At 68.9% G+C, this 104963-nt stretch carries 70 protein-coding genes, 1 tRNA gene and 1 other RNA gene (1 of these 72 only partly in view); 31 read left to right on the top strand and 41 right to left on the bottom strand.

Annotated features, from left to right (window positions below; translation table 11 throughout):
- Positions 1-42 precede the first annotated feature (42 nt).
- The gene (locus AB1L88_RS15255; RefSeq protein ID WP_367097531.1) at positions 43-3180 is read left to right on the top strand and encodes a VCBS repeat-containing protein; all 3138 of its coding nucleotides are present in this window, start codon (positions 43-45) and stop codon (positions 3178-3180) included.
- Positions 3181-4396: 1216 nt separating this feature from the next.
- A complete protein-coding gene (locus AB1L88_RS15250) occupies positions 4397-6175 on the top strand; it encodes a DUF885 domain-containing protein (RefSeq protein WP_367097530.1) in 1779 nt (592 codons plus the stop codon).
- Positions 6176-6393: 218 nt separating this feature from the next.
- Here the strand turns inward: AB1L88_RS15250 and AB1L88_RS15245 are convergent, their stop codons facing one another.
- Together AB1L88_RS15245 and AB1L88_RS15240 are read right to left on the bottom strand one after the other, a co-directional pair.
- A complete protein-coding gene (locus AB1L88_RS15245) occupies positions 6394-7560 on the bottom strand; it encodes a hypothetical protein (protein ID WP_367097529.1) in 1167 nt (388 codons plus the stop codon).
- Between the two features lie 228 nt (positions 7561-7788).
- On the bottom strand, positions 7789-11526 hold the full coding sequence (locus AB1L88_RS15240; protein WP_367097528.1) for a serine/threonine-protein kinase: 3738 nt from the start codon (positions 11524-11526) through the stop codon (positions 7789-7791).
- A 262-nt stretch (positions 11527-11788) separates the two neighbouring features.
- On the opposite strand from AB1L88_RS15240, the gene thrS reads away from it, so the two are divergent.
- Genes thrS through AB1L88_RS15225 form a run of 3 tightly spaced genes read left to right on the top strand, consistent with a single transcriptional unit; the run spans position 11789 to position 14658 of the window.
- A complete protein-coding gene (thrS, locus tag AB1L88_RS15235) occupies positions 11789-13963 on the top strand; it encodes a threonine--tRNA ligase (protein ID WP_367097527.1) in 2175 nt (724 codons plus the stop codon).
- Between the two features lie 21 nt (positions 13964-13984).
- Positions 13985-14248: a hypothetical protein gene (locus AB1L88_RS15230; protein ID WP_367097526.1), complete on the top strand. Its 264-nt coding sequence runs from the start codon at positions 13985-13987 to the stop codon at positions 14246-14248.
- Positions 14245-14658 carry a type II toxin-antitoxin system VapC family toxin gene (locus AB1L88_RS15225; protein ID WP_367097525.1) on the top strand — a complete coding sequence of 138 codons (414 nt, stop codon included), beginning with the start codon at positions 14245-14247 and terminating at the stop codon, positions 14656-14658. Before AB1L88_RS15230 ends, AB1L88_RS15225 begins: the two co-directional genes overlap by 4 nt.
- Before the next feature lie 57 nt (positions 14659-14715).
- Here AB1L88_RS15225 and AB1L88_RS15220 read toward each other — a convergent pair whose 3' ends face one another.
- The 6 genes from AB1L88_RS15220 to plsX all read right to left on the bottom strand — a co-directional run bounded on the left by AB1L88_RS15220 (position 14716) and on the right by plsX (position 20949).
- Positions 14716-15987 (bottom strand): polysaccharide pyruvyl transferase family protein, encoded by a 1272-nt coding sequence (locus AB1L88_RS15220; protein ID WP_367097524.1) that lies wholly within the window; start codon positions 15985-15987, stop codon positions 14716-14718.
- Positions 15988-16024: 37 nt separating this feature from the next.
- On the bottom strand, positions 16025-17269 hold the full coding sequence (fabF, locus tag AB1L88_RS15215; RefSeq protein ID WP_367097523.1) for a beta-ketoacyl-ACP synthase II: 1245 nt from the start codon (positions 17267-17269) through the stop codon (positions 16025-16027).
- A gap of 126 nt (positions 17270-17395) precedes the next feature.
- Positions 17396-17629 (bottom strand): acyl carrier protein, encoded by a 234-nt coding sequence (acpP, locus tag AB1L88_RS15210; protein WP_367097522.1) that lies wholly within the window; start codon positions 17627-17629, stop codon positions 17396-17398.
- Between the two features lie 363 nt (positions 17630-17992).
- Positions 17993-18769 (bottom strand): 3-oxoacyl-[acyl-carrier-protein] reductase, encoded by a 777-nt coding sequence (fabG, locus tag AB1L88_RS15205; RefSeq protein WP_367097521.1) that lies wholly within the window; start codon positions 18767-18769, stop codon positions 17993-17995.
- A gap of 132 nt (positions 18770-18901) precedes the next feature.
- Positions 18902-19822 carry an ACP S-malonyltransferase gene (gene fabD / locus AB1L88_RS15200; RefSeq protein ID WP_367097533.1) on the bottom strand — a complete coding sequence of 307 codons (921 nt, stop codon included), beginning with the start codon at positions 19820-19822 and terminating at the stop codon, positions 18902-18904.
- A 65-nt stretch (positions 19823-19887) separates the two neighbouring features.
- Positions 19888-20949, bottom strand: a complete 1062-nt coding sequence (gene plsX / locus AB1L88_RS15195; protein WP_367097520.1) for a phosphate acyltransferase PlsX — start codon at positions 20947-20949, stop codon at positions 19888-19890.
- A 568-nt stretch (positions 20950-21517) separates the two neighbouring features.
- Between plsX and dps the strand changes: the two genes are divergently transcribed.
- The gene (gene dps, locus AB1L88_RS15190) at positions 21518-22024 is read left to right on the top strand and encodes a DNA starvation/stationary phase protection protein Dps (protein WP_367097519.1); all 507 of its coding nucleotides are present in this window, start codon (positions 21518-21520) and stop codon (positions 22022-22024) included.
- A gap of 198 nt (positions 22025-22222) precedes the next feature.
- Here the strand turns inward: dps and AB1L88_RS15185 are convergent, their stop codons facing one another.
- Both AB1L88_RS15185 and AB1L88_RS15180 read right to left on the bottom strand, forming a co-directional pair.
- A complete protein-coding gene (locus AB1L88_RS15185) occupies positions 22223-25228 on the bottom strand; it encodes a hypothetical protein (protein ID WP_367097518.1) in 3006 nt (1001 codons plus the stop codon).
- Positions 25229-25477: 249 nt separating this feature from the next.
- Positions 25478-26248 carry a hypothetical protein gene (locus tag AB1L88_RS15180; RefSeq protein WP_367097517.1) on the bottom strand — a complete coding sequence of 257 codons (771 nt, stop codon included), beginning with the start codon at positions 26246-26248 and terminating at the stop codon, positions 25478-25480.
- A gap of 286 nt (positions 26249-26534) precedes the next feature.
- Here AB1L88_RS15180 and AB1L88_RS15175 point away from each other — a divergent pair, with 286 nt between their 5' ends.
- Together AB1L88_RS15175 and AB1L88_RS15170 are read left to right on the top strand one after the other, a co-directional pair.
- The gene (locus AB1L88_RS15175) at positions 26535-27665 is read left to right on the top strand and encodes a hypothetical protein (protein ID WP_367097516.1); all 1131 of its coding nucleotides are present in this window, start codon (positions 26535-26537) and stop codon (positions 27663-27665) included.
- Between the two features lie 44 nt (positions 27666-27709).
- Positions 27710-29077 carry a right-handed parallel beta-helix repeat-containing protein gene (locus AB1L88_RS15170; protein ID WP_367097515.1) on the top strand — a complete coding sequence of 456 codons (1368 nt, stop codon included), beginning with the start codon at positions 27710-27712 and terminating at the stop codon, positions 29075-29077.
- 111 nt (positions 29078-29188) lie between these two features.
- Here AB1L88_RS15170 and AB1L88_RS15165 read toward each other — a convergent pair whose 3' ends face one another.
- Positions 29189-29374: a hypothetical protein gene (locus tag AB1L88_RS15165; protein WP_367097514.1), complete on the bottom strand. Its 186-nt coding sequence runs from the start codon at positions 29372-29374 to the stop codon at positions 29189-29191.
- A 37-nt stretch (positions 29375-29411) separates the two neighbouring features.
- A complete protein-coding gene (locus AB1L88_RS15160) occupies positions 29412-30545 on the bottom strand; it encodes a DUF1559 domain-containing protein (protein WP_367097513.1) in 1134 nt (377 codons plus the stop codon).
- Positions 30546-30825: 280 nt separating this feature from the next.
- Between AB1L88_RS15160 and AB1L88_RS15155 the strand changes: the two genes are divergently transcribed.
- Positions 30826-31380 (top strand): hypothetical protein, encoded by a 555-nt coding sequence (locus AB1L88_RS15155; protein ID WP_367097512.1) that lies wholly within the window; start codon positions 30826-30828, stop codon positions 31378-31380.
- Positions 31381-31663: 283 nt separating this feature from the next.
- Here AB1L88_RS15155 and AB1L88_RS15150 read toward each other — a convergent pair whose 3' ends face one another.
- A complete protein-coding gene (locus AB1L88_RS15150; RefSeq protein ID WP_367097511.1) occupies positions 31664-34363 on the bottom strand; it encodes a pitrilysin family protein in 2700 nt (899 codons plus the stop codon).
- A 1279-nt stretch (positions 34364-35642) separates the two neighbouring features.
- Between AB1L88_RS15150 and AB1L88_RS15145 the strand changes: the two genes are divergently transcribed.
- The 7 genes from AB1L88_RS15145 to AB1L88_RS15115 all read left to right on the top strand — a co-directional run bounded on the left by AB1L88_RS15145 (position 35643) and on the right by AB1L88_RS15115 (position 43377).
- Positions 35643-36383, top strand: a complete 741-nt coding sequence (locus AB1L88_RS15145; protein ID WP_367097510.1) for a YceH family protein — start codon at positions 35643-35645, stop codon at positions 36381-36383.
- Positions 36384-36611: 228 nt separating this feature from the next.
- An RNA gene (gene ffs / locus AB1L88_RS15140) (signal recognition particle sRNA small type) lies at positions 36612-36712 on the top strand.
- 176 nt (positions 36713-36888) lie between these two features.
- Positions 36889-38880 carry a DNA polymerase III subunit gamma/tau gene (gene dnaX / locus AB1L88_RS15135; RefSeq protein WP_367097509.1) on the top strand — a complete coding sequence of 664 codons (1992 nt, stop codon included), beginning with the start codon at positions 36889-36891 and terminating at the stop codon, positions 38878-38880.
- 117 nt (positions 38881-38997) lie between these two features.
- The gene (locus tag AB1L88_RS15130; RefSeq protein ID WP_367097508.1) at positions 38998-39345 is read left to right on the top strand and encodes a YbaB/EbfC family nucleoid-associated protein; all 348 of its coding nucleotides are present in this window, start codon (positions 38998-39000) and stop codon (positions 39343-39345) included.
- A complete protein-coding gene (gene recR, locus AB1L88_RS15125) occupies positions 39342-39983 on the top strand; it encodes a recombination mediator RecR (protein ID WP_367097507.1) in 642 nt (213 codons plus the stop codon). The genes AB1L88_RS15130 and recR overlap by 4 nt, the downstream gene beginning before the upstream one ends.
- A gap of 307 nt (positions 39984-40290) precedes the next feature.
- Complete coding sequence (rpoN, locus tag AB1L88_RS15120) at positions 40291-41718, top strand: RNA polymerase factor sigma-54 (protein WP_367097506.1); 1428 nt, start codon at positions 40291-40293, stop codon at positions 41716-41718.
- Between the two features lie 162 nt (positions 41719-41880).
- Positions 41881-43377 carry a response regulator gene (locus tag AB1L88_RS15115; RefSeq protein ID WP_367097505.1) on the top strand — a complete coding sequence of 499 codons (1497 nt, stop codon included), beginning with the start codon at positions 41881-41883 and terminating at the stop codon, positions 43375-43377.
- 54 nt (positions 43378-43431) lie between these two features.
- Here the strand turns inward: AB1L88_RS15115 and AB1L88_RS15110 are convergent, their stop codons facing one another.
- The 6 genes from AB1L88_RS15110 to AB1L88_RS15085 form a co-directional block, all read right to left on the bottom strand.
- A complete protein-coding gene (locus AB1L88_RS15110; protein WP_367097504.1) occupies positions 43432-43890 on the bottom strand; it encodes a helix-turn-helix transcriptional regulator in 459 nt (152 codons plus the stop codon).
- A 442-nt stretch (positions 43891-44332) separates the two neighbouring features.
- Complete coding sequence (locus AB1L88_RS15105; protein ID WP_367097503.1) at positions 44333-45397, bottom strand: polyprenyl synthetase family protein; 1065 nt, start codon at positions 45395-45397, stop codon at positions 44333-44335.
- A gap of 168 nt (positions 45398-45565) precedes the next feature.
- Positions 45566-46132: a cyclic pyranopterin monophosphate synthase MoaC gene (gene moaC / locus AB1L88_RS15100; RefSeq protein WP_367097502.1), complete on the bottom strand. Its 567-nt coding sequence runs from the start codon at positions 46130-46132 to the stop codon at positions 45566-45568.
- 157 nt (positions 46133-46289) lie between these two features.
- Positions 46290-48077 (bottom strand): glycosyltransferase family 39 protein, encoded by a 1788-nt coding sequence (locus tag AB1L88_RS15095; RefSeq protein ID WP_367097501.1) that lies wholly within the window; start codon positions 48075-48077, stop codon positions 46290-46292.
- A gap of 230 nt (positions 48078-48307) precedes the next feature.
- Complete coding sequence (locus tag AB1L88_RS15090; protein WP_152053150.1) at positions 48308-48880, bottom strand: helix-turn-helix domain-containing protein; 573 nt, start codon at positions 48878-48880, stop codon at positions 48308-48310.
- Positions 48881-49528: 648 nt separating this feature from the next.
- Entirely contained in the window at positions 49529-51487 is a 1959-nt protein-coding gene (locus tag AB1L88_RS15085; RefSeq protein ID WP_367097500.1) for a flagellar basal body P-ring protein FlgI, read from the bottom strand.
- A gap of 594 nt (positions 51488-52081) precedes the next feature.
- Between AB1L88_RS15085 and asnB (AB1L88_RS15080) the strand changes: the two genes are divergently transcribed.
- Positions 52082-54118: an asparagine synthase (glutamine-hydrolyzing) gene (asnB, locus tag AB1L88_RS15080; RefSeq protein WP_367097499.1), complete on the top strand. Its 2037-nt coding sequence runs from the start codon at positions 52082-52084 to the stop codon at positions 54116-54118.
- A gap of 5 nt (positions 54119-54123) precedes the next feature.
- Here the strand turns inward: asnB (AB1L88_RS15080) and AB1L88_RS15075 are convergent, their stop codons facing one another.
- Together AB1L88_RS15075 and AB1L88_RS15070 are read right to left on the bottom strand one after the other, a co-directional pair.
- Positions 54124-54543, bottom strand: coding sequence for a hypothetical protein (locus AB1L88_RS15075; protein WP_367097498.1), 420 nt, complete (start codon positions 54541-54543; stop codon positions 54124-54126).
- 22 nt (positions 54544-54565) lie between these two features.
- Positions 54566-56632, bottom strand: a complete 2067-nt coding sequence (locus tag AB1L88_RS15070; protein ID WP_367097497.1) for a serine hydrolase — start codon at positions 56630-56632, stop codon at positions 54566-54568.
- Positions 56633-56920: 288 nt separating this feature from the next.
- Between AB1L88_RS15070 and AB1L88_RS15065 the strand changes: the two genes are divergently transcribed.
- From AB1L88_RS15065 to AB1L88_RS15040, 6 genes are all read left to right on the top strand, one after another.
- A complete protein-coding gene (locus AB1L88_RS15065; RefSeq protein WP_367097496.1) occupies positions 56921-58726 on the top strand; it encodes a cytochrome c peroxidase in 1806 nt (601 codons plus the stop codon).
- 75 nt (positions 58727-58801) lie between these two features.
- Positions 58802-60556, top strand: a complete 1755-nt coding sequence (locus AB1L88_RS15060; RefSeq protein WP_367097495.1) for an amidase — start codon at positions 58802-58804, stop codon at positions 60554-60556.
- A 152-nt stretch (positions 60557-60708) separates the two neighbouring features.
- A complete protein-coding gene (locus AB1L88_RS15055) occupies positions 60709-61104 on the top strand; it encodes an acyl-CoA thioesterase (RefSeq protein ID WP_367097494.1) in 396 nt (131 codons plus the stop codon).
- A gap of 634 nt (positions 61105-61738) precedes the next feature.
- Positions 61739-62662, top strand: coding sequence for a TIGR03000 domain-containing protein (locus AB1L88_RS15050; RefSeq protein WP_367097493.1), 924 nt, complete (start codon positions 61739-61741; stop codon positions 62660-62662).
- Positions 62663-62807: 145 nt separating this feature from the next.
- Positions 62808-63425: a hypothetical protein gene (locus AB1L88_RS15045; protein WP_367097492.1), complete on the top strand. Its 618-nt coding sequence runs from the start codon at positions 62808-62810 to the stop codon at positions 63423-63425.
- The gene (locus tag AB1L88_RS15040) at positions 63410-64504 is read left to right on the top strand and encodes an HTTM domain-containing protein (RefSeq protein ID WP_367097491.1); all 1095 of its coding nucleotides are present in this window, start codon (positions 63410-63412) and stop codon (positions 64502-64504) included. Before AB1L88_RS15045 ends, AB1L88_RS15040 begins: the two co-directional genes overlap by 16 nt.
- A 98-nt stretch (positions 64505-64602) precedes the next feature.
- Here AB1L88_RS15040 and AB1L88_RS15035 read toward each other — a convergent pair whose 3' ends face one another.
- From AB1L88_RS15035 to polX, 10 genes are all read right to left on the bottom strand, one after another.
- Positions 64603-65361 (bottom strand): SDR family oxidoreductase, encoded by a 759-nt coding sequence (locus tag AB1L88_RS15035; RefSeq protein ID WP_367097490.1) that lies wholly within the window; start codon positions 65359-65361, stop codon positions 64603-64605.
- A gap of 502 nt (positions 65362-65863) precedes the next feature.
- Entirely contained in the window at positions 65864-73813 is a 7950-nt protein-coding gene (locus AB1L88_RS15030; protein WP_367097489.1) for an autotransporter-associated beta strand repeat-containing protein, read from the bottom strand.
- Between the two features lie 1276 nt (positions 73814-75089).
- Positions 75090-75163 (bottom strand) — tRNA-Val (locus AB1L88_RS15025).
- A gap of 23 nt (positions 75164-75186) precedes the next feature.
- Entirely contained in the window at positions 75187-76083 is an 897-nt protein-coding gene (locus AB1L88_RS15020) for an SDR family NAD(P)-dependent oxidoreductase (protein WP_367097488.1), read from the bottom strand.
- A gap of 97 nt (positions 76084-76180) precedes the next feature.
- On the bottom strand, positions 76181-76579 hold the full coding sequence (locus AB1L88_RS15015; protein ID WP_367097487.1) for a hypothetical protein: 399 nt from the start codon (positions 76577-76579) through the stop codon (positions 76181-76183).
- Between the two features lie 244 nt (positions 76580-76823).
- The gene (locus AB1L88_RS15010) at positions 76824-77549 is read right to left on the bottom strand and encodes a lysophospholipid acyltransferase family protein (protein WP_367097486.1); all 726 of its coding nucleotides are present in this window, start codon (positions 77547-77549) and stop codon (positions 76824-76826) included.
- Positions 77546-78232, bottom strand: coding sequence for a (d)CMP kinase (cmk, locus tag AB1L88_RS15005; protein WP_367097485.1), 687 nt, complete (start codon positions 78230-78232; stop codon positions 77546-77548). Before cmk ends, AB1L88_RS15010 begins: the two co-directional genes overlap by 4 nt.
- A gap of 141 nt (positions 78233-78373) precedes the next feature.
- The gene (locus AB1L88_RS15000; RefSeq protein WP_367097484.1) at positions 78374-79690 is read right to left on the bottom strand and encodes a TAXI family TRAP transporter solute-binding subunit; all 1317 of its coding nucleotides are present in this window, start codon (positions 79688-79690) and stop codon (positions 78374-78376) included.
- 45 nt (positions 79691-79735) lie between these two features.
- A complete protein-coding gene (locus AB1L88_RS14995) occupies positions 79736-80200 on the bottom strand; it encodes a DUF2203 domain-containing protein (protein ID WP_367097483.1) in 465 nt (154 codons plus the stop codon).
- 320 nt (positions 80201-80520) lie between these two features.
- Positions 80521-82248: a DNA polymerase/3'-5' exonuclease PolX gene (gene polX / locus AB1L88_RS14990; RefSeq protein ID WP_367097482.1), complete on the bottom strand. Its 1728-nt coding sequence runs from the start codon at positions 82246-82248 to the stop codon at positions 80521-80523.
- A 594-nt stretch (positions 82249-82842) separates the two neighbouring features.
- On the opposite strand from polX, the gene AB1L88_RS14985 reads away from it, so the two are divergent.
- Positions 82843-83565: a PEP-CTERM sorting domain-containing protein gene (locus tag AB1L88_RS14985; RefSeq protein ID WP_367097481.1), complete on the top strand. Its 723-nt coding sequence runs from the start codon at positions 82843-82845 to the stop codon at positions 83563-83565.
- 210 nt (positions 83566-83775) lie between these two features.
- Here the strand turns inward: AB1L88_RS14985 and AB1L88_RS14980 are convergent, their stop codons facing one another.
- The 5 genes from AB1L88_RS14980 to trxA all read right to left on the bottom strand — a co-directional run bounded on the left by AB1L88_RS14980 (position 83776) and on the right by trxA (position 89110).
- Positions 83776-84612 (bottom strand): RNA polymerase sigma factor RpoD/SigA, encoded by an 837-nt coding sequence (locus AB1L88_RS14980; RefSeq protein WP_152053169.1) that lies wholly within the window; start codon positions 84610-84612, stop codon positions 83776-83778.
- Between the two features lie 876 nt (positions 84613-85488).
- On the bottom strand, positions 85489-87465 hold the full coding sequence (locus tag AB1L88_RS14975; protein WP_367097480.1) for a 30S ribosomal protein S1: 1977 nt from the start codon (positions 87463-87465) through the stop codon (positions 85489-85491).
- Between the two features lie 238 nt (positions 87466-87703).
- Complete coding sequence (locus AB1L88_RS14970; protein ID WP_367097479.1) at positions 87704-87982, bottom strand: hypothetical protein; 279 nt, start codon at positions 87980-87982, stop codon at positions 87704-87706.
- Positions 87982-88716 carry a phosphoribosylanthranilate isomerase gene (locus AB1L88_RS14965; RefSeq protein WP_367097478.1) on the bottom strand — a complete coding sequence of 245 codons (735 nt, stop codon included), beginning with the start codon at positions 88714-88716 and terminating at the stop codon, positions 87982-87984. Before AB1L88_RS14965 ends, AB1L88_RS14970 begins: the two co-directional genes overlap by 1 nt.
- A gap of 61 nt (positions 88717-88777) precedes the next feature.
- Entirely contained in the window at positions 88778-89110 is a 333-nt protein-coding gene (gene trxA / locus AB1L88_RS14960) for a thioredoxin (RefSeq protein ID WP_169977077.1), read from the bottom strand.
- 91 nt (positions 89111-89201) lie between these two features.
- Here trxA and cax point away from each other — a divergent pair, with 91 nt between their 5' ends.
- A complete protein-coding gene (cax, locus tag AB1L88_RS14955; RefSeq protein ID WP_367097477.1) occupies positions 89202-90518 on the top strand; it encodes a calcium/proton exchanger in 1317 nt (438 codons plus the stop codon).
- A 101-nt stretch (positions 90519-90619) separates the two neighbouring features.
- On the opposite strand, the gene AB1L88_RS14950 is transcribed toward cax, so the two are convergent.
- The 4 genes from AB1L88_RS14950 to AB1L88_RS14935 all read right to left on the bottom strand — a co-directional run bounded on the left by AB1L88_RS14950 (position 90620) and on the right by AB1L88_RS14935 (position 97353).
- Positions 90620-91333, bottom strand: a complete 714-nt coding sequence (locus tag AB1L88_RS14950) for a nucleic acid-binding protein (RefSeq protein WP_367097476.1) — start codon at positions 91331-91333, stop codon at positions 90620-90622.
- Between the two features lie 136 nt (positions 91334-91469).
- Complete coding sequence (gene rpoD, locus AB1L88_RS14945) at positions 91470-93152, bottom strand: RNA polymerase sigma factor RpoD (protein WP_367097475.1); 1683 nt, start codon at positions 93150-93152, stop codon at positions 91470-91472.
- Between the two features lie 33 nt (positions 93153-93185).
- Positions 93186-95186, bottom strand: a complete 2001-nt coding sequence (dnaG, locus tag AB1L88_RS14940) for a DNA primase (protein ID WP_367097474.1) — start codon at positions 95184-95186, stop codon at positions 93186-93188.
- A gap of 661 nt (positions 95187-95847) precedes the next feature.
- Positions 95848-97353 carry a trypsin-like peptidase domain-containing protein gene (locus tag AB1L88_RS14935; protein WP_367097473.1) on the bottom strand — a complete coding sequence of 502 codons (1506 nt, stop codon included), beginning with the start codon at positions 97351-97353 and terminating at the stop codon, positions 95848-95850.
- A gap of 222 nt (positions 97354-97575) precedes the next feature.
- Here AB1L88_RS14935 and asnB (AB1L88_RS14930) point away from each other — a divergent pair, with 222 nt between their 5' ends.
- From asnB (AB1L88_RS14930) to AB1L88_RS14910, 5 genes are all read left to right on the top strand, one after another.
- Positions 97576-99471: an asparagine synthase (glutamine-hydrolyzing) gene (gene asnB, locus AB1L88_RS14930; RefSeq protein WP_367097472.1), complete on the top strand. Its 1896-nt coding sequence runs from the start codon at positions 97576-97578 to the stop codon at positions 99469-99471.
- 66 nt (positions 99472-99537) lie between these two features.
- Positions 99538-100263: a metallophosphoesterase family protein gene (locus AB1L88_RS14925; RefSeq protein WP_367097471.1), complete on the top strand. Its 726-nt coding sequence runs from the start codon at positions 99538-99540 to the stop codon at positions 100261-100263.
- On the top strand, positions 100260-101540 hold the full coding sequence (locus AB1L88_RS14920; RefSeq protein WP_367097470.1) for an MFS transporter: 1281 nt from the start codon (positions 100260-100262) through the stop codon (positions 101538-101540). Before AB1L88_RS14925 ends, AB1L88_RS14920 begins: the two co-directional genes overlap by 4 nt.
- A complete protein-coding gene (locus AB1L88_RS14915) occupies positions 101524-102609 on the top strand; it encodes a 1-acyl-sn-glycerol-3-phosphate acyltransferase (RefSeq protein ID WP_367097469.1) in 1086 nt (361 codons plus the stop codon). Before AB1L88_RS14920 ends, AB1L88_RS14915 begins: the two co-directional genes overlap by 17 nt.
- A gap of 43 nt (positions 102610-102652) precedes the next feature.
- The gene (locus tag AB1L88_RS14910; RefSeq protein ID WP_367097468.1) at positions 102653-103258 is read left to right on the top strand and encodes a Uma2 family endonuclease; all 606 of its coding nucleotides are present in this window, start codon (positions 102653-102655) and stop codon (positions 103256-103258) included.
- A 4-nt stretch (positions 103259-103262) separates the two neighbouring features.
- Here the strand turns inward: AB1L88_RS14910 and AB1L88_RS14905 are convergent, their stop codons facing one another.
- Positions 103263-104531, bottom strand: coding sequence for a threonine synthase (locus tag AB1L88_RS14905; protein ID WP_367097467.1), 1269 nt, complete (start codon positions 104529-104531; stop codon positions 103263-103265).
- A 372-nt stretch (positions 104532-104903) separates the two neighbouring features.
- Here AB1L88_RS14905 and AB1L88_RS14900 point away from each other — a divergent pair, with 372 nt between their 5' ends.
- A protein-coding gene (locus tag AB1L88_RS14900) for a hypothetical protein (RefSeq protein ID WP_367097466.1) crosses the window boundary here: on the top strand, positions 104904-104963 show its 5' end (the start). Its footprint extends 1647 nt past the window's final position; 60 of the gene's 1707 nt are visible here — the first part of the coding sequence; the start codon lies at positions 104904-104906; the stop codon falls past the right edge of the window.

The raw sequence follows: 104963 nt of genomic DNA, 5'->3' as shown, positions 1-104963 counted from the left end.
TCGACGAGCGACAACACGACTTTCGGCCTCCATGGGCTGGTCTTGAACGAGGGCTCGACGAGCTCGATCCGGAGGAGCATCTTCAATACGAGCACCACAATTCACAGTGGCGCAAATATAGATATTTCAGGAAATCACTTCAACCAATCTCAGGTGTTCGCCGACGGCCCTTCGAGTACGGAAATCGATCTGAGGTCAAATTACTGGGGATCCTCCGATCCGATCCTGATCGAGGGCAAGATCACCCATCAGGAAGACGATCCCGATCGGCCACGTGTACGCTTCAATCCCCCACTCACGAATTCTGTGAATGCGGCGCCCGGCGTGCTCGTTTTGCCCCGTTCCGGCCTCATTACAACACCCGTTAAGACGGCAACCTTCACCGTCCGCCTGGAGAGCGTCCCAACAGCGCCGGTCACCATCAACCTGACCAGCTCGAACCCGTCGATCGGCAGTCCGAATGTCGAGTCGCTCACCTTTCTTCCTGGGAACTGGAACGTTCCCCAGGTCGTGACGATCGAGAGCTCCTCGGAAGATGAAGCCGATTACTCGATCATCACCTCCGCGGCAATCAGTGACGACGATCTCTACGACGGGCGCATCGTGGCCGACGTGCTGGTGAGGAATCTCGGCTCCTCGGCCTCCAATGTCAGCGTCGAGTCGGATTCCATCGTGGAAATCGACGAGTCGGGCAAACAAGGCTTCTTCGATGTTCTACTGACTCGGCGGCCGACCGCGTCGGTCACGATCAACCTCACCAATACGAAACCGGGCGAAGCGGACCTTTCGCAATTGGCCATCACGTTCACCCCAGCCAACTGGTTCGAGCCGCGCAGGATCACGGTCACGGGCCAGCCTGACAATCAATTCGACGGCAACACCACGTTCACGATCCGTGGGACCATTTCCAGTAACGATCGCATGTTCGACGGCTGGCCGTTCCCGGAAGTCACGGTTGTCAATCAGGACCTCGACACCGCCGAGATCCTCGTGGACAGACCCTCAAGCCTGACGACCTCCGAGGACGGGAACACGGCCCAGTTCTACGTCAGCCTCAGCTCTCGGCCGACGGCACCGGTCACGGTGAATTTCTCCAGCTCCGATCCGTCGGAAGGGGAACCCGTCCAATCGTCCCTGATCTTCACGGCAGCGAACTGGAACACCCTGCAACCAGTGACCGTCCGGGGCGTCAATGACGACAACGCCGACGGCAACATCACCTACTTCATCCGCGGGAAGACCACGAGCGACGACCCGAATTTCGATGGGAAGGAGTTGGAGGAGATCCCCGTCGTCAACGTCGACAACAATTCTATCGCCATACTTCCGTCACCGCCCTCGAATCTCTCCACGAACGAGGAGGGCAAAACGGCCACCTTCTCCGTCCGGCTCGGGGCAAGACCCACTGCCCCGGTCACGGTCGACTTCACCAGCTCCGACACGTCGGAAGGCGTACTGCTCCAATCGTCGCTCACCTTCACCGAGACGAACTGGTCGATCCCGCAGGAGATCACGGTCCGGGGTGTTGACGATGATGTCGCCGATTTCAACATCGTCTACCAGATTACCGGCCTCGCCCGCAGCGATGACCCGGACTTCGACGGGCTCGCGATGCCAGTTGTTTCGATTGCGAACAGGAACGACGACACGGCCGGCGTCAACCTCTCGCAATCGAACCTGGCCATCAACCGGGTCCCGGGGCAGAATCACACGCGCACCTTCACCGTCGCACTCGACTCGCAACCGACGGGCAATGTGACATTCGCCCTCTCCTCCGGGAATCCGTCTCAGGCCGAAGTCGATGTCACCACATTGACCTTCACCCCGGCCAACTGGAACGTCCCGCGTACCGTGACCGTCACCGGGGTCTATGATGGGACGCCTTCCAATCCGGCACCGTTCCCGGTGGTCGTGGAAGTCTCCGCCTCGAACGATTCGAACTACCCTGTCGGCACGCGGGAGACCGTCCAGATCACCGAATCCCGGCAGCAAATCGAGGTCGAGGGGGACTACGACGGCGACGGTCGGGCCGACCTGGCCCTGTATCACTACGACGAGAATCGAGGGGTCGGTGTCTTCTCGATCCGCCGCTCCTCCGACGGCCAGACTCAACAGATCGAACTCTCCGACATCGGACGCAACTCCGTGCCGGTCGTCGGCGACTTCGACGGCGACGGCATCAGCGACATCGCCGTGAGTGACCCGTACGCCATTGCCGGGAATGGTTCCGTGCCGAATGCCACGAACTGGGTCTTACTGTTCTCCGGCAGCAACAACGAGCGTCGAGATGTCCTGTTTGGAGCAGCAGGTAACCTCGACCGCCCCGCTCCGGCCGACTTCGATGGCGACGGCATCACCGACATCGCCACGTTCCGTGCCTCCAGCGATCGAACCCCTGGAGCCGCCGAGTGGTTCATCCTGCCGTCGACCTCAAACCCCGACGGACCCCAGACCAGATTAGGAGCCTTCGATGTCGCGTTCGGCGCACCAGGTGGGCTTGACCTTCCGGCCCCGGCCGACCTCGACGGCGACGGCCGGGCCGACATCGTCACTTTCCGCCCCGAACGGACCGCAGAGGACGTCGCCAACGGCGTTCTCGATGGCGCCCAGTGGTTCGTCCTCCCGTCTAGCTTCAATGACCTAAAGTTCAGCGAGCGGGATGGGGCTTTCCGTTACGAATTCGGAGCCTCGGGCAATACCGACCAACCCTCAGTCGCCGACTTCAACAACGACGGTCGCGCCGACATCGTCGCCTTCCGATCGCGCAGCGACCTCGCCCCCGGCTTCGCCCAGTGGTTCACCCTGCCCTCATCGGGCGGCCCGACGACCTTCGCCAACGGCTTCCTGGTCACCTATGGAATTGCAGGGGAAATCGCCGCCGTGGCCGACTACGAAGGCTACGGACGTCCCAGCTACACGGTCTTCAATCCCTCCACGGGCGACTGGACCCTCGACGCGGCCCAAACGAACGGCCAGCCCTTCGGGATTCCCCGAACCGTCCGCTTCGACCCGACGGGGGGGCGAGGAGTTCCCGTGCTCAGCCCCTTGCGGTTCCGCATCGATGCGACCCAGGGAGACGGCGCTGCGACCGCAACCGCAAGCGCTCGCCACGGCAATCGCCTTGACCTCCTTCCCTCGCTGGTTGATCGATTGCTACCCGACCTCGCTTCCGACTCCTGAGCGAAGCTGACGAACGGCCGACCAGCGATCCCATCGCTGGTCGGCCGCCGAGGACACCTGGAGGGCCCACGCAACCCATCGGCCAAAACCGGGTTGACGGGTCTCGTGAACGAACCCCACATCGCCGCACACCCCAAGAGACCGAGCATCTTGGGGTCGCTATAGAAATTGCTGCTCCCCGCTCGATTACCCCTGTCCGGCCCGCCACTCCTCAACCTGTACGTGCCGGGGCTTCGTCCCTCCGATGCGGCCGGGCTGAGCAGCCTCTCGGCCGTGGCCTGAATTTCCGAGTCGCTCGCCCCCGGGCGTGGAGTCGCTCGAATCTCCTCGCCCGGTACGACCGACGCCTCTCCGCGTGGCTCGGTCGGCGTGATGCCCCGTCCCACGGCGAGGCCGAGCGGTCCACCGAATCCTCCTCCTCCCGGTCCCAGGCACACGCCTCGGCCGAGGTGAACGGCCACAGCCAGGGGGGGAACGCCCCGACATTCGTCCAGGAGGAGCGCACCTGCTGCCGCCCGGCTCCCACGACCTGCTTGCCCTCGCGAAAGGCGATCTCCAGGCTCAAGCCGTCGGCCATCGATCCCAGGATGTCGACCACGCTCGCCGCGGTGTCCGCACAGGAGTGCGCCCGCCAGCCGGCCCGCTCATCGACCGGCATCACCCGGATCACGCCGCCGGCTGGCCGTTAGGTCGCCAGGTCGCCAGAAAGGTCTTGCACGTCTTGACCGTGGCGATTCCTTACGGGCTGAGCGTCTCGGAAGGCCAGCCACGCCGCTGGCCGGCCCGCCTGGCCCGGTCCGATCGCGCCCTGGCCGCCTTGCCCGGTCTCGGCCTGGGAGCGGTGGCCGTCGAGGACCGGGCGGAGGACGGTGAGGGTCTCGCGATCACGTTGACTTATGACAATCCGATCGGGGTTCATGGTGACCTCCGGGCTTGGCCTGAAGATCGCATCGACCGGACATCTCTCTTGGGGCCAAACACCGGACAATTCTCTTGGGGGCTGACAGCACGAGCACCAGGCGGTTGACGCGATCCGCGTCCCACGCGACGATGCTCGGCGGCGGGCGCCGGCGAGTCGCCCATGGAGGGAGACTCTCGCGGCGTCCGACCCGGATTGATCTCGCCCCTGCATCGCGAGTCGCGGCACAGCCGCCGTCCCGCCGACCGGACAGATCGCCGAGGTCTGATCCCTCCGAGCCTGAGGAGTACATCGACGATGACCGTGACCGTACGCCTCGCCTGGATCATCCTGGGAGTGCTGGCCCTGGCCCCCGCCCCGGCCTGGGCACAGGAGCCAGCGGACGCCGCCCTGGAATCACTGTTCCAGGACTACCTCGACGCCTGGTTCTCGCACGAACCGCTCACCGCGACGCGACTGGGCGATCATCGCTTCGACGATCGGCTCGAAGACCTCTCGGCCGAGTCCAGGGCCGCCTGGGTCGAGCGCGATCGCAGGTTCCTGGACCGGTTACCCGATCGGGTCGACTACGAGGCACTCAGCCGGGACGGTCAGATCGACTTCGAAATCTTCCGTCATCATCTGGAGTACGCCCTCTGGCTTGCCGAGCACTTCGAACCGTTCGAAGACGACCCCAGGACCTATGTCGGCTACACCACCGAGGGCGTCTACCTGCTGCTCACGCAATCGACCCTTCCCGAGGCCGAGAACCTGGCCAACGCGATCGAGCGAATCAAGGCCGTGCCCCGGATCGTCGAGACCGCGAAGCAAACCCTCACCGGGGCGCCCCGGGTCAAGGTCGAGACCGCCATCCTCCAGACCCGAGGGGCGATCGGATTCTATACGGACGATGTGTTCGTGTTCGCCAACCAACCCCAGGGGGAGGGGGAACTCGCCGAAGTCGCCGCCGACGCCGCCGAGGCCTTGCAAACCTATCTCGATTTCCTCACGAACGAGCTGCTCCCCGACGCGGGCGATGACTGGCGCATCGGCCCCGAACTGTTCGCCGAGAAGGTCGCTCGCGAGCTGAATTCCGGCCTGACCGCCGCCGAGGTCCTCGCCGAGGCGACGGCCGAGGCCGAGCGGGTCGAGCAGGAGATGGCCGTGATCGCCCGGCAACTCTGGTGGGACATGTTCCCGGGGATCCCGGTCCCTCCCGACGACCCCGACGGGCGCCGCACCCTGATTCGAGAGGTCCTGGAGCAGATCGGTCAGGAGCACGGATCCCCCGAATCGCTCGTCACCGATGCCAGGGCCACGGTCGCCTCCATCAAGGCGTTCATCGATGAGCGGGACATCCTCGGTCTCCCCGAGCCCGATCGCTGTGCGATCATCGAGATGCCCGAGTTCATGCGGGGGAACTCGGTCGCCTACCTCAACCCCGCCCCCCCGCTCGACCCCGAGGGGCGCAGCGAATACGCCATCAGCCCGCCGCCGGGCGACTGGGACGACGACCGCGTCGCCAGCTTCCTCCGCGAGTACAACGCCCGGATGCTCCAGATCCTCACCATCCACGAAGCCTACCCCGGCCATTACGTCCAGCTCGAATACTCGAACCGCTGCCCGTCGCTGATCCGTCGCGTCCTGTCGTCCGGCACCTTCGCCGAGGGGTGGGCCGTCTACACCGAGCGGATGATGCTCGACGAGGGCTTCGGCCTCGGCGACCTGAAATTGCGCATGCAACAACTCAAATTCTACCTGCGAGCCGTCGTCAATGCGATCCTCGACCACGAGATGCACGCCCGCTCCATGACCGACGACGAGGCCATGAGCCTGCTCATGGACCGGGCCTTCCAGACCGAGGGCGAGGCCGCCGGCAAGGTCATCCGATCCAAGCAGTCGTCGGCGCAGCTCTCCACCTACTTCGTCGGCCGCGTCGCCTTCCACCGCCTCCGTCAGGCCATCCAACGCGAGCAGGGAGACGCCTTCGACCTCGCTCGCTTTCACGAGGCGACGCTCTCGCACGGCACCTTGCCGGTCAAATATCTCCCGGAACTGGTGCGGAAATCGCTCGACATGGCCCCGGCCGCGGAATGAGCCTTGTCCCTCGCGATCGACACCCGATGGCAGCACGTCGAAGCGAGTCGAGGCGACTCAATCGAGCGACATCCGACCGTCCTCGCAGCCGACCCGCTCGACCATGACACTCACACGGCCAGCCCGGGCCGGTTGACCCGAGCTGGGCGTGACGTGTCGCCCCCTTGGAGTCGTTCGCGCGGCGATCGGCCGTGCGACTCCCCCCGACTCCGGAGCGGTCAGGCCGCGCGGAGCCAGTCGCGGATCCGGCCCAGCTCGCCGTTCCAGGACGAGTCGAGCCGGCGGCGGACATAGCAGCCGTACAGCAGGTCGAGCGTCTCGGTCAGGTGGCGGAGCAGGTCGATCCGGCCGTCGATCGCCTCGCGGCCGGACACGCCGTCCTCCTTGGGCAAGGCGGCCCCGGAGACGGCCATCGTCTCGGCCTGGATCGTCAGATCGAAGGTCGCCCCCTGGCGTTCGAGCAGCAAGCCGGCCTTGCGGGGGAGCTTGCCCGACTGCAAGGCGCGGAGCGCCTCGGGCATCCGGGTCGGCCCTTCGTACGAGAGGCTGTCGCGGCCCGTCTCCCCCCTCGGGCAGTCCAGTTGCAGGGTCTTGGAGATCATGACCGAGCATTCCGAGCCGTCGGCCAGGGTCAGCACGTCCCCCTCGTTCTGGAGCGTGTGCCAGAGCCAGAGCAGGAACTCGTTGCCCCAGTAGTCCCGGCTGGTCGGGTCGGCCTCGGCCCAGGCGATCGAGGAATAGAGCGCCGAGTCGCCGTCGCCGAACAGGGCCAGCGGGGCCGAGTCGTACAGCGCGTCGCCGTGCCCCATTTCGGCGGCGATCGACGACGCCAGCACCCCGGCGGTCACAGGTTCGAGCGTGCGGTCGAACGTCTCGCGGAACAAGGGGAGCAGCCGATCGAGCACCGCGTTCGACGTGGCGCCGGCGTAGACCGTGTTGGTCCGGGCGTCCCAGAGGATCGGGTGCATCTTCCGGCGCCGGTATCGGCCGTCGGCGGCCTCGGCCTCGGCCCGCACCTTGGCGGCCTCCTTGGCCTCTTCCCGCTGGGCCTTGGTGGGCCGGCCGCTGGCGTTCTGCGAGGCCCGGGCATCCAGCTCAATCTGCGTATACGCCTTGAGCAGGTCGCCGGGGATCTTGTCCGCGTCGATCCTCATGCCCAGGTGCAGGGCATCGTTGATGGAATTCTTGCCCAACTCGAACGTCATGTCGAGCACGTGGTTCCCGCCCGACCAGCCGAAATGCACCCCGTCGGTCGGGTCGGCTTCGCCGTGTCGACCAATCGCATGATTCGCCGCCTTCTCCAGGATTTCCTCGTCGAACGGCAAGGGGGACTCGCCGCTGACCCGGAACCGCACATAGCTGACGCGCCCGTTCAGGAAGCCCATGGGTCGGCGCTCCTCCGAGTGACCAGGCCCCCGAGGCGACCATCGCCGAGCGGGGACAAAAGACCATCCTGTCGCCGAACCATCATCGGCCGCGCCGGCCGACCATCCGAACCGAGCCGGGCGATCGTCAGGCCCCGAAGGACCGCTCGTGCCGGTCGGCCTCGCTTTGGGCGACGGGGCAAGGTCTGCGGCCTGCGAAGGATGCGGCCGGCCCCTGGGGGCTCGACCTCAACCCTCGACCCCGATCGCCAGCTCGTCCCACGCCGCCTCGAGCCGGTCGAGCCGCCAGAGCCGCACGGCGTGCTCTCCTTCGGCCGCCACGGCCAGCGATCGGCCGTCGGGAGCGAAGTCGAGGTCCAAAATCCCCCCGGTCGTCTCGCCCAGCGTGGCTACGAGCCGGAGCGCCTGGGCGTCGATCCGCCAGAGCCGGACGGCCCGATCGAATCCCCCCGAGGCCAGGGTCCGGCCGTCGGGGCTGATCGCCAGGCTCGAGACCCCTCCCGGATGGGCGTCCCCGGCCGCGAGGGACGGCACCCCGTCCGGCAGCGGGATCGTGACGAGCGAACCGCCCGAGGTGCCCGAGACCGCCAGCCCCCCGTCGGGCCGGAGGGCCAGGGCGTGAACCGGGCCCTCCGCATGGTCCCACTGCCGGACGAGGACCACCTTGCCGGCGTCGATCCGGAGCAATCGGGTCAAACCGTCGCGGCCCCCGGCCACAATCCAGGGCTCGCGCAGGCTGAGGCTGGGCAGGGTCATCATCCCCCTGACGCTCTCCGCCACCCGATCATGCCAACTGACCGTCTGCGACCGGCGATCGAAATCCCAGCAGCCGATCTCCGTCCGATCGTCCAGCAATCCCCAGAGCCGCCGGCCGTCGCCCGAAAACCGCAAGGCCGACGGCGTTTTCAGGGCGATCGATTCGGGCGCCTCCTCCGAGCCGATCCTCCAGAGCAGGACGCCGCCCCCCGGCCCGCTCCAGGCCAGGCGATCCCCCCCCGGAGCGATCGCCAGGGCCGGGGCCTGCTCGGGCCTCGGCCCCTCGGCCGGCAGATCAAGCCCTGCCAATCGCCCAGGCGTCCCGAGGCCCCAGAGACCGACCCGGGTCAGATCCCCCGATCGGCCGAGCCTCGCCAGTGACCGGCCGTCCGGCGAAACGGCCAGGGCCTCGACGGTCGTCTCGTCGAGGCCGATCACCTCGTAGGCCGGATGATGCGTCAACGCCACCCGGATCGCCCGGTGTTTGCCCGACGCGACGAACTCACCACCCTCGGGCGCGAAGGCCACGTCGATCAGGTTGTAGCCCGTCCCCTCGGCCTCGTGAATGGATCCGATCATCCGGCCGGTGTTCGCCTCCCAGAACTTGATCCGGCGGTCGTCGTCGTGGGGGCTGGCGGTGGCCAGCAGCGAGCCGGACGGGTGGAAGTCCAGCCCGCTGAGCGTATGACGATGGGCCGCCGACCCCAGCTCCGGGTCGATCAGGCGGCGGACCACCTGCAACCGATCGCTCGACACCAGGGTGATGGCCTCGGGCCCTCCTGCGGCCAGCATCCGGCCGTCCGGGCTCCAGGCCAACCGGTCGGCCCCGACCTCCGGCCCTCCCGCGATCGACTCCAGCGTCTCCGGGTCGTGCCGATGCAGCCGGGTCCCGACGACGCTCGCCAGCGACCCCGTCCCACTGATCGCCAGGCTCCGCACGGGAGCATCGCCGCGGAACTCCGCCTCGGGCCCCTCGGGAGCCTGACGGCCGGCGCCCACCTGCCAGCGCCGGAGCGCCCCGTCCTCACCGCAGGTGACGACCGCCGGGGCATCGCCGCCCGAGGCGAAGGCCAGCCCGAGCACATCCCCCTCGTGGGCCGACCAGACCAGGCGCCGGGGCCTCTCCTGATCGAGGTCCCAGGCGTGCACCCGACCGCTCCGCGTCCCGACGGCCAGCCAGCGCCCGTCGGGATCGAAGGTCATCCGACGGACCCCGTCCTGCCCGCCGTCCCGAATCTGGTCCTTCAACGACGCCGGGAACGAGAACCGCCGTCGCATCGCCCCGCTCGGCCAGTCCACCAGCACCACCGAGCAGACGAGAAACCCCTGGGCCTTGAACTCCCCCAGCGCCAGCGTCCGGCCATCCGGGGCGAACGCGAGACAGCTCGGATTCAGGCCAGGCAGCAAATCCTCGATCGCCTTGAAGTCGAACGCCCCGAGGCTCCCGGCGGCGATCGTCCGCAACAAGGCGGCCCCCTCCGCATCCCCCCGCGGCCGGAGCCTGGCGGCCTCGGCCAGCTCGTCCCGAGCCTGCCAGGTCCAGCCGGGCTGGGGGTCGGCCGAGCGTTGCCGGAGGCGGTCGAACAGCGCGTAATACCGCTGCAGGCGCCCGGCCTCTCGGGCGGCTTCCGCGTCCCGATCGGCCTCTCTCGCCTCGCCCAGCGCCACCTCGCGATCGAGCCGAGCCTGCTGCCGGTCGAGCAAGACCTGCGCGATGAACCCGAGGCTCCCGAGCGCCACAACCAGGGCTGCCAGGACCCCCGCCACCCAGACCTGGTGCCGCCTCGACCAGCGGCCGAGGCGGATCAGGAGCGGATCGCGACAGGCCGAGACCGGCTCGTCGGCCAGCCAGCGTTCCAGGTCGTCCGCCAGCGCCCGGGCCGTCGGGTAGCGGTCGGCGGGCTCGAACGCCATCGCCTTCGCGCAGATCGCGTCCAGCGCCGGGTCGATCGACCGGTCTCGGGACCGGGGGGTGATCACCTCCCCCGCCCTGACCCGCTTCAGGATGGTCTTCGGCTCCGACCCCTCGATCGGCGGATGGCCGGTCAGGAGCGTCGAGAGGGTCGCCCCCAGGCTGTACACATCGCTCGTCGGCCCGATCCGCGCCGAGTCGCCGATGGCCTGCTCCGGGGCCATGAAGTGCGGCGTGCCCACGGCCGTGCCGGGCACGGTCTGTTCGGTCGAGCTCGATCCGGAGCCCCGCAAGGCGCTGGGGGGAGGGCCGATGGCGACGGTCGCCTCGATCCCGTTCGCTCCGTCGCTGCTGCCCCCCGCCATGCCGTCGCCGGGGACCTCGATCGCCCCCGGGTCATCGAGCGGGCGGGCCAGCCCCCAGTCGACCACCAGGGTCTCCCCGTGCGGCCCGAGCAGGATGTTCGACGGCTTCAGGTCGCGGTGGATGACCCCCCGGCTGTGCGCGTAGTCGACCGCGTCGCACACGGCCAGGAACCGGACGATCAGCTTCCGAAGGCGCAAGGCCCGGTCGCGCCGGGATCTGGGCCGCCCTTCGCTCCGGTGGAAGCGCTCGATCGCGTCGCGGAGCGTCTCGCCCCGGATGAACCGCATCGTGTAGTAGGGCCGACCATCCTCGTGCCGCCCCAGGGCGTAGACCGGCACGATCCCCGGATGCTCCAGGTTGCCGGTAATCCTGGCCTCGAGCAGGAACCGGGTCCGACTGCCCAGGTCGTCGGCGTACTGGTCCTGGATTTCCTTCAGCGCCACGTCGCGGTCGAGTTCCGTGTCGTAGGCGACGTGGACCTCCCCCAGGCCCCCCCTGGCATGCAGCCGAATCACCTGGAAGCGGCCGTCGCCGACCGCCTTCGCCGTCCCGTCCCCCTTCGGCCCCCCCTCGAGCCCCGGGATCGCCGTCGCGTCGGGGTCGATGGTGCCAGGCTCGCAATCAATCACATACGAGCATGGGTCGTCCCGATCCAGGCCCGAGGGCCCCGGGCCCGTCACGGTCGAGAGGGCTCGGAGGCTTCGGCTCGGGTCGTTGCCATGCTGCGAGAGATGCAGACGCATCAATTGCTCGACCGCGTCCTTCTTCCTCGCGTCGAGCGATCCGAGGTCGTCGAGCACCTCGGCGATGAACCGGGAACGGTCGGCCGCCCACAGTTTGAGTGCCTCGTCCAGCTCGGACATCGAGATCAGGCCCGATCGCGCCGCCAGGGTCGCGAACAGGAGCGATCGGTCATCATCGGCAATCGACATGGAAGGGCCGGGGTCCGGGGCTGCCGCTCTCGGGGGAGCGATCGACCGATCGAAGACGACTCGGACACGCCAGCGAATCGGCGGGGGGTTCCATCGGAGGGGATACCCTTCGCTGGACGCCACGCGATTCTCGATGATAGTCTATCATCCCACAACACACGATTCGAGTTGACGGAGCCGCCCCGGGCCGGCGTTGTGGGTCGGAGGGGGCGGCCTCGTCGCCTCCAGGGCCGGTCGCAAGCACGACCGGGCACAGACTCCGATGGTTCAGATCCAACTGCCCGACGGTTCCGTGAAGGACTTCCCCGAAGGGGTCCGCCCCCGAGAGGTCGCCGCCTCGATCGGCAAGCGGCTGGCCGACGCCGCCGTCGCCGCCGTCGCCAACGGCACGATCGTCGACCTCGATCGCCCGCTCGACGTCCCGGCCGAGGGCCCCGTCTCCTTCCGCGTCCTGACCCCGAGAGATTCCGAGGCGCTCGACGTCCTCCGCCATTCGACCGCGCACGTCATGGCCCGCGCCATCCTCCGGATCTTCCCCGGGGCCCGGCTCGCCTTCGGCCCGACGACCGCCACCGGCTTCTACTACGACATCGACCTGCCCGACTCCCGGACCATCTCCGAGGACGACTTCGAGGCCATCGAGGCCGAGATGCGGGCGATCATCCAGCAGGCCGAGCCGTTCGAGCGCTTCACCCTGCCCGTGCCCGACGCCCGGCAGTTCTGCGAGGACCTCGGCCAGCAGTTGAAGGTCGAGCACATCGATCAGGAATTGCACACCTTCGGCACCCTCTCCTTCTACCGCCAGGGGGAATTCGTCGACCTCTGCCGCGGGCCCCACATCCCCCACGCCGGCAAGGTCGGTGCCTTCAAGCTCCTCTCCATCGCCGCGGCCTACTGGAAGGGCCGGACCGACGGCCCGATGCTCCAGCGCCTCTACGGCACCGCCTTCTTCGACCGCAAGGATCTGGAGGCGTACCTCACCCAGATCGAGGAGGCCAAGAAGCGCGACCACCGCAAGCTCGGCAAGGAACTCGGCCTGTTCACCCTCTCCGACAAGGTCGGCTCCGGCCTGATCCTCTGGATGCCCAAGGGGGCCATCGTCCGCGGCATCCTCGAACAGTTCTTGAAAGACGAACTGCTCAAGCGAGGATATGAGCCGGTCTACACCCCTCACATCGGCAAGGTCGAACTCTACAAGACGAGCGGCCATTACCCGTATTACCGCGACTCGCAGTTCCCGACGCTCAAGATGCTCAGCGACCCGGCCATGGCCCTCGTCGCCGGCCTGGAGCGGAACGAGCTGGACGACGAGACCCAGAAGATCCTGCTGGCCGAGGCCCGCATCGACGACACCGAGTACTGGAAGCTCGACGGCGCGGGGCGCATCGGCTACGTCATGGAACACGGCGTGAGCGAGGAATACCTGCTCAAGCCGATGAACTGCCCCCATCATATCCAGATCTATGCCGCCCAACCCCGCAGCTACCGCGACCTGCCCGTGCGGCTCGCCGAGTTCGGCACCGTCTACCGCTACGAGCAGTCGGGGCAGCTCGCCGGCCTGACCCGCGTCCGCGGCTTCACCCAGGACGACGCCCACCTCTTCTGCACCCCGAATCAGGTCCGCGGCGAGTTCCGCGAGACGATGGAGCTGACCCAGTTCATCCTCGGCAGCCTCGGCCTGAACGACTACCGGGTCCGCCTCTCCAAGAGCGATCGCAACGACCCCAAGTTCCAGGGTGCCGACTTCGACGTCTGGGAACGCGCCGAGGCCGACATCCGCGCCGTGCTCGACGAGATGGGCCTCGCCTATGAGGAAGCCGAAGGCGAGGCCGCCTTCTACGGCCCCAAGGCCGATTTCGTCGTCCGGGATTGCCTCGGCCGCCAGTGGCAGCTCGGCACCGTGCAGCTCGACTACGTCCTGCCCGAGCGCTTCGAGCTGGAATACACCGGCGCCGACAACAAGCCGCACCGCCCGGTGATGATCCACCGCGCCCCGTTCGGCTCGATGGAGCGGTTCATGGGCATCCTCATCGAGCACTTCGCCGGGGCCTTCCCGCTCTGGCTCGCCCCGGAACAGGTCCGCGTCCTGCCGATCTCGGATAAGGTCGCCGACTACGCCGGCGAGGTCCTCGACGACTTGAAGGCCGCCGGCCTGCGTGCCTCGATCGACCGCCGACCCGAGAAGATCGGCGCCAAGATCCGAGACGCCCAGCTCGAAAAGATTCCCGTCATGCTCGTCGTCGGCGCCAAGGAGGCCGAGGCCCGACTCGTCGCCTACCGCGACCGGATCGACGGCGACCAGGGGGCCCTCCCCCTGGCCGACGCCATCGCCCGCCTCCGCGCCGAATCCGACGCCCGCACCATCCGCCAGACCGTCGCCCCGACGGCCCCTGAGCCCGTCACCCCGGAGAGCGAGGGGGAGAAGCACGCCTATTAACCCGAACTGAGGATGATTTGCATGGCGATTCGAGTGATCCTCCGCGACGGCGTGTTCTACCCGATTGACCCGATCCCCCCGGAATGGCCCGAGGGGATCGAGGCTGAGGTGGGTGAACCCGGCACCGCTAGCACCCAGGACGAATTCGAGAACTGGGTCCATGAGATCGAGGCCATCGCCCGGGAAAACGGCCTCGACGACCTCTCACCGTTGACCGCAGCACTCAACGACACGGATCGCGAGGCGAAGGAACTGATGAAGCGGGAGATGGGTATCCCTCAATGACCCGGTATCTGCTCGACACCAATCACATTTCCGATGCGGTCGGTCGTGTCTCGATCGTTCGCGACCGCATTCAACGGGAACGAGCCAATGGCGTAATTGTTGGGACGAGTCTCCCGGTGATTTGTGAACTCGAAGCCGGTCTTCAAGGCCTCGAACAGCCTGAGCGTCCTCGTCGCGTCCTTGAGGCCATGCTTGGCCGAACAATCAAACTCTGGCCGATGACCCGATCGGCTTCCATCGTCTATGGACGGCTGTACCAGGATCTACGTCGTCGAGGGCGCGTTCTCTCTCAAGTGGATCTGATGCTGGCCGGACTCTGCTTCGACATGGGATTGACACTGCTCACATCTGATCAGGATTTCCGGGCGATCCCCGATCTGAACATTGAGGATTGGACCCGCCCTTCCTGAACGTTCTTCCTGAACACATACGAGGCTGGGGCTTTGGAGTGAAGGACGGGCTGTCGATCAAGTCTCAGTATGTCTCTCCCTGACAGTGGAGACCCCCCACCGGAACCGTTCTGCAGCCTGATCGATCGCCCCGGAGCGGCGGGCCTCGGCGGCGTCGGGATCGGTGTGAATGGCGAGCAACCGCGCGGCAACCTCAGGGCCGGCCGCCGTCTCAACGTCCATCATCCAATCGCCCAGGCCGAGATCGGGATACATCTGCCCCTTCCAGGTGTCGGTCGGCTGGCGGAGATAGATGGCGGGGGTGCCGCCGGCCAGGGCGATGATCGGCGAGTGGCACTCGTGGCTCACCACCGCGGCGGCCTGGCGATAGACGGAGGCGGCCTCGTCGGTCAGCCAGTAGCGGTCGAGCGGGACGGTCATCGCCTTCACGTCGTCGGGCAAGGGGTCGAAGACGAGGGGGCGGAGGATGTCCACCTGATAGGTCATTTCGGGGACGATCAGGGCCTTGCCCCCCGTCTCGCGGACCCAGGCGATGAGGGACTCGCGGAGCTTCGCGTGGTCCTCTTCGGCGAACCGTTCGTTGATGGCGGAGCGCTCGGCGATCCGCTCCTCGGGGACCGAACCCGGCCTCATCTCCCAGTACGGCGTATACCGGAGCCGGGGAACGAAGCAAGCGAACCGGCCCGGCAAGAGTCCGTGTTCGGTCATCAGTCGATTGGCCGATTCCTCGTCGCGCAGATCGAGGGCGAAGGTCGCGTCGGGCACAAATCGGACGTCCGGCCCGGCGATCCCAAACTCATTGACCAGTGCGAGCGACCGCGTCTCCCTCGTGAAGACGAAGGAAGCGGCAGAGAGCATCTCGCGAGTCGCGTCGCTGATCACGCTGATCGTCACGCCGAACAGGCCGAACGGCTTGTCGGTCGCCGCCCTCCACCGGCGGATCGACGAGGCACCGACGATCGACGGGCCGGAGCCGTGCAGCAAGAGGTCGGCCGCGGCGATCGCCTCGTCGAGGGTCGGGTCGTCGTCCCGGGGCTCGCCGACCTGCTGCTCCCGGATCAACCGCAAGCCCGGGAAGCGGGCGCGGAGCATCGGCTCGACGCCGCGGTCGAGGGGCCGGCTCGGCCAGAGGATCACCTCCGCCTCCGGCCAGTGCCGCTCCAACACGGCGATCAAGCCCGGCGTGTGGGCGATGTCGCCGATGTTCTCGGTCTGCCAACCGGAGCGAAGCAGGATCGTCGGCGCATCGCGACGCCCCGGCCTGGCGGCGGCAGCCAGCACCGGGGCGGCAATCAGGGCGGACAGGGCGTCGCGACGGGTGCAGCTCATGCAGGGGCTCCCGATCACGCCGAAGGGCGGGTGAGTCTCACGGGCGGCCGATCAGGAGGCTCGCGTTGTGGCCGCCGAAGCCGAAGCTGTTCGACATCACCCGATCGACGCGGACCTCTCGGGCCGTGTGGGGGATGTAGTCCAGGTCGCAGCCTTCGCCCGGCTCATCCAGGTTGATGGTCGGCGGCAAGACGCCCCGGTGGATCGCCAGGGACGAGGCGACCAGCTCCACCCCCCCCGACGCCCCCAGCAGGTGCCCGAGGTGGCTCTTGGTGCTGGAGACCATCAGGCCGTCCGTCGCGTGGCCGCCGAAGATCGTCTTCATGGCCTTCGTCTCGGCCAGGTCTCCCAGGCCGGTGCTCGTGCCGTGGGCGTTGATGTAGCCGACGGTCGACGGGTCGCATTTCGCGTCGTCGAGGCACATCCGCATGGCCCGGGCGGCCCCCCGGCCTTCCTCGTCGGGCGCGGTGATGTGCGAGCCGTCGGCCGACATCCCGTAGCCGAGGATCTCGGCATACAGGCGGGCCCCTCTGGCCCGCGCGACCTCCTCGGCCTCGATGATCAGCACGCCGGCCCCTTCGGCCAGCACGAAGCCGTCGCGGTCCTTGTCGAACGGGCGGCTGGCCCGCTGCGGGTCGTCGTTGCGGGTCGAGAGCGCCCGCATCGAGGCGAACCCGCCGAGGCCCATGTGCGTGATGGCCGCCTCGCTCCCCCCGGTGACCATCATGTCGGCCCAACCGGCCTGGATCGCCTTGAAGGCGTCGCCGATCGCGTTGGCGGCGCTGGCGCAGGCGGTCGCCATGGCCGAGGTCGGGCCTTTCAGGCCGTACTTGATGGAGATCTGCCCGCTGGCGGCGTTGACCATCAGCTTCGGGATGGTGAACGCGCTGATCTGCCGCGGGCCCTTCTCGATCAGGTTCCGGTGCTGCTCCTCGAACTCGTTCAGCCCCCCGATGCCCGACCCGATGTAGACGCCGCAGCGCTCGTGGGGGATGGGCGGGGCGTCGAAGTCGAGCCCGGCGTCCTTGACCGCCGCCTCGGCGGCCACGAGCGCGAACTGGGCGAAGCGATCGAGCCGCCGGGCCTCCTTGTGCCCGAACCGGGCGTCGGGATCCCAGTCGCGGACCTGCCCCCCGAAGTGGACCTTGAACGGCGTGGTATCAAAGAGCGTCAGCGGGCCGACCCCGCTCCGTCCTTCGAGCAAACCGGCCCAGAAATCCTGGAGGGTTTCGCCCAGACCGGTGACGACACCCATGCCCGTAATGAAAACGCGACGCGACATGACGATCGATCTCGGTTCGGCCCGGCGAGGCCTGGCCTCGGCGGGGGGAGCCCCGCCGGGTGAGCCGACTCGCGTGCAGTGCAGCCTTGCAGCGGGCGCGGAGCGTTTGCCGGTGTTGGTTTGGGGTTACTTGCTGTGTTCCTGGATGTAATCCACCGCCTGGCCGACGGTCTGGATCTTCTCCGCTTCCTCGTCCGGGATCTGGATGTCGAACTCTTCCTCGAATTCCATCACCAGCTCGACGGTATCCAGCGAGTCGGCGCCCAGGTCCTTGATGAACTCGGTCTCGCGAGAGATTTGGTCCTTGGCGACGCCCATCTGCTCGCTGACGATCTCCACAACTCGTTCTTCGATCGACACGGGCGGACCTCCTTGGTCACGGGGGCAACGGCCGGCCCCCGCCCGTCCGTGGACGATCGGCAGCGGCCCGGATGCCGGCGGGTCAGATTAACGGGATGAGTGCGATGCAAGTGCGTTTGGTGGGGTGAACCGGCCCAATCGGGGCAAGGCATCCTGAATGCTCGCCACGAGTGTCAGTCCTCGTCTCGAAACGGGCCTCCCTCCACCGATCGGAGGCCCATGGCCGGCCGACATTCGGGTCGATCAAGGCCCCGAGGGCAACACCTTATCAGCCCGCCCCCGGATTGTCCAGACTGCCTGCGCGAGGACCGACCCGCTCGCGATCGACGGCCCGGGCCACGCTCGGTCGCCCGACGCCGTTGCTCAGGCGGTCATCCCGCCATCGACGGCGATGACCTGCCCGGTCAGGTAGCGTGCACCGGGGCCGGAGAGGTAACAGACCAGGTCGGCAATATCGTCAACCTGGCCGAACTTCTTCATCGGGACATGCTCCTTGACCGCCGCCTTGACCTTGTCGGGCAAGACGTCGGTCATGTCCGTCTCGATGAACCCCGGCGCCACGGCGTTGACCGTGATGTTCCGCGAGGCCAGCTCCCGGGCCACCGTCCGGGTGAAGCCGATCAGCCCGGCCTTGCTGGCCGAATAGTTCGCCTGCCCCGGATTCCCCATCAGGCCGGCCACGCTGGAGATGTTGACGATCCGCCCGTAACGCTGGCGCATCATCACGGCCCCCACGGCCCTCGTGAAGTAGAAAGCCCCGAACAGGTTCGTCTCCAGGACGTCCCGGAACGCCTCGTCCTCCATCCGGAGCATCAGGCCGTCCTTCGTGATCCCGGCATTATTGACCAGGACGTGGACCTTCTCGAATTTCGCCTCGACCTCGCCCACGATCCGGTTCACGTCGTCCGAGCTGGCCACGCTGCCGGCGAAGGCCTCGGCCGTGCCGCCGGCCGACCGGATCGCCTCCAGCGTCCCCGCCAGACCGTCGGCTGATCGAGCCACCACGGCCACGGTGGCCCCGCTCGCCGCCAGGCGTTCCGCGATCGCGCGACCGATCCCGCGCGAGGCGCCCGTCACCAGGGCCACCTGACCCTTCAGATCGACTGTACAACCGGAATGCGCAATCACGTCGGCGGGCATGGTGCTGAAGGTCCTTCAACGCGGCAAAAGTGTCCGTCGGGTGCCCGACCCATTTTTTCCTCGGGCAATTCGAGCGGTTATATCCCCCCCGATCGCGGCCGATCAAGGCCAATCGGACTCTTGTCCCCCCCCTCACCGCGCCGGGACGCTCGTGCAGGGGACCTTGCGGTTGATCCGCTTCAGCAGGCCGGTCAGGACCCGGCCCGGCCCGATCTCATAAAACGTGTCGAAACCGTCGTCGATCATCCGACGCATCGAGGCTTCCCACAGGACCCCCCGCGTCACCTGCGTGGCCAGCGTCCCCCGGATCGCGTCCGGGTCGTCGCCGTGCGGCTCGGCCGTCACGTTCGAATAGACCGGGATCCTCGGCGGTTTCAGATCGGCCGAGGCCAGCACCTCGGCCAGTTGCTCGTCGGCCGGCCTCATCAGGTCGGTGTGAAAGGCGCCGGCGACGGCCAGGGGGATCACCTTCATCGCCCCCAGTTCGGTGGCGATCGGCTCGACGTGGGTCAGGGCCTCCTTCGACCCCGAGACGACGATGTTCCCCGGGCAGAGCATGTTCGCCTTCCAGACCGTCCCGCCGCCGATCGTCGCCACCCGGGCGATCAGCTCATCGACCTTCGCCTCGTCCAGGCCGAGCACGCTCGTCATCCCGCTCGGCGAGGCGTTCGAGGCGGCCTGCATCGCCTCCCCTCGGCGTCGGACCGTCCGCAGGCCGGCCTCGAAGTCGAGCGCCCCGGCGAACACGAGCGCCGTGTATTCTCCCAGGCTCAGGCCCGCCGCCCCGGCCACCGAGGCGACCAGCTCCGGCTCCCTCGCCTTCAGGTCCTCCAGGGCCGCCAGGCTGGCCACGAAGATGGCCGGCTGGCTCACGTCCGTCGCCTCCAGCGCCTCGGCCGGCCCCTCGAAGCAGAGCTTCGACAGCGGGATGCCGAGGATCGCATCGGCCCGATCGAACAGCTCCCGGGCCGCCGGGACCTCCTCATACAGCCCCTTGCCCATGCCAACCGCCTGGGCCCCCTGGCCGGGGAACAGAAACGCGACCTTCATCAGAGCATTCATCCGTGTTCGAGTTCTGGATCAATCCGGGGGTCTTCGAGCCGATCACGCGCGGTGAGTCACTGGGCCGAGTCCCCTTCGGCCTTCGGCGGCGCGACCTCCTCGATCTTCGGTGCGGCTTCCAGCTCCCGGATGATCTGGTCGTTGACCTGATCGGTGGCCAGGGTCGAGGCGACCCGCAGGGCGTTCTTGATGGCCCGGGCGTCGCTCGAACCGTGGCAGATGATGCACGACCCCCGGATGCCGAGCAGCGGGCCGCCGCCGTACTCGTGATACTCATACCGCCGCTTCAGGCCGCGGAGCGAGGCGATGATCTTGCCGCCGGCCTCCTCCGGAATCTCGGGCAGCAAGCGGGCGATTTCCTGCTTCAGCTCCGAGAAGAGGAACTCGACCGCCCCCTCCCCCGCCTTCAGCAGGACGTTCCCCACGAACCCCTCGCAGACGACCACGCGCGCATCCCCTTCGTAGATGTCGCGGCCTTCGACGTTGCCGAGGAAGCGGTTCGCAATCTGGCTCGCGCGGAACAGGGCGGCGGTGGACCGGGTCAGCTCGGTCCCCTTGGTTTCCTCGCTGCCGACGTTCAGCAGGCCGATGTGCGGCTTCTCGACGCCGAGGATCTGCTCGGCGTAGACGGCCCCCATCACGCCGTACTGGTACAGGTCTTCGGGCCGGGCGTTCATGTTCGCGCCCACGTCCACGATCACCACCGGCCCGTGGTGCGACGGGAAGATCGCGGCGATCCCCGGGCGACGGACGCCCGGCAGGAACATCTTGGCGTTGAACAGGGCCGAGGCGACCATCGCGCCGGTGCTGCCGGCCGAGACGATCCCCCCCACCTCTCCGGCGGCCATCAGGGCCCAGCACTTGGAGATGGAATTATCGCGTTTCTTGCGCAGGGCCTCGACCGGCTTCTCGTCCATGCCGATGACTTCCGAGGCATGGACCACCGGCAGGCGATCGCGGGGCGCATCGGGGTAATGGGCCAGTTCCGCCGCCACCCGGACCTCGTCGCCCACCAGGACCACGGTCAGGCCCGGCTCCCCCCGGACCGCCTCAACCGCCCCCTCGACGATCGGCCCGGGAGCCAGGTCCCCCCCCATCGCATCCAGCACGATCCGCATCGGTGATCCACTCCAGCTAGGAAGCGACGTGACACGCTCCCGATCCGTCGGTCATTGATTGAATGCCCCGGCCGGAGCCCGGCCAATGCGTCCACCCGGACCGGACCAAATCGCTCGGCATCCGATCCGTGCCGACCCGGCCGGCATCGCCTTCTCCGGTCGCGTCGACCCTCGAGAACGGGTCAAAACCACTCCGGATTGCATCGCCGAGGCGTTGCGAAGTGCGACATCGTAGGACATCGGACGCGGCCCTGTCAAGCACCGCCGCATTGCCCTAAGCCACGGCAATTTCAGCGGATCGGCCCGTCCTCCCTGCGGCGATTTTGCCCGATCGAAATCGGCGGAGTCGCCCACCCTTTACGCAGCCGGCACACGACTTGCACCCCTTCGTCCGGCGTGCGAGCGCACCGGAGCCCGAGGACCGTGGTTCAGGCATCTCGCAAGCGACTCGCGCCCTCGAATCCGCCGAGGCACTCCGCCCCCGGGCGGACTGGAGGCGTCGGGATCCCCGGCGTCCCCCAGCCTTCCGCCCCGCCCCGTGCCACCACCTTGCAAGGATAAGACCACCATGGCGACCGGTCAGACCCACCGCATGTTCCGGACTCGCGTCGACCTGCCCACCGAGCAACGCGAGAAGCTGGTCGAACTGCTCAACCAGCACGTCGCCGATTCGATGGACCTGTACACCCAGGTCAAGCAGGCCCACTGGAATGTCAAGGGCCGCAACTTCTACTCGATCCACGAGCTGACCGACACCTTCGCCGCCGAGCTGCTGCCGTACGTCGACGAGATCGCCGAGCGGGCGACCGCCCTCGGCGGATACGTCTCCGGCACGCTCCGCATGGCGGCCGAGTCGACCAGCCTGCCCGAGTACCCGAGCGACCCGGTCGACGCGCTCGACCACGTCCAGGTCCTCGTCGAACGCATCGGCGCCTTCGCCAACAGCGTCCGGGCCGCAATCGACCAGTCCGAGGAACTCGGCGACAAGGGCACCGCCGACCTGTTCACCGAGATCAGCCGGCTCGTCGACAAGCGCCTCTGGTTCTTCGAGGCCCACCTCCAGGGCAACGACTGACATCCAGCCGCCGCGCGGCCGCCCCCTCATCGTGCTGCTGGGGCCGGCCGCGTCCGCGTTTTTCGGTTCGCATCGATCAGGCTTCACACACATCAAAGGCGTCGGCACGCGATCCCGGGCTATTGCCCTTCGCGTGCCGACGCCTTTGTCGCGTTTGCTGGGTTCTTCAGTCAGCTCGGCCCGAGCGGCCTCGACCGATTACGGTTGGTCGTCTCTCCGACCTGAGCCGCCACCGATCACGTCGCGGAGTAAACCGCGCCCGACATCTCGGAGCAGGTCTTCCGCCGGAGGAGCGACCGGAGGCGGATTGCCGGGACCCGCTCCCTGGCCAGGGCCGGGGGCCTCGTCCTCGCCGAGGAGACGAAGCAACTGACCGGCCCCCGCCGCCGCCCCCCGGCCGATCAGGCGGCCGCCTTGCTGGCGGAGCCCGATCCGGAACGCCTCCTGATCGAGCTGCGGCTGGCCGAGCGTCCCGCCGATCGGCACGCCCACCCGGGTCCCGCCCAGCACGTCATTGAGCACCTCCTGACCGCCGAGCAATCGCTCGCTCAACGGCACGCCCACCCGCAGGGCGAGCGTCTGGTCGAGTCCGACCGACCCCTCGAACTGAAGTGCCACCCCTTCGGCCGCGACGATCTCCAGGCCGCTCTGATGCACCCGGCCGTCGGCCACCGCCACGTCCACCACCTGATCGATCGTCAGGTTCGGCACGTTCTCGGCCGCCAGACCCGACAGCCCGAGGATGCGCTGCATCATCGGCCCGGGGCCGTACTTGACCTGCTCGAAGGCCACTCGGGCCGCCATCTCGACCTCCGCCCCGCCTTCCTCCGGCGACGGCCCGGTCAGCGGCACGCTCAACCGGTTGACCCGGGCAGAGAGACGCCCGTTGACCTGCGTCGCCTCGCGGAGCACCGGGGCAATATACGCCAGCACCCTCCGCGACACGTCGTCGGTGATCTCAACCTTGTCGATCCCCGACCCCTCGGCAAGCGACAGGATCATTGAGCCGTCCTCGGCCAGATTGACCTCGGGCATCACGACCATCTGGCCGCCGTTCAAGGTCGTCGCGATCGGCTCGATCACGATCTGACCCCGGTCGCAACGCACCAACAGCGGTGCCGGCCCCACCTGCAGGCCGAAGACCGTGGCCTCGGTCAAATCGACGCCCAGCTCGGCATCGATGCCGTCGAGGATCTCCTGCGTCGAGCCGCCCGAGAGCGGTCCGTTCAGGCGGAACGGCCGGGGGGTGCCGACGAGCCTGGCCTGCGGCTCGGTCGCCTCGGCCACGGTCCGGCTGATGGCCTCCCAATCCGGCTCGAACGCCCCGGTGAGCGACGCCACCCGCGCCGTCGAGACCGCGTCGATCCGGCCCGACGCCCTCACCCGGCCCATTGCATGCTCGACCAGGACCTCCGCCAGGTCGAGCCGGTCGTCCGCCCCCCGGTAGACGGCGTCGAAGACCAACGCCGGCGGCTCGACCACCGGGGCCCCCTCGACCGCCGCCGCCTCCTCGACCATCGCCAGGCGGCCGCGGACGCCCAGGGCATCCTCGATCGGCGACACATCCACCACCGCGTCGATCCCATCGGTCTGCGCGGCGGCATGGACCCGGCTCCACCCGGTCGGCAACCCGGGAGGGGCGGCCGACCCTTGCACGATCAGGTCGAACCGGGCGGCATCGCGGACGATCGGCTCCTCGGTCAAACCGGCGACCTGAAGCGCCTGGCCTTCGACCGCCAATCGGGCCGTGTACGAACTGCCCGCCTCGTCGCGCCGGTAATCGCCACCGAAGCGGCCGGAACCGGCCAGGGCCACCTCTCCCAGCTCGACCCACTGGCGCAACTGCTCATCGAGGGCATCCAGGTCGATCGAGCCGTTGAACGTCACCCCTTGATCCAGATCCCCCTGCCCTTCGGCATTGAGAAACCGCGAGGAGACCGCCACCGTCTCGACCCCGACCGTCGCGCCCGACCCTTGCAGCAACCGGGCCGACACGGTGATCGGCTCGTCCAAGGCCACCACCCGGGCGCCGTCTCGGGCCGCCAGGCCGGCGAGCCGGGCCGTCACCTCGGCCGGCGAGGCCCCGTCTTCCCGGGCCGGACCCAGAATCACCACCGCATCGACCGACCCCTGTTCCAGGGTCAGCCCTTCTCGCAGGGCGAGCGTGTTCGGCAGTTGCCCCGCCAATGCGGCCAGGTCGACCCGCCCCACCCACTTCGACCCGCCTTCCGGCCCTTCCGGGTCAAGCCCGACGGTCGCCACCGGCGCGTTCAGGTCGAGCTGCCGGATCGCCACCCCTCCGGCCGCCAGGTCCAGATCCCAGGCCGCCTCGACCCGATCAAACTCCGGTTGATCTCCCTTCAGGGTCGGCCCCCCGACCGAGAGCTGCGTCAGGATCGCGTCCCCCGTCAGGTGCAGATCCGCCCCGACCATCCGGACGCCGACCTCGCCGCCGAAGATCCCTTCGGCCACGACCCCCGCCTGCTCGACGGCCAGCGGCCAGCGCGAGCCGGCGATGCTCACGACGGCCTCGGCCGCCTCCGGATTCCGGGAGTCGTAGTGCCCGGTCACGTGCAGACTCCGGGCATCAGGATTGGCCAGCGCGATCTCCCAGTTCAACGGGGCCGGCAGGCAGTTGAGCGTCATGTCGAGCCGCTCGGCCGTGACCGGCTCGGCCAGTTCCGGGCTGGTCAGCACCAGTGCCCCGGCATCGATCGCCAGGGTGAACCGCGTGGGAGGCCCCTGGTCCTCCTCCTTCGGGTCCTCGTCATCGTCCCCCCCGGCCAGGATCGGCCCGAGCGCCTCGGCCAGGTCGATCGACCCATCCGCCCGGCGCTCGATGTCGACCGCGGCCCCGTGCAGGGTCAAGGTGCCGAAATCCGGCTGCATGGTGATCAGTTGCCAGAGCGACCGGTCCAGGGTCGCCGTCGGGCTGCTGACCACCGCCTTGCCGTTGGCGTCCCGCAGCACCACCCCCCTGAGCCGCACGGGGTCCGTCCACGAGACGGACACCCCCTCCAGCTCGATCACCGTGGGGGCATACATCACGTTGACCTGCGCGACGATCGCCCGCCGGACGATCGGCGTCCCGATCAGCCACGGCAGGCCCGCAACCGCACCGATCAGCACGATCAGGCCGACCACCGCGACCCATCGCAGGCGACGCCTCCACCGGGGGCGGGGGCTTGGGGGCGTTTGTGACACGGATCAAGACTCCTTGGAGATCGAGCCCCTTCCGAGGCGGGACGGCCGGAGATCGGTCTTTAATGTCAATGCCCACCGCAGCAGCAATCATACCGAAACGCGGAAGTGTCGAGCGAACTCCGGGTCTTCGGCCACCCTCTCCCCACTCGTGCTCGGGGGAGAGGGGTTCCCCGTCTCCATCGCCGGGCGATTCCGCGATGGATCCCTCTCGCGAACGCGAACGCGAACGCGAGCTTCAACACCGTCGGATCAGGGCTGCGGCGTTTCGGCAGCGGGAGCCGGGGCCGGGGCCGGGCCGATCAGGTCGTTGAGCAGTTGGCCGGACAGTTCTCGGGCCGACTGCCGGAGCCCTTCTCGGGCGCGCTGGGCCTCGCCGGTCACCTGTTCCCGGACACCGCCGACCGCCTGGCGGACCCCCTGACGGGCGCCTTCGACCGACTGATTGACCTGGCCTTTCACCACGCCGAAGGTCGATTCGACCTCGCCACGCAACTCGTCGGCCGCCTGTCGGGCCTCTCCCTTCACCTCGTCGATAGTCAGCTCGACCTCCGACCGGAGTTCGCCGACGGTCTGATCGACCTCGCCGCGCAGCCCCTCGGCCGCACCGGTCGCCATCTGCCCGACCGCCTGGCGGACCCCGCCCACGACCCCGTCGATCACCTGCTCGGCCTCGGCCTGCGCCTTCGGGGCGAGCTCCTTGGGCGACGGCAACTGCGGCAGTTCGGGCAAGGCGGGCGGCGTGAGGGCCTCGGCCGAGCTGGAGGAGTCGAAGCGCGAGGGCGTCACCGAGTCATCGAAGAAGAACGGCGCGGGCATCTCCGGATCGTCGAGCGCGGTGGACCGTTCCGGGGCTGCCGAGGCGACCGGAGTCGGGGCCGACGCGGTTTCGGCCGCCGGCTTCGAGGCGACCGGGGTCGTTCCCTCTTCGGTCCCCGACCCGCAGCCGGTCAGCAGCACGGCCATCCCGGTGGCCATCCCCATCGAGCCGAGCACGCATCGGACGGCACGCGGACGAATCATCTTGAGCATCTTCCGTGACTCCCCAGCAGTCCCATTGGGCGAGGCCCGGCCGGAAGGTCACCCCCTGGGGCATCCTCGGCCGAGCTTGCGAACGACCGGAGGATACTCAGCTCCGCTCAATCGACAAGGCCACTTCCGGGCCTATCGGGGCGTTGCCCCCGCCGATCCCCCCCTGTAGCCTGACCGTTTCGAACGCGATGGCCACCGCCTTCTCTCGGCGGTCCTCGCTCGCCCGACCGTGCCGACCGATCCCCTCATCGACCGACTCCCGGAGGAGAAGAGGCCCATGCTCCCGACCCGTCGCGCCCTCGTCTCGCTGGCCCTCACGCTGCTGGCGATCGTGACCGCCCGACCGGCCCTCGCCGACGACCCGGCCGACCCGCCGACCCGCCGCCTGCTCTACGTCGCCACCCCCGGAATCCGCAACTACCTCGAATACGGCGGCCACGGCCTCCTCGTCTTCGACATCGACGACGGCCACCGATTCCTCAAGCGCATCCCGACCGGCGGCCTCAACCCCGACGGCGTCCCCATCAACGTCAAGGGGATCTGCGCCAGCGCCATCACCGACCGCCTCTACATCAGCACCATCACCACGCTCCAGTGCCTCGACCTGAAGACCGAGCACCTCCTCTGGGAGATCCCCTACGACGGGGGATGCGACCGCATGTCCCTCTCCCCCGACGGCAAGACCCTCTACCTCCCCTCCTTCGAGAAGGCCCATTGGCACGTCGTCGACGCGATCAGCGGCGACGTGATCGCCAAGATCGTGCCCGATTCCGGCGCCCACAACACCGTCTACGGCCTCGACGGCCGCTTCGCCTACCTCGCCGGCCTGCGATCGAACGAGCTGACCGTCGCCGACACCTCGACCCACACCATCGCCAAAACCGTCGGCCCCTTCTCCCACGCGATCCGGCCGTTCACGGTCAACGGCTCGCAGACGCGTTGCTATGTCAATGTCAACGAGCTGCTCGGCTTCGAGATCGGCGACATCACCACCGGCGAGAAGCTCGCCCGCGTCGAGGTCCAGGGCTTCAACCGAGGCCCCGTCAAGCGCCACGGCTGCCCGAGCCACGGCGTCGGCCTGACGCCCGACGAGTCGGAGGTCTGGGTCGTCGACGCCTACAACCAGCGGCTCCACATCTTCGACAACACCACCATGCCCCCCACCCAGCGGGAGAGCATCGCCGTCCGCGACGAGCCGGGCTGGATCACCTTCAGCCTCGACGGCTCGATCGCCTGGCCCTCGACCGGCGACGTGATCGACGTGGCCTCCCGGCAGATCATCGCCACCCTGGCCGACGAGCACGGCAACCCCGTCATGAGCGAGAAGGTCGTCGAGATCCACTGGCAAGGGGACGAACCGATCCGCAACGGCGACCAGTTCGGCCTCGGCCGCGTCATGAACGACTGACGGCGACCCGCCCCCAGTCATCCGACCCAATGGAGTTGCATCTCATGGCATCCGTCCGCGACTATGGCGCCGTCGGCGACGGCCAGGCCGACGACACCGAGGCCCTCCGCCACGCCGTCGAGGCCGGCGACGGCTCCCTGGTCTTCGACCGGGGGACCTACCGGATCTCGGGGACGATCGAGGTCCCGCTCGACGCCCACGGCCCCCTCGCCATCCGGGGCGACGGCACCGCCCGGGTCCTCATGACCGCGGGGGGACCGGCCTTCCGGATCGTCGGCACCCACAAGGGGACGGCCGACCCGGGGTCGCTCACTGACTCCGTGGCCAACCGCGAGCGCCTGCCGATCGTCTCCGGCATCGAGATCGTCGGCGAGCACGACGGGGCGGTCGGCATCGAGCTGACGGGCACGATGGAGGCGACCCTTCACGCCGTCCTGATCCGTCAATGCCTCATCGGCGTGCACCTGACCAACCGCAACCGGAACGTCCTCATCGACGCCTGCCACATCTACCACGGGCGGGGACCGAAGGCGATCGGAGTCTACTTCGACGGCGTGAACCTGCACCAGGCGATCATCGTCGGCAGCCACATCAGCTACCATCGCCACGCGGGGATCAAGATCGCCCGGAGCGAGATCCGGAACCTCCAGATCACCGGCAACGACATCGAGTACAACCACGACGACCAGGACAATTCCCCCGACTCGGCAGACGTCTGGATCGACTCCCGAGAGGGGACCGTCCGAGAAGGGACGATCGCCTCGAACACGATCCAGGCCAAGCCCAGCCCGAACGGGTCGAACGTCCGGATCGAAGGCCCCGATCGCGACGACTCGGCAGGGGCCGGGCTCTGGACGATCGTCGGCAACATCCTGCAGAGCCAGGAGCGGAACCTCTGGCTCCGCTCCTGCCGGGCCGTGGCCGTCTCGGGCAACTCGTTCGCCTCGGCCGAGCGGCATTCGATCGACATCGACGCCTGCCGGATCATCAATCTCGGGTCGAACACGATCGACCACAATCCCGACTACCGCGGCTCGTTCCTCGACGGCATCGTCATCCGTCGATCCTCGGCCATCAACCTCCACGGCCTGATCCTCGAAGGGGTCCGCGTCGGCCGTCCCGACCGCGGGGCGGCGATCGCGGTGAGCGACTCGGAGGCCGTCACCATCGCGCATTGCCAGGTGCTCGACCCGACGGCCCGGGCCATCGAGCTGGCGAACGTCCGGTCCACGATGGTCAACGGGTGCACCTTACTCGACCGCCGATCGGAACCGTCGATGACCGAGGCCATCCGCCTCCGAGGCCGGTGCTCCGGCGTCGCCATCCGGGGGAACCTCGTCACGGGTGGGCCATCGGCCATCGTCGCCGAGGCCGGGGAAACCATCGTGGTGGAAGGGAACCTCGGGGTTTGATTCGAGTCTTCTCGTTCCCTCATGCATTCGCATGATTGAACAGACGAGCCGAGCCGCGAGTCGTCGGGGACGACTCGCGGCTCGGACCTTTCGTTGCGTCAACGCGGACAATTACTGGGCGATCATGCCGCCGCCGCTACGCTCGTCTTCCTCGATCAACGCATCGGTGCGCTGGATTTCCTGCTTCTCTTCCTCGGTCAGCGGGGGCAGTTGAGACGGGTCGGTGATCGCCCCCCCCTCGGAACCACAACCCGCCAGACCGAGCACGAAGACCATGAGAAGAATGGGCCGAATCATCGGAACAGTTCCTAGGATTTGAGTGCGATGTGGACGCTTAGAACTCGTCGGCGCTGAGCGGTTCGCCGTCGTCGATCACGCAGAGCTTGCGGAAGGTCGAGGGGTCGATCGTGAACTTGACGAAGCGGACCGAGCCGTCGCCGAGCAGGGCGTTCATGCCGCCCGGGTGCGAGGCGCCGAACATCCGACGCCAGAGCGTGCCGCCGGTGTTCGGCTGCGAGGGGCTCGAGCAGTGCCCCTTCAGGGCCGGGGCCGCCGAGTCGGCGATCGGCGGGAAGTGCCAGCGGATGTTGTCCTCGTCCCAGCCGGAGTTGTTCCAGCGCTCGTTGTCGCCGCCGTCGGAGCCCCATCGGGTATCGGGCAGGCTCTTTTCGGCGACGAGGATCGAGTTCGAGGTGCCGTCTCGGAAGTCGGCCAGCTTGCGGGTCGCACCGCGGCCGCTCCAGACGATCGCACCCTTGCGTCGCCCGGTGTTCCCCTGGTTCGGGGTGGCCCGCTCATCGCCGATCGGCCCCAGGCCGTTCGGCGGCAGGGGGAGGAAGGGGGACGCGGTGCCCGAGGTCGTGCACTCGTAGGTCTCGCCCTGGAAGAACCCGGCGTTGCCGGCGTAGTCGACGCGGGTCATCCCGGCGTCCCCGTAGCGTTCCAGCGGGCGGCGGGTCGGGCAGTTGTAGATGGCGATCGAGACGCGGGCCACGTCGTCCTCGCCGTTGAAGTTGACGGGCCGGCCGCCGTGGATCGGGGGGGTATCGAAGTTGGCCAGGTTGTACACCTGCTGCATCTCGATATACGGCGTGATCTTGAAGAAGTGATTCCAGCCGTCGGGGTGGGCGGCGTTGCAGCAGGTGGTGCCGCCGTAGGTGTCGGTCCCGGGGCGCTCGTCGTAGTTGTAGCCGGCGGGGTTCGGGGTCACGCCGTCGGAGGTCACCGCCTGGGCGTGTCCGTCATGGGCACCCTGGGGGAGGAAGCCGTTGGCGCTCTCGAAGTTCATGAAGCCCAGGCCGATCTGCTTCAGGTTGTTCGTGCACTGGGCGCGGCGGGCCGCCTCTCGGGCGCTCTGGACCGCGGGCAGGAGCAGGGCGATGAGGACGCCGATGATCGCGATGACCACCAGCAATTCGATCAGGGTGAAGGCACGGCGGCGGGAGGGACGACGAAGGGGGCAACGCACGAGTCAATGCTCCAGGGAGGGAACGCCTTTGCAGGCCGAGGTTAGGTAGGTGCCCCCCGTTATAGGCCGGCTGTGTTTCCGCCTGATGAGGTGCTTGTGAACTTTGGATTAAACCTGTCGAGTCCATCCCCGACGCCCGTCATCCACGCGAATGAACACCATGCGAATGAAACATGAAGTTTCGTTGAAACCGCTGGACAGGGCCGATTTCCCTGGTATTCTCCCTGGATTCCCACCGGGCCGCCCGGCCAACTCCCTTCGCGAATTCGGAAGTCTCTCCATGAACATGCCACGCCTCGTCATCGCGTCCGTCGTCCTCTCCGGCCCGCTGCTCGCGACGGCCTCCCAGGCCCAGACGGCCGAATCGCCGGTTTATCAAAGCTGGGCCCGGGTCCCGGTCGGAACCCGGATGATCCAGAAGACCGTCTCCGTGGGGTCGGACGGCAGCCGCCAGGAGTCGCGGACGATCCAGGTCTTGCAGTCGATCGACGACGAGGTGGCGACCGTCGAGCAGATCTACGTCGATCCGCAGGGGGAGGAGTTCACCCAGGTCTTTCGCCACCGGCGCAGGGTGGTCTTGCTGCCCGGGGTGAAGGCGGAGAACCTCGGCATCCCACCCAACGCGAGCGACTCGGGCGCGGAGACGCTCGAGCTCGCCGGCCGGGCCTTCGAAACCAGGTGGTACGACACCACCGGCCAGGCCGAGGCCGGCACCATGCTGATCCGGACCTGGTACTCGAAGCAGGTCCCCGGACTGATCGTCAAGTCGCTCACCCGGATCGAAGGCTTCCCCTCGACCACCACCAATGAACTGGTCGACCTGATCCTCCCCTGATCGGCCCCTCCGCCCGCCCGGCTTCCCCTCGATGCTCGACCGGGCGGCGAGACGGCGCAGGGCTTCGCAAGACCATCGCCGTTGCGTTCGCGTCCGCGAAGCTCGCGTGCGGTGATCCCAGACCTTTCCCCCTCGCCCACCATCGAGAGAAGCGGTGGGCAAGGGGAGGATTGCTCGGCGAGGCGGACATGCCATGGATGCGTTTTCGATGAGGAAATTTGAAGGTCAACACATCAGTATTCTGAACATTCACAGGCACGGTCGTTTTGGCAAACTCGTTTGATCAGGCGCATTCGGAGCGGTCGGATTGGCCTCGGTCACGGATGGGGCCGTATTCGACCCGGGCCAGGGCGGTCGGGTCGATGTGCGACCGGGCGGCGCGTCGGACGGCGTCGGGGGTGATGCGGGCCAGGCGGGCGGGCAGGCGGATCGGCGTATCGAGCGGCAAGCCGTAGTAGGCCAGGTCGACGAGCCGTTCGGACCGCTGATTGACCGACTGATAGTCGAAGACCCAGGAACCGCGGAGGTAGTGGATGGCCTGGGCGACCTCGTCGTCGCTGAAGTCGCCGCGGTGGAGGAGCTGGATCTGTTCGAGCACGGCGGCGGTGGCCAGGTCGGCCTCGGCCGGGCCGGTGCCGACGTAGACGCGGAAGAGGCCCGGGGCGCGGTCGGCCGAGTCGGTCATGCCGCCCGAGACGTTGTAGGCGAGGCCCTGGTCGTCGCGGAGCGTGGCGTTGAGCCGGTCGGTGAAGCCGGGGCCGGAGCCGAAGATGTGGTCGAGCACGGCCAGGGTCTCGAAGTCGGGGTGGCACCGCTCCACGCCGAGGTGGCCGATCATCAAGTGCACCTGCTCCCCCGGGTGGTCGACCCGGCGCAGGCGGGGGCGGGTCGATCGGACGGGGACCGGCACCGAGGCCGGGGCGATCCCGCTCGGGGCCCAGTCGCCGAAGTGGCGGGCGAGCAGGGTCCGGAGGGTGCGGGGGTCGTAGTCGCCCACCACCACCAGCACGGCGTTGTCGGGCACGAAGAAGTGCCGGTGATGCGCGAGCACGTCGGCACGGGTCAGGGCTGAGAGCTGCCGGGGGGTGCCCCGGGGGTCCCGGGCGTACGGGTGGTCGCCGTAGACGAGGCCGCGGAAGATCAGGTCGGCGCGGAAGGCGGGGTCGTCGCGGTCGCCCCGCAGTTCGGCCACGGTCCGGCGGCGGGCCCAGTCGACCGCGTCGTCGGGGAAGGTCGGGCGGCGGACGAGGTCGGCCAGGACCTCGATGCCGAGGGCCAGGTCCTCGGCCCGCATCTGGAGCGAGGCCCCGGTCGAGCCGGCGTCGAGGACGGCGCCGACGTCCTCGACCGCCTCGGCCAGTTGCTCGGCCGAGCGGCGGGCGGTCCCTTCTTCGAGCAATCGGCCGGTGAGATAGGAGGCGCCGGGCACGGCCTCTCGGGTCGAGTCGGCGTCGATGAACAGCTCGACCGCGACGACCCCCGCGCCGGGGTGCCGCTCGGTGATGACCCGCAGGCCGTTGTCGAGGAACCGGGACCGGGGCCGATAGTTGGGCAGGGTCGGGGCCGACCCGGCGGTCACGCTGATCGGCAATTCGGCCATCGAGCACTCGACGCGGGTCGATGTGGAGGCCGCGGCCGGCGGGGGCGCCGGGGCCTGCTGCGGAGGCTCGGCGGGGAGCATGGCCAGCGTCGATCGGCCCGACCGGGGGAGCGCCCAGCCGACCGTCTCGCCCGACTCGGCCAGATAGTCCGAGGCGACGCGGCAGATGTCGTCGGCCGAGACGGCGAGGGCGGCCTGATGGGCGTCGAGCCAGTCGGTCCAGCGCCCCCAGAGGGCCGTCACGCCGAGGCCGCCGACCAGGCCCGGCAGGTCGTCTTGCTGCCATCGCCAGGCGGCCTCCAGGCGGCGGCGCGATCGGAGAAGCTCCTCGGGGGTCGGCCCGTCGGCGGTCAGGCGGTCGAGCTCGCGGCGGACGACGGCCTCGATCCGCTTCGGGTCGACGCCGGGGACCGCCTCGATCTGGACGACCAGCTGGCCGGCCAGGTGGGCCGGGTCGTGCATGGCATCGACGTAGGTGGACATCTGGCCGGCCTCGACCAGGGTATCCCAGAGCCGGGAGCGACGGCCGCAGGTGAGCAGGTCGGCCAGGACCCCCAGGGCCGGGGCGTCGGCATGTCCCCTCGGGACGGTGTGCCAGCCGATCAGGCCGCGGGCGATGGCGTCGGGCTCGACCAGCTCGAAGCGGCGGCGGTCGGTTTGCGCGGGTTGGATCTCGGGGACGCCCGGCCGGATGAGGCGGCCGGCGGGGATGGGGCCGAAGCTGCAGGCCACGGCGTCGAAGACGCGATCGGGCTCCAGGTCGCCGGCCAGGACGAGGACGGCGCCGTCGGGCCGGTAGTGCTGGTCGTAGAAGGTCCGCAGGTCGTCGATGGCGATGGCGGCCAGGTCTTCGGGCCAGCCGAGGATCGGGTTGCGGTAGGGGTGGTCGTGGTAACAGTGCAGGAGGAACTGCTCGTCGAGCCGGCCCGAGGGGGAATCGAGTTCCCGGGCCCGTTCCTCCTGGATGACGTGGCGTTCCGACTCGATCTCCAGGGGATCGAACAGGGCGCCTCGCATGCGGTCGGCCTCGAGGTCGAGGGCCAGCTCCCAGCGGTCCCGGGGGAAGCGGAACCAGTAGTGGGTGCAGTCCTCGTCGGTCTCGGCGTTGACCTCGCCGGCCGAGACGAAGGTGAGGCGGTCGATGAGCCCCTTGGGGAAGCGTTCGGTCCCCTTGAACAGCATGTGCTCGACGAAATGGGCGAGGCCGGACTTGCCCGTCGGCTCGTCGACCGAGCCGACCGGGTAGTAGAGGTCGCAGACGACCACCGCGGCACTGGGCCGGGGGAGCACGAGCACTCGCATCCCGTTGTCGAGCACGCGCTCGACGACGGGGAGCTGACCATGAGGGACCGGGAGGGCCTCGGCGGTCCGACGTCGGGCCATGACTGCCCCCCTCCTGTCACAGAGTTGTCGCGTGGCGGCGCGGCGGACGGGATCGAGGGCCATCCCGGTCATCCCCGGGCCGGCCTCGGCCCCGCGAGCGAAGGATCCGATTCGCCTCCAGTTTACCATCCCCGGCCCCGCTCGGCGATGGCACCCGGCCCGCTTCTGAAACGCATGTCGCGTGCGAGCGACCCGGGGGCGCGGATCGGGCGTGCCGCGTGTGAGCAAGGCTCCGGGAGCGCCCGGGACGCGCCAAAAATCCGACCGGCCTGGATTGACACAACCTCCTTCGCTCGAAGAGGTTTGCAATCCGATACTCGGCTCGCGGTCCGGTCGAGAATGGGTTCGTTCCGTTGCGGAGCGCTCCGACCGGGGGCACGGAGCGGGGCAGACGAACTCCCGCGAAGCTGAGGCAGGGAGTGAGGTCCACGCGATGCGCAATCGTCGCGGTCTGGACGGGGATCGGTGCGCGCGCCGAGTCGGGTATTCGTTTCGACGGACACTCGACGCAACTCTTGTCACCGAAAGTCTTTCTTCCAAATATTCGTCGCATCCTGGTGGGCGAAAATGGGTTCGCTCCGTCAGCATGCACTCCGGTTCGGGGCCCTGGGGACGACGATCCGGACGGGCGAGCGAGCACCGGAGGATGGGATCACGACTCCAGTCGGGAGGGGACGGGATCGGTTCGCGCGCCAGGGCCGAGGATCGAGCCAGCGCCAATTGCATGCAAGCCATTCTGTCAATTTGAATTACGCCGAACTCCCCATGGGAGACCTGGTGCAATAATGGGTTCGCCACGTCGGAAAGGTGCGCCGCAGCCGAAGGGTGCAGAGCGAGCGCATTCCGGACGGAAGGCCGGCAACGTGCGGATCGGGAACGATGCAATGGTGATTGGACAGTCATGGGGGATGGGTCGGTGGCGCAATTGGCTTCGAGTCGAAAGGCAGGGGAGCCGAGGGACTCCAGGAACGGGAAACACCGATATCATCGAGATTTCGGGGAGGTCCAGTCATCGAATCAAGGACGATTGATCGGTTACAGGGACAATGACAGGGCAATCGCCGTTGCATCGGCCAGGCTCCCCCTCGCCCGGCCTGGCGGCCACCCTCTCCCCCAAAAGGGGGCGTGGGTTGGGGAGTGTGGGCGGGACGCGACAGCCGGGGGGCGGGGCGTCGGCGGGGAGGGATTGCCGAGGGGGTCGGGGGGCGGAACAATGGGGGCGGGCCGTCGCGGTGGAGGGCGGTCGGATGGGATCGAGGCGATGGGATCCGAGTGACTCATGAGCGACGCGAGCAACCCCCAGGAGCGGCGATGGAGCCCGTTGTCCCTTCGAGAGCGGAGGGTGCTGGGCGTCCTGGTCGAGAAGCAGAAGACGACGCCGGACGTCTACCCGATGTCGATCGCGGGGATCGTGACCGGGTGCAACCAGAAGTCGAACCGCGACCCGGTGACGAGCTACGACGCCGACGACGTGGAGGAGATCCTGATCGGCCTGCGGAAGAAAGGGGCGGCGATCCAGGTCGAGGGGAGCGGGCGGGTCGAGAAGTGGCGGCACAACCTGTACGAGTGGCTCGACCTGCGCGGGCAAGGGGTGGCGATGGCCGTGCTGGCCGAGCTGATGCTCCGGGGCGCCCAGACCGTCGGCGAGCTGCGGGGCCGGGCCGCGCGGATGGACCCGATCCCCGACCTGGAGACGTTGCAGCCGATTTTGGAGAACCTGGCCGAACGGGGGCTGGTCGTGTTCCTGACCCCTCCCGGCCAGCGCCGGGGGGTGACGGTCACGCATGGCCTGATGCCGCCCGAGGAGCTGGAGCGGGTGCGCCAGAGCGTCGCCTCGGCGAGCGATCGCGACGACGACGAGCCGAGGCCGGCGCGTTCGGGAGGCGGCGGAGCGGCATCGTCGTCGGCCGGGCTGGCGGCAGAGGTGGCCACGATGCGGACGGAGTTGGAGACGCTTCGGGGGATCGTGGAGACCCTCTCGGCCGATGTCCAGGCCCTGAAGAACTCGCTGGGTGGGTAGGCACCGCGGCAGGATTTGGGGGATTCCGGCCGTCGTGTCGTGCAGGGTGCCGTCGCGTCCGCCGAGGGCGAGTGAACCCTTGACCCCGATGAACTTTTGATCCGAAATCGTGCGAAGCCGCGGGCGCCGCCTTGCGAGGCGAGCGGGTTTGCGGCATAATGAACTCTCGCACGGAACGTCCCGAAACGAGCGATGATCCTGGGGTTCCTGAGGGGGTCCGGGTGAGTCGGGGGGGACCCGAGCAATTGAGGCGCGTGAACCTGGTCAGGGCGGGAACGCAGCAGCCATAAGCGCGACCTCGATGTGCCCGGGAGCACCTCCCCGGCTCTCCCGGCCTCCTTCGGGATGAGCCAAGACCGACGAAGTCTCCGCAAGAGTCGATGCTTGGCGGGGTGTGACTGAAGGGGGATCGGGTCGGGTTCTTCCTGTCCTGACGTGGACGTGAGCGAAGCGACGACGCCCGACCCCTGTCTGGGTTTCTTCGGCACGACGGAGCGTCTTATCCGTGGCACGGACCAGACCCAGCGCCCCGGACCCTTCGACCGACTCGCCGGGCGCCGAGACGCTCTCCACCGCACCGAGGCGGGAGGGAGAGGCGTACACGGTGGTGGCGCGCCGCTACCGGCCGCAACGGTTCGAGGACGTGGTCGGGCAAGATCACGTGGTGAGGGCCCTGCGCAATGCGATCCGGATGGATCGGGTGGCCCAGGCGTATCTGTTCAGCGGGACCCGGGGGGTCGGCAAGACCTCGATGGCCCGGATCTTCGCCAAGGCCCTGAACTGCGAACGGGGCGGGCCGACCGAGTCGCCGTGCAACGAGTGCGACACCTGCCGGGCGATCGCCCTGGGGCAGGACGTGGACGTGATCGAGATCGACGGGGCGAGCAACAACGGCGTCGAGGCCGTGCGCGAGCTCCGTCAGAACGCCGGATTGCGGCCGAGCCGATCGCGGTTCAAGATTTACTATATTGACGAAGTGCACATGCTCTCGACCAGCGCCTTCAACGCCCTGTTGAAGACGCTGGAGGAGCCGCCGAGCCACGTCAAGTTCGTCTTCGCGACGACCGAGCCGAACAAGATCCCGATCACCGTGCTGTCGCGCTGCCAGCGGTTCGACTTCGCCGGGATCGGGCCGGAGCAGATCGTCGACCAACTGGCGAGCATCTGCGAACGCGAGGGGATCAGGGCCGACCGCGAGGCCCTGCACGTCGTCGCCCGCCGCGCGGCCGGCTCGATGCGAGACGCCCAGTCGTTGCTGGAGCAGTTGCTCTCGTCGGGGGCCGAGCACCTGACGGCCGACCGAGTGCATGAACTGCTCGGGATCGCCGGGGATGACCGGGTGTTGACCCTGCTCGACGCCCTGGCGGATCGAGCACCGGGCCGGGCGCTGGAGATCCTCGATCGGGCGGTCAACGACGGCGTGCAGCCGACGGACGTCCTGAATGCGTCGATCGAGTTCCTGAGGGACGTGATGGTGGTCGCGGCCGGGGCCGAGGTGGCACCGCTGGCGGCCCTGCCGGGCCAGCGGGAGCAACTAGAAGGGCTGGCCGGGCGCTGGACGCTCGATTCGGTGATCGCCGCGCAGCAGATCCTGGCCGAGACGCGGGGCCGGCTCCGGGGCAGCCCGTTCCCGAGGCTCCTGGTCGAGCTGGCCTTCTGCCGGGTCGCCCGCCTGGAGAACCTGGCCGAGCTGGGCGAGGTGATCGCCCGGCTCGCGGGGCAGGAAGCGGGCGCGCCCCCTCCCGGGCCGGACGGTGCCGTAAAAAAAAAAGCCGATGAGCCGCTGAGCCAGGCCCAGGGCCATCCGGCAGCGGGGCCGTCGCCAAGCCCGGCTCAGGCTCCGGCCGCGGCCCCTCCGATTGCCCCGGCGTCATCGGGCCCGCGACCGCGAGCGGAGGTCGAGGCGTCGCCGCACCTGGGGAACGGGAACGGCAAGCACCGAGGTCAAGACGGCGAGGATCGGGACGGTCCCCCCCCTGCTCCGCCGGACCGGGGCGAGACCGCGTTGGCGGCGATGGCGTCGACGTCGGAGCCCGGGGGGGACGGGGCCTTGCTGGAGCGGGCCCGGGCGGCATGGCAAGTGCTTGTCGATCGGACCGAGGAGCTGAAGCTGCCGGCGCAGTTCAAGCGGCTGGAGCCGTCGGAGGTCTCGGCGTCGGGCCTGGTGGTCGTGGCCGTGCCCTCGGCGTACAACTACCTGGCCGATCGTTGCAACCTGCCCGAGCTGCGGTCGAAGATCGAGGGGCACCTGGCCGAGGCGCTCGGCCGGGGCGTCTCGGTCGAGTTCCGCCGGGAAGCGTCCGCGGCCCCCGAGCCGACGGTGTTCGAGCCGGGTTCGTCGGCGCACCAGGCGGTGCTGGAGGATGACCTGGCCCAGCAGCTCGTCGCCCGGTTCGAGGCGCAGTTGCGACGGGTCGAGGTGGAACCGGAGCGCCGGAACAGTGCCGATGGTGACGGCTCGGCCGATTCGGAGGCCGGGGCCGGGGCCGACGACTGACGGGTCGGACCGATGGCGGGCCTTTTGGGGTCGGTCGATCGGCCCTCCTCGCCGGGCTCGCCGGCGCGTTCTCGGGGATTTTGCTGGCCTCAACACGACCTGCATGGGGGAGACGCGATGTTCGGGAACCTCGGGAATCTTGCCGACCTGATGCGCAACGCCGGGAAGATCCGGGAACAGATGGAGCAGGCGGCCGAGCAGCTCGGCAACGTGCAGGTGGAAGGCTCGGCCGGCGGGGGGGCGGTGAAGGCGACCGTCAACGGCCGGATGGAGCTGGTTTCGGTGCGGATCGACCCGAAACTGACCACCGACGGCGACGTCGAGTTGCTCGAAGACCTGGTGACCGGCGCGGTCAATCAGGCGATGAATCGGGCGCGCGAGGAGGCCGCGAAGACGATGACCGGCGGCATGAACCTGAACATGCCGGGCCTCGACTCGCTGTTCCCCGGAGGAGGCCGCCCGTGAGCGCCGGCGGGTTCGGCGAGGCGTCTCCGGTGGACCCGAGCGCCTCGGGGACGGTCGATCGCCTCGTCCGGGCGCTCGGCCGATTGCCGGGGATCGGGGCCAAGAGCGCCGAGCGCCTGGCCCATCACCTGATCCGATGCCCGGCCGAGGACGCCATCGCCCTGGCCGAGGCGATCCGGGCGGCCCGCGATCGGATTCACCAGTGCGCGATTTGCGGGCACCTGACCGAGTCGGGCCAGGAGCATTGCACCATCTGTCGGGAGCCGAGGCGTGACGAGTCGCTCGTCTGCGTGGTGGAGCAATCGCGCGACCTGATGGCCCTGGAAAAGGCCGGAACCTACAATGGTCGGTATCACGTTTTGCACGGTCGTCTGGCCCCGCTCCAGGGGGTCTTCGAGGACCAGTTGAATCTGGCCCGGCTGGAAGAACGGGTCCGCGCGGGGGGGATCCGGGAGGTGATCCTGGCGACGAACCCGACGCTCGAAGGGGACGCGACGGCCCGCCTGGTGGCCGATCGCCTCGGGTCGCTGGGGGTGACGATCACGCGGCTGGCCCGAGGGCTGGCCTCGGGCGGCTCGCTGGAGTTCGCCAACAAGGAAATGCTGGCCGATGCGCTGCAGGGCCGTCAGCGGTATTGAGAGGCGACGGTGGGCCGGATACTGGGACGAGACTCCGGAATTCGATGTGGTCGACGGCAGATCGCCGCGAAGTTCGCCGCGACGCCGGTGCGACGAGTCGACCATCTTTTCGGGAATGGGGAGAACTGCCCTCCCCTTCCGCCTCGCGCGGTGGTATGATTTTTGCTGTTCGAGAAACCTCAACGCCAGAGATGCTGGTCGTCGGCGGTTCGGGATCGGCAGGGATGGTGCCCGTGGCCATTGCCCCTGCCCAGGAACCGGATCAGGGACGATTTGCCCCGGGACACTTCGCGGAAGCTCAACGCGTATGCGGCTCGATACCTCTCAGCAAATGCGGACCGACATGCGAATGCGCATGGCGCCCCGCATGATTCAATCCATGGAAATCCTGCAACTGCCGTGGCTTGCGCTGCAGGAGCGGATTGACCAGGAATTGATCGAGAACCCGCTCCTCGAAGATCTTCGGGAGTCGGTGGCCCCGGAAGGCCAGGTCGAGGAACCCTCGACGGACGACGAGCCGAAGGTCGACGAGACGGAGATTTATGACGACTGGGACAACTGGGACACCTCGGGCGAGCAGCACCGCCCGAGCCGGGCGGCGTTGGTGGAGGAATCGGACCGGAAGCACGACGCGATGCAGAACATGGCGTCGCGTCCGCCGTCCTTGCACGACTCCTTGAGCGAGCAGTTGTCGTTCCCGGACATCGACCCGAAGGTCCGGGGGCTGGCCGAGTACATCATCTCGAACCTCGACGAGAACGGGTACTTCACGGGGATGGACATCCCCGACCTGGTGCGGGACGCCGGCGGGGCGGTGACGTTCGAGCAGGCCGAGCAGGCCCTGGCCCTGGTGCAGAAGCTCGACCCGCCGGGGATCGGCGCGCGGGACCTGCGCGAGTGCCTGTTGCTGCAACTGACGCCGGAGACGCCGCACGTCGAGGTGCTCCGGCTGCTGGTGAGCAACCACCTGGACGACATCCAGCAGAACCGCCTGCCGGTGATCGAGAAGAAGACCGGGCTGTCGCTGGCCGAGATCAAGGAGGGGCTGGAACAGCTCCGGCGGCTCGACCCGAAGCCGGGGGCGCGGTTCAATCCGGGATCGGCGCAGTATGTGGTGCCCGACCTGATCGTCGAGCCGGACGAGCACGGCGAATACCAGGTGCGGCTGGTCGACGAGCACGCGCCGCAGCTGACGATCTCGAGGCGTTATCAGCGGATGCTGAAGGACCGCGGGGGAGACCCCGAGGCCCGGGCGTTCATCCAGAAGAAGATCCAGTCGGCCCGCTGGCTGATCGAGTCGATCGAGCAGCGGCGGAGCACCCTGCTGAAGGTCGCCAAGGCGATCATCGCCCACCAGCGCGACTTCCTCGACAAGGGGCCGGAGGCGATCCAGCCGCTGAAGATGCAGCAGATCGCCGACCAGGTGGGCGTGCACGTGACGACCGTCAGCCGGGCGGTCGACGACAAGTGGGTGCAGACGCCCCGGGGGATCTTCGCCCTGAAGCGGTTCTTCGGCGGCGGCACGGTCAGCGCCGACGGCGAGGAAATCGCCTGGGACACGATCAAGCAGAAGCTCACCGAGATCATCGCCAAGGAAGACAAGAGCAAGCCCCTCTCGGACGAGGAGATCGTCGACGAGCTGGGCCGACAGGGGCTGACCGTGGCGCGCCGGACCGTGACGAAATACCGCAAGGCCATGCGGATTCCGTCGAGCCGGCACCGAAAAGAATTTTGACACCCGGGGTGTCTCGCCCGATTCTGCGGGAACGAGCCGAAAAATGCTTTAATCCGCGCCAGTCTCGCCTTGCATTGCCAAAGATAGCCTGCATGCTATAATCAATCTGTTCAGGAGGAGGAGGAGGATGTCTGGCAGCAGTTCCATCAGGGAGTGATGACAATGCCCGTGTCGCTTCGATTGGCTGAACTCAAGGTCGATCCTGAGGAACTGGATGCCATCAAGCACGCGGTCGAGGCCGAAGGGGGGTCCATCACCTTTGAGCACCTGGACCGCCCGACGGAGCTGGCGACGATCGGTGCGGACGACGCGGATCTGATCGTGGCGCTGCACCGGCAGGGTCAATGCGATGCGCGGTTGTGGCTGCCGCTCCGGAAGGGCGGCTCGGGGCCTCCGGTGATCCTGGTCACGGAGGAGGAGTCGCTGGAGCAGTTCGAGGGGTTCCGGCGGCTGGGGGCGTTCCTGGTCGTGCCCCGGGGCCACCCGGCCTGCCTGGTCCAGGCGGTCCGACTGGCGGCCGGCTCGTCGATCCTGGTGCCGACGTTCGGCCTGCCGATTGAGCCGCCGACCGAGGCGGAGCACCGGCGGCTGGCCGGCCTGATGCAGGTGGTCCGCCACAACATGCGGGACCTGCTGGGGGTGATCACCAATGCGGTCGAGGTCCTGTCGTTCCAGAACGTGCCGGGGTCGTTGAGCCAGCAGCGGACGATCGAGCTGCTCGACCGGCAATGCTATCGGATGCTCGGCCTGCTGAACGACTCGTCGGAGATCGCCCGGATCGAGTCGGAGGCCAATGCGACGGCGGGCGAGGTCGTCGAGCTGGGCGGCCTGATGGCGCGGGCCATTCGGCGGGCGAAGAAGGAAGCATATGACGCCCAGCTCGACTTCGACCGCATCACGCGGCCCGACCCGCTCTGGTTGCGGACCGATGCCAGGCGGTTCGAACACCTGATCCGGCATGGCATCCACTTCTGCCGCCGGGCCGGCCAGGACCAGGGCTGCGAGCGGCTCCGGATCGACTGGCGGCTCACGGCCGACCGGCTGGAACTGGTCTTCGATCTGATCCCCGAGGTCTCGAAATTCGAACTGCCGCAGTCGAGCAAGGCCATCGACCTGGATCTGTTCCTGGCGTCGATCTTCGCCGACCGGCTGGGAGGGCTGCTGAGGCCCGGCCCGCCGTTCGTGATCGAATTGCCTCGGACAATCGTCGAGGGCTGGACGCCGGGCGCCGCGGCCGAGGCGGCCTCGGCGGCGCGACCGCCCCAGCCGCGCCGGTCGACGGGCCATGTGTTGCTGGTCGACGACCACCTGGAGACGATCCAGGCCCTCGGGCTGCTGATCGGCCGGCTGGGCTGGAACGTTCGGACCACGCCGAGGCTCGACGAGGCCCGGGAGATGATCCGGGCATTCCAGCCGCAGGTGGTGCTGATCGGCCTGCACACGCCGTTCTTCGAGGGGCAATCGCTGGCCCGGAAGATTCGGCACGAGGTGGACAGGAACGCCCCGCTGCTGATCGGCATCAGCAGCGCGACCGACCCCCCGACGGCGGAGAAGGAGGGAGACCGCGCGTTCGACCACATCGTGACCAAGCCGGTTCGGCTGGCCGAGCTGGCCGCCCTGCTCGGCCGGGCGGGGTCGCAGCCGGGCGCTCCCGGCTGACCCCGAGGGGCCGGGGTCGCCCCTCCGCCGGCCGATCAGGTCAGGTCCGATCGATCACTCGGGGGTCGTCGGGGCGTGCTCGTGGTCGTGGTTCTGGGAGGGGAAGGCGGCGAAGGGCCGGAATTCGACCCCGTAGAGACGACGGATCGCCGTCTCGAAGCCGAGGATGCGGGTCGCGTCGAGGATCATGGCGACCTCTCGGTTGCCGATCGCCCGGGCCAATTCGAGCAGCGCCTCGTCCTCGGGCGGGATCGCGGGGCGATCGTCGCGGGGATCGTCGTGCAGGGTGTCGTCGGCCAGGAAGTCGACCGAGACGTCGAGGGCCCGGGCCAGCCGGAGGATGTTGTGTAATCCGGGCCGCTTCGATTGCCCCTTCAGGAGCCGGGAGACCTCGGAGTCGCTCACGCCCGACTTCTGCGCCAGCGCCTGCTGGGAGAGCCCGAGCTGGACCATCCGGCGGTCCAGCTTGCGGGCGAGGGCCTGGGCGGGGGAGTTCTGGGTCTGGGCGGGCACGACTCGAGCTTCTCGTGCCGGAGCCTGCCCCGAGCGGTCGTGGGCAGTCTCCGAAGGCGGGGGAGCGACCTTGCGGGACGGTTCCACCATGACGGAGAACCGGTCGTGATACGTGTGTGGTGGTGACATACTCGAAATCAGCGTCCCAGGACCGGCGATTGGACCAAGATTTTCCCGAAGATCGCACCGATTGCCGCCATTGGAGGCGCTTTGCACACGTGCGACGACGCATGATGCCCGGAATCGACGCGGGGAGAGGTGGTGTGGCGACGGGACCGCCCGCCCGGGTTGGGCCGGTCCGGGCCGGGCCGGTCCGGGCCGGGCCGGCCTCCTCGTCGGCCGTCGACGTCCGGTCGCCATCCCGATGCCTCGCGCTCCCGGGGAGGAATGGGGGGAGGGATGGGGTCGCGGGCCGCGAGACGCCTCGCGATCGGCGGCGGCGTCAGAAGCTGCGACGGGCGACGAGCTGGGCCAGGCCGTCGAGGATCTCCCGGGCCGGCGAGGGGGGGAGGATGCGGAGCTGCTGGCGGGCCGATTCGATGAACGATCGCGCGCGCTCCCAGGCGTCGTCGAGGGCGCCGGAGGCTTCTAGCATCGGTCGCAAGGTCCGGAGGGTCTGGCTCGACGGGGTGGCCAGCAGGTTCCGGACGGTGGCGGCGTCGGCCGGGTCGGCCGATCGGAGCAGGAGGATGACCGGCAGGGTGAGCTTCTGCTTGTCGAGGTCGGTGCCGAGGGTCTTGCCGGTGTCGTCCTCGTCTCCCCAGAGGTCGAGCAGGTCGTCGGCGATCTGGAAGGCGACGCCGAGGTCGCGGCCGTAGTGGTCGAGGGCGTCGCAGACCTCGGGAGAGGCCCCGGCATAGTGGGCGCCGAGCCGGCAGGAGACGGCGGTCAGCTCGGCCGTCTTGCCGCGGACGATCTCGTAGTAGGAGGACTCGTCGAGGTCGAGGTCGCCGCGGTGGTGGACCTGCTGGAGTTCACCCTCGCAGACGAGGTTGGTGGCGCGACCGATCACGCGGCAGGCGTAGGTCGATTCGAGCGAGGCGGCCAGGTGGAAGGCGTGGGTGAACAGGTAGTCGCCGAGCAGGACGGCGGCCTCGGCACCCCACTCGGCGTTGATGGTGGCGGCATGGCGGCGGACGGTCGCCTCGTCGAGGATGTCGTCGTGGACGAGGGTGGCGGTGTGGATCATCTCGACGACCGCGGCGACGACCGGGTGGGCCGGCTTGACGCCGCCGCAGGCCTGGGCCGTCAGCAGGACGAGGGCCGGGCGGAGCTGCTTGCCGCGGAATCGGCTCGAATGCTCGACCAGGCGCTGGACGTAGTCGCTGCGGCTGTGCAGCTCGTCGCGGAAGATCTGCTCGGCCTCGACGAGGTGGGGGGCGATCGGGGCGTAGGCGGCTCGCAACTGCTCGGCGAGTTCGTCGGGCCCGATCCACGAGGAGGCGCGTTCCCCGAGTCGAGGTCGGCCGGCGAGCGGATTGTGATGGAGGGTATCGACTTCGGCCATCAGCTCGGGTCCCGTCGGCTCAAGCGGGGGCCAGGGCCCCCGGGGAATGGGGATCGGGAGAGGCGGGTCGTCGGACCGTGGGTTGTCGGGGGCGACCGACCCGAGGCCCCCGAGGTCCCGCCGCCGGTCCCGGCCTGGGCCGGGAACGGGGGCGGACGGCCGGGCGATTCAGGGGGTTCCGGGCTCGCCCTCGCCCCTCGGAGCCGCTCCCGGCATGGGTTTCCGTGTGGTGTCGTCGTGGGTCGTGGAGGGGACGCGTCCTTCGGGGCGCCGGTAGGTCCCGCTGCGGCCCCCCGACTTGGCCTGCAGGACGATCTGCTCGATGACCATGCCGCGATCGACCGCCTTGCACATGTCGTAGATGGTCAGGGCGGCCACCGAGACGGCGGTCATGGCCTCCATCTCGACCCCGGTCCGGCCGATCAGGCGGGCGGTGGCCTCGATCCGGACGGCGTCATCCCCGAGCGGTTCGAGGCGGAGTTCGACCGCGTCGAGCCCCAGGGGATGACAGAGCGGGATCAGGTCTCCCGTGCGTTTGGCCGCCAGGATGCCGGCGAGCCGGGCCACCTCGAACACGTCTCCCTTGGAGAGCTTGCGATCGCGGATCAGGTCGAGGGTCTCCGGCTTCATCCGGACGAGCCCGCTCGCCGTCGCCGATCGAAGCGTCTCGGGCTTGCCCGAGACATCGACCATCCGACCGGCTCCCGACTCGTCAAAATGGGTCAGGCCGGGCACGGGGACTCCTCCGATCTGATCCGAGCCGAATCGATGCGCCGAACGTCCGAAAGGGGGCCGGACACGCCCCAGCCGGGGGCCTTTGTCCGTGCTCATGCTGGATTGTAGACGAGGGGCCGGCGAAGTTCAATTCGTTCTGAACGAATCTTCGCGATTGTCAGGGGCGAACCGCGGCCGGTGGGGCCTCGAACCGATAGAGCCGGGAGAGCCAGACGCCGGCCCGGGAACGCTCCGCGACGGGCTCGCCGCGCGCCTGGGCGGCGTCGATCGCCGGCGACCAGTAGGCGGAGCGTCGGGAGACGAGCAGCCATCGCGACTCGTCGATCCCTTGCTCGGGGAGCAGGCGGATCTCCTTCTTATAGAGGCCGGCGTTGAGCAGGGCGGTCGGGTACAGGTGGTGGAAGGTCGGCGCGATGGCGACCGATTCCCCGCGGGGCACGAGCCGTTCGACCTCGGCCAGCAAGGGGGGATCGAGCGTGTCTCCCCAGTAGGTCAGCTCCAGGCCGAGGCGATCGGCCCCGGGGAGGCCGCCGACGAGCAGGTTGTAATAGCTCAACTGGTAGGGGTGCATCCGGACCACGCCGAATCCCTGGGCGACGACCAGGGCGATGAGGAGCCCGCGAAGGACGAGTTTCCAAGGAAAACCGGACGCCTGTTGCGGCGTGATTGGGCCGGGGCCCCCCTCACCCGGCCTGCGGCCACCTGCTCCCCCGCGAGCGGGGGAGAGGGTTGGGGGATGCCGTTGGTCGCGGCCTCCTGCGCCGCCGGTCCGGATGGAAGCGCCGAAGTCGTGGGGCTTGAGTCGATCCCAAAGCCCCTGGAAGCCGAAGCCGATGAGGAGGGCCCAGCTCGGGAAGACATGGAGGAACAGACGCTCGCCGTCGTAGACGGGGGCGCGGGTGCTGAAGAGGACCAGGAAGAGCAGGATCGACGCGGCGAGCAAGGCGGGGAAGGGGTCGCGCCCGACGGTCCGGAGCCCTCGGACCAGGCCGAGCAGGCCGAGCAGGTGCAGGCCGACGGGCACGGTCAGGGCGAAGTAGGCCCAGGGATAGTGCCAGGGCAAGGCGACATCCTCGACGACCCGACCGAAGTAGAGCACCCGGAGCGGCTGGCGATCGACGCTGGTGGAGAGGAACCGGGCGAGGCGGTCGAGCGAGTCGTTCCAGAGCCACGGCCAGCCGAGGACGAAGACGAGCAGGCCGACCAGGCCCCAGAGCAATCCGCCGGGGATTGCCTTGCGCATCGGCAGGCGCACCAGGGCGTAGCCGAGCACCAGGGGGGGCAGGAGCCAGGCGTGGATCTTCGTCAAGAGGGCGAGGCCCCAGACGGCCCCGGCGATCGCCAGGCCGAGGACGGGCCGAGGCCCCTCGATCGCCCGGGCCGCCGCGAGCAGGGCGAGCGTCCAGCAGAGGGCGAGGATCGTGTCGAGCGTGGCGAAGTGGGCGTGCGCGAAGACGCGGGGCATGAGGATGAGCGAAAGCCCCGCGACGATCCCGGCCGCGGGGCCGAAGCGACGGCCGGCCTCCCGGGTGATCACCCCGACCAGAAGGGCGAAGGCGAGCATCGGCGCCATGCGGGCCGGGTGGACCGACATCGGGTCGGCCCCGCCGAGCAGGCCCTCGAACGGCTCGAAGACGAGGGACGCCAGGCCGACGAGCCACCGGCCGAGCGGAGGATGCTGCGCATTGTCGGCGAAGAAGGCGTCGAGATTGGCCCGGCGGATCGAGGCGACCCCTCGGCTGCCGACCTGGTCGATCAGGGCCCCGGCGAGGCTGAGGTAATTGCGGCCGACCTTCACGTCGATCGGCTCGTCGCTGGTGATGCCCGGGTCGCCGATCGTCAGGAGCACGGCGAGGCCGGCCAGGGCCCCCAGGAGCCACGGCCAGCGGGGGTCGAACGGGGGTGCCGGGGTCGGGGCGGCGGCCATCGGCGAGGGGTCGGGCATCGGAGGGCATCGGGCCTGGGGGGCGATCGGGCGATCAATCACGTGGCCGGGCAACGGCGCGATCGCCAAGCATCATAACCGCGAGCGGCGCGGCGATGCCAAAGGTTCGGGCCCTGGGCCATCCCGGAAACGATCGCGGGCCCCGAAAGGACGTCCCCGGCGACGAGGCCGGGAGATCCCGAAGGGGCCCGAGAACGCAGTCGAACGGAACGAAGGGCGATCGCGGGCGATCAGTCCTCGTTCTTCTTCTGGGCGATGAGGCGTTTGACCCGTTCGGCGAGCAGGGCGCCGTCGAAGGGCTTCTTGAAGCCGTCGTTGAAGCCGAGGCGGTAGATCTCGTCGCCGGGCTCGTCGCTCGTCAGGGCGATGAGGACGGTGTTGGCGTGATCTTCGCTTCGCTTGAGGTTCTGGGCGATCTGGCCGGCTTCGATGCGGCCGATGGCCATGTCGATGATGATGCAATCCGGGTGGAAGCTCTCGGCACGGATGCCGGCCTCGAATCCGGACGCGGCGACTTCGAGGCGGAAGTCCTCGGTCTCGCGGAGGTGGTCGCGGAGCATGGACTGGAGCGGGCCGTCGGCCCCGACCACCAGGACCTTGCTGTAGACCTCGGCTTCGAGCTCGCCGAGGGGCATCCCGTATTCTTTGAGGAATCGCAGCAAGTTATCCCGGGGGATGCGGCGATCCTGCGAACCGGGGATGCGATAGCCCCGCAGTCGGCCGGAATCAAACCACTTGCTCACGGTTCGGGGCGCAACTTTGCAGATCTTGGCGACCTGACCAGTCGTATAAACCTTCTTCATATCGAGGACTCCACTCGGATCGGAGTACGTGAGAGACCTCGGAGGTGTCCGAGACCCCCTCCTGGGGCCGGGCCGGCCCGATCCGACGCGGACGGGGAGCGTCGCCAGCTCCGGCCGCGTCGGCCGGGGTCGGCGGATCGGGTTGCCGAGGACGTGCCGGGTCCGGGGCGAGCGGACGTCGGCGGGCAACCAATCGACTCAACCGTCACCATCCGTGGATCGCAGGGACCGATCGCTCCGTTGCAGTGCACGGCGGCGGGGCCTCGAAACGCCCTGCCGCCAGAGCACGGCTCAGGAACCGACCCGCTGACACCGCGTCATGCAGGCCGCCCGGTTCAGGTCACCCGGAGGGGGGTTCGCTCGCCTCCTTGCGGTAGCGGACCTGACCGTCAAGACTAATTTTCGATCGGCGCGGCCGGCGACTTTAGGGAGGGTTACAACACAAGCCCGGTCGGGAGACGTGTACCGGGGGTCGCCGGGGGGGGAATCGTGCCGGGCGGGGCCGTCAATACGGCTGTTCCGGCCGGTCGGGACGTGCGGAGGGGCGGGGGGAATCGGCCTCGGAATTCGGGGGCGGCGAGTGGCCCTTGAGGACCGGATGCGATCCGGCCTCAAGGGGTTGTGGCGTTGCGGATGCCGCGAGGCGGCTCAGCGATCGGGGTCGCCGTCACGGTTGCGGAAACGGCTCAGGAGGCCGGGACGCCGGGGCTCGGGCGCCTCGAATTGGGGATCGATCCCCAATTCGGCTTCGAGATCGCTTTCCGGCTCCTCGTCCCGGGGCTTCTCGGCATTGCCCCCCGGGCGAAGGCGCTTGAATAAGCCGAGTCCGCGTCGGCGGTCCGATCCCTCGTCCTCGAACGAGGCGGGGGCCACGGCGTCGTCCTTGACCACGTCCTTGCCGGTGAGCAGGGCCCGGTCGTACTCCTGGACGTCGTTGGGGGCGGAGTCGATCTGCAGGTCGGCCTCGAGATTGGCCTGGGTGTGGGCCCCCTGGAGGATCGAGACGACCTGGGGGTAGGTCGCCCCGAGCGCCGCGACGCATCGGACGACCTCGACCAGGTCGTTCGAGCAGGAGAGGACCTGGGGGGGTGCCCCCGTCAGTTCGATCCGGGAGACCTCGATCCGGCGGTCTCCCCGGGCGGCGTTGAGCAGGATCGGGCCGGTCCCGCCGAGGACGACGGGGGTCTCGAGCAGGTGGCCCTCGCCGAACAGGACGATCTCGGGGCGTCGGGTCCGGCTGACGTGGATCATGGGGGGCCCGTCTGCCCGGACGACGTACAGCTCGAACGGGTCCTCGCGGGGGGGATCGTGGCGGATCGGGGGGGCGGCCTCGGCCCCGACCTGGAGGCTCATCGGGTCGTCGGCCTCGGCGGAGCGTCGTCGCTCTTCGAGGAAGCCGAGGACCCGGGTCCGGCCGAGGTACGGGTCGCCCGGGTCGGCCGTCCGCAGGGCGTTGAAGGCCCCGTACCGGATGGCCGGGTCGCTCTGGTTCATGAGGGTCCGGAGCCGGACGATGCCGGCCGGCTGGTCCATCGAGGCGAGGGCCGCCAGGGCCATCGTGCGGAAGCCGGGCTGCTCGATGATCGCCTTGACCAGCTCGTCGGTGCCGGCGGCGTCGTCGAGGTAGGCCAGGGCCTCGGCGGCGAAGAAGCGGACCTGGGGATGGTCGCTCGTGAGCGCGCCGGCCAGGACCGGGGAGGCGATGCCGCCGATCGATTCGAGCTTCAACGCGGCCTCGCCGGCGGTCTTGGGGTCGAGCAGCTCCTTGCCCCAGGTTTCGAGCCGCTCATCCTGGAGTTCCGGCGTGCGCTTCAGGCGAATCTGGGCGAGGACCTGGAGGTAGCGGAGCTGATTGTGGTGGTAGCGCTTCGGCACGTTCAGGACGATCGTGTTGTCGGTCTTGGCCGTCGCCACTCCCTTCTTGAAGCGGCCGTCGCGGTACTGGAACCGCTGGTTGATGAGGTCCTGGAGCTGCTTGGCCACGCCCCCGCTGCGGTAGCGGTCGTTGATGAGCAGGACGTAGGGGATCTCCTGCTTGATCCGGCCGCCGCCGAGCACGCGGCCGACCTTCGGGTCGTCGGGGGCGTCGGCGTTGCCGGTGATGACCGGGCCGTAGGCGTAGACCATCGGCTTGCCGTCGAGCTGGTTGCCCGAGGCGATGGCGATCTCATTGAGCCAGGTCCCCATGAGGAAGCCGCCCTCGAGGCTGGTCGTCTCGCTGTCGGGCGGGAGCAGGACCTCGATGTTCAGCTCGTCCTCGGGGGAGATGCCGGCGGTGATCCGGGCGCGGACGACCACCAATGATGTCCGCTGGAGCGGGTCGCCGAGGATCGACTGGACGTCGAGCTCGGGGTTGCGCTTGATCTCGGTCTCGAGCTTCTCGCGATAGGACGAAGGCCGGGGTTCCGAGCCGGTCCCGGCCAGGCCGATGACCAGGCCGACCCCCTCGACGACCTTCTGCCCGAAGCCCAGGGGCTCGGCGATGTCGACGACCTTCTGATCGGTGTCTTGCCCGAGGACCGCTGCCGGGGCGCCGATCAGGAGGATCGCCACGCCGAACCCCACCAAGGCCCTCGCCGGGACCGCGCGTCGATCGCCGCGTCGCATCACCTGGCCTCCTTGCCTGTGACTGCTGTGTTGACCGTATCGGGGCGCCCCGAGACGCCCCTTCGCCCGCCGCCGAGGACCGGCGCGGGCACCCGTTCGGGCGATCGGGTCGGGGCCCCCTTTGGCGGGACGCCCGACGCGAGGATCACCCCGCCTGGACGATTCCGAAGACCATTCTCGGCCGGCGCTCCAACCGCTCGGGGTCGATCGGGAAGGGAGTGTCCACCCCCGACGGGGGCGGACCGGTGCGGTGGAGGCGGCTGACCGGGAGCGGACCTTAAGCAAATCCGCGAGAACGGTCAAGATCGTCCTTGGTCGTGCAACGGGGGGGGTTCTGGAGCCGAGCCGAGCCCGGGGCGGACGCGCCACCCCGACAACCGCTACAACCGGCACACCCGAGACGAACACGCCCCGCCCCGCATTCTCTCCATATGGTATAAATCCCCTGGGTTCGCGTCTCGTCGCGGGACTGAGCGACCGAGAGGTCACGTGCTTCGGTCCGGTGCGGGTGGACGGACCTGGCCGGCGGGTGCCGGCCGCGCATCGATCGGCACCCGTGTGACTTCGCCCGGCTGCTTCGTTGAGGATCGCATCATGTGTGGCATCGCTGGCGCAGTGGACCTGACCGGGGCCCGTCGGACCTTCCCGCTCGATCGGGCCGTGGCCATGACCCGGGCGATCGAGCATCGGGGGCCGGACGCGGAGGGGATTCACCGGGAACCGGGGGTGTTCCTGGGGGCCAGGCGGCTCTCGATCGTCGACCTCGACGGCGGCTTCCAGCCGATGGCGAACGAGGACGGCTCGATCTGGGTCGCTTTCAACGGCGAGCTGTACGACGACGACCTGCTGAGGCGCGACCTGATTGCCCAGGGGCACCGGCTCCACTCGCGATGCGACACGGAGGTCTGGGTCCACCTGTTCGAGGACTACGGCGAGGGGGCCTTCCGCGCCGCGAAGGGGCAGTTCGCCGTCTCGCTCTGGGATCGCAACCACCGGACCGTCCACCTGGCCCGCGACCGGGTGGGCATCTGCCCGTTGTTCTACGCCGAGCGGGACGGGTGGCTCCTGTGGGGGTCGGAGATCAAGGCGTTGCTGGCCTCGGGCCTGGTAGACCCGATCCCCGACCCGAAGGGGCTGGATTCGTTCTTCAACACCTTCTCGGCGAGCATCCGGCGCACCTGCTTCCGGGACGTCCACCTGCTGCCGCCGGGGCACTTCCTGCGGGTCGACAGCGAATCGGGCCGCAAGCACGAGATCACGTACTGGGACCTGGAATTCCCCGACGCGGGCGAGGAGCGGCGTGAGGAGAACGTCGAGGGCCTGATCGAGGAATTCGAGGGGTTGATCCGCAACGCCGTCCGACGCCGATTGCGCGGGGACGTGCCGGTGGTCAGCTACATCAGCGGGGGGCTCGATTCGGCCATCGTGCTGGGCGTGGCGGGGCAGGAGCGGGGGACCCCCCTGCCCGCCTTCTCGGTCGCGCTCGACCGCGCCGGGCCGGACGAACGAACCAAGGCGAGCGAGGCGGCGGCCGGGGTGGGATCGCCCCTGACGCTCGTGGAAATGTCGAAGGCTCGGATCGCCGAGACGTATCCCGAGCTGATCGCCGCCGCCGAGATGCCGGTGATGGACACCGCCTGCGCGACCCTGCTTCGGCTGGCCCAATCGGTTCACCAGTCCGGCTACAAGGTCGCCCTGACCGGCGAGGGGGCCGACGAGGCGATGGCCGGCTATCCGTGGCACCGGATGCACGCCATGCGCGACCGTTTCAAGGCCCGATGGGGGGAGACCGTCCCCCGGATCGGCCGCGAGTGGTTCCTCAACCGGATCTCGACCGACCCGAGGGCCCGCAACCCGAGGTTCCCGGTCCGGGGGGCTCGCGTCGCCCAGCAAGAGCTGTACGACATGCTCGGGCAATCGCGTGCTCGCGTGTATTCGGAGTCGATGTGGTCCTCGATTGATGGGTATAGCGCCTACGGCGAGGACATGGGGATCAGCCACGACCGCTTCGGGCGCTGGCACCCGCTGCACCAGTCGCTCTACCTCGGCTACAAGGTGATGCTGCCGGGGTTGCTCCTGGCCGGCAAGGGGGACCGCGTGGCGATGAACGCCTCGGTCGAGACGCGGTATCCGCTGCTCGACGAGGACGTGACCGCCTTCTGCGCCGGGTTGGCCCCGGAATACAAGCTGCGGGGCAAGACGGACAAGTGGCTGCTCCGCCAGGTCGCCCGGCGCGTCTTGCCCAGCCCGATCGGCGAAAAAACGGCGAGCCGACCCAAGGAGATGTTCCGCGCCAGCCTGTCGCGGACCTTCCTCGGCCCGCACCGTCCGGGATGGGTCGACCAGTTGCTCAGCCCCGAATCGCTCCTCCGGACCGGATTCTTCGACGCCGAGTCGGTCGCGGCCGAGGTCGCCCGACGCCGGTGGTTCCCCCGGGTCACGCCGCGGCAAGGGGGCATGGACCTGAGCCTGACGATGGTCGTCGCCACGCAGCTCTGGCATCACACGTACTGCGGCGGGGGGCTCTGCGACCTGCCGACGTGGTCGGCACCGACGCTCAACCGGGCGGACCTGGCGATCCCCGACGCCTCGGTCTTCGGACCTCACGCGGCGACGGCGGCCAGCGCTTGATTTGATCAGATGCGATCAATCAGGACCGGTTGATCCTGGGCGATGGCCTCGGATAGGCAACGAATCAAGGAGACGAGGGCGGCATCGACCTCGTCTCCCGGTTCGATTGTGTCGCGGGCGAAGCGATCGCGGAGCAGTCGGAGCGCGGCCAGCGTTTCGGACGGGTCGTTGAGCACGGATCGGCCGATTTCGGGGTCGAACAGGCCGCGGTCGGCGATCCAGTCGCCCAGGATCGCCAGACGCTTGATCCGGCGGTCGCACCACCAGAGATCGTGCAGGCCGCGGAGCATCACGTCGAACGTGCCGTACCAGAGGGCGACCGGCGCCGGGTCGTCGTCTCCTGCGGAGAACCGGACTCCGGGTGCGCCGGGTCGGCCGAAATCGTCGGGGTCGGGATCGTCGTCGTCGTCGTCGTCGTACGGCATGGGCGGCGATGGCTCCGCGAGGTCAGCGGCCGGCGGCGGCCTCGGTGGCGAGGGCGTCGGAGGAGTGGCCGAGGGTGGTCCAGGCCCAGCGGAAGAGGTTGCGGGCGTCGGTGTAGCGAGCGTCGCCCGAGGTGCTGCCGAGGACGACGGTGATGACCCGGTCTTCGTCGCGAGCGCCCCGGGCGACGAGGCAGGCGCCGGCGGCGTTGGTGGTGCCGGTCTTCACGCCGTCGTAGCCGTCGGTCGGCAGGAGTTGATTGGTGTTCCGCCAGACGACGTTGCGAGGGGCGTCGTCGGGGTCGAACAGGGTGCAGCCGCGGCGTCGGGTGGAGACGATCTCGGCGAACAGTTCGTTGCCGAGGGCGACCCGGGCCAGGCGGGCGAGGTCGAGGGCGCTGGCGTGGTGGCCGGGGGCGGTCAGGCCGTGGGTGTTGGCGAAGCGGGTGTCGGGCAGCTCCAGCTCGACCGCCAGGCGATTCATGGCGGCGACGAAGCGGGGGAGCGGGTCGACCTCGTGCGGGTCGTCCTCGATCGGGCCGAGTCGGGCGCCGAAGTGCTCGCCGAGGGCGACGGAGGCATCGTTGCCGGAGGGGAGCATCAGGCCGTAGAGCAGCTCTCGGACGGTCAGGCGCTCGCCGGCCCGGACGCCTGCGGTCGAGCCGGAGGTGCGGTCGGCCCGCTCGGAGAAGGTGACGACCTCGTCGAGGATGCTCGGGTCGTCCTCGGCCAGGCGGAGGACGACCAGCGCGGTCATGATCTTGGTGGTGCTGGCCATGTCGAGCGCCGTGTCGTCGTTGTCGCCGCCGATCCGATCGCCGGATTCGGCGTCGATGACGACCCAGGCCTTGGCGGTGACGAACGGCGGGCCGTCGATCGGGTCGGCGGGGGCCTTCTCCTCGGCCCGGCCGTTGACCTCCTCGGGAGACGGGACGGAGGGGGCGGCCTCGGGCTCGGCGCCGAGGGCGTCGAGGGTCTCGGGGTCGGCGTGGCCGCTGGTGGGGAGGTTGCGGAGGCGCTGGAAGCGGATGAGGGCCGCCTGGGTGGCCGGGCCGAAGTCGCCGTCGACCGACAGCCCGGGGGACGGGTCGAGCGCCGCGTTCAGGCGACGCTGGAGCGACTCGACGGCCGGGCCGTTGGCGCCGAATCGGATCGTCTCGGGGGCGTCCTCCCCGGGTTCCGAGGCTTCGGGCAGGCGGTTGAAGTGGTCGTAGACCTCGCGGGCGACGCGGGCGATGAGGCGTTCGGCGGCGTTGTCGTCGGTCCAGCGGGTGTCCTCGTTCTCGGACGTCAGGACGCAGAGGGCGACGGGGCCGCCGGGGGTCTCGATGATCCCGGCCGAGGTGCGGACCTGGCTGACGGCCCCGGTCTTGTGCGCGACCTTGGTGCCGGCAGGAAGAAATCGCTTGAATAGCTTCTCATCCTGACAGTTGAGCAGGTGCTCGTACATGTCTTCCGAGGCATCGGCGTCGACGAGATCGCGGGCGTGGAGCCGCTTGAGCAGGGTGATCATCTCGTCGGCCGTGGTGCTGCCGAGGCCGAACTCGGGGCTGCGATCGGGGAAGACGGAGGTGTCTCGGCGATAGACCTTCGAGTGGAGCTTGGTGTTGGGCAGGCCCATGCGCTCCATCGTGTCGGCCGTGGCCTTGAGGCCGATGGCGTCGGCCACGAGGTTCGTGGCCGTGTTGTCGGAGTAGGCGATCATCAGGCGGATCGCGTCGCGGAGCGGGAACGAGGCCCCGTCGGAGAAGTGGTACGTCAAGACCCCCGAGCCGGGGACCTTATCCCCTTCCGTCAGGGTGACGGCCTGGTCCAGGTCGAGCCCGTCCTCGGCGGCCTGGCGGTAGGCCTCGACCATGACGGGGAACTTGATGAGGCTGGCCGTCGGCATCGGGCGGTCGGCGTCCTTGCGGTACGAATCGCCCGACTCCAGGTGCTCGACCGCGACGGACACCTTCCCCTGATGGGACTGGATCAAGGAGTCGAGCCGCTCATCGAGCGACGTCTGCGCGTGGAGTTGGGGGCCGACGGAGAGGAGCAGGATGGAGACGACACCGAGGGTCGTCAGGGGGACGCATCGGATCATGGCCATTGAAGTCTCGAATGGAGGGCGTCGTGAATCGCTCGATCGGGGGATCCGCCGCCGCCGCATGATCGGCCGAACCGGGGCCGATCGCGCGCGGGAGAGGTGAGCGGCGATCCCGCCATCGTGGCGAATCGCCGGGCCCGACGCAATCGGCCAGGCGGGCCGGCGACGGGGCATTTGCCGGAGGCCCGGGGGCGAGGCCGTGGGCATGGGCGGCCGTTCCGCGTAGAATCGGTTCACCAAGGCCCGCTCCGGCTGACCCGTTGCACCGACGTTTCCAGGGAGCCCGACCGCATGAACCTCCGGCGATCTGTGACGATCGGGGGGCTGGCCCTGATCGTGCCCGCCTCCATCCTCGCCCTCACCTTGCCTTCCGCCGGCGCGGGGAAGCCACGGGCCGACGACGCGGCCGAAGCCTCGCTGTCGCCCTCCGATCCCCACTGGCGAGAACCGGTCGCACTGGCCCCTTCCCCGAATGGGGATTGGCTTTACGTCGCGAACCGGGCGAGCGGGACGCTTTCGGTGATCGACGCAGGCCGACAGGTCGTCGTCGCCGAGGAGCCGGTCGGGGCGGCGCTCGCCGACCTGGCGATCACCCCGGACGGCCGGTCGCTGCTGGCGGTCGATGAGGAGGGTGACCAGGCCGTGCTGCTGTCGGTGGAGGGGCCGAGCCTCGCCGTCGTCGACCGGCTGGCCGTCGCGGACCACCCGGTCGGGGTGGCGATCGCACCGGACGGTTCGAGGGCATTCGTCACGTCGCTCTGGTCGAGGACGGTCACCATCCTCGATTGGGACGCGACCGAAGCCCGGCTGCGGGTGGTGGGCGCGGTGCCCTTGCCGTTCGAGGCGAGGGCCGTGCTGGCGATCGGCGACGGCCGGGCGGTCGTCGCCGATGCGTTCGGCGGGCATCTGGCGGTGGTGGATGGAGAGTCGGCCTCGCTGGTGTCGGTCCGCGAGATCCCGGCGCACAACATCCGGGGGATGTCCTGGGGCATCGAGGGGGATCGGCTGCTGTTGACGCATCAGATCCTGAATCGATCGGCACGGACCGACATGAATGACATCCATTGGGCCGGATTCATCGGCAGCATGCTGCGGACGATTCCGATGACGGCGCTGCTCGACCCGGATGCCGACCTGCACGCGGCGAGCACCCGGCAGCACCTGAGCGACGTGGGGGACGGCGCGGGGGACCCGAACGGCGTCCTGGCGATCCCCGGGGGCCGGATCGCCGTGGCGCTGGGCGGATTGGACCGGGTCGCGTTCGGGCCGGAGGGGAGCTCGATCGGGCAGCGGGTCGGGGTCGGTCGCCGGCCGGTGGCGATGGTCCGGATCCCGGGCTCCGATCGGGTGGCGGTGGCCAATGCGTTCGACGACTCGGTCTCGATCGTGACCCTGGCATACGGGTCGAAGCCGGTGGCGATTCCGCTCGGCCCGACCCCGGAGCCCGACCCGATCCGCCGCGGCCGCTTGCAGTTCTACGACGCGAGGCTCTCGCACGACGGCTGGATGAGCTGCCACAGTTGCCACACCGACGGCCACGCCAACGGCCAGATGGCCGACACCCTGGGCGACGACTCGTACGGGACGCCGAAGCGCACGCTCTCGCTGCTCGGCGTGGGAGAGACGGGGCCGTGGGCCTGGGACGGGGGGATGGAGGCCCTCGGCGATCAGATCAAGAAATCGGTGGCGTCGAGCATGAGGGGATACTCCTTGTATGACGGCGAGGCGGCCGAGATCGAGGCGTTCCTCCGATCGCTGCCGCCCCCCCCTGCCCTGACCGCCCCGGGCGACCCGACGTTCGACGCCGAGGCGGTGGCTCGCGGGGCGGACCTCTTCCGCGACCTCCGCTGCGACCGCTGCCACACGCCGCCGGTGTACACGTCGGCAAAGGTTTATGACGTGGGCCTGAGCGACGAGCAGGGGCAGACCGCGTTCAACCCGCCTTCGCTGCGCGGGGTCGGCCGCCGGCGGATGTACTTCCACGACGGCCGGGCACGCACGCTCGAAGACGTGTTCGAGGGGCACGAGCACCAACTTGAGGAGCCGCTCGGCCCGGACGACCTGGCGGACCTGATCCTGTTCCTGAAGAGTCTGTGACGCGGTCGATCCCCGCGACCGCCCCGCCGGCGTTCGACCCGTTTCTCACCTCCTGACCCGTAGACGAAGGCTGCCATGACACACGGCGATTGCGCGGGACCGGCCGAGGCTCCTGATTCGTCCGAGGGGATGGGATCGGGGGGGATGCACCGCCGGGCGGTCTTGAAGGCGCTGGGGGTGCTGGGGATCGGCTCGGCGACGTTTCATCGGGCGCTGGCGGCCGGGGTGGGCGAGGGGGTGATGGTGACTCCCGAGCTGATCGCGCAGGCCGAGTGGATTTCCGGCCTGGAACTGGACGACGACGAGCGGGCGAGCATTGCCAACGCCCTGATGCGCGCGCTGGCCGATTTCCGGGAGCTGCGGGCCGTCGAGGTCGATTACGACGTGCCGCCGGCCTTGACGTTCCTGCCCGATCCGGGCCTGCGCCCGTCGGCCGAGATCCGCCGCAATCAGGCCGAGCCGACCGAGTGGCACGCCCCGGAACGGCCGGGATCGGACGAGGATCTCGCGTTCCTGCCCGTGACCGAGCTGGCCGGCCTGGTCCGATCGCGCAAGGTCTCGTCGGTCGAACTGACGGAGCTGTACCTCGACCGGCTCAGGCGGTTCGACCCGATGCTCAAGTGCGTCGTCACGCTGACCGAGGCGACCGCCCGGGAACAGGCCCGGCGCGCCGACGACGAGCTGGCCGCGGGGCATTATCGCGGCCCCTTGCACGGGATCCCGTGGGGTGCCAAGGACCTGATGGCCTACCCCGGCTACCCGACAAGCTGGGGGGCGCCGCCGTTCAAGGATCAACGGCTCGACACCAAGGCGACCGTCGCCGCCCGATTGGAGGAGGCCGGCGCGGTGCTCGTGGCGAAGCTCTCGCTCGGCGCCCTGGCGATGGGGGACCGCTGGTTCGGCGGCCGGACCAACAGCCCGTGGGACCCGAGGCGGGGGTCGAGCGGGTCGTCGGCCGGGTCGGCCTCGGCCGCGGCGGCGGGGCTGGTCGGCTTCGCGATCGGCAGCGAGACGCTCGGCAGCATCGTGTCGCCCTGTCGGGCGTGCGGGGCCTCGGGCCTGCGGCCGACGTTCGGCAGGGTGAGCCGGCACGGCTGCATGACGCTCTCGTGGACGATGGACAAGGTCGGCCCGATCGGCCGATCGCTCGAGGATTGCGCCTTGATCCTCGACGCGATCCACGGCGCCGACGGGTTCGACGCCGGGGCCGTGGACCGGCCGTTCGCCTGGCCGCCCCGGGTCAGCCTGCCGAAGCTGCGGGTCGGCTACCTCGACGATCCGGAGCGTCCGGCGTGCGATCGGCCGGAGCTGGCCATCCTGCGGGAGCTGGGGGTCACCCTCGTCCCCATCGCCCTGCCCGACCAGTACCCGACGTCGAGCGTGACGCTGATGCTCGGCACCGAGGCCGCCACGGTCTTCGATGCCCTGACGCGGGCGAGCATCACCGAGGGGCTGAATAGCTGGCCGATCACCTTCCGGCGCGGGCAGTTCATCCCGGCCGTCGAGTATCTCCGGGCCGCCCGGGTCCGGACCCTGCTCATGCGAGCCATGGCCGAGTTGATGACGTCGGTGGATCTGTACGTCTGCGACGCCGACGACCTGGCCCTGACGAACCTCACCGGCCACCCGACGGCGGTGCTCCCCTTCGGGACGAAGGAGATCGACGGCCGGGAAGGGCCCGGCTCGGTGACCTTCACGGGCCGCCTCTACGACGAGACGACCCTGCTGGCCGTCGCCTCGGCGTTTCAACTGCGGTCGGGCGACCACCTGCGGCGTCCTCCTCTGCAGCGGTTCCTCGCCGAGTCGGCCTCGGACGACGAAGCCTCGTGATCTCGCCCGACGGGGGACGGTCCCCCTGGGCGAGATCGGTCCCGAATCGGGTCGTGCTCATCCCCGGCCAACGCTTCTTGCCCCGGCGACCGCGGACCGCGCGACCGCCCGGATGACCCACGCCCCGTCCCATCAAGCCCCCTCGACCCTCCATGGAAACCTCGATCGAACTCGTCGTCCGCCCGACGGAAATCGACGTCAATGGCCATGTGAACAACGGGAAATACGTCGATTATCTGGAATGGGGCCGGGAAGACTGGTACGAGCGGCACCAGCTCGACTACGACACCCTGCTGTCACTCGGCGCCATCACGGTCACGGTCAATCTGAACCTCAACTTCCGCCGGGAATGCCGGCAGGGGGAGCGATTGACCGTCGTGACCCGCCCCGAGCGGCTCGGCCGGACCAGCTTCGCGCTGAGTCAGGAGATCCGGAAGGCGGACGGGACCATCGCCGCCGATGCGGTCGTCACCCTGGTGACGATCGACCCCGGGTCCCGAGCCAGCCGTCCCGTCCCGGAACCACTCGCGAAACCGTTCACCGCCTGACCCGACCCGATCTGACCCGACCCGCCCCGGCCCGGCAATGCGACGGTTCAACCGGTCGGGTCCGAGCGGCGTCGCGTGATCTCCCGGATCGCTCCCGAAGGCTTCGGCCCCCGCGGCCGGCCTCCCGCCCATCGTCCGGTCCGGCCTCCCCGGCCGATCGACCGTCGGGGCTTGAGTCATTTTCCACCGCTTCCCCTCCGCCCTCGTCCGGCTGGGGCGGGTTTCGGGGTTGCGCCCCAGGCCGGACGAACTCCCCCCGCTCCTTGGTTTGCTTTTGGAAATTTTTCACCAAAGTCAACCCAGTCGTTTGACTCGACGCAAATATCCTCGTATTTTCTAGCTGTGCAGGGCACCCAGACATCCCAGATTTACAACTCGAAGGTGTCCTGACCTCCGCCTCCGTGCTTGGGGTGGTTGTCTCACCGTATCGAGCCCGGAACGTCTTGGTGACTTGAGACGAGGCCGGGCGCTCTGGCCGGTTCTGGAATAAGGCGGACGTCGGGCGGCGTGGGGCCCTTGCAAAGGGGGCATCCTCGGCCGGGCGGAGGCCTTCGGTCACCAGGGCCGGTGGTTCGTGATGGCATCAGGGTCAGACGCTTCGATTCGCAATTCGCATATGCGGAGGAATTTCGGGATGATCTCATTGCTTCGCCGATCGGCATACTCAGTGGCTTGCCTCGGTGCCCTCTCGCTGGGCGTGCCTCACGTGGCGCTCGCCGGGCTGTTCGGACACGGTTCGAGCGGCGGCTCCAGCGGCGGCTCGCACGGCTCCAGCGGCGGCTCGCACGGCGGGGGCCTGTTCTCGAAGCACCACGGCTCCAGCGGCGGGTCGAGCGGCGGCTCCAGCGGAGGCTCGCACGGCGGTGGGTTGTTCAAGACCAGCCACGGCTCCAGCGGCGGGTCGAGCGGCGGCGGCCACAAGGCCGGCGGCCTCTTCTCGAAGCACCACGGCTCGAGCGGCGGCTCCAGCGGCGGGTCGAGCGGCGGCGGCCATAAGAGCGGTGGCCTGTTCTCGAAGCACCACGGCTCGAGCGGCGGCTCCAGCGGTGGCGGCCTGACCAAGACCAGCCACGGCTCCAGCGGCGGGTCGAGCGGCGGGTCGAGCGGCGGCGGCCACAAGGCCGGCGGCCTCTTCTCGAAGCACCACGGCTCGAGCGGCGGCTCCAGCGGCGGGTCGAGCGGCGGCTACGGCTCGACCGGCGGGTCGCACGGCTCGGCCGGCGGCTACTACGAGGCGACCCCGCAGTACGCCCCGGTCGCCGCCCCGCAGGCGGCCCCGCAGTACGTCCCCGTCTCTCAGAACGGCGTGCTGAACATCTCGGTCCCGGCCGACGCCAAGGTCTACCTCCAGGATCAGCTCATGACCCTGACCGGCGCCGAGCGTCGGTTCGTCACCCCGCCGATCGCCGAGGGCGAGCTGTTCGTCACCAACGTCCGGGTCGAACTCGAGCGGAACGGCCAGGTCGTCTCCGAGACGGTCGAAGCTCGGGTCAACCCGGGTGAAGAGGTCAACGTCGCCGTCGACCTCGACGGCTCGGTCGTCCTCGCCGGTCGCTGATCGGTGGGCGGCTGATCGCTTTGAGAAAAATGACCCGACCCGGGCGGCTCGCCCTCGGTTCCGTCGCAAGACGATCGAGCGGGCCCCCGGGTTCGGGTCGTCAGGCAGAAGGGACTTGGATCGGATCGATCACGGAGGTCTCGAAATGGACGTCGATTCGGATCGCGATCGCGACCGCGATCGTGACACTCACAGGGATGATGACGGTCCCGGGCTCGACGCCGGCCCGGCTCCTCGACGGATCGGGCGACGCTCCTTGCGGTGGGCGGTGAACGCCTGGCTGGCCTTGCACGTCTCGGCGATCATCATCGCCCCGGCCTCGGTGGCTCCCGCATCGGCCCTCGCCCAGACGGGCTGGGAGCTGGTCCACCCTTATCTGCAACTGCTCTTCCTGAACCACGGCTACCACTTCTTCGCCCCCGAACCGGCCGAGAGCACCCTGCTCGGCTACGTGGCCGAGCGGGAAGACGGCACCGTCGTGACCGGGCAGATCCCGAACCGGGAGATCGGCCCGCGGTTGCTCTATCACCGCCACTTCATGCTCTCGGAGCACATGGCGGGGACCGATCCCGAGTTGCGGGAACTCTGGCACCAATCCTTCGCCCGCCACATCGGGCGGAAATACGGCGCCGATCGGGTGAGCCTGACGCAGATCACCCACTACCTGCCGACCCGGGAGATGGTGCTCGAAGGGGTCCGGCTGGATGACCCGGCCAGTTACGCCGAGCAACCGCTGGGGGTGTACCAATGGGACGAGTACTGAGCCTTGCCATCGAGGCCGTCCGCGATCGCCTGCAGGCGGTGGGCGACGGCTGGAACCGCTTCTGGTTCTCCCCGGCCGACCCGACCCTGCTCGGCGTGCTTCGCGTGCTCGCCGGCCTGATGCTGCTCTACACCCACGCCGTCTGGGGCCTGGCGCTGGACGACTTCTTCGGGCCCGACGCCTGGCTGAGCGTCGAATTGGTCCGCACCCTCCAGGAATACCAGTACGCCTACTCCTTCTGGTGGTGGATCGAGCCCGACTGGATGTGGACCGCCTACGGCATCTCGATGCTGATCCTGGCGATGTTCACCGTCGGGCTCTGGACCCGGGTGACCTCGGTCCTCTCGCTGATCGTCGCCATCTCGTTCGCGCACCGGACGCCCGAGGCGATGTTCGGACTCGATCAGATCAACGTGATGCTGACGCTCTACCTGACGATCGGCGATGCCGGCCGCGCCGTCTCGGTCGATCGCTGGCGGGCCCGACGCCGGGGGGAATCGGCCGTCGCTCCCGGCGCCCGCGCCAATTTGGGCCAGCGCCTGATTCAGGTGCACATGTGCACGATCTACTTCTTCGCCGGCATCTCGAAGCTCCAGGGGCTTGCCTGGTGGAACGGCGAGGCGATGTGGCTGGCCTTCGCCAATCTTGAGTATCAATCGATGGACATGACCTGGCTGGCCGGGCATCCGCTCCTGATCAACGTCGCGACGCACACGACGATCCTCTGGGAAGTCTTCTTCTGCGCCTTGATCTGGAACCGGAATTGGCGGCCGATCTTCCTCGCCGGCGGGACGGCGATGCACCTGGGGATCGGCGCCTGCCTGGGCATGTGGACGTTCGGCCTGATCATGCTCGTCGGCTGTGCCTCGTTCCTGCCGAACGAGCGGGTCAGGCAGTTCGTCGAGGTCCTGGCGACCCGGCGATCGCGGGCCGTCCCGGTCTCCTTCCCGATCGCCGCGAGCCCGCAGGCGGCCTCCTCCGCCCTGCTCGGCGGGCCGCACCAGGCCCTGCCGATCGTGGTCACGGTCGATTACGGCCCGCACCGATCCGCGAACGGGTCGCATCGCGTCCGGGGTTGATCATCGAGATGTGAGTCGACGAACGTCCGGGAGCATGATCGAGGCACGCTTCGATCGCTCCCGGGCGTTTCGCCGCGCGTTTGCTCCGGATCTGTCCGTCAGCCCCGGCCGACGAAGGGCATCCCTGCGGCCATGACGGTCAGGAACAGGACATTGGCGTCGGGCGGCAGGCTGGCCATGTAGAGGACGGCGCGGGCGACGTGCTCGGCGTCGATGGTCGGCTCGGGGGCGACGGAGCCGTTCGCCTGCCGGACGCCGCCCTGCATGCGGGCGGTCATCTCGGTCGCGGCATTGCCGATGTCGACCTGCCCGCAGGTGATGCCGAACGCCCGGCCGTCGAGGGCCGTCGAGCGGGTCATCCCCGTGATCGCGTGCTTCGCCGCCGTGTACGGGGCCGAGTCGGGCCGCGGCACATGGGCCGAGACCGATCCATTGTTGATGATCCGCCCCCCTTGCGGCTCCTGGCGTTTCATGAACCGAAACGCCTCCCGGGTGCAGAGGAACGTCCCGGTCAGATTCGCATCGATGACCCGCCGCCACTGGTCGAGCGTCACGTCTTCGAGCGGGACCGCCGGCGCCCCCGTCCCCGCGTTGTTGAAGAGGAGGTCGATGCGTCCGAATGCCCGATTCGCGGCCTCGAACAAGGCCCGGACCGAGTCAGGGTCGGTCACGTCGGTCGGCACGGCGATCGCCCTCGATCGCGCCCGGCCGGATTGTTCGAGCGTTTCGTCCAGGGCCTCGCGCCGACGCCCCGCCAGCGCGACCGCGTACCCCTCACGCAGCAACGCCAGGGCCGTCACGCGGCCGATCCCCGATCCCGCGCCGGTGACGATCGCGGCTTTGACGCTCGGGTCCATCGGACCGCCTCCCTGATGATCCTCCTGAGGATGCGTCCCGCTTCGGACGGGTCGTCAGGGAGGCTGGTCGGGAAAAGTAATCGGCGACGAGGGATTCGAACCCCCGACATCCTGCGTGTGAGGCAGACGCCCGATGCCGTTTTCCCGGGTTCATTGCAATTCGTTGTGACGACTCGACCGTCTGTCCTACCGGATCGTCACAGAAATCGTCACACCGTTCAAGAGGCCGAAACCCAGAGCTGCCCGGGAGCCGACGCCGACCAGGCCCGTCCGGACGGAGATGACCTGGGAGCCGGCGACCCGTCGCTGGAAGACGAGCTCCAAGGGCGAGTCGTCCACCGTCTCGTGCAAAGCCCTCGGCGTCCCTCCGGCCAAGGTCGAATCGTGCCCGGCGGCACATGCCTGGCGGCAGGCCAGGGCCCGGGGAGGAGACGGAGGCCCCCGCGGACCGAGCCGGGGGGCTCGGTCCGCGGGGGGAGGAACAAAGTGACCGCCGAGGGGGTCAATTGAAGTCGCTCTCGTCGATCGAGGCCAGGAACGCGTCGATGGACGACGCACTCGGCCCGTCGTCCTCGGCGTCGCCGTCGTCGTCGTTGACGGCGTCGAGCCGGTCGCTCAGGGAGGCCAGGACCGGGACGACCCGCGGCGAACGCTGCCCGAAGGTCTCCATGTCGACCGTCGGGTCGGAGAACGCACGGAGTCGCCACTGGGCGAGCACGCGGTCGAAGGTCCCCAGGTCGGCCTGGGCCGGCCCGCCGTAGCCGCCGGGGGCGGCGACAGAGCCCACCTGCCCCAGCGAGATCATGCGGGCCGAGGACCCGTCCGAGGGGAGGATGAACCACTCGGCCGAGCTGCCATCCCCGCTCGTCCGGAAGGTGGCGATGTCGGCCTTCCCGTCCCCGTCATAATCGGCCGGCACCGGCTGATCGACGCCGCCGCCGGCCCCGAAGAGGACCGAGTAGGCCGAGGCGCCGTCCGACGGCAGGATGAACCACTGGGCGGCCCCGGGGACGAGGTCGCTGTCGGCCCGGAAGGTGGCGATGTCGGCCTTCCCGTCCCCGTCGTAGTCGGCCGGGACCGGCATGTCCATGCCGTTCGCGGCCCCGAAGAGGACCGAGTAGGCCGAGGCTCCGTCCGACGGCAGGATGAACCACTGGGCGGCCCCGGGGACGAGGTCGCTGTCCGGCCGGAAGGTGGCGATGTCGGTGACGCCGTCGCCGTCGTAATCGGCCGGGGCGGGCAGGTCCATCAGGCCCGAGGCACCGAACTGGACGCTGCGAAGCTCGCCGGTGCTCGAATCGAGGATGAGCCAGGTGGCCCCGTCGGTGTAGGGGTCGAAGACGGCCATGTCGGAGCGGCCGTCGCCGTCGAAGTCGCCGACGACCGGGATGGCCCCCTGGCCGCCGAGCAGCCCCGACATGGTGCCGCCGGACGACAGCAGGATGGTGAACTGGCCCGAGTTCAGGGCCGGGAAGTACTCGTACAGGGAGAGGTCGGCCTTGCCGTCGCCGTCGTAGTCTCCCATGACGACCGTCACCGCGATCGAGACCGACTCGGATGCCGACCCGTCATAGTTGCCCGATCCGTCATAGACGGCCTCGACGTTCACCAGGCCGTACGGCAGGTCCGAAACGCTGAGGGTCGCCACGCCGTCGACCAGCGGGGCCGAGCCGAGCAACTGCCCCACCTGGAAGAACGAGACTTCGCCGTCGGGCGTCCCGCCCCCGGGGGTCACCGGGGCCACCGTGGCCGTGAGCACGACCGGCTGGCCGACGACCGCGAGGTCGGTCGAGGAGACCAGCGTGGTCGTGGTCGAGTCGGCGGCGACGTCGACGCCGATCGTGATCACGCCCTCGCCGACGAAGCTCGTGTTGTCGAGGAACTGGAACGAGAGCAGGTAGATGCCGGTCGAGTCGAATTGGACCGTGATGCTCCCCTCGCCGTCCGAGTCGAGCAGGATGTCGTCCTCGGGGACGCCGTTGATGCTCATCCGGACGGTCCCTTGCGGGATGCCGGCCCCGGGCGCGATCGTGGCCGTCGACAGGTCGAAGGTCAACGACTCGCCGGTGACGGCCGAGGTCCCGCTCGGCACGACGGAGACCCCGACCACGGCCGGATTGACCCCCTGGACGAGCACCGGCGAGGTGCTCGAAAGGTAGAAGTCGTCGCCGAGGTAGTTCGCCGTGATCGAATGCCCGCCCACCGCCAGGTCGGAGACGGCCAGCGACGCCACTCCGTCGACGAGCGGGGCCGAGCCGATCGAGACGGCACCCGAGAAGAACTCGACCGTGCCAGTCGGCGTCGGCATCCCGAGCAGCGCCCCGGAGACGGTGGCGGTGAACGTGACGCCCTGGCCGAAGGCCGAGGGGTTGGCCGAGGCGATCACGCTCGTGACCGACGGGGCCTCGCCGACGACCTGGCCGCCCTCGAGGGAGCCATCGCTCGGCAGGAAGTCGGAATTGCCGTCGTAGGCGACGAGGACGGGGTAGATGCCCGGGTTCAGGCCCGAGATCTGCAGGCTGGCCATGCCATAACCATCCAGCGGGACGCCCGAATACGTCGTCCCGTCGATCAACAGCGAGACGAAGCCGGTCGGGGTGCCGACGGAAGCGGTCACGGTGATGGTGAAGGTCACGTCGTCGCCGAAGGCCGAGGGGTTGGCCGAGGACGTCACCGTGGTGGTCGTCACGACCACGGAGGTCAGCTCCACGTCGTCGCCGTCGCCGCCGACGTAGCTGATCCGGAAGCTCGCGCCATCGATCTCGAGGACCGCCCCCTCGCCGAGGCCGGCGAAGGTGCCGACGATCGGGCTCCCGCCCTGGTTGTCGAGGATCAGGAACTGGTCGCCCGCCCCCGGTTCGAAGCCGTCTCCCAGGGTGACCAGCAGGGTCGCCCCGCCGAGGTTGACCTCGCCCTGGGCGATCATCTGGTCGTAGTCGTCGATGGCGACCGTGCCGTCGATGTCGACCGCGAAGGTCGAGCCGCCGGCAAACGCGAGGTCCCCGTCGACCGTCAGGGTGCCCGGCGAGTTGCCCGGCGCGACCGTGGCGCCGGCCTGGACGATCAGGTCGGGCACCATGCCGAGGCCGCCGAGGGTGGTGCCGTCGGCCATCGTCAGGCTGCTGCTGTCGGCGATGCTCCCGTTGACGACCAGCGTGCCGCCGCTCACCACGGTCGCGCCGGTGTAGCTGTGGTAGCCGGAGAGGGTCATCGTGCCGGTGCCGGCCTTGATCAGGCTCCCCGCCCCGCTGATGTCACCGGCAAAGCTGGTGTCGGAGTCGTTGCCGCCGGTCGTCAGGGTGAAGGTGTTGAGATCGACGGCGCTGTTGGCAAAAGAGCTGGCGAGCGAGCCGATCGTCTCGTCGGAGTCCAGTCTCAGCGTGTCCAGCGAGGTGACGATCACGGATGTGGTGTCCGCCAGCGCGGATCCGCCGGAGAGGGCCACGATCCCCTGGTCGATGTTCAGGACGGAGAAGGAATTCGTCCCGGAGAGCACCATGGTGCCGGCGCTGGACTTGGTGAGGGTCGAGGCGCCGGACTCGGTGATCTCGCCGCTGATGGTGAACGTCCCGCTCATGGCGTGGATCCGGGCATCGGAACCGAGGACGATATTGCCCGCCCAGGTGTTGCCGTCGCTGGTGCTGGCGAGCGCCCCGGAGAAATCCCCGGTGCCATTCAGGCTGGTGATCGTCTCGTTGACGGTGATCCCGCCGCTCACCTCGAGCCTGGCATCGGCAGCGATCGAAGTCCCCCCGGCGGTGGTGCCCAGCGCGTTGGCATTCGAGATGGCCAGGGCCCCCGCGTTGACCGAGGTCGTCCCGGTGTACGAGTTGTTGCCGGAGAGGGAGAACGTCCCGGCGCCCTGCTTGACGAAGTCGCCGTCGCCGACGATCACGCCCGAATAGCTCGTGTTCGCATCGTTGCCGCCGGCGGTCAGCGTCGACGTCCCGAGGTCCACCACCGAGCCCGAGCCGGCCAGCGAGCCGATCGTCTCGTCGGCATCCAGCATCAGCGTGCCGCCCGCGTTGACGGTCACCGCCCCGGCGTCCGCGATCGCGGAGCCGCCGCCGAGGGCCAGGGTGCCGGCGTTGACCGTGGTGGCCCCGGTGTAGGAGTTGGTGCCGCCGAGGTCCAGGGTGCCGGCGCCCCCCTTGGTCAAGGCCTGCGAGCCGGAGATGTTCCCCGAGGCGACCAGCGTGGCGCCGTCGATCGTGACGATCGTCGTGTCGGCCGTCAGGACGAGGTCGAGGCCGAAGGTCGAGGACCCGCCGGAGTAGGTCGCGGAAATCCCGCCGTTCAGGTCGATCGCGTTGCCCGAGATGTCGTATCCGGCGCCGGCGATGGTGATGGAGCCGAACCCGGTGTTCGCGGCGAAGTCATTGAAGCTGGCCAGCCGGGCGGCGCCCTCGGCGAAGATCAGGTTCGCGCCGGCGACCGGGGCGACGTCGCCGACCCAGTTGGCGGCGGTGGTCCAGAATTCGTCGGCGCCGCCGCCGTCCCAGGTGAGGGTGATGCCGGTGACGGTCAGGACGACGTCGTTGTTGTCCGTGCCCCCGGCGTAGGTGATGGTGAATTCGTAGGGGCCGCTGGTGAAGGTGGCCCCCTCGGCCAGGCCGGCGAAGGTGCCGGCGATCGGGTCGCCGTCGCCGTCGTTGTTGATGATGATGAATTCGTCGTTGAGCGCCGGCGCGAAGCCGAGCGAGACGTCGAGCGTCGCGCCGCCGAGGTTGACCGAGCCGGTGACGTCGAGCTGGTCGTAGCCGGAGCCGGCGGTCGTGCCGTCCAGCTCGACCGCGAAGGTCGACCCGTCCACGAGCGTCACGCTGCCCGAGCTGAGGATGCCCGGCGAGTTGCCGGGGGCGAGCGTGCCGATGCCCGAGATCGCCACGTTCGGGAGGACGCCATTGCCGCGGAGGGTCCCGTCCACGAACACCAGGTTGCTCGTGGCGAGCGAGCCGTCGACGATCAGCGTGCCGTCGCCGACGTTCACGTTCCCCGTATGCGTGCTCGTCCCCGTCAGGACCAGCGTGCCGGCGCCGTTCTTGTCGAAGTCCACCGACCCGCTGATCGCCCCGCCGAGCGTCAGCGTGTCGCCCCCATCAACGCCGAACGAGGTATTATTGATTCCGGTGATGCTGATGTTGCCCATCAGGGCGTTGTCGCCGGAGACATTGACGACCTTCGAGAAGCCCGCGAGCGGGAGGCCGTCGATGACAATCGAGTGGATCGCCGGCTGGGTGAACCCGCCGCTGAGCTCGAGCGTGGCCCCGGACTGGATGGTGACGGTGTTGGCCGTGGCCGGGTCGAGGAACGCCCCATAGCTCGCGGCCCTCAGGAAGCCCGAGGTCACGGTGAGGCTGCCGTCGTACCGCTGCTGGGCCTCGAGCACCGTGCCGCCGAACGCGCCGTTGGTGATCGTCAGGTTGCGCGCGGGGCTGATGTCGGTGTCGTCGATGATGCCCTGGATGGTCAGGGTCGACATTTCGGCGGCGCCGATCTGGCTGTCCCCGAGCATGTTGATGGCCCCGGTCAACGTCGCCGAGCCGGAATCGACGGCCAGGACCCCTCCGCCGCCGAGCCCAGTGCCCTGGATATTGAAGGCCTCCGCGACCGTCAAGTCGGCGCCGTTGAAGAAGACGGAGGCGCCATCGGAGACGATCGTCCCGCCGGTCGTGGTGCCCAGCGCGGCGTCGTTCTCGACGCGGAGCGCCCCGGCGAAGACGTTGGTCGCCCCGTCGTAGGTGTTCGCCCCGGAGAGGGTGAGGGTCCCCGTGCCGACCTTGGTGAGGCCGCCGGTGCCGGAGATCACGCCGTTGTAGGTCGTGTCGGTGGCGTCGCCCACCGTCAGCGTGTTCGCGCCGAGATTGACGGAGCCGCTCCCGGCCAGCGAGGCGATGGTACCGTCGCCGTAGATCGCCAGGATGCCGGTGGCCCCAATCGTCACGGCACTGGTCGCAGGCAGGATCGCGCCACCCTCGATTCCAATCCCGCCGTCGTTGATGTTCGTGGCGCCGGAGTACGATGCGGCCTGGTTGAAATAGAGGCCGCCCTCGCCGGTCTTGGTCAGGCCGAACGGGCCCCCGCTCTCGCCGACGGCCCCGTAGAAGTCGACGACACCGCCGGTCGCGACTTCGACGGTGATGTCGTCCAGGAGGACCAGGTCCATAAAGAATTGCGAGGTGCCCGACGTGAACGTCCCCGTGACCCCGCCGAGCAGGTCGATCGGGTTGCCGCTGAGGAGGTAGCCGGCCCCGCCGAAGGTGATGGTGTTGAAGTCGGTGTTGGCGGCGAAGTTGTTGTTGTTGTTCAGCCGGGCGGCGCCGTCCGGGAAGACCAGGCTCGCGCCCTCGACAGGGACGATGTCGCCGACCCAGTTGGCGGCGGTGCTCCAGTTGTTGTCGCCGCCGCCGCCGTCCCAGGTGTAGGTGATGCCGGTGACGGTCAGGACGACGTCGTTGCCGTCGCCGCCGACGTAGGAGATCGTGAACTGGTAGGCCCCATCGTCGAACGTCCCCCCCTCGGGCAGGCCGGCGAAGGTCCCCGTGACCAGGTCGATGCTGTCGTCGTTGTCGATGATGACGAACTCTTCGCCGATCGAAGGCGCGAAGTTGAGCGTCACGTCGAGCGTCGCGCCGCCGAGGTTGACGTCCCCGCTCACGGCGAGCTGATCGTAATCGGTGCCGACGCTCAGGCCATTCAGCTCGACCTCGAAGGTCGTGCCGGCATCGAACGCGACGCTGCCGGAGGACAGGATGCCGGGCGAGAGCCCCGGGGAGACCGTGCCGCCGGTGGAGGTGATCGCGCCCACCGTCCCGTTGCCGCCGAGCGTGCCGCCGGTGTTGACCTGGACCCCGCTGCTCGCCGAGATGTCCCCGGCCACCAGCAACGTGCCGGCGTCGACGGTCGTCGTCCCCGTGTAGGTGCTGCTACCCGAGAGCGTCAGCGTCCCGTCGCCGATCTTCGTCAGGTTGTTGGCCCCCGAGATGATCCCGGCAAGTTCGAGCGATCCCGAGACGACCTCGTACTCCTGGCCGGTGATCTGGTTGATATTGCCCAGCAGCGCATTCTCGCCTGTGATGCTGATCACCTTCGCCGCGCCCTCGGGCCCGCTGCCGAAGAAGTTGTACGACTTCGTCGCCGGGATCGTGAGGCCGCCGACCAGTTCGAGCGTCGCCCCCTCGGCCCCCACCGTCGCGGCGGCGGCCGGGTCGCCGAGGGCATCCTCATTCGTGAGTCGGAGGAAGCCGCTGTAGGCGTAGGTGGCCCCGCCGTAGGTGTTGGCCGCGGTCAGGGTAATCCGGCCCGTGCCGCCGCCATCGTACCGCATGGCACGGGTGCCGGCCCCGTCGTCGATCACGCCGTTGATCGTCATCGCCTGGCCGTCGGCGGTGGCGAGCCGGGAGTCGGCCGTCATCGTGATGGCGCCGTCGAGCGTGACCTCGCCCGACTCCACCCGCAGGGCGCCGTTGTTGCTGATGCCCGCCCCGGCGATCGTGAACGCCTCATCGAAGGTCATCGCCCCCCCCGAGAACACGAGCATCGCCCCGCTGCTGACGGTCGTGCCGGCGGCCGTCGTGCCCAACGCGCCCTCGCTCTCGACCCGGAGGATCCCGGCGTCGACGAGAGTCGCCCCGGAATACGTGTTCGCCCCGGAGAGGGTGAGGGCCCCCGTGCCGACCTTGGTGAGGCCGCCGGTGCCGGAGATCACGCCGCCGTAGGACGTGTCGGAGGAGTCGCCCACCGTCAGGGTGTTGGCCTCCAGGTTGACGCTCCCGCTCCCGGCCAGCGAGGCGATTGCGCCGTCGCCGTTGACCAGCTTGAGGGTCCCGGTGCTCCCGATCGTCACGGGGCTGCTCGCCGGCAGGATCGCGCCCGCGTTGACCGTGAGGATCCCGTCGTTGATGTTGGTGGCGCCGGAGTAGCTCGCGGCCTGTTCGAAGTAGAGGTCGCCCCCGCCCACCTTGTTCAGGTCGAACGAGCCCCCGCTCTCGCTGACCTGACCGGTGAGGTCGATGACACCGCCGGCCGCGACGTCGAAGGTCGGGCTGGCCAGGAAGACGAGATCCATCGCGAGTACCGAGGTCCCCGAGGTCAGGGTGCCCGAGACCCCGCTGAGCAGGTCGATCGAATTGCCCCCGAGGAAATAGCTGCCCTCTCCGACCGTGATCGTATTGAAATCGGTCCCGGCGGGGAAGTCGTTGTTGTTCGATAGGCGGTCCGCGCCGAGCGGGAAGACCAGGTCGTCCCCCTCCACCGGGGCCGTGTCATCCACCCAGTTCTCAACGGTCGTCCAAAGGGCATCGTCACCGCCGCCGTCCCAGATGCGTGTGGCCAGCAGCCGGCGATGCTCGAGCGACTCCAGGCCCAGATGCACGCGTCGGCGACGTGCCCGCTCGCTCGCCTTCCGCCTGGAACTCGACTGATCCGATCGTGAACCGGGACGCTCGAACATGGATGTGCTCCTCGGATGGTCGAGCCGGCGGCTTCGTGGGCGGCTCGAGAGCGGTTTTCTCGGCCCCGGCGACACGCCGATGGCCTCGGACACTGGACCTGGAACCCGCCGAGACCTCAGCGGAGATCGTCGGCCCCGAGAGTCTGTCGCGCGACCCATAGGCTCGCGATCGTCAGGAGGTCGCACTCCGGCAGCGACGATTCGCAATCGAACAAACAATCACATAACTTCGATGCCTGGCATCGCACCGGGTCAGGGTTCATCCCCTGGGATTGGCGAATCCGATCGATCGTGCTCGTGCTGGAGAGGGTGACGATCGGGCGCTGTCACGTTCGAATCTGGAGGCACGAACGGCCGGAAGCCGCTCGATTCGCGAGTCGGCTGAAAGTTCGATTGAAGGGGAAAGCCGAGATCCGACCGTCAGCCGCCTCACCTCGGTCACGATCACCGCATCCAGCCCCTCCGGATCACGCCCTTCGACCGGCAAGATCAGCCGGGACGCACCGGAAGGGATCGCTTGAAGGCGAGCGATGCCGACTCCAGGCCTGGACGAACATGGCAAGCCCGGCGTCGGGCTTACGAAATCTTCGTCCAGGCTTATATTGGCAAGAACGTTTGAGGGAGCATAGATTAGAAATTCGAGGATGTCAATGACCTGGTTCCGCCCGGATTTTCGGAGATCATTCCGGGAGCAGTGCCCGGAGCGGGCGGCGACGCGGGTGTCGCCCCCTCGCCCATCGCCACATCGCTGGCAGCGAGAGCGGAAGGCGAGGCAGTCGCCAGGGCAGGATTGGTCGAGATTCCCCTGAGTCCCCGTCGAGAGGGGCGGGCAACTCACACCGATTTCAACGCGACGCCATTCATACCAGAGATGCCGGCTCGGCGAAGAACAACCATGGCCAGCGTCGGAACCGGGGCAACAGGCCGGATCGCCGCGTCCACCTCCCGCGAGGCAGCGACTGCGCGATCATTGACCGGGAGGCTCCGATCATTGACCGGTTCCGCATCGAGATGCTGGCAGTCGCGCCGGGCGTCGGACCAGGCATGCTCCCGACATCGGGACGCAGCCAAGTCGTTCGTCAAGCGCAAGGCGACGGCGCGCAGGGAACCCCGACCGACGGCAACGACGATGGTCGCCGTCCGATCGGGAGATCGAGCGGGTCACCAGGAACTCGGCCGAGGACCAGCCAGGAGGCCACTCAGAGGCCCGACCGGATGACCGAATCGTCAAAGCAGAGGCTGTCGCCCAGGTTGTTTTCCCGCAGCGACTGGGAAGTGGGCGATGAGGGATTCGAACCCCCGACATCCTGTGTGTAAAACAGGCGCTCTAACCGGCTGAGCTAATCGCCCGAGGGGATGCGTGCCAGGTCATTCTAGCGGGCGGGGGGCTCGGGTGGCAAATCGGGAGACGACTCGCCTGCGCGGGCCTCGGCGGCGGCGAGGGCGGGGGAGTCGGCGTAGAGGCGTCGGGTCCAGCGGCCGAAGCCCCAGTCGACGAAGCCGGGAGCGATGCGGTTGACGGCGAGGAGCAGGCGACCGCGGGAAGTGAGGGTCAGCTCGCGACGGCCGCGGAGCAAGGCGCGGAGCCCGGCCTCGGCGACGGCGTCGGGGGTCATGCTGCGGTGCGATTCGGTCTTGTAGATCGCGGTGTGGACGACCACGTTGCGCTCGAACCCGGTGGTGGTGAAGCCGGGGTTCAGGAGCATGACGTGGATGCCGTCGATGGCCCACTCGGCGCGGAGGGCCTCGGTCAGGCCGGCGACGGCGAACTTGCTGGCCGAGTATTCGGGGCGGCCGGGCAATCCCCGGCGCGCGACGATCGAGCCGATGTTGAGCAACGAGGGGCGATCGCCCCGGCGGAGCAAGGGCAAGGCCTCTCGGCAGATCTCGGCCAGGGCGAAGACGTTGATCTCGAAGACCTGGCGCAGGACCGACGGGGCATGCGACTCGAACCGCCCGTAGGCCCCGACCCCGGCGGCGTTGATGACCAGGTCGAGCGCACCGTCGAACCGATCGGCCGTGGCGTCCAGGAGCGACCGGCGGGAGTCGGCATCGGTCAGGTCGGCGGGCACGGCGAGAATCCGGTCGGCCGCGGCGCCGGCGGCCCTCAGGTGCTCGACCTCCGTCGCGAGGCGATCGGCCGACCGGCCGGTCACGACGATTCGGGCGCCGTCGGCGGCCAGCAGGCGGGCGAAGGCGGCACCGATTCCCGACGATGCTCCGGTAATCAGGCAACGCGCGGCCTGGAACGAGTCTCGGCGACGGGGCATGGAAGTGACGCACTCCTTGGAGGTCGGGGAGCCCTCGGGCGGTGATCGGAAGCGGATCAGAAGGTCGGATGAGGACGATCGGCGGGCCCGCGATCGATCAGCGGACGAGCGACTCGTCGGCCCCGCCGTGGACCTCGGTCGTGACCAGTCTCGGGTTGCGGCCGAGCGCATTCCAGCCGCCGCCGGCCACCGGGCCTGAGCTGGGCCGACTGATGACCACCCGCGAGGATCGGGAGTTGCTGGTGACCAGATCCGGCTCGCTCGAGACGGACGACCGAGGGGCCTCGGCCCGGGCCACAAGCGAGGGGCTCTGCGTGACGACCCGGCTGGGCAGCTCGCAGACGTCGTCGAGGATCACGGTCTCTCCCGGCACCACATAGGCCGGAGAGGTTCCATAATAGTGGTTGTGCGTGCAACCGGTCGCGAGCGCCAGGCCGGTCAGGGCCAGGGCCAGGCCCGCGGGACCGGGGCGGCGCGACGTCGAGGGGCGTCGCATGGCGATCTCCTGTGCCGAGGGAGGGTCCGCCCCGGGCCGGGTCTCCGAGTAACTGGGCGAGCCTTCCTGCTCGCCCGGTCGTTCACTCGGGTCGATTCCGGGGATCGGCCGGTTCGATTCGGGTCTGGGCCTCGCGTACGGCAGGCTCAACAGGGGGAGATCGGAAGTCGAGGCGGGGCCATCCGGCCGGCGGGCGACTGTACCCGAAGGGTTCGGATCGGCCAACCGGAATTTCCCGAAGCGGTCACGAGTCCTTGATCGCCGGCCTCCGGGCGGCGGGCAAGGCCTGCCGGGCGGCCTCGATCGCCTGCTCGAGCCGATCCCGGATCAACCGGGTCGCGTCCTCGGGCGAGAGGCCGTCGAGCTCCTCGGGGGCGATGCTCGGCGCGAGGTGCAGGCGCATTGGGTGGGGCCGGGGATACTTCCGATCCCGGGGCCACGACTCGAACGTCCCGGCGATGCCGGCCGGGAGGATCGGCACGCGGGCCCGGGTCGCCAACGCGGCGATGCCGGGCTTCAACTCCTGCAAGGTGCCGTCGGGGGAGCGCGTCCCCTCGGGAAAGAAGGTGACGATCCCGCCGGCCTTCAGGCGTCGCAAGGTTTCCTTGAACCCCTGGGAGCCGAAGCCGTCTCGCTGGATCGGGAAGGCGCCGAAGAACCGGAGGGCGCCCCCGAATTTCGGGGAGAAGAGGGACGATCGCGCCACGAAGTTCACCGGGCGACGCACCCCGCTGCCCAGGACCAGGACATCCCAGAAGCTCAGGTGGTTCGAGACGAGCAGGGCCGCTCCGCGCCCCGGGACATTCTCCTGCCCCGAGACCCGGAAGCCGCCGAAGAAGACCATGACGGCCCGGATCATCCATTGCGTCAGTCGATACCCGACCCGTCGGATCCAGGGGCGATCATGTCGGGGGGCGTCGCCCGGGTCGCGACGGCGGGGCGAGGGGGCGGCCGATTCGGGGGCGGTCATGAGAGTGGGGGCTCCGAAAAGGGCGACTCGCCCAGAGAGCAGCGGACCGCGGACTCGACGAGGGTGGCGATCTCGTCGATCGTTCGGCCGGTCGTGTCGAGGACGGCGGCGTCGTCGGCGGCACGCAGGGGGGCGATGGCGCGTTCGGTGTCCTCGGCGTCGCGCCGCTGCTGGTCGCGGAGGACGTCTTCGAAGGAGATGGACTCGCCGCGCTGGAGGAACTCGGCGTGACGGCGGCGGGCCCGCTCGGTCGGATTGGCGGTGAGGAAGAACTTGCACGGGGCGTCGGGGAAGACGATCGTCCCCTGGTCGCGGCCCTCGGTGATCGTGTCGTTCTCGGCGGCGAAGGCCCGCTGCCAGCCGGCCAGGATCTGGCGGACGCGGGGGTTCTGGGCGGCGAAGCGGGTGACTCGCGTGACCTCGACCGTGCGGATGTCTCGGCTCACGTCCCGGCCATCGAGCACGACCTGGCCCGGCGGCAGCGAGACGGTGAGGCGGGCGGCCAGGTCGCCCAGGGCCTCTTCATCGGCCAGGTCGACCCCGGCCCGCAAGGCGGCCAGAGCCACCGAACGGTACATCGCCCCCGTATCGAGCAGCCGCCAGCCGAGCCGGTCGGCCACGATCCGGGCCACCGTGCTCTTGCCCGATCCGGCCGGCCCGTCAATGGTCACCACGCGCCGCATGTGAATCGCCGCTCCTCCCGCCTTGCAGTCCCTCGGTCGCGAACACCGGACCAAGTCTAGCGATTCCGAGGCCGGAGCGGGAGGGATCGGGCCCTCCGCCGGGCCTCGATCGGCGGCCCCCGATGCCGCTTGGCCGGCCGATCAGCGCCGCTGGCGCATGGTGGCGGTGACGATCTTGAGCTGGATGACGTTCGTCAGGTTGTTGCACTGGAGCAGGAACAGGGCGAAGGTGCCGTCGCCTCGCAGTGTCTCGTGGGTGAACTGCGAGAGGGCGTGCAGCTTGATCCGGACGACGCGGTCGAGCAGCTCTCGGAGGCGGCGGGGGTCGTCGGTGTCCATCTGCTCGCGCTCGATCGCGGCCGTCTGTTCGAGGAACAGGTCGAGGCGTTCCTTCTGGACGCGGACGTCCTCCTGGGCCTCGCGTTCCCGGAGCCGCCGCCAGCGGTCCCAGATCAGGTAGGCGCCGGCGGCCAGGGCGAAGAGCAACTCCTTGAGCGCCGAGAGGGATTCGAGCACCGTGGCCGTCCAGCCGAGGTGGTCGAACGGGTCGAAGAACGACCGGGCCGTCGGGTGCATCGGGGCCGGCTGCCAGTCGAGCGCCTGGGACCGGGGGATCAGGTCGGGGAAGTCCCAGGGGCCGATCTCGGAGTAGAGGACGTCGAGGGTCTCCTCGACCAGGCGGGCGGGGGCGTCGGCCCGGGCCGCGAGGAAGGCGGTCGTGGCGATCGTCGGCACCGGCTCGGGGGGGATCCGGGGGGCCTCGCAGAACAGGCCCCTCGGGATGGTGATCGCGTGGTAATGGTAATGGATCAGGGCGATGGCCTCGGCGTCGAGGACCGGGATGAGCACATATTGACCCTCGGCCAGCAGGCGCCGCAGCGCCCGGTTGCTGGAGTTGGTCGTGACGATCGCCGCGTCCAGCTCGTGGTCGAACAGGAGATGTTCGAAACCGACCGACCGGGCGTCGAGTTCCAGGTCGTAGTGGTTGAGCAGGTGGCGGGCGCTGACCTGCATGCCCGACCCCGGCTCCCCGACCGCCACCCGACGGCCCCGGAGATCCTCGATCGTCTCGATCCCCCGGTCGGCCCGGGCGACGACGTGGACGACGTCCGGGAAGAGCGGGGCGATCATCGCCAGGCCTCGCAGCGGGACCGAACCACCCTGGAGGATGGCCAGGTCGGCCCGCCGGCCGGGATCGACATTCAGGAGCAGCTCCCGGCTGGCCAGCGACCCCTCGGACGCGAGGATCTCCGAGGGCCGACCGAGCCGCTCCTCGATCGCCGGCCCGAGCCGCCGGGCGAACTCGTGATAGCGGCCCTCGACCTGCCCGGAGGCGATCCGGAGGGTCCGGGGCAGCCATTCCCGCGTGACGAACCAGGTGGCGGCCGAGCCGATCAGGATCGCGAGCATCGCGTAAGCGACCCCGCGCCGGACCATCCGGGAACGTCGTCGCGCCATCGGTTCGGTCTCGACGGGAAGGGATCGCCTCGCCGATCGGCCGGCCTACGCCGAATGCCCCGCGGGCGAGGGCTCGTCGCTCTCGATCGGCTGGCGGCCGGAGAAGCCCGAATGCAGCTCGTGCCAGTGAGAGACCTCGGACTCGCCGAGCTTCCAGCAGAGGTAGACCTCGCGGCCGTCCTTGAGGCTCGGGAAATCGCAGAGGCCGTTGTGCGCCCCCTTCAGCTCGACGCCGAGCGCCTCCAGCTCGTGCAGGTAGCGCCGGAAGTTCGCCTGCTCGGCGGCGAGTTCCGTGCGGCGGCTCTCCAGCTCGGCGTCGTAGGGGTCGTCGTCGGGCCGGGTGGTCCGCCGGCGATCGAGCACGGGGGTCAGGCGTTGCTCCAGGTCGCTGACGACCTGCCACTGACGCACGATGTCGGCCACGATCGCCCGCACGAGCGGCAGGGCGCGGTTGGCCTCCTCGACCGTGAAATAGCGTCGATCAGGCGGCTCTGATTTCGGTAATGCCATGGCGCGAATCTCGTGCAAGAGGGTCAAACTGACCCGATCGGGCGATCGTGCAACTGGGGCATCGCGGGCGGTTCGGCAAGTTCAGTCTCAGTCGGAAGGCCCGCTTCGAGAGACGCGAGGAGCGCAAGGCGATCGCACCGTCTGCCTCGGCGGGAGTGACATCGTCGTCTGGGGGATGACGTCCACGGACCGACCGTCATCGTCCTCCGGTTCGGGTGGTCTCTCCGTCGTCCTGTGGGGATTCACCTGTCTGCATTATAGAAGGCCGGCCCCGACCCGCAAGATCGCGCCCATCGGCCTTCTCGAAAGAACCGTCGCGTTCAATCATCACCTCGACACGTCCGCAACCGTCGCGTCACGTCCGAGAGGCTCGCCGAGTTCAACACATGCCCGGGACGGAGCCCGGCGCGGCGGGCGACGCCGATGCCGAACTCCAGGTCGTCGAGGCCCCCGGTAGAGTGGGCGTCGGGGTTGATCACGAGCAGGCCCCCCCGATCCCGGGCCCGCCGGGCATGCGCCGCGTCGAGGTCGAGCCGGTGGGGGTTGGCATTGATCTCGATCATCGTGCCGGCCTCGGCCGCGGCGTCGATCACCGCGTCGAGGTCGACCGCATACGCGTCTCGGCGCAGCAAGAGCCGCCCGGACGGGTGGCCGAGCATCGTCACAAGGGGATGCCGGGCCGCCCGGACGATCCGATCGGTCATCACCTCCCGGGCCTGCCCGAAGCTCGAATGGACGCTGGCGACGACGTAATCGAACCCTTCGAGCACCTCGTCCGGGTAGTCGAGCGACCCGTCGGGCAGGATGTCGCACTCGATCCCCTTGAACAGCCGGAAGGCGCGGCCGAACGCCTCATTCAAGGCGTCGATCTCGTCCCACTGGCGGCGGACCCGGTCGATGCTCAGGCCATTGGCGTAGCCGGCCGACCGGGAGTGGTCGGCGATGCCGAGATAGGCCAGGCCGCGCCCCCGGGCGGCCTCGGCCATCTCGAGCAGCGTATTGCCGCCGTCGCTCCAGTCGGTATGGCAATGAAACGTCCCCTTCAGGTCGCCCCGCTCGATCAAGGGGGGGATCGGGCCGCGCTCGGCCAGCTCGAACTCGCCCTGATCCTCCCGCAGCTCGGGGGGGATGAAATGGAGGCCGAGCGCCTCGAACAGCTCGGCCTCGGATCGGCAGGGGACCGGGCCGTCGGGGCCTTCCAGGGCATATTCGTTAAGCCGAAGGTCGCGGGCGATGGCCCGGCGTCGCATGACGATGTTATGCGCCTTCGATCCGGTGAAATAATGCAAGGCGAACGGGAACTGGTCGGGGGTCACCCCCCTCAGGTCGCACTGGACCCCGCCGGCCAGCCGGACGCTCGCCTTGGTCGGGCCGTGGGCGAGCACGCCGGCGACCTCCGGCAGCGCCACGAATCGATCGAGCACCGGCGCGGGGTCGACCGCCGCGAACAGCACGTCGAGGTCGCCGATCGTCTCGACCCGGCGGCGCAGACTCCCGCAGACCTCGACCCGCTCCACCCCCGGGGCCGCTCGGACGGCCTCGACGACCGGCGCCACGAGCCGGAGCGCCGTGCTCTGCAGGATGCGGTCGCCGGCCGACTCGACGAAGTCCAGCCCATCCAGGATCTTCTGCTGCGTCTTCGCCCCGAAGCCCTTCAGCCCGGCGATGGCCCCCGACTCGGCCGCCCGCCGCAGGTCGGCCAGGCTGGTGATGGCCAATGTCTCGTGCAGGACCTTGATCTTCTTCGGCCCGAGGCCCGGCACCCGGAGCAGGGCCACCAGGCCCGGCGGCATCCGCTCGCGGAGCTCCTCCAGGGCGTCGATCCGCCCGGTCGTCACCAGTTGGATGACCTTCGCCTGGATCGTCTCGCCGATGCCGGGCACCTCGTCCAGCTTCCCCGAGGCGATCAGGTCGTGCAGGTCCCCACCGACGCCCCGGACGGCGTCGGCGGCGGTGTGATAGGCCCGGCACCGGAACGGATTCTCTCCCCGGAGTTCCAGGAGCGTACCCATCTCGTCGAGCAGGCGAGCCACGTCGTGAGCGAGCATCGCGAAGGGCCTCGGGAAAACGACGAAGAAACGACGGATCGGACCGCCGACGTCCGCGGTCGATGGTAACGAAATCGAGGCCGATCAGGCAGCCGGAGGATCGGTCCGAGGCCGGGGTCCCGACCCCTCGAGCGGCCGGGCCGACCGCCGCGACGGCCCCCGCGAACGCCGGGGCGGATTGGGGGGGAAATTCCGAGTTGACAGGTTTGCGGGGCCCGAGTATCGTTCGCCGCGTCTTTGGGGCGACGGCACGGAAACCGGGAGAACCGGACCGCGACGATTGCTTCCGGAGATCCGGAGTACGACCCGATGGCTCCGATGCCGGGGTCGGGCGCACACCACGGATTGAGTTTGCTTCCTGAGCGACCGTCCCGCCTTCGACACCCGACGATCCGCCAGGATCGCCGGGGATGCCTCGGCAGCCCTCGGGCAGAACGGACTGGATCGCCACGCGGACCGCGGACGAATTGTCGCCGATCCGCCCGCCGACAATCGCACCAGAGGATGGGTGTGAGACGGGATGAGACGGCGAGCGTTGCAATTGTGAGGTCCGAGCGGGCTACCCCCCGACGCGATCGGACCGAAGGAGTTTCCATGCACCGGATGCGTCACTACGTCGCCGTCATCGGGTTGATCGTTGGATCGACTGCCCTGTTCGGCAGCCCCGCCGAGGCCAACCTGATTCGGACCGACCCGAAGCTCGCCTTCCCAGACGTCCTCGCCGCCGCCATCAACGGTCGTATCGAATACGACTTTGATGAAGCCACCCAGCGGGGCGTGTTGACCATGACCAATACGCCGTGGGAGATCGCCGGCGACGAGACCACCTCGTTCCCGATCGAACACGCCGGCGGCGCCAACAAGTCGCAGAAGCTGGTGCTGAACCTCGACGCCAGCGGCAACGTCGTCGCCGACCCGTCGAACCTGTACGAGCTGTACGGCCGGATCGTCGCGGGCGATCAGACCTTCGAGGGCCTGCTCCTGCAGGGCACCCCGACGAAGTTCGGCTGGCTCGACTTCGGCAGCCCCGAGGCCCCCATCGGCCTCGACATGTTCGACGTCGAGATCGACGTCACCGGCGGCGAACTCGCCCGATACTTCGGCGACACCGCCTACATGGAGTTCACCCCGCTGCTCGAGAGCACCTTCGAGGGGGCGTTCAACAACGACTTCACCGGCCTGAAGCCGGTCAGCAACATCCGCTCCTACAACTCGCCGGAGCCGTTCCCGATCCCCGAGCCGACGACCATCGTCATCCTGCTCAGCGGCGGGGCCGCCCTGCTCTACCACCGGCATCGCCGCCGCATCGTCTCCTGAGTGCGGCCGGCCGATGCGGCCGGGAGGGGCCTCAACCTCCCGGGCCATCGGGACCGAGTGGGTCGAGACCGCGGACCTTGACGACCGACCTGAAAGCCGAACGGCCGACCCGGGCGAGGGGTCGGCCGTTCGGCGTTGGCCCGTCGCGGCGCGATGCGCCAACCGGCGGCAGCGAGGCCGTCCGGCCGGGCGCGTCTCGACGCGGCCCGATCAATCGGCCATGAACGAGGCGGAGAGCTTGCCCAGGGCCTCGTTCTCGATCTGGCGGACCCGCTCGCGGGTCAGGCCGAGCGACTCGCCGATCTCCTTGAGCGTCTTCGGCGGCGCGTCGTTCAGGCCGAACCGCATCCGGAGCACCGTCGCCTCGCGCTTGTCCATCGCGTCGAGCCGGAGCATCACCAGCTTCAGGTTGTCGGCCTCGAGCATCTCCACGTCCGGCGCCCGGGTCCGCTCGTCCATGAGCATCTCGCCCAGGCTCCAGCCGTTCTCGGGCTGATCGGTCTGGGGCACCAGGTTGTAGACCTTGATCGCCTTCTTCACGATCGCCAGCTTCTTCTTCGGCAGCTCGAGCGCCGCGGCGATCTCCTCGACCGTCGGCAGGCGTCCCAGGCGGTCCTGCAGCTCGGCCTGCATCCTGCGCCACTTGCAGAGCAGCTCGACCATGTAGGCCGGGATCCGGATGGGCTTGGCCGTGTTGACCAGGGCCCGCTTGATCGACTGCTTGATCCAGTAGCTGGCATAGGTGCTGAATCGGGTCCCCATCGACGGGTCGAACCCCTCGACGGCCCGGAGCAAGCCGAGGTTCCCCTCTTCGATCAGGTCCTGAAGCGAAAGCCCTTTGCCCGTGTAGTGACGGGCGATGTTCACAACCAGCCGGAGATTGGCGCGGATCATCCGATCCCGAGCGTCCTTGTCTCCCCGAGAGATGCGGTGGGCGAGCTCCTTTTCCTCCTCGGCGCTCAGCAGCCTGACCTCGTTGATCTCCCGGAGATAGGTCTCCAGCGGGCTCTGAACTACGTCGCGTCGGTGTCGTCGAATACGAGCCATGAAGGTCCCTCTCGCGTCGGTCACTCTGGTGCTGCGGTGTGCACCGGACGGTGTCTCTCCCCCCGCCTTCGAGCCGCCGGGGCGCCGCCCCGAATCCGATCGACGGGCCGGCCTCGATCCGCCCGCCCCGATCGCCTTCGCTCGACGCCACCACCGACCCCGCATCCCTCCCTCTCGAACGCCCGGGCCCGGCACCTCAAGTCGCATCACCCCTTGAAGCGGAATGACGCCCCCCGATGCGAGCAGCCTTGCGTTGCGGTCGAGATCGATTCGCGGTTCAGAAACATTATCGTCCAGGAAGAGTGGGAATTTGAAGGGGTCTTGTGAAAATAGGATGCCTGGGAAAACCGCATTGTTCAAGTTGTACCGATTGTGCGGCTTGATCCCGATCTCCCTGGGGCCCGGACGCGGGAGGATCTTGCCTTCGGATCCCGAATTGTCTCGCGAGTGGTCCGCGCAGCGGCGACCGGCACGCGTCGCGTCGCGGTCCCTCGGCGAGCGGCGCCGAATGATCGCGGATTCGCGGGGCGAGGGAGGGGCCGGACCTGGAACGTGATCCCGGATCGCCTCGAAGAGGGTCCCCGTGTGCCACGGATTCGGGGAGGAACCCGAGCCGCAAACCCGGCATGAGGCACGAATCCGGGGACGGACCCGCCGCCCTCGGGGGCGGGCCCCGAGGCAAGTCACCCGGGCAATTCGGTCGGGATGAGGGGGCTGCCCGGAGGCCCGGGGAGGGTCGTTCTTCGTGCCGGAGGCGAGGCGTCGTCGCCGAGCGAACGCGCCCGAATCAGGGGGTCGGGAACGCGACGAAGCCCGCCGATCGCGAGGGCGATCGGCGGGCTTCGGGCGAAGGATCAGCAATCCGAGGCGCTGCGATCAGGCCTTGTCTTCCGTCTCGGCCGATTCGGCCGGGGCTTCGGACTCGGCCGGTTCGGCCGGGGTCTCGGACTCGGTCGATTCGGCCGGTGCGGCCTCCGACTCGGCCGGTTCGGCCGAAGCCTCGGCGGCGGCCGGTTCGGCCGAAGCCTCGGCAGCGGCAGCCGGGGCCTCGGTGCCCGAGGCCTCGCCGGAGTCCTGGCCCCCGAAGGAGAAGAGCGGACCACCGCCACCGAGGCCGCCCTTGAGCTCGGACTTGGCCGAGGACGCGGCGGCGGCGGCGGCAGGGGTGCCGGGGGCGGCCCCTTCGGCCTTCGTCTCCTCGGCCTCGATCTCCTCCTTGCTCCAGCCGGCCTTCTTCTTGGACAGGCCGATCTTGCGCTCGCCGCGGTCGACGCGGAGGATCTTCACCTCGATGTCGTCGCCGACGTTGACGATCTCCTCGGGGCTATCGACCTTGTGCTCGGCCAGCTCCGAGATGTGGAGCAGGCCTTCGAGGCCCGGCTCCAGCTCGACGAAGACGCCGAAGTTGGTCAGCTTGGTGACCTTGCCCACCACCACGTCGCCGGGGTGGTAGCGGTCGGGGATGTCGGTCTCCCACGGGTCCTGCTTGAGCTGCTTCAGACCCAGCGCGATCCGCTTGCGCTCCTGATCGACGTTGAGCACCTGGCAGGAGACCTGCTGGCCCTTCTCGAGCAGCTCGTTCGGGTGGCCGATCTTGCGGGTCCAGCTCATGTCGGAGATGTGCAGGAGCCCGTCGATCCCCTCCTCGATCTCGATGAAGGCGCCGTAGTTCGTCAGGTTGCGGACGGTGCCGTCGACCATCGTGCCCGGCGGGTACTTCTGCGCGACCTGGTCCCAGGGATTCGGCTGGGTCTGCTTCATGCCCAGCGAGATTTCCTGCTTGTCGCGGTTGATGCCCAGGACGACGACCTCGACCTTGTCGCCGATCTGGACCAGCTCGCTCGGGTGATTGATGCGCTTCGTCCAGGACATCTCGGAGATGTGGACGAGCCCCTCGATCCCCTCTTCGAGCTTGACGAAGGCCCCGTAGGACATGACGTTGACGACTTCGCCGGTGACGCGGGCGCCTTCCGGGTACTTCTCGCCGATGTTCTCCCACGGGCTCGGCGACTTCTGCTTCAGGCCCAGGGCGATCTTCTCGCGGTCGCGGTCGACGTTGAGGACCATGACCTCGATCGTGTCGTCGATCCGGACCATGTCGCTCGGGTGGTTGATCCGGCCCCACGACATGTCGGTGATGTGCAGGAGGCCGTCGATGCCGCCCAGGTCGACGAACGCGCCGAAGTCGGCGATGTTCTTGACGACACCCTTGCGGACCTGGCCGATCTCGATCTCCGACAGCAGGGCTTCCTTCTGCCGGGCGCGCTGCTCCTCGATCAGCTTGCGGCGCGAGACGACGATGTTGCGTCGCCCCTCGTCGATCTTGAGGATCATGCACTGGATCTCGGTATCGAGGTAATCCCCGATGTCCGAGGGGCGTCGGATGTCGACCTGGCTGGCCGGCAGGAAGACGTTGACGCCGATGTCGACGAGCAAGCCGCCCTTGATCTTCTTCGTGACGCGGCCGGTGACGACGTCGCCCTCGGCGTGCTTGGAGATGACGTTCTCCCAGGCCCGCATGCGGTGGGCCTTCTTGCGGGAGAGCAGGATCTCGCCGGTGTCGTCGTCCATGCCCTCGAGCAGGACTTCGACCTCGTCGCCCGGTTCGGGGCGGCCCTCGGTCTCATCCCACTCGTTCAGCGGGACGAGCCCCTCGGCCTTGTAGCCGACGTCGACGATCGCCTGGTCGCCGACAATATCGACCACCTTGCCGTGGACGATCGTATTGAGCACATACTCCTGGCCCTCCTCGAGCAGGGCCATCGGGTCCTCCTGGTTCCCGTCCGTGTAGACGGCGGTGGAGAACTCTTCGTCGGAGATATCGAACTCGCGGAGCAGGTTGCGATCTACCATAAAAATAAGGTCGGTCCGGACCGCCCGGCAGCCTCCGTCCGCCCCGGCGCGCGTCGGGTCGGGATCGTTGCCGCCCTGGATGCAAAAGGGAAATCGAAGAGGAGTCAGGTCCCGGCGCCGCGCGCAGACCGGGATTGCGAACGCAACGGGCCATTGTAACCTGCCCCGCCGAGGTCCGGATAGGGGGATTTCGCCGGATCCGGCCGAAGAATCGCCGCGATGCGGGCCAATTCCCGGCTCAATCCGTCATCCAGTCGTCCCGCCCGACCCCGAACCAGGTCGAGGCGGCCCGCATCGCCTCGTCGGGCGAGGCGTGCCAGGTGTCGGAGGCCATCGAACCGTCCTGGGCCTCCACGATGAGCAGGCAGCCGGACTCGCCCGCCTCGATCGCGATGTCGAGCAGGACCGACCGCGTCGGGGTCGGCAACGGCTGGGCGGCGCCGGGGGGGAGCCAGCCGCGATGCGGATGCCCCCCCAGGCGGACCGGCCAGCCCCGGACGCTCAATCGCCGTCCCATCAGGCCGACCGTACGGCCCGGATGAACCGCAAGACGCGATCGCGGTCCTTGCGTCCGGGGCTCGACTCGACCCCGCTGGCGACGTCGACCATCCAGGGCCGGACCCGATCGACCGCCTCGGCGACGTTCTCGGGGGTCAGCCCGCCCGCGAGAATCAGGCGGGGGACGTGCCCGTCCGCTTCGTGGTGGGTCGACAGGAACCGCGAGGTGTTCAGGCGGGCGGCCAGGTGGTCGAGCACCTCGGTCGCAATGGGATGCCCGGTGCCCCCCTGCTGGCCGGGCACGAAGGCATCGATCAGGACGGCATCGGGCGATCCATCAATCTCCGCCGCTTGCACGAGCCAGGCTTCCAGGCGGTCGAGGGACGCACGATCCGCCAACCGGAAGGCCCGGATCACCTGGTACCCGTCCCGCTTCAGGTCGCGGACGGTCTCGGCCGGCTCATCGCCGTGCAACTGGACGATCCGGACCCCGGCGCGTTCCGATTCCCGGACGATCTCCACCGGCAGCCGATCGACGAACAGGCCGACCGGCTCGGCAAGCCCCGCCATCGCGGCGACGAGGACGGGAGCCCGATCCGGGGCGACGTAACGCTTCGAGCCCGGGTGGAAGTTCAGGCCGATCCAGTCGGCCCCGGAGCCGGCCACCATCCGAGCATCGTCGGCGGTGGTCACGCCGCAAATCTTGATGAGCGGTGTGGAGGCGTTAATGTCAACGTCCAATGACAGGGACACGACGGCCATCCTTCAGCGGTTGGCCGTCGTCCATTCCGAGTGCGAAGCGAGCGCGAGCCGCTCAGGAGACGCCCATCTCGGCGAGCGTGGCCTTGAACTTCGCCTCGGGGTTGACCCCGACCAGGCGGCCGACTTCCTTGCCCCCCTGGAAGAAGACGACCGTCGGGATCGACGAGATGCCGAGGCCGCTGGGGGTGTTGTTGTTCTGGTCGGTATCCATTTTGCCGATCTTCACGCGGCCGGAATACTCGTTCGCCAGTTTCTCGATCGTCGGCGCGAGCATCCGGCAGGGACCGCACCAGGGGGCCCAGAAATCGACCACCACAGGGACATCCGAATCGAGAACTTCCGACTGCCAAGTCGCGTCGGTAAACTCTTGGACGTTCCCAGCCATGAGAGAGCCTCGCCGTCTGTAAAGGATGCTCGATCGGAGCCGAACAAAGTCGCGTCCCTCAACTTAGGGATCGCACGGGAGCCATTATAAATTGACAAAGAAGCGAGTCAACCGACGGGAGCGATCGCCCTCCCGGCCGGAGGGACGCCCTCCCCTCGAGCCGAAGGCCCCCGCCCCGCCCGATCCCGCGGCCGATGCAACCGACTGGCGCGACTGGCTCGACCCCCGTCGCGTCGGCTGGCTGACCCTGATGCTGCTCTTCGTTCCCATCGGCATCGGCTTGCGGATCGCCGGGGTGGGTGAGACCTGGCAGTTCATCACGGCCGGCCTGGCGATCATCCCCCTGGCCGGCCTGATGGGGGAGTCGACCGAGCACCTCGCCCACCGGCTCGGGCCGGGGATCGGCGGGCTCCTGAACGCCACCTTCGGCAACGCGGCCGAGCTGATCATCGCCCTGTTCGCCCTCTACCGCGGCTTCGACGAGGTCGTCAAGGCGTCGATCACCGGGTCGATCATCGGCAACCTCCTGCTCGTCATGGGGGCGAGCCTGCTCGCCGGCGGCCTGCGTTGGCCCCGGCAGCAGTTCAACCGGACGGCCGCCGGGGTCGGCTCCACCATGATGGTGCTGGCCGCCTTCGGCATGCTGATCCCGGCCATCTTCTACGCCCTGCCCGAGGTCGTCCAGGTCGCCCAGCAGGAGGGCCAGGGCCGGCGCCTGATGCTCGAACACGAGCTGAGCGTGGGCGTCTGCCTCATCCTGATGGCGACGTACGTGCTCTACCTCATCTTCAGCCTGAAGACGCATCAGGACCTGTTCAATCCCGCCGCCGAGGGAGGTTCCTCCGACGAGGGCCTGCACGGCCACGGCCACGGCTGGAGCATGAGGCGGTCGGTCGGAACCTTGCTCGTGGCCACGACCTTCGTGGCGATCATGAGCGAGATCCTCATCGGCGCCGTCGAGCACACGACCCAGTCGTTCGGCCTCAGCGAGGTGTTCGTCGGCGTGATCGTCGTGGCGATCGTCGGCAACGCGGCCGAGCACTCGACGGCCATCCTGGTGGCGATGAAGAACAAGATGGACCTGTCGGTCGGCATCGCGATCGGCTCGGCCCTGCAAATCGCCCTGTTCGTCGCGCCGGTCCTGGTCTTCGCGAGTTATCTCCGCGAGGAGCCGATGGACCTGCTCTTCACCACCCTCGAGATCGTGGCCGTCCTGCTCGCCGTCTTCATCGCCCGGATGGTGGCCGAGGACGGCGAGTCGAACTGGCTGGAAGGGGCCATGCTCCTGATGATCTACGCCATCCTCGCCGTCGCCTTCTTCGTCCTGCCGGCCGGCGAGGGGGGGCACGGGACCGAGGGGGACCACCCCGCCCCTGCGGCCGAGTCCGCGGCCCTTGAAGGAGGCTGACCCGTCGCCTCGGAAGAAAAGGTCAGGGATGGCCACCCGTCGGGGAGGCCATCCCGGGGCCGTGCGGCGTGCGGCGGCGCGAAGCCAAGCCAGTCGATCGCTCAATCCTCGACGAGGTACATGATCCGGCCGCAGGTCTTGCAGAAGACCAGGCGCTCGGCGTTCATCAGCTCGCTCAGGTCCTGGAGCGTGTTGACCTGATTGCAGCCCTCGCAGGCCCGGGTGTGGCGGTCGACGGCGGCGAAGGCGTCGTCCCCCTTGCCACGGACCGAGCGGCGGTAGCGTTCGCGGTCGTCGGCGGGGACCACGGCCTCGCTCTCGGTGATGGCCGCCTCCAGCTCCTTGAGCTGGGCCCGCTGCCCTTCGGCCTTCGACTCGATCTCCTGGCGAAGGGCCTCGACCCCTTCGGAGAACTTGGCGACCTCGGCCTCCTGCGCGGCCAGCTCGGCGGCGGCGGTCTCGACCCCCTGCATCAGCTCGAGGATCGCCTCCTCCTTGCTGTTGACGTCCTTGTTGATCATGGCGATCTCGTTCATGATCGCCTTGTATTCCTCGTTCTTCTTGACGCTGTTGAGCTTGACCCGCAGGTCGTCGCAGCGGGTCCGCTGGCTTTGAACCGTCAGCTCCTGGCGCTGGACGTCGGACTTGCGCTGCTTCAGGGCCGTGCGGGCCGCTTCAAGCGCCGCGCGGCGGGTTTCGAGGCCGCGCAATCGGGCGGCGAGGGTCTTCGGTCCGGACTCCAGACGATCGCGGAGCGCCTTGACGCGGCGGTGCAGGTCGTGAAGTCCGCGGAGGTCGTCGACGGTCGCGGGCATCGGGATCGGGCTCCTTCGGGACGAGGGGACGGGTTGTGGACCGGCGGGAGAGGACAGGATCGGGCAGTGACGGTGCCCCTGGCAACAAAAAAACCGCCGGTCGCCTCGTGGCGACCGGCGGTTCGGGTGTCCGGCGTCAACCGGTACTTTCCAGGAAGCCTTCCAACTGTCGGCTTCGGACCGGATGTTGCAGCTTCCGGACGGCCTTCGCCTCAATCTGCCTCACCCGCTCCCGGGTGACCTTGAAGATGCGGCCGACTTCTTCCAGCGTATACGTGTAGCCGTCGCCCAGGCCGTAGCGGAGTTTGATGATCTCGCGTTCCCGATAGGTCAGGGTCTTCAGGACCGCGTCGATCTTCTCCTTGAGCATCTCCTGCGTCGCGGCGTTGATCGGGCTCTCGGCGGCCTCGTCCTCGATGAAGTCGCCGAAGTAGCTGTCCTCGCTCTCGCCGACCGGCCGGTCGAGCGAGATCGGGTGCCGGCTGATCTTCATCACGCGGCGGGTTTCCTCGACCGAGATGTTGGCGACCTTGGCCATCTCCTCGATCGTCGGCTCGCGACCTTTTTCCTGGAGCAGCTTCTTCGAGACGTTCCGCAGCTTCGACATCGTCTCGATCATGTGCACCGGGATGCGGATCGTGCGGGCCTGGTCGGCGATGGCCCGGGTGATCGCCTGCCGGATCCACCAGGTGGCGTAGGTCGAGAACTTGTAGCCGCGACGATATTCGTACTTGTCCACGGCCCGCATCAGGCCGGTATTCCCCTCCTGGATCAGGTCGAGGAACGAGAGGCCGCGGTTGCGGTACTTCTTGGCGATCGAGACGACCAGCCGGAGGTTGCCGCCCGAGAGCTCGCGCTTGGCCTGCTCGTATTCCTTGTAACGCTCGTTCATCAATGTGACGCGCCGGGTCAGGCTCCGGGGCGTCTCGAGCGTCATGATCATCAGATCCTTCAGCTCTTTCTGGAGGTTGGCCAGGTCGTCCTGGTTCCCCCGGCCGGCCAGGACGAGGTCGCGCTGGGCGAGGATCTCGTTCAAGCGGGCGGCGATCTGCTCGAGCCGCTTCATCAGCGGCTGGACCTTCTGCGTGCGGATCGACAGCTCTTCGACGAGCGTGACGGCCTTGCGGCGACGGCGGGCCAGGTCGACGCGGAGGACCCTGGCGGTGTCGGGGTCGTCCTTGGCCCGGATGTAGGCGCGGAAGTCGCGGAGGTTGCAGTCCATCAGGTGATCCAGCGTGGCCAGGTTCGGCTTCATCCGCTGGAGGATCTGCTCCTTCTCGAGGTTCTCGGTCACCGAGACCTTGACGGTGCGGTCGAACGGCAGCTCGCCGCAATCGACCTTCTTGAGCACGTCGACGACCAGCCGCAGGGCGTAGTCGCACTCCAGGACCTTGCGGCGGAACTTGCGGCGGGTGATCTCGATCCGCTTGGCCAGATTGATCTCCTGGTCGCGGGTCAGGAGCGGGATCTCACCCATCTGGGTCAGATACATGCGCACCGGGTCGTCGATCCGTCGCGAGATCTCGTCGAGATCCTCGGGGGTCAGCTCGCCGTCGTCGTCGTCCTCGGCCTGGTCGTCGATGACGTCGTCGTCGGAGTCGTCGCCCATGTCGCCGGCTTCCACCAGCCGGGCCTCGGCCTCCTCCTCGTTCAGCAGGTCAACGCCCAGCTCGTCGAGCCGTTCGAGCAGCTCGTGGAGCTTCTCGGGGCTGCTGGAAATCTCATCCGGCAACTGGTCGTTGAGCTGATCGTAGGTGAGAAACCCTCGCCGTTTGCCCAGCTCGAGGAGCGTCTTGAAACCCTCGTCCAGCTTTTCCATCGACACACTCTCCTAGGGGGAACCGACGTCGGGTCAAGACGCGTCGGACGATTTCTTGGTGGAGGCCAGCCGCAAGAGCTCTTGATTCAGGCGCATCTTTTCCCGCCAGAGTTCGCGGTACGACTCGGGCTCGTCGGCGAGGTTGATCTCGGCCAGGGCACCCTCGAGGTCACGGAGGCGGTCGCGACAGGCCCGCTCGGCCAGCCGCGGCAAGAGACTGGCCAGGCGTTCGCGCCAGGGCCGGGGCAGGTATCGACCGTTGACGTACCGCTCCGAGAGCGGCCTGGGGTCGATCGGGGAGACCAGCGAGGCCACCAGGCTCCGCACGCTCGGGTCGTCGAGCCGGGACGACACCTCCGAGACGCTCGCCTCCCGGCCTTCCCCGTACAGGTCGTAGCAGACCTGGAGGATCGTCCGGAGGGGGGCATCGCGCAGTGAAGGCACTTCGACCCGGGTAATGACCCAAGACACCACGGAGGGCTCGTTCAAGACGACCTCGATCAATTCCCGACCCAACGGGTCGAGATCCCCGGGCCGGATGACCGGCGGCGGGGCCGCCTCGCTCGCTTCGGGAACACGACCGGCCGTCACCGGCGTGTCCTTGTCTTGTTCATAGCTTACATGACGATGCGCCGGCCGGTCGGGCCGCCGCCGCTTCTTCAGGTCGCGTCGCAACGCCTCGACCGGCAGGCGAAGCCGCTGGGCCAGCCGGTCGAGCGCCTTGGCCGCCTTCAGGTCCAGCCCCGCCCTCCCCTGGTGCGCGGGCATCCGGGCCAGCAGGTCGAGCACGCTGTCGGCCGCGCGACGGGCCCCGTCCAGATCCTCGAGGTTGAAGGCCGAGGCGGCCCGGTCCACCACGTGATCGAGCGGGTCGGACGCCCGGTCGACCAGGGCGAGCATCGCGTCCGCCCCCTCGCCGAGCAGGAAATCGCAGGGGTCGAGCCCCGCCGGGAGCGTCAGGACCCGGACGTCGATCTCGTGATTGAGGAACAGCTCCAGCGACCGATCGGCGGCCTTCTGCCCCGCCTCGTCGCCGTCGAAGACCAACACGGCCCGGTCGGCCAGCCGCCGCAGGGCCCGCACGTGGTCGTCGCCCAGCGCCGTGCCGAGCGTGCCGACGACATTGGCCAGGCCCACCTGATGCGCGGCCACCACGTCGGTATACCCCTCGACCACCGCCACCCAGCCCTCTTTCCGGGCGGCCTCGCGGGCCAGGTCGACGGCATAGAGGTTCCGACGCTTCTGGAAGACGGGGGTCTCCGGCGTATTGAGATACTTGGCGACGCCCAGGCCCGACTCGGCCATCCGTTTCTCGACATCCGGCAGAATCCGGCCGCCGAAGCCGATCGCCCGGCCCCGGATGTCGCGGATCGGGAAGATCACCCGCCCCCGGAAGCGGTCGCGGAGCGAGCCGTCCCGGTCGCTCCGCACGGCCAGCCCGGCCCGCTCGAGCAGGGCCTCGTCGTAGCCCTCCCGACGCCCGCGGGCCAGCAGCCAGTCGCGCCGGTCGGGCGCGAAGCCGATGCCGAAGCGGTCGACCGACGCGGCCAGGATCCCCCGACGTTCCAGGTAGCCCCGGGCCTCGTCCGAGCCGACCAACGCCGTGCGGAAGGCCCGCTCGGCCCAGTCGCAGGCGGCGAGCAGGTCGCTCTTGCTCGGGCCGCTCGACGCGGAGGCGGGACTCGGATTGTCCAGGGCCACTCCGGCCCGGTCGGCCAGCATACGCAACGCCTCGGGGAACTCGACCCGCTCGTAGTCCTTCACGAAATCGAAGATGTCGCCGCCCGCCCCGCAGCTCCAGCACTTGTAGGTCTGACGTTCCGGATTGATCTCGAGCGACGGGTGGTGATCGTCATGGAAGGGGCAGAGGGCCTTGAATTTCGAACCCGCTCGGTGCAGGGGGAGGTACTCGCCAATCAGGCCCACGAGGTCGATCGCGCCCTTGATCGCGGCAAGCGTCGTATCGGAGTGTCGGGGCACCGGGAACTCCCAGAGGTTGAGGTCGCAGTCCCGGATCGGCTGCAGAGACGACAACGAGAGCGGCTCCGGACCTCGGGCGAGGTCGAGCGGGTACGGCCCCGATCTCTCGTTGGCTCGCCGTCTCCTGCACGGCGATGATACCAGGATTATACCCCCGCTCGAATTTCGGTCAAGTTCGCCCGACCCTTTGCCGAGCACGGGACGACTCGCCCTAACCCCCAAGTAAACAACCGTTTGCAGCATCCCCTCCCGCAAGAGCCCCCGGAAATTCCGCCCGCCCGGCCGACCAGGCCCTTGACAAGGGCCCGCGAAATCGTTCCGCCCCGCCGCTCAGGCAATCGCCTGGCGAACCGCAGGCGGCGTCGGGGCACGATTCCCGGCCAATTGGCCCGAAATCCGTCCCGAAAACCAGGTGTCCAAGTCAACCCCCTGAGCCCGGCCCGGGGCGTGCCTCCGGGTGCGGCCTCCCCCCGGGCACGGTCGACCGCGAGGGCACGCCGACAGGCCCCTGTCCCGGCCGGGAGGCCGAGGAGGGGGCGGGCCGGCGTCTCGCGATCGTCTCGATGAGAGAACCGCAATTGCTGGCCGGCCCCGACACCCTTTGCGTCGGAAAAATCGATCGGCCCCCCATGGCGAGGCCCGGGACGATCCGCCCCGGGGCCGCTCGACCGCGAGGGGCCGGCCTCCCGACGTCATCGCGAGGGGCAGCCCCGCCTCAGCGCGGTTGCAGCCCCGGATTCGGCCCGCCGATGGTCCACCAGAGCCAGGTGCCGTCGATCGCGATCGCCTGCAGGCGAAGCCCCTCGTCCTCGTCGTACTGGGCCGCGGACACCTCGTGCAGCTCGTCCAGGGTCGTCACCGGCACCTCCCCGACCCCGGTGATGCGCAGGAGCCGCACGATCCTCGGGTCGATCCCCGATCGGGCCGCGAGGCTCCCCGGGCTGACCCCCCCGATATAGAGGCCGTCCTGCGGCAGACGCTCGGCCATCTCCATGGTCAGGCCCTCGGGCGGCCCTTCCACCACCACCAGGCCGAGATCCATCAGCACGGGCATGGCCTGGATGGTGACGGGGATCACCTCGCGGTTGCCGTCGCGCATCACGGTCACCGGCACCGACTGCTCGACCGGGATGGTGGTGGTCCGCGTCCGCAAGGCGTTCGAGTCGTCGACCGCCACGCCGTCGAGCTCCAGGACCACGTCATCGCGACGCAGGCCCGCCCGGGCCGCGGGCCCCCCCGGGACGACGTCGATCACCCGGACCCCCCGGGGCTCCTCCAGCCCCAGTTCGGCGACGTCGTTCGCCTGGACGTCCTGGATCGTCACCCCCAGGTAGCCGCGAATCACCCGGCCGTCCTTGATCAGTTGATCGACGATCCGACGCGCCAGGGCCGAGCTGATCGCCAGGCCGATCCCCTGGTAGCCGCCCGTCTCCGAGAGGATCGCCGTGTTGATCCCGACGACCTCCCCCTTCAAATTAATGAGCGGCCCGCCCGAATTCCCCGGGTTGATCGCCGCGTCGGTCTGGATGAAGTCCTGGTACAGGTCTCCCGAGAGCGGCAGGCCGCCCCGGCCGGTCGCCGAGACGATCCCGGCCGTCACCGACCGGTCCAGCTCGAACGGGCTGCCGATCGCCAGGACCCAGTCGCCGATGTCCAGCCGGTCGGAATCGCCCCACGAGGCCTCCACGTCCAGCCGCCCCTCGACCTGCAAGACCGCCAGGTCGGTCTTCGCGTCCGACCCGACCAGCCGGGCCGGCAGCTCGCGACGCCCCAGGCGCACGGTGATCCGGTCGGCATCCTGGATCACGTGATGATTCGTCACCACGAACCCGTTCCGGCTGTCGATCACCACCCCCGAGCCGGCGCCGAGCGCCAGTTGCATCGGGCCGCCGGGGCCCCCCATGTCCGGGCCTCCCAGTTGCGACGTCCGCACGTTGACGACCGCCGGCTGCACCTTCGTGCTCGCCAGGCGGAACAGGGCCGACGACCGGCCGATCAGGTCGTCTCCGTCGAGCCGCTCCAGCGCCTCGGACGCGGCGATCGCCCGGCCGACCTCGTAACGATAGCCGATCTGCTGCGCCAGATACGGCGCGCCGTACACGGCCCCGGCCGCGAGGCTCAGCATCAGCAGGACGACCAGGAACCCTCGGCGCACCGGCGGGGTCTCGGGCCGGGGCGGGGGCTCGAGCGGATCGTAGTCAATCGGATCAAACGAGGCCATCGGGGGGCATCTCCACGGCGCAGTTTCCTCCCGGGCCGCAACGCCTGTTCGGCCCGAATCCGCGATAAGGCAAGCGTATGCGCCAACCGTCCCGAATTCAACGCCCGGCCCGCGCGCCTCTTGCGTCCCCCGGCTTGGCAGGCGACGCTCGGCCGCGATAATGAATGGCGACGAGGGCCGCGATCGGCCCGATTCGCGCCTTCGGGAGGCCCTCCACCCCTCATGTGCGGCATCGCCGGCTTCCTCAATCGCGACGGCGACGCCGCCGATCGCTCGCTCCTCGATCGCATGACCGGGCCGATCACCCACCGGGGGCCGGACGGCTCCGGCGCGTTCGTCGACGGGCCGGTCGCCCTCGGGCACCGTCGGCTGGCCATCATCGACCCTGGCCTCGGCGCCCAGCCGATGAGCAACGAAGACGGCACTGTCTGGGTCACCTACAACGGCGAGATCTACAACGAGCCGGCCCTCCGCACCCGGCTCGAAGCCCTCGGCCACCGCTACCGGACCCACTGCGACACCGAGAGCCTCGTCCACCTCTACGAAGAAGACGGCCCCGACTTCGTCCGGCAGCTCAACGGCATGTTCGCCCTGGCCCTCTGGGATGCGAGGCGGCGGACCTTGATCCTCGCCCGCGACCGGATGGGCCAGAAGCCCCTCTTCTACGCCGAGACCGCGCGCGGCGGCCTCGTCTTCGGCTCCGAGCCGAAGGCCCTGCTCGCCCACCCCGACGTGCCGAGGCGGCTCGACCCCGACGGCCTGGCCCGCTACCTCGCGTACGAATACGTCCCCGCGCCGGGCTCGATCTGGCAGGGGATGAAGAAGCTCCCCGCCGGGCACCTGCTCGAATGGCCGCTCGACGCCCCCGGCTCGACGCCCCCCCGGCGCTACTGGGAAGCCCCCCTCCCCGTCCCCGAGGCCGACGCCCCCCCCTTCGACGAGGCGAGCCGGCACTTCTGGGCGCTCTTCCGCGATGCGGTCGCCCGGCATCGCCGGTCCGACGTGCCGCTCGGGGTCTTCCTCTCGGGGGGGATCGACTCCTCCGGCGTCGCCGCGGCCGTGGCCGAGTTGCAGCCGGCCTCGACAATCCGGACCTTCTCGATCGGCTTCGACGATCCGACCTTCGACGAGAGCGACCACGCCCGGCTCGTCGCCCGGCACCTCGGGACCGATCACCACGAGCGCACGTTCGCCGTCCCCGACGTGCTCGACCTGTTGCCCGAGGTCGCCGGCTGGCTCGACGAGCCGTTCGGCGACGCCTCGATCCTGCCGACGCACCTGCTCAGCCGGTTCGCCCGGTCCGACGTGACCGTCTGCCTCGGCGGCGACGGCTCCGACGAGCTGCTCGCCGGCTATCCGACCTTCGCCGCCGAGCAGCTCGCCCGGTCGTTCCGCCGCCTGCCAGGGGCGATCCGGTCGCTCGTCGGCCGGGGCGTCGATCGCCTGCCCGTCGATCACGGCAACATCAGCCTCGACTTCAAGCTCAAGCAATTTTTGAGGGGGGCCTCCGAGCCGGGCCCGCTGGCCCACCTCCGCTGGATCGGCTCGTTCACAGGGGCGGAATTGAACGATCTGCTGGTCGATCCGCCCGCGATCGACGTCGAGGCCGAGCACCTCGCCCGGGCCGCCGCCCTCGCCCCCGGGGCCGACCCGCTGACCCAATCACTCCGACTTTACCAAGACACGTATTTGCCCGAGGACATCCTGACGAAGGTCGATCGCGCCAGCATGGCCACCAGCCTCGAAGTCCGCGCCCCGTTCCTTGATGCCGAGCTGGTCGACTTCGTCCAGGCGTTGCCTTCTCGCCACAAGTACGCCCGGGGGACGGGCAAGCGATTGCTCAGGGCCGCCGTGGCGGATAGGCTACCGGCGTCGATCCTGAAGCGCCCGAAGAAAGGCTTCGGCTTTCCGGTCGCCCGCTGGCTGAACGGGCCGCTCGCGAGCCTGCTCGACGATCGCCTCGCCCCGGATCGCCTGCGGCGTCAGGGGCTGTTGAAGCCCGAGGCGGTCGCCCGGCTGGTGGCGGAGCATCGGGCCGGGGCCCGCGACCACCGCAAGCCGCTCTGGACGCTCGTGTCGTTGCAGCTCTGGCTCGATCGCTGGCTGGGCGACTCCTGATCGAGGTCGGTCGGACGTCCCAATCGACCCGCCCGGGGGTCGTCGCGTACAAGGAGGTCGAGGGGTTTGAGGATCCTCGTCGTCTCGGACATCCACGCCAACTGGGCGGCCCTGTCGGCGATCGACGAGCCGCACGACCTTTGCCTCTGCCTGGGCGACCTGGTCGACTACGGCCCCGACCCCTTGCCCTGCGTGCAATGGGCCATGGCCCACGCCCACCACGCCGTCCGGGGCAACCACGACCACGGCGTCGCCCAGGGGATCGACGTCGGCGGCGACCACGGCTACCGCTACCTGACCAGCGTCACCCGGCAGCAGCACTGGCAGGCCCTCGGCCCCGACGAGCGCCGCTACCTGCTCCAGCTCCCGCTGACCCGCCGCCTGACGCTCGGCGGCAAGCACTTCCTGCTCGTCCACGGCACGCCCCGCGACCCGCTCGACGAATACCTGATGAACGACCCCGGCACCTGGGCCCGCCGGCTGGCCGGGATCGAGGCCGACATCGTCTGCGTCGGCCACACGCACATGCAATTTAATCTCAAGGCCGGCGAGACGATCGTGCTCAACCCCGGCAGCCTCGGCCAGCCGAGGGACGGCGACCCCCGGGCCGCCTACGCGATCATCGAGGACGGCAAGATCCTGCTCAAACGCGTCGCCTACCCGATCGAGGAGACGATCGCCCGCGCCCGGGCCTCGAACCTCCCCGATCGCGCCAAGGCCCTCTACTGCGAAGGGCTTCGCCTGGGACGCCTCCCCCACTCGGCCCCCTTGCCCCACGGGGGGCCGGCATGATCGGCGTTGAGGGCGACGGCACGCAATCCGATCCTGCTCGCGTCGGCCCGGCACACCTGGCCCTCTTCGCCCTGATCTACGCCCTCCAGGGGGTCGTCTTCGCCTACGTCATCAACTTCAACCAACTCTACATGAAGGCCGCCGGGCTGGGCGAGACGACCATCAATGACGTGCAGACCTTCGCCATCATCCTGCCCTTCGCCCTGAAGTTCCTGTTCGGGCCGATCTCCGACCGCTTCAACCCGCTCGGGCTCGGGCATCGTCGGCCGTTCATCATGCTCGGGATCGGCATGCAGAGCCTCGGCCTGGTCGGCCTGGCCCTGATCGACCCCGGCCGGCACGTCGGCGGCTTCGCGACGGTGGCGCTGATCACCGTCCTCGGCCTGGCGCTCTACGACACCTGCTGCGACGGCCTGATCGTCGACGTCACGCCCGAGGCCGACCGCCCCCGCGTCCAGTCGATCGCCTTGGTCTCCCGGTTCGTCGCGGCCACCGTGCTCACCTTCGCCTTCGGCCATTTCCTCGCCGAGACGGGCATCGGCCCCGGTAAGAGCGGCTGGATACTCTTCACCTGCGCCGCCCTCGGGCTCCCCCCCCTGGCGTTGACCCTCCTCCTCCGAGAACGCCGCGAAGGCCACCCGGCCGACCGGTTCGACTGGCGGGCCCTGAAGATCCTCGTCCGCCCGCGATCCCTCGCCCTCATCGGCTTCGGCCTGCTCTACGCCCTGCCCGGCTGGGGGGTCGAGATCAACCTGCCGCTCTTCTACGCCTCGAACGGCTTCGACGAGTCGGCCGTCGGCATCTGCGGCGCGGCGCGGCTCTCGGGACGGGCGGTCGGGGCCATTTTGCTGCCACTGGCCACGCCGATCCTCGGCCGCCGGGGGGTCATCGTCGCCGGCCTGGTCGGCCTGATCGGATCAACCATGGCCCATGCCTTCATCACCACCGGAGACGTCCCCACCGCCGCCGGCCTCGGCTTCCTCTTCGGCCTGGCGAACGGCTGGAACGACGTCCTCTTCGCGACCCTGGCCATGGGAGCGGCCGACCCTCGCCTCGCGGCCTCGACGTTTGCCCTCTTCATGGCCGTGACGAATCTGAATATTCTGGGTGGATCACTCTTCGGCCGAGGCTTGGTCGCCTCCGGCGGAAGCTATCCGCCGTTGTTCCTCCTGGCCGGGCTGATGATGGTCCCGGCCCTGCTCCTGGTCGGCCCGCTCGCCCGCCTGGCGCCTCGGGCCCCCGATGCGAAGGATCGCCCCGATGGATTCATTGCCTGATGCGCTTGTCTGGATCGGCGCGGCCCTGGCCGTCCTGGTCTTCCTGGCCCTCTGCCCCTTGCTCATCCTGCTGGCCGTCGCGGCGATCTACCCCGACGCGATCCAGCCGGCCGTCCGATTCGTCCTGGCCCCCGTCTATCGGCTCCGGGTGATCGGCCTGGAGCACCTGCCGAAGACCGGCCCGGTCCTGATCGTCGCCAATCACGTCTCCTGGATCGACGGGTTCCTCCTCGCCGCGACCGTCCCCCGACGCGGCCGGGCCCTGGTCTTCGCCCCGTACCTGAAGATCCCGATCCTCGGCCCCCTGGCGAAGCGATCGGGCATGATCCCCGTCCCCGATCGCGGCCCGAAGGCCCAGCGGGCCATGCTCCGCGCCGCCTTCGAGGTGCTCGACAACGGCGAGGTCCTCGGCGTCTTCCCCGAAGGCCAGATCTCCCGGACCGGCGTCATGGGGACGCTCTACCGAGGCATCGAGGTCATCGCCTCCGGCCGGGAGGAGGCGACGATCATCCCCGTCGCGCTCGACAACCTCTGGGGGAGCATCTTCAGCTTCTCCGGCGGCCGGTTCTTCCGCAAGCGGCCCCGAGGGTTCCGCCGCACCGTCATCGTCTCCTTCGGCCCTCCCATCGAACGCCCCTTGACCGTCTTCAAGGCCCGCCAGGCGATCGTCGAGGCCGGCGTCCGCGCCTTCGAACGCCGCCCCGAGCGCGACCAGGCGATCCTGCCCGAGACCATCGACCTCGGCTTGCCCCACCTCAAGCACCCCGAGTTCGGCCTCCTGACCGCCTCGGCCCCGGACTACGAGCACGGCATCATCCGCCAGACCGGCCACAAGGACGGCTCGGTCGGCCAGCCGGTGCCCGGCGTCGCGCTCCGGGTGGTCGATCCCCACGGCCAGCCGCTCCCGCCCGACACCGAAGGCCGGCTCCAACTCCTCCGCGCCGGCGACCCGAACTGGCACGACCTGGGCCTGACCGCCCGGATCGAGCGCGACGGCTTCGTCTTCCTCGCCGATCCCCCCTCCCCCGGCGAGGTACAATCTCAAGACGCGTCCCCGGCCCTCCCCTGACCGTCCCTTTTTGTCTTTGATCCGACCGACGGAGCGCCCGACCATGGCCACCCTCATCGAGCCGACCCGGACCTACACCCCTGAAGAACTGTTGTCACTGCCCGACGATCTCAGTGTCGAACTGATCGATGGGCAGCTCGTCGAGACTCACGTGAGCGTCCTCACCGGCCTGGTCACCGCCACCCTGAATGCGCTCCTGGGCGAGTACGTACGCCGATCGGCGATTGGCGACCTCCTCTCCTCGGAAACCATGATCCGCTGCTTCCCCAATCGCCCCGGCCGGGTCCGGAAGCCCGACCTCAGTTTCGTCCGTCGAGGCCGGCTCAGCCCCTCCCAGATGACGGCCGGCTTCCTCACCATCCCCCCCGACCTCGCCGTCGAGGTCGTCTCCCCCAACGACGAGGCCGAGGCCCTCGAAGCGAAGCTGCTCGACTACTTCGACGCCGGCATCCCCCTCGTCTGGGTGATTTACCCGGTCGCCCGGTCGGCCATGATCCTCCGCCTCGACGGCTCGGCCAACCGCATCCGGGAGCACGACGAACTCCCCGGCGAGGCCGTCATCCCCGGCTTCTCCTGCCGCCTGGCCGAGCTGTTCCCCCCGGTCCCCGCCGAACAAACCCCCAGCACCGAAACCACCGATCAGGGCTGATCACTCACAACCCGCCGTCGAAACAGTCTCGAATCGTCGGCAAGTACTTCTCGGGCGACGCCGTGTTGACCAGCACCACGCGATCCCCTCGCCCCACGATCCGACGATCGGCCAGCTCCTCCAATACCGCCAGCGTCGCCGCCCCCTCGGGCGACCAGGCAAACCGCCGATCGCGCCACTCCTGACGGATCACCTCTCGAATCCGATCGTCATCCACCGCGATCGCGCAGCCCCCCGTCTCCCGGATGATCCGCAACACATTGAGATGCCCGACATTCTTCGCCACATTCAGCCCGGTGGCGATCGTCTGCCCCGGCGGCTCGGGGGTAATGTCCTCGTCCCCCCGATCAAACGCCCGGACTAACGGCGTCGTGGCCGATGACTGCACGCAGACGAACCTCGGCCGCTCGGGGCCGATCAACCCCAGCGCCTCCAGCTCGTCGAACCCCTTGGCCATGCCGACCACCCCGGTCCCCCCCCCGGTCGGGTAGACGATGACATCGGGCACCTGCCACCGGCGATCGGCCAGGCGATCCCCCCTCGGCTCGGCCATCTCCAGGCCGAGCGTCTTCTTCCCCTCGGTCCGCCAGCCGGGCTCCTGGAAGGTCGCGACGCTGAAGAACCCCTGCGGCACATAATGGTCGCGCACCCGGGCCGCGCAATCGACGATCGTCCCCGGCACCAGCTCCAGCGTCACCCGATCCGGATGCAGGGCCGCCAGCGCCGCCACGTTCCCGAGCACCGGCCGATCCGTGTCGGGCGACATCACCACCGCCGCCTCGATCCCCGCCGCGATCGCATACCGCGCTAGCGCGTCCCCCGCGTTCCCTTGCGTCGGCACGGCCAGGCGATTCAGCCCCAACGCCCGGGCCATCGAGGCGGTCATCGCCATCCCCCGGTCCTTGAACGAGAGGGTCGGATTGGCGCCGAACCCGGCATGCGGCTTCCCCTCGTCCTTCACCTCCAGCCGACAGCCGATCCGGTCGGCCAGCGGATGCCCGTACGGCAGGCTCGGCGTGGCCCCCTCGCCGAGCGAGACGACATGCCGCCGGTCGTCCGGGTCGTTCACATCGAGCGGCAGCAACCCGCCGAATCGCCAGAGGTCGCGTCGATCGGGGTCCCAGAAGCGGTCCGGCCCCTGCTCGGCCCGCAGGCGATCCAGGTCGAGCACCACCTGCACCGGCCTGCCGTCCCCCTCGCACAGGTTCATCGGGCGGTCGGGCGGATACGATGCTCCGCAAACGGTGCAGGTCAGTTGAGCCACGTAACGCATTGAGTCCACCACCCCCGCGTCGGTCGTATCAGTGTCAGGGCATTGTCAAGCCGATCCCGATCCGATTCGCCCTCCCGGCCGGCCTGCCCGGATTGTATCGCATGCGACGGATCAACCCAGCCCCGCCCGCCTCGATCGCCAAATTGGTTGAATAGAACTGCCGGAATCGTCGTCACTGGCAGAAAGGGATCCGGGGCGTTTCTCACCGCTCCGGATCTCGTTGAGGCCCCACAATTGACGTGCTAGGCTAACTCTCGATCGCCTCGTTGCCCCCGAATCCCGCGACCCCGGGGGCACTTTTACGGATGGAGTGCCCTGGTGCGTCTGACTCCCTCTCTCTCATCCCCACGATTGACGAAAGGTGCCCGACCCATGCGTTCGACGCTCATCACGCAGTTCTTCTCCGCTGCCGTGGCCGGCAGCATGTTCGCC

This window comes from Tautonia sp. JC769 (genome assembly GCF_040717455.1).
Classification (GTDB): Bacteria; Planctomycetota; Planctomycetia; order Isosphaerales; family Isosphaeraceae; genus Tautonia.
This window is presented reverse-complemented; position numbering and strand designations above follow the sequence as displayed.

Bases quoted from the DNA above. Each gene is read 5' to 3' on its own strand.
- AB1L88_RS15015 (WP_367097487.1), bottom strand. From the start codon at position 76,579: ATGCGACGCCCCTCGACGTCGCGCCGCCCCGGTCCCGCGGGCCTGGCC.
- AB1L88_RS15175 (WP_367097516.1), top strand. From the start codon at position 26,535: ATGCTCCCGACCCGTCGCGCCCTCGTCTCGCTGGCCCTCACGCTGCTG.
- AB1L88_RS14915 (WP_367097469.1), top strand. From the start codon at position 101,524: ATGGATTCATTGCCTGATGCGCTTGTCTGGATCGGCGCGGCCCTGGCC.
- plsX (WP_367097520.1), bottom strand. From the start codon at position 20,949: ATGCGGATCGTGCTGGATGCGATGGGGGGGGACCTGGCTCCCGGGCCG.
- AB1L88_RS15240 (WP_367097528.1), bottom strand. From the start codon at position 11,526: ATGTCGATTGCCGATGATGACCGATCGCTCCTGTTCGCGACCCTGGCG.
- AB1L88_RS15230 (WP_367097526.1), top strand. From the start codon at position 13,985: ATGGCGATTCGAGTGATCCTCCGCGACGGCGTGTTCTACCCGATTGAC.
- AB1L88_RS15245 (WP_367097529.1), bottom strand. From the start codon at position 7,560: ATGGGCTTCCTGAACGGGCGCGTCAGCTATGTGCGGTTCCGGGTCAGC.
- AB1L88_RS15020 (WP_367097488.1), bottom strand. From the start codon at position 76,083: ATGCCCCGTCGCCGAGACTCGTTCCAGGCCGCGCGTTGCCTGATTACC.
- AB1L88_RS15055 (WP_367097494.1), top strand. From the start codon at position 60,709: ATGGAAACCTCGATCGAACTCGTCGTCCGCCCGACGGAAATCGACGTC.
- fabF (WP_367097523.1), bottom strand. From the start codon at position 17,269: ATGTCGCGTCGCGTTTTCATTACGGGCATGGGTGTCGTCACCGGTCTG.
- AB1L88_RS14975 (WP_367097480.1), bottom strand. From the start codon at position 87,465: ATGGTAGATCGCAACCTGCTCCGCGAGTTCGATATCTCCGACGAAGAG.
- dps (WP_367097519.1), top strand. From the start codon at position 21,518: ATGGCGACCGGTCAGACCCACCGCATGTTCCGGACTCGCGTCGACCTG.
- AB1L88_RS14920 (WP_367097470.1), top strand. From the start codon at position 100,260: ATGATCGGCGTTGAGGGCGACGGCACGCAATCCGATCCTGCTCGCGTC.
- polX (WP_367097482.1), bottom strand. From the start codon at position 82,248: ATGCTCGCTCACGACGTGGCTCGCCTGCTCGACGAGATGGGTACGCTC.
- AB1L88_RS15095 (WP_367097501.1), bottom strand. From the start codon at position 48,077: ATGCCCGACCCCTCGCCGATGGCCGCCGCCCCGACCCCGGCACCCCCG.
- AB1L88_RS14985 (WP_367097481.1), top strand. From the start codon at position 82,843: ATGCACCGGATGCGTCACTACGTCGCCGTCATCGGGTTGATCGTTGGA.
- rpoN (WP_367097506.1), top strand. From the start codon at position 40,291: ATGCGGCTCGATACCTCTCAGCAAATGCGGACCGACATGCGAATGCGC.
- AB1L88_RS15115 (WP_367097505.1), top strand. From the start codon at position 41,881: ATGCCCGTGTCGCTTCGATTGGCTGAACTCAAGGTCGATCCTGAGGAA.
- AB1L88_RS15075 (WP_367097498.1), bottom strand. From the start codon at position 54,543: ATGCCGTACGACGACGACGACGACGACGATCCCGACCCCGACGATTTC.
- AB1L88_RS15225 (WP_367097525.1), top strand. From the start codon at position 14,245: ATGACCCGGTATCTGCTCGACACCAATCACATTTCCGATGCGGTCGGT.
- cmk (WP_367097485.1), bottom strand. From the start codon at position 78,232: ATGCGGCGCGTGGTGACCATTGACGGGCCGGCCGGATCGGGCAAGAGC.
- AB1L88_RS15105 (WP_367097503.1), bottom strand. From the start codon at position 45,397: ATGGCCGAAGTCGATACCCTCCATCACAATCCGCTCGCCGGCCGACCT.
- thrS (WP_367097527.1), top strand. From the start codon at position 11,789: ATGGTTCAGATCCAACTGCCCGACGGTTCCGTGAAGGACTTCCCCGAA.
- asnB (WP_367097472.1), top strand. From the start codon at position 97,576: ATGTGCGGCATCGCCGGCTTCCTCAATCGCGACGGCGACGCCGCCGAT.
- AB1L88_RS15130 (WP_367097508.1), top strand. From the start codon at position 38,998: ATGTTCGGGAACCTCGGGAATCTTGCCGACCTGATGCGCAACGCCGGG.
- AB1L88_RS15090 (WP_152053150.1), bottom strand. From the start codon at position 48,880: ATGAAGAAGGTTTATACGACTGGTCAGGTCGCCAAGATCTGCAAAGTT.
- AB1L88_RS15250 (WP_367097530.1), top strand. From the start codon at position 4,397: ATGACCGTGACCGTACGCCTCGCCTGGATCATCCTGGGAGTGCTGGCC.
- AB1L88_RS15040 (WP_367097491.1), top strand. From the start codon at position 63,410: ATGGGACGAGTACTGAGCCTTGCCATCGAGGCCGTCCGCGATCGCCTG.
- fabG (WP_367097521.1), bottom strand. From the start codon at position 18,769: ATGCCCGCCGACGTGATTGCGCATTCCGGTTGTACAGTCGATCTGAAG.
- AB1L88_RS15155 (WP_367097512.1), top strand. From the start codon at position 30,826: ATGAACATGCCACGCCTCGTCATCGCGTCCGTCGTCCTCTCCGGCCCG.
- AB1L88_RS15165 (WP_367097514.1), bottom strand. From the start codon at position 29,374: ATGATTCGGCCCATTCTTCTCATGGTCTTCGTGCTCGGTCTGGCGGGT.
- rpoD (WP_367097475.1), bottom strand. From the start codon at position 93,152: ATGGAAAAGCTGGACGAGGGTTTCAAGACGCTCCTCGAGCTGGGCAAA.
- AB1L88_RS15070 (WP_367097497.1), bottom strand. From the start codon at position 56,632: ATGGCCATGATCCGATGCGTCCCCCTGACGACCCTCGGTGTCGTCTCC.
- asnB (WP_367097499.1), top strand. From the start codon at position 52,082: ATGTGTGGCATCGCTGGCGCAGTGGACCTGACCGGGGCCCGTCGGACC.
- AB1L88_RS14935 (WP_367097473.1), bottom strand. From the start codon at position 97,353: ATGGCCTCGTTTGATCCGATTGACTACGATCCGCTCGAGCCCCCGCCC.
- AB1L88_RS15000 (WP_367097484.1), bottom strand. From the start codon at position 79,690: ATGGCGCGACGACGTTCCCGGATGGTCCGGCGCGGGGTCGCTTACGCG.
- AB1L88_RS15030 (WP_367097489.1), bottom strand. From the start codon at position 73,813: ATGTTCGAGCGTCCCGGTTCACGATCGGATCAGTCGAGTTCCAGGCGG.
- AB1L88_RS14910 (WP_367097468.1), top strand. From the start codon at position 102,653: ATGGCCACCCTCATCGAGCCGACCCGGACCTACACCCCTGAAGAACTG.
- AB1L88_RS15085 (WP_367097500.1), bottom strand. From the start codon at position 51,487: ATGCGACGCGGCGATCGACGCGCGGTCCCGGCGAGGGCCTTGGTGGGG.
- AB1L88_RS15220 (WP_367097524.1), bottom strand. From the start codon at position 15,987: ATGAGCTGCACCCGTCGCGACGCCCTGTCCGCCCTGATTGCCGCCCCG.
- AB1L88_RS15170 (WP_367097515.1), top strand. From the start codon at position 27,710: ATGGCATCCGTCCGCGACTATGGCGCCGTCGGCGACGGCCAGGCCGAC.
- AB1L88_RS15060 (WP_367097495.1), top strand. From the start codon at position 58,802: ATGACACACGGCGATTGCGCGGGACCGGCCGAGGCTCCTGATTCGTCC.
- AB1L88_RS15050 (WP_367097493.1), top strand. From the start codon at position 61,739: ATGATCTCATTGCTTCGCCGATCGGCATACTCAGTGGCTTGCCTCGGT.
- AB1L88_RS14980 (WP_152053169.1), bottom strand. From the start codon at position 84,612: ATGGCTCGTATTCGACGACACCGACGCGACGTAGTTCAGAGCCCGCTG.
- AB1L88_RS15045 (WP_367097492.1), top strand. From the start codon at position 62,808: ATGGACGTCGATTCGGATCGCGATCGCGACCGCGATCGTGACACTCAC.
- AB1L88_RS14970 (WP_367097479.1), bottom strand. From the start codon at position 87,982: ATGGGACGGCGATTGAGCGTCCGGGGCTGGCCGGTCCGCCTGGGGGGG.
- AB1L88_RS15010 (WP_367097486.1), bottom strand. From the start codon at position 77,549: ATGACCGCCCCCGAATCGGCCGCCCCCTCGCCCCGCCGTCGCGACCCG.
- trxA (WP_169977077.1), bottom strand. From the start codon at position 89,110: ATGGCTGGGAACGTCCAAGAGTTTACCGACGCGACTTGGCAGTCGGAA.
- AB1L88_RS14905 (WP_367097467.1), bottom strand. From the start codon at position 104,531: ATGCGTTACGTGGCTCAACTGACCTGCACCGTTTGCGGAGCATCGTAT.
- AB1L88_RS15150 (WP_367097511.1), bottom strand. From the start codon at position 34,363: ATGGCCCGACGTCGGACCGCCGAGGCCCTCCCGGTCCCTCATGGTCAG.
- AB1L88_RS15180 (WP_367097517.1), bottom strand. From the start codon at position 26,248: ATGATTCGTCCGCGTGCCGTCCGATGCGTGCTCGGCTCGATGGGGATG.
- AB1L88_RS14950 (WP_367097476.1), bottom strand. From the start codon at position 91,333: ATGCCCGCGACCGTCGACGACCTCCGCGGACTTCACGACCTGCACCGC.
- AB1L88_RS15035 (WP_367097490.1), bottom strand. From the start codon at position 65,361: ATGGACCCGAGCGTCAAAGCCGCGATCGTCACCGGCGCGGGATCGGGG.
- AB1L88_RS14995 (WP_367097483.1), bottom strand. From the start codon at position 80,200: ATGGCATTACCGAAATCAGAGCCGCCTGATCGACGCTATTTCACGGTC.
- AB1L88_RS15145 (WP_367097510.1), top strand. From the start codon at position 35,643: ATGAGCGACGCGAGCAACCCCCAGGAGCGGCGATGGAGCCCGTTGTCC.
- AB1L88_RS15065 (WP_367097496.1), top strand. From the start codon at position 56,921: ATGAACCTCCGGCGATCTGTGACGATCGGGGGGCTGGCCCTGATCGTG.